Raw genomic sequence first — 111,100 nt, forward strand, 5'->3', positions numbered from 1 at the left:
TGAAGCCGAAGCCGAAGCCGAAGCCGAAGCCGAAGCCGAAGCCGAAGCCGAAGCCGAAGCCGAAGCCGAAGCCGAAGCCGAAGCCGAAGCCGAAGCCGAAGCCGAAGCCGAAGCCGAAGCCGAAGCCGAAGCCGAGCCGCTGGCGGACGAGCCGCCGCTGCCGATCGTCGACGAGAGCGAATCCGAGCCCGAGCCCGAGCAGGAGCCGGAGACCGAAGGCACGGCGCCCGAGGCGGTCGACCCGGTGCTGGAGGAAATCGACCTCGCCACCTTCCTCCATGAGGCGGAAAGCGATCCCAGCGCCCAGGCCCTGGAGCAGTCCGACGACGTCGAGCCCGCGGCGGAACCGGCGTTCGAACCGCTGGAAGTGCACGACCAGGAATTGGTGGACATCTTCCTCGAAGAAGGCTTCGACATCCTGGAAAGCGCGGCCGGCGCGCTGCAGCGCTGGATGGGCAACGTCGACAACGGCGTCGAGCTCGAAGCCCTGCAGCGTGACCTGCATACCCTCAAGGGCGGCGCGCGCATGGCCGAGATCCGCCCCATCGGCGACCTCGCCCACGAACTGGAATACCTCTACGAAGGCCTCTGCGGCGGGCGCCTGCGCGCCAGCGACGGGCTCTTCGCCCTGCTCCAGCGCTGCCACGACCGCCTGGCGGAAATGCTCGAGGCGGTGCAGGGCCGGCGGCCGGTTCCCGAGGGCGAGTCGCTGATCGCGGCGATCCGCGACTTCCGCGCCAACCCCGACGAACAGCTGAGCATGCCCAGCAGCGTCAGCCTGCAGCCGCTGGTGCCGTCGCTGCTGGCCGGCGACGAGCCGGCGGCGGACATCATCGACATCTTCCTGGAAGAGGCCGACGACCTGCTCGAAGGCATGGAGCACGCCCTGGGCCGCTGGGACGCCGATGGCGACCACGGCGCCCTCGACGAGCTGCTGCGCATCCTCCACACCCTCAAGGGCGGTGCGCGGCTGGCCGGGCAGAACGCCCTCGGCGACCTCGCCCACGACCTCGAGGAGCACCTCACCGAAGCCCAGCGTCAGGGCGCGCCCTGGCCGGACAGCCTGCTGCTCGACGTGCAGTCCGGCTTCGACGGCCTGCAGAACGAAGTGGACCACCTGCGCCAGCAGGTCGGCGAGGCCGATGCCGCCGCGGAAAGCGCCGCGGCCGTCACGCCGCCGCCCGCCAGCGAGCCGGAGCCGGTCGAGCCGCCGCTGCCGGTCCTGGCCGCCGGCGCCATCATGGCCGTCGCCGAGCCGCCGCGCAGCGAGGCGCCCAAGGTGCTGCCCTTCGTCCAGCGCGCCCAGGAGGCCGCGCAGCAGGCCGCCGCGCGGCGCGCCCCGCAGGAGCTGGTGAAGGTCCCGGCGCCGCTGCTGGAGAACCTGGTCAACCTGGCCGGCGAAACCTCCATCTTCCGGGGCCGCGTCGAGCAACAGGTGAGCGACGTCGGCTCCACCCTCACGGAGATGGACGCCACCATCGAGCGGGTGCGCGACCAGTTGCGCCGCCTCGACACCGAGACCCAGGCGCAGATCCTCTCGCGCCACCAGGCCGACGCCGAGCGCGCCGGCTACGAGGACTTCGACCCGCTGGAGATGGACCGCTACTCGCAGCTGCAGCAGCTGTCCCGCGCGCTGTTCGAGTCCGCCTCCGACCTGTTCGACCTCAAGGAAACCCTGGCCGCGAAGAACCGCGACGCCGAGACCCTGCTGCTGCAGCAGGCGCGGGTCAACACCGAGCTGCAGGAAGGCCTGATGCGCACCCGCATGGTGCCCTTCGACCGCCTGGTGCCGCGCCTGCGGCGTATCGTCCGGCAGGTCGCCGGCGAACTGGGCAAGCAGGTGGAATTCATCGTCGGCAACGCCGAAGGGGAAATGGACCGCACCGTGCTGGAGCGCATAGTCGCGCCCCTGGAGCACATGCTGCGCAACGCCGTCGACCACGGCATCGAATCCGCCGACGCGCGCCGCGCCGCCGGCAAGCCGGAGGCCGGCAGCATCCGCCTGGAGCTGGGCCGCGAGGGGGGCGACATCCTCCTCAGCCTGGCCGACGACGGCGGCGGCATCCGCCTCGACGCGGTGCGCCGCAAGGCCGTCGAACGCGGCCTGATGGCGGCCGATGCCGAGCTTTCCGACCACGAGGTGCTGCAGTTCATCCTCGAGGCCGGCTTCAGCACCGCCGAGAAGCTCACGCAGATTTCCGGGCGCGGCGTCGGCCTGGACGTGGTCAACGCCGAGGTCAAGCAGCTCGGCGGTTCCATGAGCATCCACTCGGAGACGGGGCAGGGCACCCGCTTCGCCATCCGCCTGCCCTTCACCGTATCGGTGAACCGCGCGCTCATGGTGCTTTCCGGCGAGGACCTGTACGCCGTGCCGCTGAACACCATCGAGGGCATCGTGCGCGTCTCGCCCTACGAGCTGGAGGCCCTCTACGAGGAGGGCGGCAAGCAGGGCCATGCGCCACACTTCGAATATGCCGGGCAGGACTACGAGCTGAAATACCTGGGCGATCTGCTGAACAACGGCCAGCAGCCCAAGCTGGTGGGCCAGTCGCTGCCGTTGCCGGTGATCCTGGTGCGCTCCGCGGAACACGCGGTGGCGGTGCAGGTGGACGCCCTGGCCGGCTCCCGCGAGATCGTGGTGAAGAGCCTGGGCGCGCAGTTCGCCGGGGTCAGCGGCATCTCCGGGGCGACCATCCTCGGCGACGGCCGCGTGGTGGTGATCCTCGACCTGCTGGCGACCATCCGCGCCCGCCTGGCCAGCCTCGCCCTGCATGCCCAGCCGCGCCGCGCGCTGCCCAATGCGCCGCAGGCGGACAGCGAGCAGCAGCGCCCGACCCTGGTCATGGTGGTGGACGACTCGGTCACCGTGCGCAAGGTCACCAGCCGCCTGCTGGAACGCAACGGCATGAACGTGCTGACCGCCAAGGACGGGGTGGACGCCATTGCCCAGCTGCAGGAACACAAACCCGACATCATGCTGCTGGACATCGAGATGCCGCGCATGGACGGCTTCGAGGTGGCCACCCTGGTGCGCCACGACGAGCGCCTGAAGGACCTGCCGATCATCATGATCACCTCGCGCACCGGCGAGAAGCACCGCGAGCGGGCCCTGGCCATCGGCGTCAACCGCTACCTGGGCAAGCCCTACCAGGAGTCCGAGCTGCTCGACAGCATCCAGGCGCTGGTGACCGCCCATGCCTGAGCAGAGCGGCGCAAGGATCGCGATCATCGCCGACACCTCGCTGCAGCGCCACGTGCTGCAGCAGGCGCTGGCCGGGCATGGCTACCAGGTGGTGCTCAACGCCGACCCCGGGCGCCTGGACGAGGCTCAGCTGGCCGCCTGCGAGACCGACCTGTGGCTGGTCGACCTGGCCCAGCAGGAGGACACGCCGCTGCTCGACAACCTGCTGGAGCAGGCCCAGGTGCCGGTGCTGTTCGGCGAGGGCCATGCCCCCGAGCGGCTTTCCGAGCATTACCCGCGCTGGGAACGGCGCCTGGTGGGCAAGCTGCGGCGCCTGGTGGGCGACCCCAGCGCCAATGTCGGCCAGAGCCTGGAGGCGCTGCTGAGCGAGGCCCAGCGGCCGAACCGCATCGCCTTGCCCGACGACCTGGCGGCCTCGCCGCTGCAGGTGGGCGAGCCGGCGCGCCAGGTCTGGCTGCTGGCCGCATCCCTGGGTGGCCCGGCGGCGGTCAAGGCGTTCCTCGATGCGCTGCCGGGCGGCCTGCCGCTGGCCTTCCTCTATGCCCAGCACATCGCCCCGTCGTTCGAGCAGAGCCTGCCGCAGGCGGTGGGGCGGCATAGCCAGTGGCGCGTCAACCTCGCCCGCGACGCCGACTGGCTGCGCTGCGGCGAAGTGGTGGTGGTGCCGGTGCAGCACGAGCTGGGCTTCGCCGAGGATGGCCGCATGCGCCTGGGCCAGCGGGCCTGGCCGGAGCCCTACAGCCCGTCCATCGATCAGATGATGCTCAACCTCGCCCAGCAGTTCGGCAGCCGCTGCGGGGTGATAGTCTTCAGCGGCATGTGCAGCGACGGCAGCGCCGCGGCCGCCTACGTGCGCCGCCAGGGCGCCGAGATCTGGACGCAGCGCGCGGACGGCTGCGCCTGCTCGAGCATGCCCGACAGCCTGCGCGAGGGCGGCTACAGTACCTTCTCGGCCGACCCGCGCGAACTCGCCGCGGCCCTGGTCGAACACCTGGCCGCGCAGTGTGCGGCCACTGGAGTGGAGTCATGAGTGATCTTTCCTTGCCGCAGGAAGCCCCTGTGAACGGCACCCCGGCCAACCTCGGCGCCGACGAGGCGCCCGCCAGCCTGACCGGGCTGCTGGTGCCCCTGGCCGACCGCACCCTGCTGCTGCCCAACGTGGCCGTGGCCGAACTGATCGCCTACCGCGCGCCCCAGGCGCAGCCGGGCCTGCCGGCCTGGTACCTGGGCCAGGTGGCCTGGCGCGACCTGCGCCTGCCGCTGCTGTCCTTCGAGGCGGCTTCCGGCGGCGCGGCCCAGGTCGGGCCGGGGGCGCGGGTCATCGTCCTCAACGCCCTGGGCGGACGGCCCCACGTGAAGTTCCTGGCGCTGCTGGCCCAGGGCATCCCGCGTTCGCTCAAGGTCGGTCCCGAGCTGCCTCGCGCCGAGGCCGAGCTGGCGCCGCTGGAACTGGCGGCGGTGAGCGTCGGCGACGACCTGGTGCGCATCCCCGACCTGGTGGCGCTGGAGCAGAAGCTCGCCGACGCCGGGCTGATCTGAGCCCCCGGCCATGGCGCTGCGTCACGCCTGGCTGGGCGATGGCTGCGAAGTGGCCAGCGCGGCGCTGAGCGGGCACCGCTTCGACAAGCACAGCCACGACGAATTCGTCATCAGCGCCAACCTCTGCGGCAGCGAGGACATCTGGCTGGACGGCCGCAGCTTCCAGGCCGGCGCCGGCGACATCACTCTCTATAACCCGGGGCAGATCCAGGGCGGCGGCGCCGCCGACGGCCAACCCTGGCGCTTCGTCAGCCTCTACCTGCCGGAAAGCATGCTGGCCGCCAGCCTTGGCCTGCAGCGCCTGGCCTTCGAGCGGCCGCTCCTGGCGCACCCGCAACTGGCGGGGGAACTGGCCCGTGCGGTGGAACTGGCCCTGTCCGGCGATACCTTCCTGCGCGAGCGCGGTGAGGAGCGCCTGACCCTGGTGCTGGCCGAGCTGGCGCGGCACGCGGGCACCCGCCCGCCGCAGACGGCGGCCTTGGGCCGGCGTCCGGTGGAGCGCCTGCAGGAACTGCTCGCCGCCAACCTCGCCGAGCCGCTGAGCCTGGAGGCCATGGCGCAACAGGTGCAGGTCTCCAGGTTCCACCTGCTGCGGGCCTTCAAGCAGCACACCGGGATGAGTCCGCGGCAGTGGGCCATGCAACTGCGCACCCGGCGCGCGCTGGCGCTGCTGCGGGCAGGCGTCGCCGTGGGCGATGCCGCCCATGCCCTGGGTTTTGCCGACCAGAGCCACCTGACCCGTCACTTCCGCAGCGCCTACGGCATCAGCCCCGGCCGCTACCAGCGCACGCTGCGCGGCTGAAGCGGCGCAATCCGGTTCAAGTTTTTCCGCCATCGCCTGGGGAGAATAGGCGCATTCCCGCTTTCCGGAGTTCCGCCCCATGCTCGCCATCTTCCTTGCCGCCCTGCTGTTCGGCTTCGCCTTCAACATCTCGCCGGGGGCGGTGTTCAGCGAAACCCTGCGCCGTGGCCTGACCGGCGGCTTCCGTCCGGCGCTGCTGGTGCAGTTGGGTTCATTGATCGGCGATGCGGTCTGGGCCTTGCTCGGGCTGACAGGCCTGGCCCTGCTGCTGGCCCATGAACAAGTGCGCGTGCCGCTGACCCTGGCCTGCGCCGGCTACCTGGCCTGGCTCGGCATCCAGGGCCTGCGCGACGCCTGGCGCCCGCCGCTGGACGACCTGGAGGCGGCCACCAGCGCCGGCAACGCCTTCGCCTCCGGGGCGGCCATCTCGCTGTCCAACCCGAAGAACGTGGTCTACTGGGGCGCGCTGGGCAGCGCCCTGGCCGGCATCGTCGAAGGCGCCCCGAGCCAGGCGCAGTCGCTGGTGTTCTTCGCCGGTTTCATGCTCTCGTCGCTGATCTGGTGCTTCCTCTGCGCCGGCCTGGTGGACTGGCTGCGGCGCAACACCTCGCTGTTCTGGCACCGCGTCAGCTACGCCGGCTGCGGCCTGCTGCTGCTCGGCCTGGCCGGATTGGCGCTGCGCGGGCTTTGAGGGCGCGCGTCTGGCGCGCCAATCGCTACGGCGATGGGTATCGCTTCGCTCAACCCATCCTACGGGGCTTCGAACCCACCTGTAGGAGCGGATTCATCCGCGATCCGGCCGACGGGCCGGTTCCGGGATATCGCGGACGGAGTCCGCTCCTAGGCTGCGCCAGCCGCGGCGTTCCCCTGTAGGAGCGCGCCCTGCGCGCGAACCGCGGGCATGGCCCGCCACGATGGGGCCGGGGAGGCACGGTCGCAGGACCTTGTCCGCGATAGCCGAAGGTTCCGCCGGCTACCTCAGAAATCGCCCCACAGCTGCTGCGCCACGCTCAGTGCCACCACCGGCGCGGTCTCGGTGCGCAGCACCCGCGGGCCCAGGCGGGCGGCGTGGAAGCCGGCGGCCCTGGCCTGTTCCACCTCGGCGTCGCTCAGGCCGCCTTCCGGGCCGATGAGGAAGGCCAGGCTGCCCGGGCGGGCGTGGCTGGCCAGAGGCTCGGCCACCGGGTGCAGGACCAGCTTGAGGTCCGCTTCGGTGGCCTGCAGCCATTCGGCGAGGCTGATGGGCGCGTCTATCTGCGGCAGCACCGAGCGGCCGCATTGTTCGCAGGCGCTGATGGCGATCTGGCGCCAGTGGGCGGTGCGCTTGTCGGCGCGTTCGTCCTTCAGGCGCACTTCGCAGCGTTCGCTGACGATCGGGGTGATCCGCGCGGCGCCCAGTTCGGTGGCCTTCTGGATCGCCCAGTCCATGCGCTCGCCGCGCGACAGGCCCTGGCCCAGGTGCAGGCGCAGCGGCGACTCGGCCAGGCCGGCGAAGCTTTCGCGCAACTCCACGCGCACGTTCTTCTTGCCTACTTCCACCAGTTCGCCGAGGAATTCCTGGCCGGAGCCGTCGAACAACTGCACGGCATCGCCGGCGGCATGCCGCAGCACGCGGCCGATGTAATGGGCCTGGGCCTCGGGCAGCTCGTGCTGGCCGAGGGCGAGGGGGGCGTCGATGAAGAAGCGGGAAAGGCGCATAGGAAACAAAGCCGCTGAAGGCTGGAGGCTGAACGAAGAGCGGCATGGTGCAGCCCGCTTTGCATTTCGTCCAGCCTTCGGCCTCCAGCGCTCTTCTCGGCTCTCAGCCGCTAGCCCGGATCCCGATGATCCGGGTACAACCCGCTGACCGCCACGCTCACCGAGTCCCGGCAGGCGATGTCGATGCCTTCGCTGGCCACTTCGGCGAGGAAGTCGATTTCCTCCGGGGTGATCACGTAGGGCGGCAGGAAGTACACCACGTTGCCCAGCGGGCGCAGCATGGCGCCGCGTTCCAGGGCGTGCTGGTAGACCTTCAGGCCGCGGCGCTCCTGCCAGGGGTAGGCTGCGCGGCTGGCCTTGTCCTGGACCATCTCGATGGCCAGGGCCATGCCGGTCTGGCGGACCTCGGCCACGTGGGGGTGGTCGGCCAGGTGCGCGGTGGCCGAGGCCATGCGCGCGGCCAGGGCCTTGTTGGCCTCGATCACGTTGTCCTGCTCGAAGATGTCGAGGGTCGCCAGGGCCGCGGTGCAGGCCAGCGGGTTGCCGGTGTAGGTGTGCGAATGCAGGAAGGCGCGCAGGGTGGCGTAGTCGTCGTAGAAGGCCTGGTAGACCTTGTCGGTGGTCAGCACCGCGGCCATCGGCAGGTAGCCGCCGGTCAGCGCCTTGGACAGCACCAGGAAGTCCGGGGTGATGCTGGCCTGCTCGCAGGCGAACATGGTGCCGGTGCGGCCGAAGCCGACGGCGATCTCGTCGTGGATCAGGTGCACGCCGTAGCGGTCGCAGGCCTCGCGCAGCAGCTCGAGGTACACCGGGTGGTACATGCGCATGCCGCCGGCGCCCTGGATCAGCGGCTCGACGATGACAGCGGCGACTTCCCGGTGATGCTGTTCCAGGGTGCGCTCCATGTGCTCGAACATGGCCCGCGAATGGGCTTCCCAGCTCTCGCCCTCGGCGCGCAGGTAGCAGTCCGGGCTGGGCACCTTGAGGGTGTCCAGCAGCAGCGACTTGTAGGTCTCGGTGAACAGTGCCACGTCGCCAACCGACATCGCCGCCACGGTCTCGCCGTGGTAGCTGTTGGTCAGGGTGACGAAGCGCTTCTTCGCCGGCTGGCCGCAGTTCTGCCAGTAGTGGTAGCTCATCTTCAGCGCCACCTCGATGCCCGAGGAGCCGTTGTCGGCGTAGAACACCCGCGACAGGCCCTCGGGCGTGAGGCGCACCAGGCGCTCGGACAGCTCGACCACAGGCGCATGGGTGAAGCCGGCGAGGATCACGTGCTCCAGCTGGTCGACCTGGTCCTTGATGCGCTGGTTGATGCGCGGGTTGGCGTGGCCGAAGACGTTCACCCACCAGGAGCTGACCGCGTCCAGGTAGCGCTTGCCCTCGAAGTCCTCCAGCCACACGCCCTTGCCGCGGCGGATGGGGATGACCGGCAGGCGCTCGTGGTCTTTCATCTGGGTGCAGGGGTGCCAGAGCACCTCCAGGTCGCGCTGCATCCACTCGGCGTTCAGGCCCATGGAAGGTCTCCTCTTGAAGTCGTCGGGCAAGCCTATGCAATGGGACATGGACGGACAAGGCGCGCGCCGCGACACACGGCAGAGGGTGGCATCTGGCCGGCCACTGGGCGCTGGCGTATGCTGCGCGCCTTCGCACCATGTTGGGGGATGCACGATGAAGATTCGATGGCTGCGCGCGGCCTCGCTGCTGGCGCTGGCGGCGTTCAGCGCGTTCGCGCTGGGCAAGGACAAACAGCCGACCGCGATCGTGGTCGGCGGCGGGCTGGCGGGCCTCAGCGCCGCCTATGAACTGCAGCAGTCGGGCTGGCAGGTCACCCTGCTGGAGGCCAAGCCGCAGATCGGCGGGCGCTCGGGCCTGGCCACCAGCGAATGGCTGGGCAACGCCAAGGCCCAGCCGACCCTCAACGGCTACCTGGACACCCTCAAGCTGAAAGCGGTGCCGGCGCCGGAATTCGTGCGTACCCCCAGCTACCTGATCGACGGCGTCTACTACAGCTCCGCCGACCTGAAGCAGAAGATGCCCGCCGTGGCCGCCGACCTGGAGCGCTTCGAGAAGTCGCTGAACGATCTCTCGGCGTCCATCGACGACCCGCTCGACCCGCTGGCCAACAAGACCCTCTTCGCCCTCGACCAGCTCAACGTCGCCCGCTGGCTGGACAAGCTGAACCTGTCGCCGACCGCGCGCCTGCTGGTCAACCAGCGCATCCGCTCGCACTATGACGAGCCCTCGCGCCTGTCGCTGCTGTACCTCGCCCAGCAGGGCCGGGTGTACCGCAACGTCGACGACCGCGACTTGCGCGCTGCGCGCCTGCCGGGCGGCAGCCAGGTGCTGGCCCAGGCCTTCGTCAAGCAGTTGAAGACCATCAAGACCAACGCCCGCGTCAGCGCCATCGTGCAGGACAAGGACGGCGTCACCGTCAAGGCCGGCAGCACCGGCTACAGCGCCGACTACGTGGTGCTCGCCGTGCCGCTGCGCGCCCTGGCCCAGATCCAGCTGACCCCGGGGCTCAACGCCAGGCAGCAGGAAGCGCTGAAGAACACCAACTACGGCTGGCGCGACCAGATCCTGCTGAAGTTCAAGCGCCCGGTGTGGGACGACAAGTCGCGCCTGTCCGGCGAGATCTACAGCGACCAGGGCCTGGGCATGATCTGGGTCGAGCCCGCGCTCAAGGGCGGCGCCAACGTGCTGATCAACCTCTCCGGCGACAACGCCCGGGTGCTGCAGGCCTTCGGCGACCGGCAGATGGTCGACCAGGTGCTGATCCGCATGAACAAGTACTACCCGAAGATGCGCGGCGCCTATTCCGGCTACGAAATGCGCCGCTACAGCACCGATGTCAGCACTGGCGGCTCCTACCTGGCCTACGGCCCGGGGCAGATCAGCCGCTTCTGGCGCGCCTGGGAACAGCCGCTGCCGCGCGTCGCCTTCGCCGGCGAGCACACCGACGCGCTCTACCCGGGCACCATCGAGGGCGCCCTGCGCAGCGGCAAGCGCGCCGCCGCGCAACTGCGCGACCTGGCCGACGGCAAGACCGTCAGCATCCCCGCGCCGGCCAAGGCCAGCGAAGCGCCGGCGGCGCCGGCCGCGGGCGAGGGCAAGAAGAAGGGCGCGTTCTCCTGGTTCACCGACATGTTCTGAGCCGCGGTTCCCGCCACTGCCTGTGAAAAAGGGGCGCCTTCCAGCGCCCCTTTTTCTTTGGCGGCGAATAATTCCCGCGCCCGGGGTGTTATCTCGAACGAGGCACAGAAGGCTCTGGAATGCTCGTTAGCCAGCGAAGCTATCTTGTGAATCGATGTTTCAAAGCAGTAATTTCCACTTTTATCCGATCGTTTTGCCGCTAGTCTTGATGCTCCGGCTTTATCAGGAAACCTTTCGATGCAATGGCGTAATTCGCCCTCCCGTTATGGTCTGGTCAGTCTCTTCCTGCACTGGGGCAGCGCTCTGGTGGTCTTCGGCCTGTTCGGCCTGGGCCTGTGGATGCGCGAGCTGGACTACTACGACACCTGGTACCACCGCGCCCCGGAAATCCACAAGAGCATCGGCATCCTGCTGGCCATCGCCCTGATCGTGCGCATCGCCTGGCGCTTCCTCAGCCCGCCGCCGCCGGCCCCGGCCAACCATGGCGCGCTGACGCGCAAGGCCAGCAAGCTCGGCCACCTGGCGCTGTACGGGCTGCTGATCGCGGTGATCGTCGCCGGTTACCTGATTTCCACCGCCGAGGGCAAACCCATCAGCGTGTTCGGCTGGTTCGACGTGCCGGCGACCCTGAGCGGGCTGCCCGAGCAGGCCGACACCGCCGGCGCCATCCACCTGTACCTGGCCTGGGCCCTGGTGGTCTTCGCCGTACTGCACGCCCTGGCGGCGCTCAAACACCATTTCCTCGACCGCGATGCGACCCTCACGCGCATGCTCGGCCGTTCCACGGATTGACCCCACCTAGCACCATATGGAGATCACCATGCTGAAGAAGACCTTCGCCGCCCTGGCCCTGGGTACCGCCCTGTTCAGCGCCGGCCAGGCCATGGCCGCCGACTACAAGATCGACAAGGAAGGCCAGCACGCCTTCATCGAGTTCCGCATCAAGCACCTGGGCTACAGCTGGCTGTACGGCCGCTTCGACGACTTCGACGGCGCCTTCACCTTCGACGAGAAGAACCCGGCCGCCGACAAGGTCAAGGTGACCATCAACACCAACAGCGTGAACACCAACCACGCCGAACGTGACAAGCACCTGCGCAGCGGCGACTTCCTCAACGTCTCGAAGAACCCCACCGCGACCTTCGAGTCCACCGGCGTCAAGGCCGACGGCAAGAACGCCGAGATCACCGGCAACCTGACCCTCAACGGCGTGACCAAGCCGGTCACCATCAAGGCCGAGCTGGTCGGCCAGGGCGACGATCCGTGGGGCGGCTACCGCGCCGGCTTCCTCGGCACCACCACCCTGAAGCTGAAGGACTTCAACATCCAGCGCGACCTCGGCCCGGCTTCCCAGGAAGTCGAGCTGACGCTGTCGGTAGAGGGTGTGCGTCAATAAGACGCGGTTGCAGCGAAACGCCGGCGCAAGCCGGCGTTTTCGTTACTGCGGCAGCTCTTCCTGGGCGTCCAGGCAGCGTTGCAGCAGGTGCGCCATGCAGCGCTGCTCCTCGGCATCCAGCGGTGCAAAGAGCCTGTCATGGGTGCATGCGAGAATTGCCTGGGCCTGGGCATGGACGACCTTGCCGGCCTCGGTGAGGAACAGCTGGAAGCTGCGCTGGTCCCCCGGGTTGCGCTCGCGACGGACCAGGCCGCGGCTCTCCATCTCGCGGACCTTGCGGGTGATCAGCGCCTTGTCGCGGCACATCTGCCGGCCGACGTCCTGCAGGTTGATGAGGCCCTCGGCCTCGGCGATCAGCTCCAGCAGGCGGATGTCCGGCGGCGCCAGGTCGATGCCCTGGGCGAGCAGGCCCATCTGCAGCTGGTTGCGCAGATGCTCGAAGAGCGCCATCAGGTTCTCTGGCAGGTCGGGATTCACGGGACGGGTCATGGCCTGGACGGGGTAAACGGAATGTAAAGCCGATTGATCGGCCGATTCATTTTCCTTATTTTAGTTGACGCTATCAACTTTATGACAAGCCGCTCACGCCGAATGGGAATCGTCTGAAGCGCCCGCCATGGGCTAAAACGTTTCAGGTGGTTACCGACAAGGCTTTCGGTCGTTTACAAACAAACCTGAATGTAAGTATTTTGCCAGCCTTTCCGGCCCGGCTGCCGCCGTGGTGCCGGATGCTTTCGCTTACGAGGACAACGATATGCAACGAACGCCAGCCAAGCGCGCCCTGGTTCCGGCCCTGCTCGTCGCCATGGCTACCCTTGCCGGTTGCGGCAAGAACGAGGCCCCGCAGCAGGCGCAGACCCCCGAGGTCGGCGTGGTGACCCTGCAGGCCCAGACGGTGCCGCTGAGCACCGAGCTGCCCGGCCGCACCACGGCGTTCCGGGTGGCCGAAGTCCGGCCGCAGGTCAACGGCATCATTCTCAAGCGCCTGTTCAAGGAAGGCAGCGACGTCAAGGAAGGCCAGCAGCTGTACCAGATCGACCCGGCCACCTACGAAGCCACCTACCAGAGCGCCAAGGCCAACCTGATGTCCACCCAGCAGCAGGCCGAGCGCTACAAGCTGCTGGTGGCCGACGAGGCGGTGAGCAAGCAGCAGTACGCCGATGCCCAGGCCGCCGCGCTGCAGGCCAAGGCCGCCGTCGACCAGGCGCAGATCAACCTGCGCTACACCAAGGTGCTGTCGCCCATCTCCGGGCGCATCGGCCGCTCGGCGGTGACCGAGGGCGCGCTGGTGACCAACGGCCAGGCCACCGCCATGGCCACGGTGCAGCAACTGGACCCCATCTACGTCGACGTCACCCAGCCCTCCACTTCGCTGCTGCGCATGCGCCGCGAGCTGGCCGCCGGCAACTTGCAGAAGGCCGGCGACAACGCGGCCAAGGTCAAGCTGTTCCTCGAGGACGGTTCGGCCTACCCGCTGGAAGGCAAGCTGGAGTTCTCCGAGGTATCGGTGGACCAGGGCACCGGCTCGGTGACCATCCGCGCGGTGTTCCCCAACCCCAGGCATGAGCTGCTGCCGGGCATGTTCGTGCATGCCGTGCTGCAGGAAGGGGTGAAGGACAAGGCCATCCTCGCGCCCCAGCAGGGCGTCACCCGCGACCTGCGCGGCCAGCCCACCGCCCTGGTGCTGGGCGCCGACGACAAGGTCGAGCTGCGCAACATCAAGACCGACCGCACCGTCGGCGCCTACTGGCTGGTCACCGAGGGCCTGAAGCCCGGCGACCGCCTGATCACCGAAGGCCTGCAGTACGTCCAGCCCGGCGCCAAGGCCAAGGCCGTGCCGGCGAAGAACGTCGCCCCCGCGCCTGAGGCCGGCAAGCCCGCCGCCTCGGACAGCCAGGGTTAACCAAGGGGTTTCGCAATGTCGAAGTTTTTCATTGACCGGCCTATCTTCGCCTGGGTTATAGCCCTGGTGATCATGCTGGCGGGCGGGTTGTCGATCCTCTCGCTGCCGGTGAACCAGTACCCGGCCATCGCCCCGCCGGCGATCGCCATCCAGGTCAGCTACCCGGGTGCCTCCGCGGAAACCGTGCAGGACACGGTGGTCCAGGTGATCGAGCAGCAGATGAACGGTCTCGACCATCTGCGCTACATCTCCTCGGAGAGCAACGCCGACGGCAGCATGACCATCACCGTGACCTTCGACCAGGGCACCAGCCCGGACATCGCCCAGGTCCAGGTGCAGAACAAGCTGCAGCTGGCCACGCCGCTGCTGCCGCAGGAAGTGCAGCAGCAGGGCATCCGCGTGACCAAGGCGGTGAAGAACTTCCTGATGGTCGTCGGCATCGTCTCCGAAGACGGCAGCCTGACCAAGGAAGACCTGTCGAACTACATCGTCTCCAACATCCAGGACCCGCTGTCGCGTACCGCTGGCGTGGGCGACTTCCAGGTGTTCGGTTCGCAGTACGCCATGCGCATCTGGCTGGACCCGGCCAAGCTCAACAGCTACCAGCTGACGCCCAACGACATCGTCACCGCGGTGCAGGCGCAGAACGTGCAGATCTCCTCCGGCCAGCTGGGCGGCCTGCCCGCCTTGCCGGGGCAGCAGCTCAACGCGACCATCATCGGCAAGACCCGCCTGCAGACCGCCGAGCAGTTCGGCGACATCCTGCTCAAGGTCAACACCGACGGCTCCCAGGTGCGCCTGAAGGACGTCGCCCAGGTGGGCCTCGGCGGCCAGGACTACAGCATCAACGCGCAGTTCAACGGCAAGCCGGCCTCGGGTATCGCCATCAAGCTGGCCACCGGCGCCAACGCGCTGGACACCGCCAAGGCGATACGCGCCACCATCGGCCGCCTGCAGGAGTTCATGCCCGAGGGCATGAAGGTGGTCTACCCGTACGACACCACCCCGGTGGTCTCCGCTTCCATCCATGAAGTGGTCAAGACCCTCGGCGAGGCGATCCTCCTCGTGTTCCTGGTGATGTACCTGTTCCTGCAGAACTTCCGCGCCACCCTGATCCCGACCATCGCCGTGCCGGTGGTGCTGCTGGGCACCTTCGGCGTGCTGGCGGCGTTCGGCTTCTCGATCAACACCCTGACCATGTTCGGCATGGTGCTGGCCATCGGCCTATTGGTGGACGACGCCATCGTGGTGGTGGAGAACGTCGAGCGGGTGATGGCCGAGGAAGGCCTGCCGCCCAAGGAGGCGGCGCGCAAGTCCATGGGCCAGATCCAGGGCGCGCTGGTGGGCATCGCCATGGTGCTCTCGGCGGTGTTCCTGCCGATGGCCTTCTTCGGCGGCTCCACCGGGGTGATCTACCGGCAGTTCTCCATCACCATCGTCTCGGCCATGGCCCTGTCGGTGCTGGTGGCGCTGATCCTCACCCCGGCGCTGTGCGCCACGATGCTCAAGCCCATCGAGAAGGGCGACCACGGCGAGCACAAGCGTGGCTTCTTCGGCTGGTTCAACCGCAAGTTCATCGACACCACCCACGGCTACGAGCGTGGCGTGACCTCGATCCTCAAGCACCGCTCGCCGTACCTGCTGCTGTACGTGGTCATCGTCATCGGCATGGCCTGGCTGTTCACCCGCATCCCCACCTCCTTCCTCCCCGACGAGGACCAGGGCGTGCTCTTCGCCCAGGTGCAGACGCCGCCGGGCTCCACCGCCGAGCGCACGCAGAAGGTGGTCGACCACATGCGCGAGTACCTGCTGGACAAGGAAGGCCAGGCGGTCAGCTCGGTGTTCACCGTGACCGGCTTCAACTTCGCCGGCCGCGGCCAGAGCTCGGGCATGGCCTTCATCATGATGAAGCCCTGGGAAGAGCGCCCCGGCTCGGAGAACAGCGTGTTCGCCGTGGCCCAGCGCGCCCAGCAGTACTTCTTCAGCATCAAGGACGCGATGGTCTTCGCCTTCGCCCCGCCGGCGGTGCTGGAGCTGGGCAATGCCACCGGCTTCGACATCTACCTGCAGGACCAGGCGGGCGTCGGCCACGACGCGCTGATGCAGGCGCGCAACCAGTTCCTCCAGCTCGCCGCGCAGAACCCCGTGCTGCAGCGCGTGCGCCCCAACGGCCTGAACGACGAGCCGCAGTACCAGCTGCTGATCGACGACGAGAAGGCCAGTGCGCTGGGCATTTCGCTGGCGGACATCAACAGCACCATCTCCATCGCCTGGGGTTCGAAGTACATCAACGACTTCATCGACCGCGGCCGGGTGAAGAAGGTGTACGCCCAGGGCGAACCCGGTGCGCGCATGAGCCCGGAAGACCTGGCCAAGTGGTACGTGCGCAACAGCAGCGGCGAGATGGTGCCCTTCACCGCCTTCGCCACCGGCAAGTGGGCCTACGGCTCGCCGAAGCTGGCGCGCTACAACGGCGTGCCGGCCATGGAAATCCTCGGTGAGCCGGCCCCGGGCCGCAGTACCGGCGAGGCCATGGCGGCGGTGGAAGAGATCGTCCAGCAACTGCCCAAGGGCATCGGCTACTCCTGGACCGGCCTGTCCTACGAGGAACGCCTGGCCGGCTCGCAGACCACCTCGCTGTTCGTGCTCTCGGCCATCGTGGTGTTCCTCTGCCTGGCGGCGCTGTACGAGAGCTGGTCGATCCCGTTCTCGGTGATGCTGGTGGTGCCCCTGGGGATCATCGGTGCGCTGCTGGCCACCTCGATGCGCGGGCTGTCCAACGACGTGTTCTTCAAGGTCGGCCTGCTCACCACCATCGGCCTGTCGGCGAAGAACGCCATCCTCATCGTGGAGTTCGCCAAGGAACTGCACGAGCGCGAGGGCAAGCACATCGTCGACGCGGCCATCGAGGCCTGCCGCATGCGTCTGCGCCCGATCGTCATGACCTCGCTGGCGTTCATCCTCGGCGTGGTGCCGCTGGCGATTTCCAGCGGCGCCGGCTCCGGCAGCCAGCACGCCATCGGTACCGGCGTGATCGGCGGCATGGTCACCGCGACCGTGCTGGCGATCTTCTGGGTGCCGTTGTTCTACGTGGTGGTCAGCACCCTGTTCAAGGACAAGGCGTCCAAGGAACAGGCGACCACCGAGAAGGGGCATTGATATGAGAAAGTCCTTACTCAGCCTGGCCCTGGCGACCGCCGCGCTGTCCGGCTGTTCGCTGATCCCGGACTACCAGCGCCCCGAGGCGCCGGTAGCCCAGGCCTACCCCCAGGGCCCGGCCTATGCCGGCGCCCAGGGCGGCGGCGCGACCGCCGCGGACCTCGACTGGCAGAGCTTCTTCAGCGACCCGCAACTGCGCCGCCTGGTCGAAGTGGCCCTGGACAACAACCGCGACCTGCGCGTCGCCGCGCTGAACGTCGAGGCCTACCAGGCGCAGTACCGCATCCAGCGCGCCGAGCTGTTCCCGGCGGTGAGCGCCGACGTGAGCGGCTCGCGCCAGCGCCTGCCGGAGCGGGTGTCGACCACCGGCAACGACATGATCAGCAGCCAGTACGGCGCCACCCTGGGCGTCACCGCCTGGGAAGTGGACCTGTTCGGCCGCCTGCGCAGCCTGCGCGATGAGGCCCTCGAGCAGTACCTGGCGACCGAAGAGGCGCGCCGCAGCACCCAGACCGCGCTGGTGGCCAACGTCGCCAACGCCTACCTGACGCTGCGCGCCGACCAGGCCCAGCTGAAGCTGACCCGCGACACCCTGGCCACCTACCAGAAGACCTACGACCTGACCAAGCGCAGCAACGAGGTCGGCGTCGCCTCGGCCCTGGACCTGCGCCAGGCGCAGACCTCGGTGGAAAGCGCGCGGGCGACCCTGGCGCAGTACACCCGCCTGGTGGCCCAGGACCAGAACGCCCTGACCCTGCTGCTGGGCAGCGGCGTGCCGGCCGACCTGCCGCAAGGCATGGACCTGGAGCAGCAGGTGCTGGCCCAGGTGCCGGCGGGCCTGCCCTCGGACCTGCTGCAGCGGCGCCCGGACGTGCTGGAAGCCGAGCACCAGCTCAAGGCGGCCAACGCCAACATAGGCGCGGCGCGGGCGGCCTTCTTCCCGAGCATCAGCCTGACCGCCAACGCGGGCAGCCTGAGCCCGGACCTGTCCGGCCTGTTCGACGCGGGTTCCGGCACCTGGCTGTTCAAGCCGTCCATCAGCCTGCCGATCTTCAACGCCGGCAGCCTGAAGGCCAGCCTGGACCTGGCCAAGGTGCAGAAGAACATCTACGTCGCGCAGTACGAGAAGGCCATCCAGACCGCCTTCTCGGAAGTCGCCGACGGCCTGGCCGCACGGGGCACCTATGGTGAGCAGCTGACCGCCCAGCGCGCCCTGGTCAAGGCCAGCGAGGACTACTACCGCCTGGCCGAGAAGCGCTATCGCACCGGCGTGGACAACTACCTGACCCTGCTCGACGCCCAGCGCTCGCTGTTCAGCGCCCAGCAGCAGCTGATCACCGACCGCCTGAACCAGCTCACCAGCGAGGTGAACCTGTACAAGGCGCTCGGCGGCGGCTGGCAGGAAAGCACCGCGCAGAAGCAGTCCAAGGCGCAGCCCAAGGGCTGAGGCCCATGCCTACGAAAACGCCGCCCCTCGGGGCGGCGTTCTCGTTTGTGGAGCCCGGCGATTTTTGTCCTGCAGGCCATGCCGGGGTGCTCTTCGTAGGAGCGGGCCCTGCCCGCGATTCGCGCGCAGGGCGCGCTCCTACAGGGGAATGGCGCGGGTGGGGTTGCGTAGGAGCGGATCTCATCCGCGAATCGCGCCGGGACGTCCGGCTATCGCGGACAAGGTCCGCTACGATCGTGCCTCCCTGGAATTGTAGGCGGGCCCTGCCCGCGATTCGCGCGCAGGGCGCGCTCCTACAGGGGAATGGCGCGGGTGGGGTGGCGTAGGAGCGGATCTCATCCGCGAATCGCGCCGGGACGTCCGGCTATCGCGGACAAAGTCCGCTCCTACGACCGTGCCTCCCGGGAATTGTAGGAGCGGGCCCTGCCCGCGATTCGCGCGCAGGGCGCGCTCCTACAGGGGAATGGCGCGGGTGGGGTTGCGGATCTCATCCGCGAATCGCGCCGGGACGTCCGGCTATCGCGGACAAGGTCCGCTCCTACGACCGTGCCTCCCTGGAATTGTAGCGGGCCCTGCCCGCGATTCGCGCGCAGGGCGCGCTCCTACAGGGGAATGGCGTGGGTGGGGTTGCGTCGACATCGTAGGATGGGTTGAGCGGAGCGATACCCATCGCCATGGTCCGATGGGTATCGCAAGCTCAACCCATCCTACGAAGAGCGTCCCTACAACGCGGCGCCTTGCCCGGCCGGGCGGATGTCGTGGTCGGCCAGCCAGTCCAGGGCGCATTCGCGCAGGCGTTCGGCCTGGTAGTCGTACCAGGCCTGGAGCAGGTCGGGGTAGCCCATGAGCACGTGGCGGAAGGCCTTGAACGGCTTGCGCCCTTCCAGGGCCGAGGCCATGGCGGCGTAGGCGTGGGGTTCGCCGACTTCGCGGAGGAAGTCGCGCATCAGTTCCAGGGATTCGCGGCTGCTCAGCGGCTCGATCGGCAGCAGGCGCTCCGGGTCCTGCTCCAGTAGGAGCAGCAGGTCCGGGTCGGGGGAGTCGCTCAGCAGCGGCACCACCTGGCCGCTGCCCAGGTCCAGGTAGTGCTCTATGTCGCTGGTGTCGAGGGCGACGGCGAGTTCGTCGAGGTCGATGGTCAGCGGGCGCATGGTCACTCTCCGGTTGGGCGAGAGCCCAGCCTATCCCATGCGCGGCCTTCCTGTCCGCTGCAATCCTGTTACAGGCGGAAGCGCCCGACCTGGCCCTGCAGGTCGCTGCCCAGGCGCGCCAGTTCGTTGCTTGAGGCGGCGGTCTGCTGGCTGGCGGCGGCCGACTGCTCGGCGATGTCGCGGACCTGGCCGACGCTGCGGCTGATCTCGGCGGCGACGCTGCTCTGCTGTTCGGCGGCGGAGGCGATCTGCAGGTTCATGTCCTGGATCCGCGCCACGCTGCGGGCGATGGCGGCCAGCGCGTCGCCGGCGCGGCGCGTCAGCTCGACCGAGTCGCCGGTCAGCTCGCGGCTGTCGTCCATGCACTGCGCGGCGTCCTCGGCGCCGCGCTGCAGGGCGGCGATCAGCGCCTCGATCTCGGCGGTGGACTGCTGGGTGCGCTGGGCCAGCGCGCGCACTTCGTCGGCGACCACCGCGAAGCCGCGCCCGGCCTCGCCGGCGCGGGCGGCCTCGATGGCGGCGTTGAGGGCCAGCAGGTTGGTCTGCTCGGCCACCGACTTGATCACGTCGAGCACGCTGCCGATCTTCCCGCTGTCGCCGCGCAGGCGCGCCATGGCCTGGGTGGAGCGTTCCACCTCGGCGGCCAGCTGGTCGATGCGGGCGATGGCCTGGCCGACCACCTGCTCGCCGTCGCGGGCCTGGGCGTCGGCCTGGCGGGCGGCGCCGGAAGCCTGCTCGGCGTTGCGCGCCACTTCCTGCACGGTGGCGGCCATTTCCTCGATGGCGCTGGCCACCTGCTCGGTTTCCAGGCGCTGGCTGTCGACGCCGGCGCGGGTCTGCTCGGTGACCGCCGACAGCTCGTCGGCGGCGGTGGCCAACTGGCCGACGCTGCCGCCGATGTGGCCGATCAGCTCGCCCAGGCTGTCGCGCATGCGCAGCATGGTGCGCTGCAACTGGCCCAACTCGTCGCGGCGCTGCAGGTGCAGGTCGCCGCCCAGGTCGCGGGACAGGTCGCCCTGGGCGATGTGCTCGGCCAGTTCGAGGGATTCGTGCAGCGGGCGGACGATCTGGCGGTTGATCGCCCACACCGAGAGGGCGCCGAAGAACAGCGCGAACAGGGCGGTCAGCGCTTGGTGCCATTGCGCCTGGCTGGCCGCCGCGTCGCGCTGCTGCAGCCCTTCTTCGAACAGGGCGCCGCTGGCGCGGAACAGGGCTTCGGCACGGCTGTCGAGGCCGGGGTTGGCTTGGGCGCGCTGCTGCTGGTCGGCGCGCAGCAGGTCGTCGGCGGCCTGGGCGTAGTCGGCAAGGGCCTGGCGCAGGGTGTCGAGGCGGGGCCCGGCGAGGCCGTCGCGGGCCAGGCGCTCGCTGCCGGCCTGCAGTTCGCCCAGTTCCGAGCGCAGGCGCTGGGCCTGTTCCGCGCTGCCTTCGAGCTGGTAGCGCAGGCGCGCCAGTTCCGCCTGGCGGGCGCCGCCGTCGAGCTGACCGATGTGCGTCAGGCGTTCGCTGTAGGCGCCCTGTTCGTTCAGGCCCTGGATGCCGCCGAGCAGCACCAGCAGGGTCAGCAGCAGGCAGATGCCGAAGCCCACGGTGAGCTTGAGGCTGACGTTCATGCGGCCGAGCTGAAGGACCAGCCAATCGTACATGTCGAATACTCCAGGCAGACGAGGCCGCGGGACGGGCCCGAAGCCGGAAATGCAGGCTGTTTTGTCGTTCTTCTTGTCGTGCAGGCGAGGGACTTTTTCGGGACGCATCTGTGTGCGTCATAGCTTATCGGCGATGTTGTCTGAAACTTCAGTGCCAGATTGGTAATTTTTCTTACGTCGGCAAAGGCCCGCCGGGACGGCGGGCCGGAGGGGGAGGACTCAGAGGCGGAAACGGCCGACCAGGCCCTGCAGCTCGGTGCCCAGGCGCGCCAGCTCGACGCTGGAGGCGGCGGTCTCCTCGCTGGCGGCGGCGGTCTGCTCGGAGATGTCGCGCACGCTGAGCACGCTGCGGTTGATCTCCTCGGCCACCGCGCTCTGCTGTTCGGCGGCGGCGGCGATCTGCTGGTTCATCGACTGGATGCCGGAGACGGTGCGGGTGATGGCCTCCAGCCGCTCGCCGGCGCGGCGCGCCAGTTCCAGGGTGTTGTCGGTGAGCGCGCGGCTGCTCTCCATGCGCTGTACGGCCTGCTGGGTGCCGCTGTGCAGGCCGGCGATCAGTTCCTCGATCTCCTCGGTGGACTGCTGGGTGCGCCGGGCCAGGGCGCGCACTTCGTCGGCGACCACGGCGAAGCCGCGCCCGGCGTCGCCGGCGCGGGCCGCCTCGATGGCGGCATTGAGGGCCAGCAGGTTGGTCTGCTCGGCCACCGCCTTGATCACGTCGAGCACGCTGCCGATCTTCTCGCTCTCGCGCTTGAGCTGCTGCACCGCCTCGTTGGAGCGGCCCACCTCGCCGGCCAGGCGGTCCATCTGCCCGACCGCCTCGCTGACCGCCTGGGCGCCGGCGCCGGCCTCGCGGTCCGCGGCGCTGGCGGCTTCCGAGGCTTCCTCGGCGTTGCGCGCCACTTCCAGCACGGTAGTGGCCATCTCGGTCATGGCCGTGGCCACCTGGTCGGTCTCGCTCTTCTGGTTGTTCACCCCGGCGCTGGTCTGCTCGGTGACCGCCGAGAGTTCCTCGGCGGCGCTGGCGATCTGGGTGACGCCGTCGTGGATGCGGCCGATCAGCTCGCGCAGCGACTGGTTCATGCGCTGCATGCTGGCCTGCAGCTGGCCCAGCTCGTCGCGGCGCTCGACGCGCAGTTCCTGGCTGAGGTCGCCGTCGGCGATGCGCGCGGCGGCGGCCAGCGACTGGCGCAGCGGCAGGACGATCTGCCGGGTGATCAGCCAGGCCGCCAGCACGCCCAGCACCAGGACCAGCAGCGAGGCCAGGGCCAGCAACTGCTTGGCGTGGCTGGCGTCTTCATTGCGCTTGGCGGTCTGGCCGTCGCTCAGTTCAACGCTGAGTTTCTCGATCAGCAGGCCGCTGTCGCGCATCTGGTCGCGCGCCTGCTGGCTGTTGTTGACTTCGTTGCGGTAGCGGTCCAGCGCCTTGCGGTAGTCGCGCAGGGCGTTCACCACGGCCTGGTAGTTGGCCTGCTGCTCCGGCACGGCGGCCTGGGCGCGTTGTTCCACGGTGGCGGTGACCTGCTCCAGGGCGCTGAACGCGCCCTGTTCGAGGCTGGGGTCTTCGTTGGCGGTGTAGCTGAGCACCTGGAAGCGGGCGTCCATCAACTGGCGGCCCAGCTCGGAGACGTCGGCGATGGCCTTGAGGGAGTCGACGCTGCCGCTCTCCACCAGGTGCTGCTCCACCAGCTCCAGCCCCTGGGTGACCACCGAGGCCTTGCGGATCAGCGTCTTGCGCGCGCTGTCGCGGCTGTCGAAGGACTTCCGCAGGCCCTTGAACAGGGTGCGGTACTGGCTGGTGAGCTGGCGTTGCTGCTCGACCTTCTCCAGGTCCGAGGGCACGACGAGCAACTGGCCGACGCGCTGTTGCTGCCGGTCCAGCTCGTTGATGCTCTGTTCCACCAGCTTGGCGTCTTCCGCGGTGCGGCTGGACTGGTATTTCAGGCGGGTGGTGCGCAGGTCCTTGGTCATGGCGAGCAGCTTGGAGATTTCGCCGATCTTGTCGCCCCGGGATATCAGGCTGTTCAGGTTGAGCGCGCCGGTCAGCGCGATGAGCAGGGTGAGCAGCAGCACCAGGCCGAAGCCGATGGCGAGTTTCCAGTTGACCGTGAGATTGCTGAACCAGCGGGACATGAACGCGGCGCTCCAGGGGACGATGGGGCTGCGGCTGCCGCGGGGGCGGCCGCCGATTGACCAATGCCTGTCATATCGGCGAGGCGACACGAATCTGAAATTTCTTTAGTGATTTTCTGACAGACGCTCTCCGGCGGGCCTGCCGCGGCGCTTGGCCTCAGAACAGCCGGGCCAGCAGGGCGGTGACCGCGGTTTCCACGCGCAGGATGCGCTCGCCGAGTTGCACCGGGGCCAGCCCGGCTTCGCGCAGCTTCTCGACTTCGTAGGGAATCCAGCCGCCCTCGGGGCCGATGGCCAGGGTCACGGCCTGCTCGACCGCGCGCGGGCACTCCGGCCAGGGCCCGGGATGGCCGATCAGCCCCAGGCTGCCGGCGGCCAGGGCCGGCAGGCGGTCTTCGACGAAGGGCTTGAAGCGCTTTTCGATGGTCACTTCCGGCAGCACGGTGTCGCGGGCCTGCTCCAGGCCCAGGACCAGCTGTTCGCGGATGGCCGCGGGTTCCAGGAAGGGCGTCTGCCAGAAGCTCTTCTCCACCCGGTAGCTGTTCAGCAGCACCAGGCGCGGCACGCCCATGGCGGCCACGGTCTGCAGCACGCGGCGGAGCATCTTCGGCCGCGGCAGGGCCAGCAGCAGGGTCAGCGGCAGCTTGGCCGGCGGCGCCTGGGTGAAGCTCACCTGCAGCTGCGCCTCGTCGCGGGAAAGGCTCAGCAGGCGGCCTTCGCCCATCAGCCCGCCCAGGCGGCCGACGCGCAGGCTGTCGCCGCTTTCGGCGCGGTGCACTTCGTGCAGGTGGGTGAGGCGGCGGTCGCGCAGCAATACGCGGTCCGCCGCGACGAAGTCGGCGTCGTCGAGCAGCAACAGGTTCACGGGCGCGTCGCTGGCGGCTGGTCGCCTTTCTCTTCGGGCTGCTCGTCCTCGTCGCGGTTGCGCTTGCGGATCAGCCGGCTGAACAGCACCCCGGCCTCGAACAGCATCCACATGGGCACCGCCAGCAGCGTCTGCGACATCGGGTCCGGCGGGGTGAGGACCATGCCGACCACGAAGCAGCCGATGATGACGTAGGGGCGGATCTTCTTCAGGTAGGCCACGTCGACCACCCCGATCCACACCAGCAGCACCGTGGCCACGGGGATTTCGAAGGCCACGCCGAAGGCGAACAGCAGGGTGAGGAAGTCCAGGTAGCTGTTGATGTCGGTCATCGGCGTCACCCCTTCCGGGGCCTGGCCGAGGAAGAAGTGGAACATCAACGGGAACACCAGGAAGTAGGCGAAGGCCATGCCGGTGTAGAACAGCACCACGCTGGAGGCCAGCAGCGGCAGGGCCACGCGCTTCTCGTGCTTGTACAGGCCGGGGGCGATGAAGCCCCAGATCTGCGCCAGGATCACCGGCATGGCCAGCAGCACGGCGACGATCATGGTCAGCTTCAGCGGCGCGAGGAAGGCCGAGGCCGGGTCGATGGCGATCATGGTCGCGCCTTCCGGGAGGAAGCGGCGCAGCGGCGCGGAGGCCAGGGCGTAGATCTTCTGCGAGAAGTACAGCAGGCCGATGAAGATCACGAAGATCGCCACCACGCAGCGCAGCAGGCGCGTGCGCAGCTCGGTCAGGTGCGAGACCAGGGGCATTTCCTGGTCGTTTTCGGGCTGTTCGGGTTTTTCGTCGCTCATGGGGTACGCGGCGTCTCGGACGGAGGGGCGGCGGCCGGCGCGGCCGGGGCCTCGGGCGCGGCTGGCGCGGCAGGTGCCTCGGGTGCGGCCGGGATACCGACGCCGGGCATGTTGGCCAGGCGGCTGTTCGGGGCGATGGTCGGCGGCGCCGGCGGTGCCGTGGGCTCGGCCTGCGCGGCGGTTTCGGCCGGCGGCTGCTGGCCGGTGAGCGGCGCCATCAGCTTCTGCGCTTCACGCTCCATCTGCAGGATGTGCTCGTTGTGCAGTTGCCGGCGGATTTCGTCGGCGCCCAGCTCGCGCTCCACTTCCTGCTTGATGGCGTTGAAGCTGCGTTTCAGCCGGCCGATCCACAGGCCCGCGGTGCGCGCGGCGCCGGGCAGGCGCTCGGGGCCGAGCACCAGCAGGGCGACCAGGCCCACCAGCAGCAGTTCGCTGAAGCTGATTCCGAACATGGCGTTCTTCCCATCAGTCCTTGCGCTGTGGCTCTTCGACCTTCTGCGCCTGGGCGTCGATGGTGTGCGGCTGGTTCAGCGGCGGGTTGGCCGGCGGCTGCTGCTGGGGCTTCTCGTCCTCTTCGGTGTTCATCGCCTTGCGGAAGCCCTTGACCGCCTCGCCGACGTCCGAGCCCAGGGTCTTCAGGCGCTTGGTGCCGAACACCAGCACCACCACGATCAGGATGACGACCCAGTGTTTCCAGTCAAAGATGCCCATCTTGTTCTCCTCGAAGTAATCGGGTTCAGGCCGACGGCTGGCGCGCAGCTTTCTCGTCGTGGCCGGAGAGGCCGAAACGGCGCTCCAGCTCGTCCAGCACCGCCTGGGGATGCTGGCCGAGGGCGGCGAGCATGACCAGGGAATGGAACCAGAGGTCGGCGGTTTCGTAGATCAGGTCCGTGCAGTCGCCGCTCTGCGCGGCGTCCTTGGCGGCGAGGATGGTTTCCACCGATTCCTCTCCGACCTTTTCCAGGATCTTGTTCAGTCCCTTGTGGTACAGGCTGGCCACGTAGGAGCTTTCGGGGGCGGCGTTCTTGCGCCCCTCCAGCACCTCGGCCAGGCGCGCGAGGGTGTTGTCACTCATGGCTGTGCCCCGGCTTGTCGTAGATGGCGTGCGGGTCCTTGAGCACCGCGTCGACGACCTTCCAGCCGCCGTCCTGGTAGACACGGTAGAAGCAGCTTTCGCGGCCGGTGTGGCAGGCGATGCCGCCGACCTGCTCGACCATCAGGATGACGACGTCGGCGTCGCAGTCCAGGCGCAGCTCGTGCAGCTTCTGCACGTGGCCGGATTCCTCGCCCTTGCGCCAGAGCTTGCCGCGCGAGCGCGACCAGTAGATGGCGCGGCCCTCGGCGGCGGTCAGGGCCAGGGCCTCGCGGTTCATCCAGGCCATCATCAGCACGCGGCCCGTCTTGTGGTCCTGGGCGATCGCCGGCACCAGGCCGTCGGCGTTCCAGTGAATTTCGTCCAGCCAGTCTTTCATCTTCGCTTCCGTACAGCGGGCGCTCTCGCGCCCCGCGGCAGTTTCGGTGATTCCCAAGTGTGCCAGCAGTGGCGACGACTGGCTATCGGCGCAGAATCAGATACAGACCACCGGCCAGCATGGCCCAGGCCGGCCAGGCCTCGATACTGTGGGTGGCCAGGCCGATCTGGGTGGCGCCGGCCACCAGCACTGCGCCGATCAGTCGCGGCACCCAGGCGCCGGCCAGGGGCTGGGCGCCGGTCGCTTGCGGCTCCCAGGGCTGCGCCAGGCGCTCCAGGGTGTCGCGGGTCATCTGCGCCAGGTGCGGCAGCTGCTCGACGTGCTGCTGGGCGTTGCGCAGCAGCTGGGCGGGGCTCATGCGCTCGCGCATCCAGCGTTCCAGGTAGGGCTGGGCGGTGCTCCACAGGTCCAGCTCGGGGTAGAGCTGGCGGCCCAGGCCCTCGATGTTCAGCAGGGTCTTCTGCAGCAGCACCAGCTGCGGCTGCACTTCCATGTTGAAGCGCCGCGCGGTCTGGAACAGGCGCAGCAGCACCTGGCCGAAGGAAATGTCCTTGAGCGGCTTCTCGAAGATCGGCTCGCACACCGTGCGGATCGCCGCCTCGAAGTCGTTGACGCGGGTTTCCGCCGGCACCCAGCCGGAGTCGATGTGCAACTGGGCGACCTTGCGGTAGTCGCGCTTGAAGAAGGCGATCAGGTTGCGCGCCAGGTAGTCCTGGTCCTCGTCGGTGAGGCTGCCGACGATGCCGCAGTCCACCGCGATGTACTGCGGGCTCCAGGGCGTGCGGGTGCTGACGAAGATGTTGCCCGGGTGCATGTCGGCGTGGAAGAAGCTGTCGCGGAACACTTGGGTGAAGAAGATCTCCACGCCGCGCTCGGCCAGTGCCTTGAAGTCGGTGCGCTGGTCGCGCAGGGTGTCCAGGTCGGTGACCGGGATGCCGTAGATGCGCTCCATCACCAGCACCTTGGGCCGGCACCAGTCCCAGTACACCTGGGGCACGTAGAGCAGCGGCGAGCCGTCGAAGTTGCGCCGCAGCTGGCTGGAGTTGGCCGCCTCGCGCAGCAGGTCGAGTTCGTCGTAGATGGTCTTCTCGTAGTCGCTGACCACCTCCACCGGGTGTAGGCGGCGGGCGTCGGCGGAGACGCGCTCGGCCAGGCGGGCGAGGATGAACAGCCAGGACATGTCGGCGCGGATCACGGGCTTCAGGCCCGGGCGGATCACCTTGACCACCACTTCTTCGCCGCTTTTCAGCTGCGCAGCGTGGACCTGAGCTACCGAGGCCGAGGCCAGCGGCTCGCGCTCGAAGCGGGCAAAGACCTGCTCGACCTTCGCCCCCAACTGCTCCTCGATCAGCGCCACCGAGGCTTCCGGCGGGAACGGCGGGACCTTGTCCTGCAGGCGCGCCAGCTCGTTGGCGATGTCGTCGGGCAAGAGGTCGCGGCGGGTGGAGAGGATCTGCCCGAACTTGATGAAGATCGGCCCCAGGCCTTCCAGGGCCAGGCGGATGCGCTCGCCGCGGCTCAGCTCCAGCTTGCGCCGCGGCAGCCAGCGCCAGGGCAGCAGGCCGCCGAGCAGGCGCAGATACCAGGGCAGCATCGGCAGTTCGAGGATGAGGTCGTCGAGGCGGTAGCGGATCACCACGCTCTGGATGCGCAGCAGGCGGCGGAAGGCGAGCAGCTTCATGCGTCGGGTTTCAGCTTCTTGGACAGGCGCGCCAGGCGCGCGTCGAGGCGGTCGAGGGCGACCTTCAACTGGTCGAGTTCGGCGAAGCGCGCTTCGGCTTCGTTGCGCCCGACCAGGGTGCGGCTTTCCTCGGCGAGGTAGTCGGCCAGGCTCAGGCGCAGGCTTTCCAGGCTGTCGCCGGCCCAGCGCGCGCCGCCGCGCACGCGGCTGCCGAGCAGTTGCGCGGGCAGCGGGCCGAGCCAGCGCTGCACTTCGTATTCCCAGTCCAGCTCCAGGCTCTGGAGGATGTCGGCCAGCTCCAGGAGCAGGGCGCTATCGCCGCCCATTTCCACTTCCGGGCTGTGCAGCACGCTGGTCTTGTCGGCCGCCAGGGCCAGCTGCAGCAGGCGCCCGGCCGGGGCGCGCAGGGTGCAGTCGACCGCGGCCTCGTGGTGCGCGGCCAGGTGCAGGCCGTCGGCGTCGGGGAGGATGAACAGGCGCAGCGGCGGCGCCTGGCAGTCCACTTCCAGGACCCGCCCGGCGAGCCGGGCGAGACGCTGCAGGGCCACGCCGTCCAGACGCAGCACGCGGTTCACGCCGGCTTCGGCGCTGGCCAGCAGCGCCTGGGTCAGGAGCGCCATCTCAGGGCTTGATGCCGCGGTGCAGGGCGACCACGCCGCCGGTCATGTTGTGGTAGGTGACGCGGTCGAAACCGGCCTCGACCATCATCGACTTCAGGGTTTCCTGGTCCGGGTGCATGCGGATCGACTCGGCCAGGTAGCGGTAGCTCTCGGCGTCGTTGGTGACCAGCTTGCCCATCAGCGGCAGCAGGGTGAAGGAATAGGCGTCGTAGGCCTTGGACAGCAGGCTGCTGGTGGGCTTGGAGAATTCCAGCACCAGCAGGCGCCCGCCCGGCTTGAGCACCCGCAGCATGGAGCGGATGGCGGCGTCCTTGTGGGTGACGTTGCGCAGGCCGAAGGCGATGCTCACGCAGTCGAAGTGGTTGTCCGGGAAGGGCAGCTTCTCGGCGTCGGCCTGGACGAACTTGACGTTGCCGGCCACGCCGCTGTCCAGCAGCTTGTCGCGGCCGACCTTGAGCATGGAGGCGTTGATGTCCGCCAGCACCACCTCGCCGGTGGGGCCGACCAGGCGCGAGAACTGGCGGGTCAGGTCGCCCGTGCCGCCGGCGATGTCGAGCACGCGGTTGCCGGCGCGCACGCCGGACAGCTCGATGGTGAAGCGCTTCCACAGGCGGTGGATGCCACCGGACATCAGGTCGTTCATCAGGTCGTACTTGGCGGCGACCGAGTGGAACACCTCGGCGACCTTCTCGGCCTTCTCGCTCTCGCGCACGGTCTTGTAGCCGAAGTGCGTGGTGGGGTCGGCGGGGCCCTGGTCCCCGGCGGGTTTGCGCGGCTCGCTCATGGCGTTTCTACCCTGGAAGTCAGTGGCGGGCATTCTAACAGGATGTGGGAAAAACGCCGCCCCGTGGCGCGGGGTGCGGCGAAACGTCGTGCGGCGTATCATCCACCGGTCTGTCATTCCGGAGTCGCCCATGTCCCGCATCCACGTCGAACGTCCCCATTGCCTCGGCCGCGAAGCCGCCCGCGAGAAGGCCCAGAAGCTGGCCGAGAAGCTCGCCCGCGAGCACGGCGTGAGCTACGAGTGGCAGGGCGACGTGCTGACCTTCAAGCGCAGTGGCGTGGACGGGCGCATCGAGGTGGGCGAGGACCGCGTGGCGGTGGAGGTCAAGCTGGGCCTGCTGCTGTCGGCCATGGGCGGGATGCTCAAGGGCGAGATCGAGCGCGCGCTGGACAAGGCGCTGGCCTGAGGCCGAGCACCTTGCGGCGCTCCGCGCCGGCTGGTATGTGTTTTCTAATTTTCCCCGATACCTTGCACTCAAGCTCGCAACGCTGCGGGCCTCTACGGACCCCCGAGAACAGTGTGAGGAAACCATCATGGCCAAGGTCGCCAGCAAGAAGAAAGTCGAGAAAGCCGTCAGCGAATCGTCCCTGATCACCGACGTCAAGCACTACGCCCGCCAGATCTGGCTGGCCGGCCTGGGCGCCTATGCGCGCGTCGGCGCCGAAGGCACCGAGTACTTCAAGTCGCTGGTGAAGGAAGGCGAAGGCCTGGAAACCAAGGGCCGCCAGCTGGTGACCGAGCAGGTCGAGTCGGCCAACGACAGCGTCAAGAGCAGCGTCTGGCTGGTGAAGGACAAGTTCGAGGTGCAACTGGACAAGGTCGAGAAGGCTTTCGACAGCCGCGTGGCCTCCGCGCTGAACCGCATGGGCATTCCGTCGCGGCAGGATGTCGAGGCGCTCTCTGCTAAGCTTGACGAGCTGAGCGCGGTGCTCGAGCGTGTCGCGAAAACTCATTGAGGAGAGCGGGATGGCTGGCAAGAAAACTACCGATAAAAAAGAGTCCAGTTGGGTCGGCGAGATCGAGAAATACTCGCGGCAAATCTGGTTGGCTGGTCTGGGGGCCTACTCGAAGGTCAGCAAGGACGGCAGCAAGCTGTTCGAGACCCTGGTCAAGGATGGCGAAAAGGCCGAGAAGCAGGCCCGGACCGAAGTCGATAAATCCGTCGGCGCGGTGAAGTCCACCGCCCGTTCGGCGCGTTCCAAGGTCGACGAGGTGAAGGACCGCGCCCTGGGTAAGTGGGGTGAGCTGGAAGAGGCGTTCGACAAGCGCCTGAACAGCGCCATCTCGCGCCTGGGCGTGCCGAGCCGCAACGAGGTGAAGGACCTGCATGCGAAGGTCGAGACCCTGACCAGGCAGATCGAGAAACTCACCGGCGTCAGCGTCAAGTCCGTGGCCAAGCCCGCCGCCGCCAAGGCCGCTGCCAAACCTGCGGCCAAGGCTGCAGCGAAGCCCGCAGCCAAGCCGGCCGCCAAGACCGCGGCTGCCAAGCCCGCTGCCAAGGCTGCTGCGAAACCGGCTGCGAAGCCGGCGGCCAAACCGGCTGCGGCCAAGGCCGCGGCGAAGCCGGCCGCCAAGCCTGCTGCTGCGAAGGCCGCGGCGAAACCGGCCGCCAAACCGGCTGCCGCCAAGTCTGCGGCGAAACCGGCTGCTGCGAAACCGGCAGCCAAGCCTGCCGCTGCCAAGCCTGCCGCAGCGAAGAAGCCGGCGGTGAAGAAGCCTGCGGCGCCCAAGGCGGCCAAGCCTGCTGCAGCGGCCACGCCGGCCGTGGCTCCGGCTCCGGCGGCCACCCCGGCGCCGGCTGCGGCAGCTCCGGTCGCTCCGGTAGCGGCTCCGGCCACGCCGCCGACCCAGGCCTGACGCGTTACCTGTGGTACCCGACGCCCGGCCTCGTGCCGGGCGTCTTCATTTCAGGCGTTCAGGTAGCGCTGCGCCAGGCGCTCGGCGGCGAGTCGCGAGTCGCCGCGCAGGTGCGGCGCCACCAGCATCATCACCTGGTAGACCACCAGGCGTATCTCGCCTTCGCGGCCGAGGATGCGCTGGTAATCCAGGGAGAACAGCAGGGTCAGGGTGATCTGCTCCACCAGTTGGCCGAGGGCATCGGTGTCGCTGGTCAGCTCGCCGTCGGCCTTGAGCCGGGCGAGCAGGGCGGCCAGGGTGCGCTTGAGCGCGTTGAGCCAGTTGCGCATGCCGCGGGCCAGCTTGGGCAGGCGTCCGGCTAGGTTGGAGAGGTCCTGGAAGAGGAAGCGGTAGTGCGCCAGGCGCTCGACGATCAGGTGCAGGAACAGCCAGTAGTCCTCGGCGCCCAGGCGCGCGTCGGCGGGCGGGTCGAGCAGCGGCTGCAACTCCTCCTCGAAACGGGCGAACAGGCCCAGCACCAGCGGCTCCTTGCCGTGGAAGTGGTAGTACAGGTTGCCGGGGCTGATACCCAGCTCGGTGGCGATCTCCAGGGTGGAGACGTTGGGTTCGCCCTGCTCGTTGAACAACAGCAGGGCGCATTCGAGGATGCGGTCGCGGGTTTTCATCCGTGTGCTGGTTCCGGCTTCGGGAGGCTCGACGATAGCCGGGGCGGGGCGCGCCGGCCAGTCCCTCGAAAGCGTGAGGGGATGGGTTTTTCGTGGGAGTCCGCTCCTCCTACTGTATAGGCTGGCACGGCTTCTACGAAGGGCATCCCGGCTGCACCGAAGTGCCTTTCGTAGGATGGGTTGAGCTTGCGAAACCCATGCGGTCACGGCGATGGGTATCGCTTCGCTCCACCCATCCTACGGGGTGTTGTGTCAGGACGCGCAACGGCTGTTCACCGCTCGTGCACGTAAGTCCCCGGCGCCGCTTCCATCGGCGGGTGCTCGGCGTTGCCCAGTTCGAAGCTCACCGGCCGGCGTTCGCCCGAGCGTTCCTGGATCCACGCCAGCCACACCGGCCACCAGCTGCCTTCCTGGCGCTGGGTGTCGTAGTACCAGGCGCGCGGGTCGGAGGCGAGCTTGCCGTTCTCGAAGTAGCAGGCCTTGGGGTTGCCCGGCGGGTTGAGGATGCTCTGGATGTGCCCGCTGTTGGACAGCACGAAGCGGCTGTCGCCGCCCAGCAGCAGGGCCGAGCGGTAGACCGCGTCCCAGGGGGTGATGTGGTCGGTGATGCCGGCGACGTGGAAGTTGTCCACCGCCACCTTCTTCAGGTCGATGGGCGTGCCGCAGATTTCCATGGCGCCGGGCCGGGCCAGCGGGTTGTGCTTGAAGAAGTCGAGGAAGTCGCCGTGCAGCGCCGCCGGCAGGCGGGTGTTGTCGTTGTTCCAGTAGAGGATGTCGAAGGCCGGCGGCAGCTTGCCCAGCAGGTAGTTGTTGACCCAGTAGTTCCACACCAGGTCGTTGGGGCGCATCCAGGCGAACACCTTGGCCATGTCCTTGCCCTCCAGCACGCCGTGCTGGTAGGAGCGGCGCTTGGTGCTTTCCAGCGTCTGCTCGTCGGCGAACAGCGCCGCCGGGGTTTCCACCTGGCTGTCCAGCAGGCTCACCAGGTAGGTAGCGCTGGCGATCTTGCGCAGTTGCCGGCGCGCCTGCAGGTGGCCCTGCAGCGCGGCGATGGTCAGGCCGCCGGAGCAGGCGCCCATCAGGTTGACGCTGCGGCTGCCGCTGATCGAGCGGACCACCTCGATGGCCTCGTCCAGGGCCTTCACGTAGGTCGACAGGCCCCATTCGCGGTGGCGCGCATCGGGGTTGCGCCAGCTGACCATGAACAGCTGCAGGTTGTTCTTCAGGGCGTACTGGACGAAGCTCTTTTCCGGGCTCAGGTCGAAGATGTAGTACTTGTTGATCTGCGGCGGGACGATCAGCAGCGGCTTGGCGTGCAGGTGCTCGCCCAGGGGCTTGTACTGGATGAGTTCGAGCATCTCGCTGCGGAACACCACCGCGCCCGGGGTGGTGGCCAGGTTGCGGCCGACCTCGAAGGCGTGCTTGTTGACCTGGCTGGGCATGCCGCCGTTGTGCAGCAGGTCGTCGAGCAGGTGGCGGCCGCCCTTGAGCAGGCTCTGCCCGCCGGTGTTGAACAGCTCCTTGACCGCCAGCGGGTTGATCAGGCTGTTGGTCGGCGCCATGGCGTCGGCGAACAGCGACAGCAGGAAGCGCGCGCGGGCGCGGTCGTCGCCGTCCAGGTCGCTCTCGTCGATCCAGGCCAGCAGTTGCTGCTGCCAGGCCAGGTAGGCCTGCAGGGTGCGCCGGTAGAAGGGGTTGAGGCGCCAGGACGGGTCCTGGAAGCGGGCGTCCTGGGGGTTGGGCTGCAACGGCGAGTCACCCAGCAGCACGTGGCCCATCTGCTTGCCGAAGGCCGCCAGGTGGCGGGCGCTGTGCAGCGGCCGGCGCACGCCCTGGACGGCGAGCTGGCGCAGGGTGGACAGCATGTCCTTGCCGCGCAGGCCGACCATGGCGCTCTGGGCGTTCATGAAGTCGGCGGGGGCCGGCAGCCTGCCGGTGCTGGAGTTCTCTCGCATGTGCAGCTCTCCCTGGGAAAAGAACCGTCGTCAGTCGGGCGCAGCAAGGCCCGTACCAGAATCGGCGCAGGTGCATTCCTGACGCACGCAGGGGCTGAAGCATAGGCACGAATCGGCGCGCCTGCCGGTCACCGACGATGAACGTGCACTGTTACGAGGCGATGATCGAGGCCGGGGGTCAGCCGGCCTTGGGGGCGAACGGGCGCGGGTGCATGACCGCGCGCTGCCGTTCCTCGGCGAGGAACTTCATGATGATCGGCGCCACCGTCTCGGCGCGGGTCACCAGGAACAGGTGGCCGTCGTCGATCACGTGCAGCTCCGCGTTGGGGATGCGCCAGGCCAGCAGGCGCATGTTCACCAGCGGGATGATCGGGTCGTCGTCGCCGGCCAGCACCAGGGTCGGCTGCTGGATGCGGTGCAGCCAGTGGATGCTGGTCCAGCCCAGGCCGGCGAACAGCTGCCAGTAGTAGCCCAGCTTGCCCGAGGAGCGCACCTTGGCGGCGAAGGCCATGGCCAGCCGGGGATCGCGGCGGAAGGCCCCGCCGTAGATGTCCGGGGCGATGTGCGCGCCATAGGACGGCTGGATGTAGCGCCGTGGGCTGGCCATGCGCCAGAGCACCTTGGGCTTGCCAGGGACCATCACCGCCCCGGCGGCGGTGGCCGCCAGGATCAGCTTCTTGCAGCGCTCGGGGTAGTCGTGCGCGAACTGCTGGGCCAGGGCTCCACCCCAGGACACGCCGATGGCGGTGACCTGCCCGTAGTCCAGGTAATCGAGCATGCGCGCGGCCAGCTTGGCCAGGCCGGGGAAGCGGTAGGGCGTGCTCGGCGTGGACGAGCCGCCGACGCCGGGCACGTCGAAGGCGATCACCTCCAGGTCCGGGTCCAGCGCGGCGACGAAGGGGAACACCAGCTCCAGGTTGGCGCCGATGCCGTTGAAGATCAGCAGCGGCGTCATGTGCCCCTTGCCCGGGCGCACGGCGGTGCGGATGGTCTGCCCGTCGAGGTCGATGGTGCGGAACACGAAGGGCTGCGGCGCGAGCACGCGCGCCCGCGTCTCGGCCGGCTGCTGCGGCTCGGCCGCCTTGGCGGCGGGGCGCGCCTTGCGCTGGCGCGTGGCCGGCGGCGTCGGCTCGGGCTGGGCCGGCGCCTCCTGCTGCGCGGTGGCGTCGGGTAGGTTTTCTGTCTTCATCGTTCGTGTACGTAGGTGCCGGGGGATGCTTCGCCAGCCGGGTGGGCCTTGTTGCCCAGGGCGGTCGGCGCCTTTTTCAGCTTGCCCGCGCGCTCGGCCAGCCACTGTTGCCAGTGCAGCCACCAGGAGTCGGCGTGCTTGCTCGAGTTTTCCTGCCAGGTCTTCGGATCGACGGACAGGTCCGGGCCGGTCATGAAGCGGGCCTTGGGGTTGCCCGGCGGGTTGAGGATGCTCTGGATGTGCCCGCTGTTGGAAAGGATGAACTCGCACTTGCCGCCGAGCAGGCGCGCCGAGCGGTAGCAGGCTTCCCAGGGGGTGATGTGGTCGCTGAGGCCGGCCACGCAGTAGAAGTCGCAGGTGACCTGCTTGAGGTCGATGGGCGTGCCGCCCACTTCCAGGGCGCCGGGGCGCGTCAGCGGGTTGCTCTTGAACATCTCCACCAGCTCGCCGTGCAGCGCGGCCGGCAGGCGCGTGGTGTCGTTGTTCCAGAACAGGATGTCGAAGGCCGGCGGCTCGTTGCCCAGCAGGTAGTTGTTGACCCAGTAGTTCCAGATCAGGTCGTTGGGGCGCATCCAGGCGAACACCTTGGCCATGTCCTTGCCCTCCAGCACGCCGGACTGGTAGGAGCGGCGCTTGGCGGCCTCGAGGGTCTTCTCGTCGGCGAACAGGGCGACGGTGGTGTCCAGCTCGAAGTCCAGCACGCTGACCATCTGGGTGAAGGCGTGCACCTTCTCCTCGCCCAGGGCCGCGTAGTGGCCGAGCAGGGTGACGGTGGTGATGCCGCCGGAGCAGGCGCCGAGCATGTTCAGGTCCTTGCTGCCGGTGATGGCCAGGACCACGTCGATGGCTTCCTTGAGCGCCTCGATGTAGGTGGTCAGGCCCCATTCGCGCTGGGCCTTGGTCGGGTTGCGCCAGCTGACGATGAAGGTCTGCACCTGGTTGCGCAGGCAGAAACGCGCCAGGCTCTTCTCCGGCGACAGGTCGAAGACGTAGAACTTGTTGATCTGCGGCGGCACCACCAGCAGCGGGCGCTCGTGCACGCTCTCGGTGATCGGCCGGTACTGGATCAGCTCCAGCACGTCGTTGCGGAACACCACCGCGCCCTCGGTCAGGGCCAGGTTCTTGCCGACCTCGAAGGCGTCCATGTTGACCTGGCTGGGCATGCCGCCGTTGTTCACCAGGTCCTTGGCCAGGTGGCTGAGGCCGTCGAGCAGGCTCTTGCCGCCGGTCTCGAAGAAGCGTTTGACCGCGGCCGGGTTGCTCAGGGTGTTGGTCGGCGCCATGGCTTCGGTCATGAGGTTGATGACGAACTGGCCGCGGTTGATGTCCTGGGGCGACAGGTCGCTGTTGCCGATCCACTGCTGCAGCTCCTTGCGCCAGGCCAGGTAGGTCTGCAGGTAGCGGCGGTACAGCGGGTTCTGGCTCCAGGCCGGGTCGTTGAAGCGGCGGTCGTCGTCGGCCGGGCGCAGCTGCGAGGTACCGAGCAGGACATTCTTCAGCTCCAGGCCGAAATGGCCGACGTGCTTGACGCTGTGGAAGGGCTGCCGGAGAGCCTGCAGCAGCACCATGCGGGCAGTGGACAACAAATCCTTGCCGCGAATGCCTATCACCGGGTTGAGGTTCAGGGTGTTTTCCGCGGCTTGCTGGGGCAGATCGTTGTTCTTCTTTTCGGTCATCGGCGACGCTCCATTGTCCTGAGACGAATACTGGCGGGGCTGCACCTAGGTGACGGGCCAAGTACTGCTCGGGTTAGCGGAACGTGGAGCAGGCTCCACGCAGGTCAACACTTGGCGGCATCGCTGGGGTCCTGGGCCCGCGTCTGCAACGGCGTTGCACTGACTTGGTTACCCGAGATTCCCCCGCCGCGCAAGCTGGTGCAGCGTGGTTCCCTGCGCCCGAGTATGTCGCGAAAGATTAGAAAACGCGCCCTAGAGCGCTCGCTCGTCCGCGGCTCGAACACGGGGAACACGCGGTTTCCAGTGTGCAGGGCGAATGTTGCAAATGACGTGCCCTGATCGGGGGCAGGAGGATGGCGAGGCGCCGGCGCCGGGTAAACCGGCGCAAAGGTGGGTTCAGAGCATCAGCCGGACCACCGACTCGTCGGGGTCGCGGGACTTGCCGGCGGCGGCCAGCTCGGCGAGGTATTCGGCCCACAGCTGGTCCTTGCGGGTGCACAGCTGGTAGAGGTAGTCCCAGCTGTACAGGCCGCTGTCGTGGCCGTCGTCGAAGGTCAGCTTGAGCGCGTACTGCCCGGCCGGCTCCAGGCCGATGAGGGCGACGTTCAGCTTGCCGACCTGCAGCACCGGGTTGCCATGGCCCTGCACCTCGGCCGAGGGCGAGTGCACGCGCAGGAACTCGGCGGAGAGGTCGTAGGACTGCTCGCCGTACTTCAGCGTGAGGGTGCGCGAGGCCTTGTGCAGCTGGATGGCGGTGGGGATGTGCATGGGAAACTCCGACTAAAGGCTGCTCTTCGTAGGATGGGTTGAGCTTGCGAAACCCATGCGGTTGCGGCGATGGGTATCGCTGCGCTCAACGCCATCCTACGACGGTGAGGGGCATCGGCTTTTCGCTCTTGCCTATAGCTTCCAGCCTATAGCCTCCAGCGGCTGTTAAAGAATATACCGCGACAGATCCTCGTCCTGCGCCAGCTCGCCCAGGTGGCCGTTGACGTAGGCGGCGTCGATCACGATCGGTTTGTCGCTGTGCTCGCTGGCCAGGTCCGCGGCGTCGAAGGAGACTTCCTCCAGCAGGCGTTCCAGCAGCGTGTGCAGGCGGCGGGCGCCGATGTTCTCGGTCTTCTCGTTGACTTGCCAGGCGATCTCCGCCAGGCGCTGGATGCCGTCGTCGGCGAAGGCGATGTCCAGGCCCTCGGTCTTGAGCAGCGCGGTGTACTGCTCGGTGAGCGAGGCGTGCGGCTCGCGCAGGATGCGCTTGAAGTCGTCCGGGCTCAGGGCCTTGAGCTCGACGCGGATCGGCAGGCGGCCCTGCAGCTCCGGCACCAGGTCGCTGGGCTTGGACAGGTGGAAGGCGCCCGAGGCGATGAACAGGATGTGGTCGGTCTTGACCATGCCCAGCTTGGTGTTGACGGTGCAGCCCTCGATCAGCGGCAGCAGGTCGCGCTGCACGCCCTCGCGGGAGACGTCGGCGCCGCCGACGTTGCCGCGCTTGGCGATCTTGTCGATCTCGTCGATGAAGACGATCCCGTTCTGCTCCACGGCTTCCAGGGCGCGGGCCTTGAGGTCTTCCTCGTTGACCAGGCGCTGGGCTTCCTCGTCGCGGATCAGCTTCATGGCCTCGGCGACCTTCAGCTTGCGCGTCTTGCGCTTGCCCTTGCCCATGTTGGAGAACAGGTTCTGCAACTGGTTGGTCATCTCCTCCATGCCGGGCGGTGCCATGATTTCCACACCGGCCGGGACGTCGGCCACTTCGATGTCGATCTCCTTGTCGTCCAGCTGGCCTTCGCGCAGGCGCTTGCGGAACAGCTGGCGGGTGTTGGAGTCCTCGCGGGCCGGCTCGTCGCCGAAGCCGCCGGTGCGCGCCGGCGGCAGCAGGGCGTCGAGGATGCGTTCCTCGGCGGCGTCCTCGGCGCGGTACTTGACCTTCTGCACTTCCTGCTCGCGGAGCATCTTGATGGCGGCGTCGGCCAGGTCGCGGATGATCGACTCGACGTCGCGGCCAACGTAGCCGACCTCGGTGAACTTGGTCGCTTCCACCTTGATGAACGGGGCGTTGGCCAGCTTGGCCAGGCGCCGGGCGATCTCGGTCTTGCCGACGCCGGTGGGGCCGATCATCAGGATGTTCTTCGGCGTCACCTCGGCGCGCAGCTCGGCCGGCAGCTGCATGCGCCGCCAGCGGTTGCGCAGGGCGATGGCCACGGCGCGCTTGGCGTCGTCCTGGCCGATGATGTGGCGGTTGAGTTCGTGGACGATCTCGCGGGGAGTCATGGACATTTGTTCGGCTACTCCGGAGCGACAGGGCCTCAGACGGCGCTGTCGAGCTCCTCGATGGTGAGGTTCTGGTTGGTGAACACGCAGATGGAGCCGGCGATGTTCAGCGCCGTTTCGGCGATCTCGCGGGCGGACATGGCGTCATCGGCCTTTTGCAGCAGGGCCATGGCCGCGGCCTGGGCGAAGCCGCCGCCGGAGCCCATGGCGATCAGGCCGTGCTCGGGTTCGACCACGTCGCCGTTGCCGGTGATGATCAGCGAGGCGTCCTTGTTGGCCACCGCCAGCATGGCTTCCAGGCGGCTCAGGGAGCGGTCGGTGCGCCAGTCCTTGGCCAGCTCGACGGCGGCGCGGACCAGGTGGCCCTGGTGCTTTTCAAGCTGCTGCTCGAAGCGTTCGAAAAGGGTGAAGGCGTCGGCGGTGGCGCCGGCGAAACCGGCCAGCACCTGGCCGTGGTAGAGGCGGCGGACCTTCTTCGCGTTGCCTTTCATGACGGTGTTGCCAAGGGAAACCTGGCCGTCGCCGCCCATGACGACTTTGCCGTTGCGGCGGACAGAAACGATAGTGGTCAAGGGGGAGTTCTCCACACAGCGGGGCATTGGTGCCCGAATGCGGAGTCATATGGGGATGAAGGACGCGGCCTTCAAGGCAGGGCGACGGACGTGCCTTGAAGGCGTCGTCCGATAGCCGCCGCGCGAGCCCGCCCAAGGCGGGCCCGCGCGGGGCTTCAGCGGGTCTGGCGCTGCTGTAACAGCAGGTTGCTGAAGCCGTTGGCCGACAGTTGTTTCTGCGCCGCGGAAACCTGCGAGCGGTCGCTGAACGGGCCGACCATCACCCGGTACCAGGTCTCGTCGCGCACCGCGCCGGATTCCACCCGCGCGCTCTGGCCGAGGAGGATCACCTGGGCGCGCACGCGGTCGGCGTCGGCCTGCTTGCGGAACGAACCGGCCTGCAGGAAGAACTGGGTGGCGGCCACCGCCGGCGGGGCGATCGGCTTGCTCGCCGGGGCCGTGGCCGGCGGCGTGGCCTTGGCCTGGGCGGCCGGCTGCTGCGTCGTGGCCGGTTGCTGCGGCGGCGTGGCCGGCTTGACCACCGCCGGCGGCGGCGGAACCTGGCCGTTGAGCGCGGCCTGGGCGCGGGCGGCGTCGATCTTCGCCGCCTCCTCCGGGGTGCTGACCACCGTCGGCGTCTGCGGCTTCTCCGGCACGGCTTCCGGCGGCACCACCACTTCCGAACCCGGCAGCAGGGTGTAGAAGTCGTACTTGGGCTTCACCGCCACCGCCGAGGGCTGCTGCGCCGGCGTGGCCGGCTTGGCGCCCTGGGCGATTCCCGGCTTCTGCTGCTCGGGCTTCTCCCGGCGCACGTCGTTGCGGCCCGGTTCCAGCTTCGTCAGGAACATGATGAAGCCGCCGATGGCAAGGCCTGCGACCAGCCACACCCAGCCGGGGACCGAGGTCTTCTTGGCCGGGGCCTGGTAGCGGCTGGCGCCGCGCTTGGGAGCGGGTTTCTTCTTGGCCATGGAGGGTTACATGCGTTCCAGGGTTTCCAGGCCCAGCAGCTCCAGGCCCTGCTTGAGGGTGCGGCCCGTCAGTGCGGCCAGTTTCAGGCGGCTTTCCTGCTGCTCCGGGGTCTGCGCGGCGAGGATCGGGCAGTGCTCGTAGAAGCTGGAGAACAGCCCGGCCAGTTCGTACAGGTAGGCGCAGAGGATGTGCGGCACGCCCTTGAGCGCGACATTGTTGAGCAGGTCGCCGAACTGCGCCAGCTGGGCGGCCAGGGCCTGCTCCTGCGGGGCTTCCAGGACGATCTTGCCGCCGACCTCGTCATAGCCCTTGCCCAGCTTGCGGAAGATGCTGGCCACGCGGGTGTAGGCGTAGAGCAGGTAGGGCGCGGTGTTGCCCTCGAAGCTGAGCATCTGCTCGAAGTTGAAGCTGTAGTCGCTGGTGCGGTGCTTCGACAGGTCGGCGTACTTTACCGCGCCGATGCCCACGGCGTGGGCGATGTGGCGCAGCTCGTCCTCGCCCAGCTCGGGGTTCTTGGCCTTGACCAGGGTGTAGGCGCGTTCCTCGGCCTCGTTGAGCAGGTCGATCAGCTTCACGGTGCCGCCGTCGCGGGTCTTGAACGGCTTGCCGTCGGCACCGTTCATGGTGCCGAAGCCCATGTGCTCCAGGTCCATGCCGGCTGGGACGAAGCCGGCGCGGCGCGCCACTTCGAACACCTGCTGGAAGTGCAGGGCCTGGCGCTGGTCGACGAAGTACAGCACGCGGTCGCAGTGCAGCACCTTGTTGCGGTAGCGCATCGCCGCCAGGTCGGTGGTGGCGTACAGGTAGCCGCCGCCGGCCTTCTGCACGATCACCGGCAGCGGGTTGCCCTCGGCGTTCTTGAACTCGTCGAGGAACACGCACAGGGCGCCGTCGTCCTCGGTCAGCAGGCCCTTGGCCTTGAGTTCGTCGACCACGTTGGCGAGGTCGTCGTTGTAGGCGCTCTCGCCCTTGACGTCGGCCATGGTCAGCTTCACGCCCAACTGGTCGTAGACCTTCTGGCAGTGCGACAGGGATATTTCGTTGAAGCGCGTCCACAGGCGCAGGCACTCGGCATCGCCGGCCTGCAGCTTGACCACCAGTTCGCGGGCGCGGTCGGCGAACTCGGCGGACTCGTCGAAGCGCTTCTTGGCGGCGCGGTAGAAGACTTCCAGGTCGTGCAGCTCGGCCTGGGCGTCCACCGGCTGCTCTTCCAGGTAGGCCAGCAGCATGCCGAACTGGGTGCCCCAGTCGCCCACGTGGTTCTGGCGGATCACGGTGTCGCCGAGGAACTCCAGCACCCGGGCCACGGCATCGCCGATGATGGTCGAGCGCAGGTGGCCGACGTGCATCTCCTTGGCCAGGTTCGGCGAGGACAGGTCCACGGCCACGCGCTGCGCCGGGCCGGCCTTGCGCACGCCCAGGTGGTCGTCGCCCAGGGCGGCGTCGAGGCTCGCGGCCAGCCAGGCCTGGTCCTGGAAGAAGTTGAGGAAGCCGGGGCCGGCGATCTCCACCTTGGCCACCTGCGGGTTGGCCGGCAGCGCGGCGACCAGCTTGGTCGCCAGGTCGCGCGGCTTCAGGCCGGCGGGCTTGGCCAGCATCATGGCGATGTTGCTGGCGTAGTCGCCGTGGCTGCGGTCCTTGGTGGTCTCGACCTGGATGTCCGGGCTCAGCCCGGCCGGCAGGGTGCCGTCCTCGACGAGGCTGGCGAGGGCGTGCTGGATCAGCTGGCGGATGGTGTCTTTCATGGCGTTTCTCCGTGCTCGCGCGCGACTCGGGGCGCTCGACCGCATATCTGGCTCAGAACCGCGCATTATCGGTGCCTGAAGGGCGCAGCAGCAAGCCGTAAGCTTAAAGCTACAAGCAAAAGCCCATCTGGACCTTGATTTGCCCCAGTCAGATCGCTGCTTTTGCTTTTTCCAGCTTCCAGCTGCTCTTTCTAGAACAAATCGATCGGATCGACGTCCAGCGACCAGCGCACCTGGCGCCCGCCGGGCATGCTTTCGAGGATCGGCAGCCAGCACGACAGCAGGCGGTGCAGCGGCACGCGGGCGCTGCTCATCAGCAGCAACTGGGCGCGGAAGCGGCCGGCGCGGCGTTCCATGGGCGCCGGCACCGGGCCGAGCAGCTCGACGTCGCTGCCCAGTTGCGCCTGCAGGCGCTCGGCTTCGGCGCAGGCTTCTTCGAGGAAGCCTTCGGCCTGGCCCGGCTTGTGCGCCTCGGCGCGCAGCAGGGCCAGGTGGCAGAACGGCGGCAGGCCGGCGGCGCGGCGCTCGGCCAGGGCCTGGTCGGCGAAGGCGAAGTAGCCCTGCTCGGTGAGTTGCACCAGCAGCGGGTGGTCGGCCAGGTGCGTCTGGATCAGCACCCGGCCGGGCTCCTCGGCGCGGCCGGCGCGGCCGGCGACCTGGACGATCTGCTGGGCCATGCGCTCGCTGGCGCGGAAGTCGGCGGAGAACAGCCCGCCGTCGGCGTCGAGGATGGCCACCAGGGTGACGCGCGGGAAGTGGTGGCCCTTGGCGAGCATCTGGGTGCCGACCAGGATGCACGGCTCGCCCTTGTTGATGGTGGCGAACAGGTCGCGCATGGCGTGCTTGCGCGAGGTGCTGTCGCGGTCGATGCGCAGCACCGGGTAGTCGGGGAAGAGGATGCGCAGGCGCTCCTCGGCGCGCTCGGTGCCGGCGCCGACCGGGCGCAGGTCCAGTTGGCCGCACTTGGGGCACTGGCGCGGCGGGCGCTCGCGGTGGTCGCAGTGGTGGCAGCGCAGCTCGCCGGAGCCCTGGTGCAGCGTCATGCGCGCGTCGCAGCGCGGGCACTGGCTGATCCAGCCGCAGTCGTGGCACAGCAGTGTCGGGGCGAAGCCGCGGCGGTTCAGGTACACCAGCACCTGCTGGCCGGCGCCGAGGGTTTCGCCGATGGCCCGTTGCAGCGGCATCGACAGGCCGGCGTCCAGCGGCAGGCTCTTCACGTCCAGGCGCTGGAACTTCGGCGCCTGGGCGCCGCCGGCGCGCTGCGTCAGGCGCAGCAGGCCGTAGCGGCCGCTGGCGGCGTTGTGCAGGCTTTCCAGCGAGGGCGTGGCCGAGCCCAGCAGGATCGGCACCTTCTCCAGGCGCGCGCGCACCAGGGCCAGGTCGCGGGCGTGGTAGCGCAGGCCTTCCTGCTGTTTATAGGAAGCGTCGTGCTCCTCGTCGATGATGATCAGCCCGGGGTTCTTCAGCGGGGTGAACAGCGCCGAGCGGGTGCCGATGACGATGTCCGCCTCGCCGTCGCGGGCGGCCAGCCAGGCGTCCAGGCGCTCGCGGTCGGTCAGCGCCGAGTGCAGCAGGGCGATGCGCGCGTTGAAGCGGCGCTCGAAGCGGCTCAGCGTCTGCGGGCCGAGGTTGATCTCCGGGATCAGCACCAGCGCCTGCTTGCCGGCCTCCAGCACCTGGTGGATCAACTGCAGGTAGACCTCGGTCTTGCCGCTGCCGGTGACGCCGGCCAGCAGGTAGCTGTGGAAGGCCCCGAAGCCGGCGCGCACGGCTTCGCAGGCGGCGCGCTGCTCGGCGTTGAGCGGCAGCTCGGCCTGGGCCAGCCAGCCGCCGTGGTGTTCCGCCGGCACGTGGCGGCGGCTCTCCAGCGTGGCCAGGCCCTTTTCCACCAGCAGGTCGAGGCTGTCCTTGTTGATGCCCAACTGGCTCAGCAGCTCGTGGAGCACGCCGTGGGGATGCTGCTGCAGCGTCTGCAGGGCCTGGCGCTGGCGCGGTGCGCGGGCCAGGCGCGGATCGTCCAGGCGCGCGCCGGGGACGGCGAGCCAGAAGCGCTGCACCCGCGCCTCGGCCGGCTCGCCCTGGCGCAGCAGGTTGGGCAGCGCCCAGGACAGGGTGTCGCCGAGGCTGTGCTGGTAGTACTGCGCGGTCCAGCGGCACAGCTCCAGCAGGTGCGCCGGCAGCGGCGGCTCGCGGTCGAGCACGGCCAGCGCCGGGCGCAGCTTGTCCTCGGGCACTTGCGAGCTGTCCGCCAGTTCCACCAACACGCCGACGATCTCGCGGCGGCCGAAGGGCACGCGCAGGCGCACGCCGGGCTGCAGGCGGCCGGGGTCGAGCCCGCGCGGCGGCAGGTAGTCGAACAGGCGGCGCAGCGGCGAGGGCAGGGCGAGGCGCAGGATGCTGGGTCGGGGCACGCTGTGGGCTTTCCGGGGCGTGGTGAGGCGGCGATCTTAGCACGGGCCGCGGCGACGGTCGGTCGGCGCCCCGACTTGCGCTGGACAAAGTCTCTGGTATGATCCACGCCCTTAATTTGCGTGCGGTGCCCGGTAAAAGATCCCGCCCGCGGTCCTCGAAGGCCGTGGCTCGGCTTCTGCCAGAGACTGGGTGGCGGCACACCAACCAGAGGAAGACATCATGAAACCGGAAATCCATCCCGCGTACGAAGAAATCGAAGCCACCTGCAGCTGCGGCAACGTGATCAAGACCCGTTCGACCCTGTGCAAAGGCATCCACCTGGACGTCTGCTCCGAATGCCACCCGTTCTACACCGGCAAGCAGAAAGTCGTGGACACCGGCGGCCGTATCGATCGCTTCAACCAGCGCTTCGCCATGTTCGGCGGCAAGAAGTAAGAGCGATTTCCGGAAAAGCCCCGATGGCCTTTCCCGATCTGCTGAAAAAGGCGCCCCTGCGGGGCGCCTTTTTTGTGCTCGCGATTTGCCTGGGCGCACCGGCCCTGGCGGCGTCCTGCCCGGCGCCCAGCGACGCCGGCACGGTGCGCGTGGCGCGGGTGCTGGATGGCGACACCCTGAAGCTGGCCGATGGCCGCAACGTGCGCCTGATCGGCGTCAACGCCCCGGAGCTGGCCCACGGCGGGCGCAGCACCGAGCCCTTCGCCGAGGCCGCGCGGCAACGCCTGCAGGCGCTGGTGGCGGCCAACGACGGCGAATTAGGGTTGCAGCTCGGACGCCAGGGCAAGGACCATTACGGTCGCACCCTGGCCCACCTGTACGACCGCCAGGGGCGCAACATCGAGGCGCAACTGCTGGCCGAGGGGCTGGGCTACCTGGTGGCGGTGGCGCCCAACACCGAGTTGACCGCCTGCCAGCAGGCCGCCGAGCGCGAGGCGCGCAAGGCCGGCCGCGGCCTGTGGAAACGCCCGCCGGTGCGGGACGCGCAAACCCTGCGCCAGAGCGGCTTCGTCATCGTCCGCGGGCGCGTCGCCCAGGTGCAGCGCAACCGCGGTGGCCTGTGGCTGGAGATGGACGGTTCGCTGGTCCTGCGGATCGAGCCTAAGCTGTTGAAAGCGTTCGATAAGCGCACGCTGGAAGCGTTGCCCGGGCGCACCCTGGAAGCGCGCGGCTGGGTGATCGACCGCGCCGCGCGCGGCGCCGTGAAACCGGGGCAGGCACGCTGGATGCTGCCCATCACCGACCCGGCCATGCTGGAGCTGCTGCCATGACCAAGACAAGGATGCTGTTGCTCACCTGCCTGTTCGCCCTGAGCGGCGTGCTGGGCGGCTGCGCGGTCAACCCCGCCACCGGCGAGACCGACTTCGTCACCATGAGCGAGCAGGACGAGCTGGCCCTCGGCCGCCAGGCCAGCCAGGAGGCGGCCAAGCAGTACCCGCGCTATGCCGACGAGAAGCTCCAGGCCTACGTCCAACAGGTGGGCGAGCGCGTCGCCCGGGTCGGCGACCGGCCCACCCTGCAGTACCGCTTCACCGTGGTCGACAGCCCCGATATCAACGCCTTCGCCCTGCCCGGCGGCTACATCTATATCCACCGCGGGCTGATGGCCTACCTCAATTCCGAAGCCGAGCTGGCCGCGGTGCTGGGCCACGAGATCGGCCACGTCACCGCCCGCCACAGCGTGCGCCAGCAGAGCCAGGCCAGCGCCTGGAACGTGCTCGGCGCGGCCGTGGCCATCGGCACCGGGGTCAGCGCCGCCGGCGACCTCACCAACGTCCTCGGCACCGCCGTGGTGCGCGGCTACGGCCGCGACATGGAGCTGCAGGCCGACGGCCTGGGCGCCAAGTACCTGGCCCGCGCCGGCTACGACCCCAAGGCGATGATCCAGGTGGTGCGGGTGCTGAAGAACCAGGAGGACTACGCCCGCCAGGTCGCCCAGGCCAAGGGCGAGGCGGTGCAGCCGGTGGGCTACCACGGGCTGTTCGACACCCACCCGGACAACGACCGGCGCCTGCAGGAGGTGCTGGGCCCGGCCCAGGCCCTGGCCGGCGGCCAGCAGGAGGTCGGCCGCGACCGCTACCTGAAGGCCATCGACGGCATGCCCTTCGGCGATTCCGCCAAGTCCGGCATCCGCCGCGGGCAAAGCTTCTACCACGGCGAGCTGGGCTTCACCCTCAGCTATCCCAGGGGCTGGGGCATGCTCAACCAGCCCACCGCGCTGATCGGCTACCCCGAGGACCAGCAGGCCTACATCGGCATGAAGCTGGTGCCGCGCGACGGCCAGCTGAGCCCGCTGGAATACCTGCGCAAGGGCGCCGGCGGCCGCCTGGCCGACGAGCAGGAACTGAACCAGGCCGGCCTGAAGGGCGCCGCCGCGGTGATCCCCGGTTCGCCCGCGCGGCGCGTGGCGGTGATCTACAAGGACCAGGGCGCCTACCTGTTCGTGGGTGTGGTCAAAGGCCGCGCCTCGCTGGAAAGCCGCGACGCCGAGTTCCTCTCGGTGATCCGCAGTTTCCGCCCGCTGCGCGCCGACGAACGGAAGCTGGCCGAGCCGCGGCGCCTGCAACTGGTCCAGGCGAAGGCCGGGCAAAGCCTGGAACAGCTGGCAAAGGGCGGAAACGAGCCGGAATCTGACGCGATTTCTCGTATACGATTGCTCAACGATTTGTATCCAACTGGTCAGCCAAAACCCGGGGAATGGTTGAAAATCGTGCGTTAGCAGCATTGACACCGCAGCCCTGAAGCTATCTTGGCAGGCGCTTTCTTCCCGCGTATGCTCGGTCGCCCGTCTGTCCAACAAGCAATAAAGCGGAAGTGCCAAAAATGTCTGATCTCAAGACCGCTGCCCTCGAATATCACGCGCAACCCCGCCCCGGGAAACTCAGCGTCGAGCTGACCAAGCCCACCGTCACTGCCCGCGACCTGTCGCTGGCCTACAGCCCGGGCGTGGCCGAGCCGGTCCGCGAGATCGCCCGTGACGCCGAGCTGGCCTACAGGTACACCGGCAAGGGCAACCTGGTCGCGGTGATCTCCGACGGCACCGCCATCCTCGGCCTGGGCAACCTCGGCCCGCTGGCCTCCAAGCCGGTCATGGAAGGCAAGGGCGTGCTGTTCAAGCGTTTCGCCGGCATCGACGTGTTCGACATCGAGGTCGACGCCGAGAGCCCGCAGGCCTTCATCGACACCGTCAAGCGCATCTCCATCACCTTCGGCGGCATCAACCTGGAAGACATCAAGGCGCCGGAGTGCTTCGAGATCGAGCGCGCGCTGATCGAGCAGTGCGACATCCCGGTGTTCCACGATGACCAGCACGGCACCGCCATCGTCACCGCCGCCGGCATGCTCAACGCCCTGGAAATCGCCGGCAAGAACCTGGAAAGCGCGAAGATCGTCTGCCTGGGCGCCGGCGCCGCCGCCATCTCCTGCATGAAGCTGCTGGTGAGCATGGGCGCCAAGGTCGAGAACATCTACATGATCGACCGCCAGGGCGTGATCCACGCCGGCCGCACCGACCTGAACCAGTACAAGGCGGTGTTCGCCACCGAGACCGACAAGCGCACCCTGGACGATGCCCTCGACGGCGCCGACGTGTTCGTCGGCCTGTCCGGCGCCAACCTGCTCAGCGCCGAAGGCCTCAAGCGCATGGCGCCGAACCCGATCGTCTTCGCCTGCTCCAACCCGGACCCGGAGATCAAGCCGGAACTGGCCCACGCCACCCGCAACGACGTGATCATGGCCACCGGCCGTTCGGACTACCCGAACCAGGTGAACAACGTGCTGGGCTTCCCCTTCATCTTCCGCGGTGCCCTGGATGTGCGCGCCACCCGCATCAACGAAGAGATGAAGATCGCCGCCGCCCTGGCCCTGCGCGACCTGGCCAAGGAGCCGGTGCCCAAGGACGTGTGCGAGGCCTACGGCGTGTCGTCCCTGGAGTTCGGCCGCGAGTACATCATCCCGAAACCCATGGACAAGCGTCTGATCACCGTGGTCTCCGATGCTGTGGCCAAGGCCGCCATCGAGAGCGGCGTGGCTACCCTGCCGTATCCGAAGCACTATCCGCTGCAGTCGGTGGAAGACGTGTTCAAGGGCTGACCGGGCCGCTCTCTTCGGCTTGAGGCCGAAGGTGAAAGCGCCGTTTCTTCCGTGAGGGGGGAACGGCGTTTTCGTTTCTGGGGCTTTGTAGGAGCGAGCTTGCTCGCGAAGGGGGGGCCCCCGGTGATTCCGCTGCCTTGGCTTGGCTCCGCTCCCTCTCCCTAACCCTCGGCTGCGCGCCCCGCCCTGAAGGGAGAGGGGACCGTTCGGAGTGCGCTGATGCTTCGGCGTTGGCCGGCGAGCACAGGGACTACCGGCTGAAACCAAGCCTTCTCTCGGCACGGACTAGCCCCCTCTCCCTCTGGGAGAGGGCTGGGGTGAGGGATGCGGAGCCAACCCGAAACACCACCGCCACCGGGAGCTCCATTCGCGAGCAAGCTCGCTCCTACGAAAAGCCGTGCCCACCCGGACGCTGGGCGCGGCCTCTAAACACCCTGCAACAGCCTGTCACGGGCATCCCGGGGCAGGGGACTATGCTGTAGAAAGGCGCCGCCCCTTCATTCGCCCGCGGCGCCGCTTCGGTCCTGGCCGGGGAGGCGTGCCATGCTCACGCTGTTTCGCCGCTGCGCTTTGCTCCTGCTGCTGTTCGCGGCCGGGGCGCTGGCGGCCCCGCCGGCGGTGGTGCTGACGGTGGACGGAGCCATCGGCCCGGCGACTTCCGACTACGTGGTGCGCGGCCTGCAACGCGCCGTGGACGAGGGCGCGCCTCTAGTGGTGCTGCGCATGGACACCCCCGGCGGGCTGGACAGCGCCATGCGCGACATCGTCAAGGCGATCCTCACCAGCCCCATCCCCGTGGTCGGCTACGTCGCCCCCAGCGGCGCGCGGGCGGCCAGCGCCGGCACCTACATCCTCTATGCCTGCCACCTGGCTGCCATGGCCCCGGGGACCAACCTGGGCGCCGCCACCCCGGTGCAGATCGGCGCGCCCGGCGCCCCGGAAAAGCCCCAGGGCAAGGACGGCAAGCCAGCCGTCAGCGAGGAGGACACCCTCAAGCGCAAGCAGGTCAACGACGCGGCGGCATACATCCGTGGCCTGGCGCAGCTGCGCGGGCGCAATGCCGAATGGGCCGAGCGCGCGGTGCGCGAAGCGGTCAGCCTGTCCGCCGAGGAAGCCGTGAAGCAGAAGGTCGTCGACCTGCAGGCCGGCGACCTCGACCAGTTGCTGCGCGCCATCGACGGGCGCAAGGTGCAGGTGGCGGGGCAGGCGCTGAGCATCCACAGCGCCGGCCTCGCCTGGGTCGAGCACCAGGCCGACTGGCGCACCCGCCTGCTGGCGGTGATCACCGACCCCAGCGTGGCGCTGCTGTTGCTGATGATCGGCGTGTACGGGCTGATCTTCGAATTCGCCAACCCCGGCCTGGCGCTGCCCGGCGTGCTCGGCGGCATCTGCCTGCTGCTCGGGCTCTACGCCATGCAGCTGCTGCCGGTGAACTACGCGGGGGTGGCGCTGATCGTCCTCGGCCTGGCCTTCATGGCCGCCGAGGCCTTCGTGCCCAGCTACGGCAGCCTGGGCATCGGCGGCATCGCCGCCTTCGTGATCGGTGGGCTGATCCTGCTGGACACCGACGCGCCGGGCTTCGGCATTCCCCTGGGGCTGATCGTCGGCGTGGCCACGGTCAGCGCGCTGTTCATCGCCGGGGTGCTGGGCGTGGCCATGAAGAGCCGGCAGCGCCAGGTGGTCAGCGGCGCGGCCGGCCTGGTGGGCAGCCTGGCGACCGTGGACGCGGTGGCCGACGGGGATGCCCACGCCGGCTGGGTACAACTGCAGGGCGAACAGTGGCAGGTCCGCTGCGCCCGGACCTTGCGCGCCGGCCAGCGGGTCAAGGTGCTGGCGCGCGACGGCCTGCGCCTGGAGGTGGCGGCCGATGACGAATCGGGAGGTGACTGATGGGTATTCCCTTCGGACTGCTGGTGGCGCTGGTCCTGCTGCTGATGCTGGTGGCCAGCGCCCTGCGCATCCTGCGCGAATACGAACGCGGGGTGGTGTTCCAGCTCGGCCGCTTCTGGAAGGTCAAGGGACCGGGGCTGGTGCTGGTGATCCCGGTGGTGCAGCAGATGGTCCGCGTCGACCTGCGTACCGTGGTGCTCGACGTGCCGCCGCAGGACGTGATCTCCCGCGACAACGTCTCGGTGAAGGTCAACGCGGTGGTGTACTTCCGCGTGCTCGACCCGCAGAAGGCCATCATCCAGGTGGAGAACTTCCTCGCCGCCACCAGCCAGCTGGCCCAGACCACGCTGCGCGCGGTGCTCGGCAAGCACGAGCTGGACGAGATGCTGGCCGAGCGCGAGCGCCTGAACCTGGACATCCAGAAGGTGCTGGACGCGCAGACCGACGCCTGGGGCATCAAGGTGGCCAACGTCGAGATCAAGCACGTCGACCTCAACGAGTCCATGGTCCGCGCCATTGCCCGCCAGGCCGAGGCCGAGCGCGAGCGGCGGGCCAAGGTGATCCACGCCGAGGGCGAGCTGCAGGCCTCGGAGAAGCTGATGCAGGCCGCGCAGATGCTCTCCCGCGAGCCCGGCGCCATGCAGCTGCGCTACATGCAGACGCTGGGCAGCATCGCCGGCGACAAGAACTCCACCATCGTCTTCCCCATGCCCATCGACCTGCTCAAGGGGCTGCTCGAAACAAATGGACAGACTAAGAAGTGACTGACGGCAGGTCGGATGGGGCTGAGGCGTCTACCCTGTAGGTTTTCTGAAAATTCCTTACCGTCCCCTTGCGGACGGACTACGGGGGAAACCATGAGCTACCGCAACCTGGCGGCCCTGACCCTAGTGTCATCCGCCCTTTTCGCCGGCTGCGCCGGCTCCCCGCAGATGAGCTGGTCGCGCGTCGGCGACTCCGCCCAGCGCGCCGTGCTCGACCCCGGCACTTGGGCGCCGGTGGCTGGCGCGGCGGTGATCGCCGCCGGCAACTGGGACCACAAGTGGCAGAAGTCCGCGGCCAACCACGAATGGCTGTTCGGCGGCGACGCCAACTCCGCCGCCGACCACATGCTCAACGCCAGCACCGCGCTGAGCGTGGTCACCGGCCTGGTGGCCGCGCCCAGGGGCAGCGAGGGCGAGGAGAAGTGGGCCTGGCGCGGGCGCAACCTGGCGCTGCTGGCCACCGACCGCTACGCGGTGACCGGCCTGGTGGAGGAGTGGAAGGAGGTGTCCGGGCGCGACCGCCCCGACGGCATCCCCGACGACTCCTTCCCCTCCAAGCACACGGCGGTGACCGCCGTGCACAACAGCTTCACCCGGCGCAACCTGGACTACATCGACATGGACCCGACCCTGCGCTTCACCGCCAAGGCCGGGCTCTACACGGTGGACGGGCTGACCGCGCTGGCGCGGGTGGAAGGCTCCAAGCACTACCCCACCGACACTTTGGTGGGCATGGCGGTGGGCAACCTCGCCGCCAACTTCACCTACAATCTGTTCCTTGAGGGATCGCCAGACAGCGCCTATTCCTTCGGTGTTCTGCCCGAAGCCGGTGGGGGAATGAGCCTGCGCGCGGCGATGCTTTTCTGAGTCCGCCCGCTTGCCGGTAGCGGGGCGCGGGCCTCGAGCAAGGAGAGCCATGCTGCTGCGTGCCCTGCTGATCGCCCTGGCCCTGCCGTTCTGCGCCCAGGCCGAGGAGCCGCTGAACCTGGTCGCCGACCGCTGGCCGCCCTATGCCGACGCGCAGATGCCCGGCCGCGGCCTGGCGGTGCATTTCGTCAGCACCGCGCTGACCCGCGCCGGCTACGCCATCCACTACGCCGAGGTGCCCTGGCCTCGCGCTCTGCACGGGGTACGCAACGGCGAGTACGACGTGCTGGTGGATTCCTGGTACAGCGCCGAGCGCGAGACCTTCGGGCAGTATTCCGAGCCCTACCTGGTGAACCGCCTGCGCTTCCTCAAGCGCAAGGGCTCGCCCATCGTCTTCGAGCGCCTGGCCGACCTCTACCCGTTCCGCATCGCCGTGGTCCGCGGCTACAGCTACACCCCCGAGTTCAATGAGGACCGCCGGCTGCACAAGGTGCCGGTGCTGTCCTTCCCCAACGCCGCGATGATGGTGGTCGCCGGCCGCGTCGAGCTGACATTGGAAGACGAGTGGACCGCCCGCTACATCCTCGAACACGACCTGAAGGACGAGCGCCACAAGCTGGAGTTCCTGCCCCAGCCGCTGTCGGAGAACCCGCTGTACATCCTGGTCAGCCGCGCCAACCCGCGCCACGCGCAGATAATCGAAGACTTCAACCGCGAACTGCGGCTGATGCGCGAGGACGGCAGCTACGACGCCTTCATGGACCTGCGCGGGCCCTGAGCCGGGCTCAGGCGGCGGCTTCCTGCTCGGCGCCGATCTCCTTCTTCAGCAGGTGCGCGGCCAGGCTGCGCAGCGGCGCCAGCTCGCGGCAGATCAGCGCCAGCTGGGTCTGCACCAGGCGCTGCGGGTCTTCCAGCTCCTCCGGCACCTGTTCCAGGCGCTTGGCCAGGTCTTCCTCGGTATCGCTGTGGATGGCCACCGGCTTGCGCTGGGCGAGGCTGGCGGCGATGTCGTCGAGGCTGGCGGTGAGCTGCTCGGCGGCTTCGCCGATCAGCGCGTTGGCCGGCGACTCCGGCAGGCGGTCGCGGTGCGCGCCCAGGGCCGAGAGGTAGCTGAGCAGGGTGTGCGAAAGCACCAGGAAGCGGAAGCCCAGCTCGGCGTCCTTGCGGAAGTGGCCGGGCTCCAGAAGCATGTTCGACAGCGTGGTGGAGAGCGTCGCGTCGGCGTTGTGGGCGTTGCGCCGGGCGGTGCGGTAGATGAGGTCGTCGCGCTTGCCGCTGGCGTACTGCTGCATGATCTCGCGCAGGTAGCGGGCGTTGCAGGCCAGGGTGCCGCCGACCAGGCTGTGCAGGCGCCGGCCCTGCCAGTCGGGGAGGATGAGGAACACCGCCAGGCCGGCGATGAAGGCACCGAGCAGGGTGTCGAACAGGCGCGGCAGGATCAGCCCGTAGCCGTTGCCCACCTGGTTGAAGCACAGCAGCACCAGCAGGGTGATGGCCGCGGTGGCCAGGGTGTAGCGGGTGCTGCGGGTGGCGAAGAAGGCCACCCCGGCGACCACCGCCAGCAGCGACTGCACCAGCGGGTTGGGGAACAGGTCGATCAGCGCCCAGCCGGCCACCAGGCCGACGAGGGTGCCGAGGATGCGCTGCACCAGGCGGATGCGCGTGGCGCCGTAGTTGGGCTGGCAGACGAACACCGTGGTCAGCAGGATCCAGTAGCCCTGGGTCGGGTGGATCAAGTGCAGCACGCCGTAGCCGGCGGTCAGCGTCAGGCCCAGGCGCAGGGCATGGCGGAACAGCAGCGAGGTGGGCGTGAGCTGCTGGCGGATGCGCTCGAAGGCATCGCGCAGCGAGCGCGGCGAGCGGTCCAGCAGGGCGCTGTCCTGTTCCTCGGCGAGGGCGTCGGGGTTGCTCGCGCCGCTGAGCTTCTGGTCCAGGGTGGCGAGGTTGCCGGCCAGGGCGCCGAGGGAGCGCAGCAGCGCGCGCCAGGCCGGGTTGCCCTGCTGGCGCAGGTATTCCAGCGAGGCCTGGAGGTCGGCCAGGGCCTGCTCGCTGTCGTTGTAGTCGAAGCGCTGGCGCAGGCGGATGGCCCGCGACAGCGCCTGGCAGGCCTTGCCCTGCTGGTTGAGCAGGCGCTGGCAGCGGAACAGCACGTCGCTGTGGAAGAAGGCCTCGGCCAGGCGGTTGTAGGGGTAGTGCGAGGAACTGGCGCGCTCGTGGACGTCCTGGGCGATGAAGTACAGCTTCAGGTAGCGGCTCAGCTTGGCCCCCGGGCGGCCATGGCTGAGGCGGCTGAGGATGGTTTCCTTGGCCTGGTTGAGCGTCACCACCAGCCTGCCGTTCTGCCGCGCCAGGGCCAGGCGCCGGTCCTCGACGTCGAGCTGGCGCAGCGGTTCGAACAGCGTCGACTTGATCTTCAGGTACTCGCCCAGCTCGAAGTAGGCGCGGGCCAGCACCTGCTGCACCGGCTGGTTGGCGAAGAGCGCGTTCCACAGCACCGAGAGCACGCCGTACCAGGCCGCGCCGGCCACCAGCAGCAGCGGCTCCTGCCACAGGTCGCCGGGGGCGCCGCCGCGCTGGTCGACGCCGATCATGGTGTAGATGGACAGGATCAGCGTGGCCGAGGCGATGGCCGCATAGCGCTCGCCCAGCGCGCCCAGCAGCGTCATGCCGAACGCCGACAGGGCCAGGCCGGCGACGAACAGCCAGGGGTAGGGGAACAGCAGTTCCACCGCCAGCGCGGCGATGAGGAAGCACACCAGGGTCACCAGCAAAGCCTTCAGGCGGCCCAGCCAGTGGTCGTCGGTCTCGGCCAGGGCGCTGGCGATGATGCCCAGGAACAGCGGGATCACCAGCTCGGTGCGGCCCAGCAGCAGGCAGGCGGCCATGGCCCCGGCCAGGGCGATGAACACCCGCAGGCTGTAGGCGAACTTGTCCAGCGCCCACAGGCGCCGCAGGGTCTCGAACAAGGGGGAGGAAAGCATGCGCGTCGGGGACTTCCGAGGTGTCTCTGCGCTGAGACTAGCGGATCGCCTGGCGCGCGGCTATTGGTTGCGGGGGATGCTTTTCGTGGGAGCGAGCTTGCTTGCGAAAGGTGCTTGCCCTGAAGAGCGCCCTCTCCCTAACCCTCTCCCTGAAGGGAGAGGGGACCGTTCGGAGTGCTTGGGTATCTCGGCGTTAGCCGGCTAGCACATAGGCTGCCGGCTGAAACCAAGCTTCCTCTCGGCACGGACAAGCCCCCTCTCCCTTCAGGGAGAGGGCTGGGGAGAGGGGCTCTTCGGGATGACCACCAAGCGTCCCCCGTAGGGCGAATAACGTTCAACGTTATCCGCCGCCTGGCCTAGATCGCAAAGCTTGCCCGGTTCGACCTCGGAGCGGGCCGTGGGGCCGGTGTGGCGGCGTATAACCGCGAGCGGTTATACGCCCTACGCACGGAATTCCCTTGCGCGTCAGAGGATGCGCACCTTGAACGAACGCCCCTTGATCCTGCCTTCCTGCAGGCGCTTGAGCGCCGCCTTGGCCTGGTCGCGCTGCACCGCCACGTAGGCCTGGAAGTCGAAGATGGCGATCTTGCCCACCGCGCTGCCGGGCAGGCCGGCGTCGCCGGTGAGGGCGCCGAGGATGTCGCCTGGGCGCAGCTTGTCCTTGCGCCCGCCGGCGATGTTCAGGGTGGTCATCGGCGGCAGCAGCGGCGCCGGGTTGGCGCGCAGGAAGTCGATGCGCTCCCAGTTCAGCGGCTTGCCTTGCAGGTCTTCGATGGCCTGGGCGCGGGAGGCTTCGGCCGGGGCCACCAGGGACAGCGCCAGGCCCTTCTCGCCGGCGCGGCCGCTGCGGCCGATGCGGTGCACATGGACCTGGGCGTCGCGGCTCAGCTCGACGTTGATCACCGCCTCCAGGCCCTCGATGTCCAGCCCGCGGGCGGCAACGTCGGTGGCCACCAGCACGCTGCAGCTGCGGTTGGCGAACATCGCCAGCACCTGGTCGCGCTCGCGCTGCTCCAGGTCGCCGTGCAGGGCCAGGGCGGAAATCTTCTGCGCGTCCAGCGCCTGGGCCAGCTCCACGCACTGCTGGCGGGTGTGGCAGAAGGCTACGGCGGACTGCGGGCGGAAGTGCTGCAGCAGGCGCACCACGGCGTCCATGCGCTGGCGCGGCTCGATTTCGTAGAAGTGCTGTTCGATCTGGCTGTCGTCGTGCAGCGCTTCCACTTCCACGCGCTCGGGCTGGCGCAGGAACTTCGCCGCCAGTTGCTCGATGCCGGCCGGGTAGGTGGCCGAGAACAGCAGGCTCTGCCGGCGCGCCGGGAGCTGGCCGATGATGTCGGCGATGCTGTCGTAGAAGCCCATGTCGAGCATGCGGTCGGCTTCGTCCAGCACCAGGGTGTTCAGCCCGTCGAGCACCAGGGAGCCGCGGCGCAGGTGCTCCTGCACCCGCCCCGGGGTGCCGACCACCACGTGGGCGCCGTGCTCCAGCGAGCCGATCTGCGGGCCGAAGGGCACGCCGCCGCAGAGGGTCAGCACCTTGATGTTGTCGGCGGCGCGGGCCAGGCGGCGGATCTCCTTGGCCACCTGGTCGGCCAGCTCGCGGGTCGGACACAGCACCAGCGCCTGGCAGCCGAAGTAGCGCGGGTTCAGCGGGCTGAGCAGGCCGATGCCGAAGGCCGCGGTCTTGCCGCTGCCGGTCTTGGCCTGGGCGATCAGGTCGCGGCCCTTGAGGATGACCGGCAGGCTGGCGGCCTGGATCGGCGTCATCTCTTTGTAACCGAGGGCTTCGAGGTTGGCGAGCAGGTCGGCGGAGAGGGGCAGGCTGGAGAAGGCGGTGGAGGTCACGAAGAAAAAACCCGACAGGCGTGTGGGCGCGCAGTGTAGCAGGAGGGGCGCCGCAGAGCCCTGGAGAAACGGGTAAAACCCGCGAATCCACTGGCGTTGGTCAACACCCGTCCGAAACGGACGGACGGTCGTATAGTGTATGTTTATACAGATTCGCTTTCCGCAGGTTTTTGTCGTAGAGTGCCTCCACTGTGTTTGCATGGGTCGCCGTCGATCGTGACCTGATGCGGTCGGTTATTCCACCCCGTCCTGCTCGACTCCTTGTAACTCCTTGCAACTCAGTTCCTGCCACTCTTTTGTGGCTATTTCTACATCTACGTTCCAAGGAGAACACCATGTCGAATCGTCAGAACGGCACTGTCAAATGGTTCAACGAGACCAAAGGCTACGGCTTCATCACCCCTGAGAGCGGCCCGGACGTCTTCGTTCACTTCCGCGCCATCGAAGGCCACGGCTTCAAGACCCTGGCCGAAGGCCAGAAGGTCAGCTTCGAAGTCGTGCAAGGCCAGAAAGGCATGCAAGCCGAGCGCGTTCAGGTAATCAACTAAGATTCCCTGGCGTCGCCGAAAACCCCGGATGGAAACATCCGGGGTTTTTTGTTGCCTGATTGGCGTAGGCCATCTGTACTGCCATTGCCCCCGACTCCGGAGCCCGATCCATGAAACCGCGCCTCGCCGGCCTGTTGCTGGCCTTCATCTGCCCCTCGCTGTTCGCCGCGCAGCCGGCCACCTGGGGTTGGGTCGAGCAGGCCAGGCTGATGCCGGAGAACGCCCTGCTCAAGGTGCGCCTGGACACCGGCGTGCAGACCTCGGTGATGGACGCGCGCAACCTGGTGAAGATCCGCAAGAACGAGCAGCGCTGGGTGCAGTACGACATCCTGGTCAAGGACGCGGCGACCGGCCAGGTGCAGCGCCTGCCCTTCGAGCGGCCCGTCGAGCGCACCCTCAAGGTTCGCGGCGCCAACGGCATCGAGCATCGCCCGGTGGTGAGCATGGACCTGTGCCTGGGCGACAAGGTCTACCGCGAGCAGTTCGCCCTGGCCGACCGCGAGGGCAGCGACTACCCGGTGCTGCTGGGCCGCCGCAGCCTGGAGCACCTGGGCGCCGTGGACGTGTCGAAGACGCTGACCACGCCGCCCACCTGCAAGCCCTGAGTCAGTGCCCGTCGTCGGGCTCCAGGCGCCGCGGCGCCTGGGCCGAGCGGCCGTCGTCGCGGGCCAGCTGGAAGAAGATCGCCGCCGCCGCCATCGACATCAGCCCGACGCTCAGATAGGTGGCGTGGAAGGCGCCCAGCACGTCGCCGGCGTTGACCTCCACGTCGCTCTTGAAGCCGCCCAGCAGCGCCGCCGCGCAGGCCACGCCAAGGCCGATGGACAGCTGCATCACCACCGACAGCAGGCTGTTGCCGGCGCTGGCGTTGTCGTCGCGCAGGTCGATCAGCGTCAGGGTGTTCATCGCCGTGAACTGCAGCGAGTTGACCCCGCCCAGCAGGCCCAGGTGGATCAGCAGCCAGAGGTAGGGCGTGTCCTGGTCGACCAGGCCCAGGCCGGCGATCAGCGAGCCCAGCAGCAGGGTGTTGCCCACCAGCAGGCGGCGGTAGCCGAACAGGTCGAGGATGCCCTTGGCCAGCGGCTTGACCACCATGGCCATGGCCGCCAGGGGGATCATGGTCATGCCCGCCTTGGCCGGCGCGAAGCCCAGGCCCACCTGTAGCAGCAGCGGCGTGAGGAAGGGCAGGGCGCCGCTGCCCAGGCGGGCGAACAGGTTGCCGAGCACGCCGACGGCGAAGGTGCGCGTCTTGAACAGGCTGGGCGGGAACAGCGGCGCCTCGACGTTGAGGGCGCGCAGCCAGTAGGCGGCCAGCAGCACCAGGCCGCCGATCAGCAGCATGACCACCCGCACGTGGGGCATGTGCAGCTCGCCCAGGCCTTCCAGGGCGATGGTGATCAGCACCATGGCGCCGCCGAAGAGCAGGAAGCCGGGGCCGTCGAAGCGGCTGACCGCGGCGCCGCGCAGGTCGGGCATGAGGCGGATGGCGAAGACGATGCCGAGCAGGCCGACCGGGATGTTGATGAGGAAGATCCAGTGCCAGCTGGCGTACTCCACCAGCCAGCCGCCGAGGGTCGGGCCGGTCAGCGGGCCGAGCAGGCCGGGGATGGTGACGAAGCTGAGCACCCGCACCAGGTCGCTGCGGGGGTACACGCGCAGGATCACCAGGCGCCCCACCGGCATCATCAGCGCGCCGCCCAGGCCCTGCACCACGCGGGCGACGACCAGCACCCCGAGGCTCGGCGAGAGCGCGCAGAACAGCGAGCCGAGGCTGAACAGGAAGATCGCGAAGATGAATACCCGGCGCGTGCCGAAGCGGTCGGCGATCCAGCCGGAGGCGGGGATCAGCAGCGCCACCGTGAGCAGGTACGAGATGACCACCGCCTGCATGCGCAGCGGGTCTTCGTTCAGCGAACGGGCCATGCTCGGCAGCGCGGTGTTGAGGATGGTGCCGTCCAGCGCCTGCATGAAGAAGGCGACGGCCACCAGCCAGGGAAGGATGCGGGCGATGCGCGGGGTGAGGATGAAGGGCTCGCTCATGATGGGTCCTTGTTCGGCTCCGGCAAGCATAGGCGGGGAGGGCGGTGCTGCGCGAGGGGCGCGCCAGAGCCGTTGCGCTGGCGCGGCGGTGCGCCTGTGCTGGACCTGAAGGGGCTTTCGAGGGGATCGGCAGGCATTCGCCGCGACCCGGGCGCAGGCGCCGCAAGTTCGCGCCGAGGTGGCGGAACAATGGCACCCGCCGCCAGTCCAATCTGCGTCCCGCGCACCTTCGGCGCGGGACGCCACTGCATCAGGAGATGTCGATGACCGTCAGATTCCGTGTCACCTGCGCCGCCGCGGCGCTGCTCGCCGCCAGTTCCGCCTTCGCCTTCAACCTGGGGGACGCCGCCAAGGCGGTGTCCGGCGTGGCCGAGGGCGGCAACCCGGGCCAGGTGGCTTCCACCCCGCAGACCAGCGGCCTGCTCGGTGCCCTCACCGGGCAACTGGGCGTCAGCGACGAGCAAGCCATCGGCGGCACCGGCGCGCTGCTCGGCCTGGCCAAGAACAAACTCAGCGGCACCGACTACACCCAACTGGTGAAGGCCGTGCCGGGCCTGAACAAGCTCAGCGGCGCCAACGCCCTGGGCGGCCTCGGCGGCAGCCTGGGCAACCTCGGCGGCGCCGGCGCCAAGGGCCTGCTGGGCAACGTCGACAGCATGGGCGACGTGAACAGCGCCTTCAGCACCCTGGGCATGGACCAGGGCATGACCGGCAAGTTCGCCGGCGTGCTGCTGGACTACTTCGGCAAGCAGGGCGTGAGCAGCAACCTGCTGGGCAGCCTGGGTAGCCTGTGGGGCGTGGGCGGCTGACGCTGGGTATATCCCTGTAGGAGCAACTGCCTGCATCGAGGTGCTTTTCGTAGGATGGGTTGAGCTTGCGAAACCCATCGGGCCATGGTGATCGCTTCGCTCAACCCATCCTACGGGGATTTCCTGGGACTGTAGGAGCGGATCTTATCCGCGATTCCGACGGCGAGGCCGGAGCCTGCTGGGTATCGCTTCGCTCAACGCCATCCTACGGTTAAACCTGACGGAGCGTTCGGAACGAAGGGCATGGCCATCAGTCGAAGCCAGTGACCGCCCATGCCGAGGCGGGACCTGCCTGCCGCGGAGCCTCCGATGATCGCCCGAGCCCTTCCCATCCTCGCCGCCTGCGCCTGGCTGGCGGCCTTCCCGGCCGCCGCCGAGACCTTCGAGGAAATCCCCAGCGCCGAGTCCGGTGCCGCGGCGACGGCCGCCAACGGCCTGGTGGAGACCCTCGGCCAGCGCCTGAACATCAGCGACGAGCAGGCCATCGGTGGCGCCGGCGCCTTGATCGGCCTGGCCATGAACCGCCTCGACGACAGCCAGGGCACGCAGTTGCAGAAGAGCCTGCCGGGGCTGGACCAGCTGTCCTCGGGCAACCTCGGCGGCGGCATCGGCGCCCTGCTGGGCGGCGCCGGGCAGTTGCTCGGCGGCATCCAGAACCTGCAGGACGTCGACCAGGTGTTCAACGTGCTGGGTATGAGCGAAGGCATGGTCGACCGGTTCGCCAGCGTGATGCTCGATTACCTGGTCAAGCAGGGCCTGAACAGCCAGTTGCTGGGCACCCTCGGCAAACTCTGGGAGAGCGCCCCGCTACCTTCCACGCCAGCCACCACGGTGGCGGGCAAGGCGATCTAGTTCAGAACTCGGCGCGCAGCGCGTCGATGCGCGCGTCCTTCTCTTCCCACAGGCGCGACACCCAGGCCTGCACGTACTGGCGGAATTCCGCGTCGTTCTCGTAGTCGCCCTGCCACAGCGCGGGGTCGATGCCGTGGGTGCGGATGTCGACGATCACCCGCGGCACCCTGCCGCTGAGCAGGTCCCAGAAGCCCGGCTTGGGCCCCTTGGGGTAGACCACGGTGACGTCGAGCATGGCGTCCAGCTGCTCGCCCAGGGCGGCCAGCACGAAGGCCACGCCGCCGGCCTTGGGCTTGAGCAGGTTCTGGTAGGGCGACTGCTGCTGGGCCTGCTTGGCCGGGGTGAAGCGGGTGCCTTCCAGGTAGTTCACCACGGTCACCGGCATGCCCTTGAACTTCTCGCAGGCGGCCCGGGTGATCTCCAGGTCCTTGCCCTTGAGCTGCGGGTTCTTCTCCAGGAAGGCCTTGGAGTAGCGCTTCATGAAGGGGTAGTCCAGGGCCCAGAAGGCCAGGCCGAGGAAGGGCACCCAGATCAGCTCCTTCTTGAGGAAGAACTTGAAGTAGGGCGTCTTGCGGTTGAAGGCCTGGACCAGGGCCGGGATGTCGACCCAGGACTGGTGGTTGCTCACCACCAGGTAGGAAGTGTCGCGGCGCAGCTGGTCGCCGCCGCGGATGTCCCAGACGGTGGGCGTCATCAGGGCGAAGATGGCCTTGTCGATCTCCGCCCAGGTCTCGGCGATCCACATCACCCCGTTGGAGCAGGCGTCCTTCAGCGCCTTGCCCGGCAGCACCAGCTTGAGCAGGGCGATCAGCAGCATCGGGCCGATCAGGATCAGGGTGTTGAGCAGCAACAGGAGGCTGGTGAGGATTCCGGTCAGCGTGGCCCACATGGCGGTGCGATTCCTTGTTCCGGTTGGCGCGGCCATGATACGCAGGCGGCGCGGCCAGCCCAAGCCACCCCCTCCCGCGACGTGCGCCGGCGCACTATGCTCTGGGAACCTGTTCCGATGATTGCCTGCCATGCCTGACTCCTTCTATGTGCGCCTGCCGGTCAAGGACGTGACCCTCGGTATGTACGTCCACGAGCTGTGCGGCTCCTGGATGGAGCACCCGTTCTGGCGCCGGCGCTTTTTGCTGGAAGACCCCGAGGACCTCAAGCGCCTGCGCGAGAGCGGCGTGCACGAAGTGCTGATCGACCCGGCCAAGGGCCTCGCGCCCCGTCCCGCACTGGCCCCCGCGGAGCCCGCCGCACCGCCGCCGGCCTCGCCCGAGGAGGCGCCGGAGAAGCCCTGGCGCGCCATGGAAGACGAACTGCGCGCGGCGCACCGGCTGTGCGTGCAGTCCAAGCGCGCGGTCATGGCGATGTTCCAGGACGCGCGCATGGGCAAGGCGGTGAACGGCGAGCACGCCCAGGAACTGGTGGAGGAAATCGCCGCCTCGGTGCAGCGCCATCCCAATGCGCTGATCAGCCTGGTGCGGCTGAAGAACGCCGACGAATACACCTACCTGCACTCGGTGGCGGTGTGCGCGCTGATGATCGCCCTGGCGCGCCAGCTCGGCCTGGACGAGGCGCTGGTGCGCGAGGCGGGCGCGGCCGGGCTGCTGCACGACATCGGCAAGATGCACGTGCCCATGGAACTGCTGAACAAGCCGGGGCGCCTGGACGAGCAGGAGTTCGCCCGGGTCCGCGAGCACCCGCAGCGCGGCCTGGACATCCTCCTCCAGGGCCGCCAGGTCGGCGCCCTGGTGCTGGACGTGTGCCTGCACCACCACGAGAAGCTCGACGGCAGCGGCTACCCGCACCGCCTGGCCGGCGAGCAGATCAGCCTGTTCGCGCGCATGGGCGCGGTCTGCGACATCTACGACGCCATCACCTCCGACCGCCCCTACAAGGCCGGCTGGGACCCCGCCGAGTCGATCCGGCGCATGGGCCAGTGGTGCGGCACGCACCTGGACGAGCAGGTGTTCCGCGCCTTCGTCAAATGCCTGGGCATCTACCCGGTGGGCTCGCTGGTGCGCCTGGAGAGCGAGCGCCTGGCGGTGGTGCTGGAGCAGCATCCCGAGGCGTTGCTCACCCCGGTGCTCAAGGTGTTCTATTCGATCCGCACGCGCGCGGCGATTCCCCAGCAGGTGCTCGACCTGGCCAGGCTCAAGGGCCGCGAGCGCATCGTCGGCCGCGAGTCGCCGGCGCAGTGGGGCTTCCGCAACCTGGAAACGCTGTGGAGCGGCCTGGACCGCCGCCGCGGCTCGCTGTTCGACGCCTGACAGCGGCCGCTGGCGAACCCCGGGCCGGCATGGTAGTCCTATGCGCCATGCATCCCGAACTGTCCTGGAGATTCCCGTGAAACCCGTTCTCGCCCTGCTTTCGCTGCTCGTCCTGCCCGGCCTGGCCCTCGCCGCCGAGCCCAAGCTCTACGGGCGCTACGAATGGGTCGGCCTGCCCGAGCTGGACCAGACGCTGCAGGCCAAGATGGACACCGGCGCCTACACCTCGTCGCTGTCGGCCAAGGACATCCAGCTGTTCCAGCGCGACGGTGACCAGTGGGTGCGCTTCCGCCTGGCCACCAAGGACGGCGGCGACTCGCAGTACGAGCACAAGCTGGCGCGCATCTCCAAGATCAAGAACCGCGCCGACGGCCGCGAGGAAGACGACGAGGAGGAGAACCCGGTGGCCCTCAGCGAGCGCCCGGTTATCCTGCTGCCGGTGTGCCTGGGCGGCGACCAGCAGGTGATCGAGGTCAACCTGGTCGACCGCAGCCACTTCAACTACCCCTTCCTGATGGGCGCCAAGGGCCTGCGCAAGTTCCACGTGGCAATTGACGCCAGCGAGCGCTTCGCCGCCGGCAAGCCCAACTGCTCGGGCAGCCGCGAAGCCGATTGACGGGGCGCGGGCCTTGCGGCTTGATGGAAGGCCCGCCACCCCGCGCACGGAAGCCATGCCGCACATCCTCATCGTCGAAGACGAAGCCGCCATCGCCGACACCCTGCTCTACGCCCTGCAGGCCGAAGGCTTCGCCACCACCTGGCTGAGCCTGGCCGGCGAGGCCCTGCAGCGCCTGCGCGAGGAGGCCTTCGACCTGGTCGTCCTCGACGTCGGCCTGCCCGACATCAGCGGCTTCGAGGCCTGCCGCCAGCTGCGCCGCTTCTCCGAGGTGCCGGTGATCTTCCTCACCGCCCGCGATGCCGAGATCGACCGCGTGGTGGGCCTGGAGATCGGCGCCGACGACTACGTGGTCAAGCCCTTCAGCCCGCGCGAGCTGGCCGCGCGGGTCAAGGCCATCCTCCGTCGCGGGCCGTCCCGGGCCAGCACCGAGGCCGTCCCGGCGGGGCCCTTCCGGGTGGACGAGGAGCGCTGCCTGATCCACTACCGCGGTCAGGCGCTGAACCTCACCCTCCACGAATTCCGCCTGCTCCAGGCGCTGCTGGCGCGCCCGGGCCGGGTGTTCAGCCGCGAGCTGCTGCTACAGGCCCTGGGCGTGGCGGCCCAGGCCGGCTACGAGCGCAACATCGACAGCCACATCAAGAGCCTGCGCGCCAAGCTGCGCCAGGTGGCCGCGGACGCCGAGCCGATCCAGACGCACCGCGGCCTGGGCTACAGCTACGCGGCGGAGAAGGCCTGATGCCGCTGGGCGTGCGGATCTTCCTGGCGTACTTCCTGTTCGTCGGGCTGACCGGCTACTTCGTGCTGAGCACGGTGATGGAGGAGATCCGCCCCGGGGTGCGCCAGTCCACCGAGGAAACCCTGGTGGACACCGCCAACCTGCTGGCCGAGATCCTGCGCGAGGACCTGAAGCACGGCACCCTGGTCCACAGCCAGTTGCCCGAGCTGCTCCAGGCCTACGGCGCGCGCAGCCCCCAGGCGGACATCTGGGGCGTGCGCAAGAACGCGGTGAACCACCGCATCTACGTCACCGACGCCCGCGGCATCGTCCTGCTGGACTCGGCGGGCGAGGCGGTGGGCCAGGACTACTCGCGCTGGAACGACGTCTACCTGACCTTGCAGGGCAAGTACGGCGCGCGCTCCAGCCGCGAATCGGCGGACGACCCGGACTCCTCGGTGATGTACGTGGCGGCGCCGATCAAGGATGGCGAGAAGATCATCGGCGTGGTCTCCGTCTCCAAGCCCAACCGCACCCTGCAGCCCTACATCGAGCGTTCGCAACGGCGCCTGGCCTGGCTCGGCGGCGGCCTGATCGTGCTCGGCCTGCTGGTTGGCGGGCTGCTCTCCTGGTGGCTGAGCGGCGCCCTGCGCAAGCTTACCCGCTACGCCCAGGCGGTCAGCGAGGGCCGCCGCGCCGAACTGCCGCGCTACCGCGGCGGCGAGATGGCGCAACTGGCCGAGGCGGTGGAGCGCATGCGCGTACAACTGGAGGGCAAGGCCTACGTCGAGCGCTACGTGCACACCCTGACCCACGAGCTGAAAAGCCCGCTGGCGGCCATTCGTGGCGCCGCCGAACTGTTGGAAGGCGAGATGCCGGCGGAGCAGCGCAGGCGCTTCGTCGACAACATCGCCGGCGAGAGCCAGCGTTTGCAGCAACTGGTGGAGCGCCTGCTGAACCTGGCCCAGGTGGAGCAGCGGCAGGGGCTTGAGGATAGCGAGCCGGTGTCGCTGCGTGAGCTGGTGGCGGAGTTGCTGCAGGCCAACCTGGCGCGGCTGGAAGGTTTGCGGGTGGAGAACGCGGTGCCGGCGGAGGCGGTGGTGATGGGGGAGCGTTTCCTGTTGCGCCAGGCGTTGGGCAACCTGTTGGACAATGCGCTGGATTTCACGCCGGTTGGTGGGGCTCTGTGCTTCGGTGCGCTGCGCGAGGGCGAAAGCTGGCGCCTGTCGTTGTTCAACGAGGGACCGGTGATTCCGGACTATGCGCTGGGGCGGCTGACGGAGCGGTTCTACTCCTTGCCGCGGCCGGGGACAGGGCGCAAGAGCACGGGGCTGGGGTTGAACTTCGTTGCCGAGGTGGCGGGGTTGCATGGTGGAAGGTTGGGCGTGGGGAATGTCGAGGGTGGGGTGGAGGCTTGGTTGGAGTTGCCGGGGGCTGACAAGGGAAGAGCCTGAGAGCCCCTCTCCCCAGCCCTCTCCCTGAAGGGAGAGGGGGCTTGTCTGTGCCGAGAGGAGGAATGGTTTCAGCCGGAAACCTTCGGTGTTGCCGGCTAACTCCAAAATACCCAAGCACTCCGAACGGTCCCCTCTCCCTTCAGGGCGGGGCGCGCAGCCGAGGTTAGGGAGAGGGAAAGGCGCCACCCACCACACCAAGCCAGCCCCCACACAATCCCCACAATCTCCCCATCCCCCCACCACAAATCCCCCACAGTACCGACCCAGACTCTCCACCACCCCAACCCCCGGAGAGTCCCCATGAACCGACCCCTGCTCCTCAAGCTCGGCGCCATCGCCGTGCTCATGCTCCTGCTACTGGTCCCCCTGCTGATGATCGACGGCCTGGTCGGCGAGCGGCAGGCCTACCGCGACGGCGTGCTGCAGGACATCGCCCGCAGCTCCGCTTACGCCCAGCGCCTGCGCGGGCCGCTGCTGGTGGTGCCCTACGTGCGCCAGGTGCTGGAATGGGAGCGCGACGAACGCAGCGGCACCCGCGTGCAGGTGCAGCGGGAGAAGCGCGGGCGCCTGTACTTCCTGCCGGAGACCTTCCTGGTCGATGGCCAGATGACCACCGAGCTGCGCCACCGCGGCATCTACGAGGCGCGCCTGTTCCACCTGGAAAGCCGCGTCAGCGGCAGCTTCGTGGTACCGGCGCACTACGGCGTGGGCGACGACCTGGCCAGCTACCGCTTCGAGCAGCCGTTCCTGGCGGTGGGCATCAGCGACGTGCGCGGCATCCAGAACGCCCTCAAGCTGAGCCTCGACGGCCGCACCCTGGACTTCGCCCCCGGCAGCCGCTCGCAGCGCCTGGGCGAGGGCGTGCATTCGCCGCTGCCGCTGGAGGCCAGCGCCGCCGAGCAGCGCTTCGACTACGCCTTCGAGCTGGCCCTGCTGGGCAGCTCGCGGCTGGACATCACCCCGGTGGGCCGCGACAGCCAGGTCAACCTCAAGGCCGACTGGCCGCACCCCAGCTTCGGCGGCGAGTTCCTGCCGGTGGAGCGCAGCATCGGCGCCGATGGCTTCAGCGCGCGCTGGCGCACCAGCTTCTTCGCCAGCAGCATGGAAGAGGCGCTGCAGAACTGCTTCGCCGGCAAGGGCTGCGACACCTTCGACTCGCGCGGTTTCGGCGTCAGCCTGGTGGACCCGGTGGACCAGTACCTCAAGGCCGACCGCGCGCTGAAGTACGCGCTGCTGTTCATCGGCCTGACCTTCGCCGGCTTCTTCCTCTTCGAGGTGCTCAAGGGCCTGGCCCTGCATCCGGTGCAGTACGCGCTGGTCGGCCTGGCCCTGGCACTGTTCTACCTGTTGCTGCTGTCGCTGGCCGAGCACATCGGCTTCGAGCGCGCCTACCTGGCTTCCGCCGGGGCCTGCGTGGCGCTGATCGGTTTCTACCTGTGCACGGTGCTGCGCAGCGTGGTGCGCGGCTGTGCCTTCGGCGCCGGCCTGGCGCTGCTCTACGCCATGCTCTACGGCCTGTTGCGGGCCGAGGACTATGCGCTGCTGATGGGCTCGCTGCTGCTGTTCGCGCTGCTCGCCGGGGTGATGGCGCTGACCCGCCGGCTGGACTGGTACGGCGTCGGCCGGCGTGCGGACGAGCCGAGCTTCTCCCTGGACGAAGTGAGCCACGAAGGCTGAAGGAGGCCGCCATGCACCTGCTGACGCGTTTCACCCTGTGCCTGGCCGGCGGCCTGCTGCTGAGCGTGATGGCCCTGCCGCTGCTGATGTTCGTCGGCCACTTCGAGCTGATCGCCTGGCTCGCCGCCAGCGGCAAGCCGCTGGCCTGGCTGGCCCTGCACCTGCCGCCGGCGGATTTTTGGGATGGCCTCACCGGCGCCCGGGACGCGGCGAACAACCCCCACGTGCGCTCCTTCCTGGAACTATGCGCGGGCTTCGCCCAGCTCGGCCTGTTGCTGGCGCTGCCGTTGTACTACTGGGGCGCGCGGCGATGAGCGCCTGGCGCGGGTTGCGCGAGGAGCGCCAGGCCGGCCGGCGCTTGGCGCGGCAGATCGCCGTGCTGGTGCTGCGGGTGCGCGGGGAAGGGTTCGCGAGCAAGGCTGGACCCGCTCTTCGTAGGATGGGTTGAGCTTGCGAAACCCATGCGGTCTGGTGATGGGTATCGCTTCGCTCAACGCCATCCTACGAGGGGCTGCCGTAGGCTTTTCGTAGGGCGAATAACGCGCCAGCGTTATCCGCCGTCGACGCCGCGCCGCTCTATCAGACCGGCTGCGTGGCCTGCAGCGATGGGCGTTTGGCGGCCTCGGCGTACCAGGCCGCGAGCTTCGGGTACTGCTCGCGCCAGGCCCAGTCCGGGCGGCGGAAGTCGAGGTAGCCCAGGGCGCAGGCCAGGCCGATGGCGACGATGTCGAAGCGCTCGTTCAGCGCCGCGAAGGCCTCGCCCTCGAAGTGCGCCAGGGCGCGTTCGATCTTCTGCTGCTGGCCTTGCAGCCAGCCGTCCCAGCGCTTCTCCTCGGGGCGCACGAAGGTTTCGTAGCGGCTGATCACGGCGGCGTCCATGATGGCGTCGGCCAGCGCGGCGAGGGTCAGGCGCTGCCAGCGCTGCGGGCCTTCGCGGGGGATCAGCGGTGCGCCGGCGTGCTGCTGGTCGAGGTATTCGACTATCACCCGGCTGTCGTACAGGGCCTGGCCGTCGGCCAGGCGCAGGCAGGGGATCTTGCCCGCTGGGTTGCAGGCGTTGACACCGTTGTCCGGGCTCACCGGGCTGAGGTTGGCGGCCTGCAGGTGCACCTTGTCGAGCAGGCCGGTCTCGTGCAGCAGCACCGTCACCTTGCGCACGAAGGGCGAGGCGGGGGCGTGGAACAGGGTGAGGGTGGGGCTCATGGCATCTCCTGGTTACTCGCGGATGACCAGCAGGCGGTCGCTGCCGGCGTCGGAGCCCCAGACCTCGCCGGGGCGGCCGCTGAGCTGGCTGACGCGGGCCTCGGCCTGGTCACTGGGGTAGGCGGTGAATTTCTCGCTCTGCGGGTCGAAGCGCAGCACGGCGTCGCCGCCGAGGTCGCTGAGCCACACGCGGTCCATGGCATCGACGTAGAGCGCGTCGGGCTGCGGGTGGTCACCCGGCAGGCGCCAGCTCTTCCACTTGCCGTCGCTGGGGTCGAAGCGGCCGAGCCGGCCGCTGCCGGCCTCGCTCACCCACAGCCGGCCGATGGAGTCGGCGCCCAGTTGCTGCGGCCGGCCACCCTGTTCGGGCAGCGGGAAGCGGGTGACGGCCTGGCCGAGGGGGTCGATGCGGTTGATGCTGTCGTCGTCGACGGAGGCGTACCAGACCTGGCCGTCGGGCGTCACCGCCAGGCCCTGGGCGCCCTTGCCGCCGGGTGTGGCCCAGACGTCGAGCTTGCGCGTGGCGGGGTCGATGCGGCCGTAGAAGCCCTTCGCGCCGGTGAACCAGATGTCGTGGTCGTCATCGAACACCAGGCTGTCCAGGCCGGCGTCGGCGGCCTCCTTGGGCAGCGGCACGACTTCGCTGCCGAGGCGGTCCGGGTCGACGCGGACCAGGGCGTTGAGGCCGCTGTCGGCGATCCAGGCCTCGCCATCCGGGCCGGCCAGCACGGCGCGCGGCACCGAGCCCTTGCCCAGGCTGACCTGCTCGTCCTGCCCGCTTTGCGGGTCGAAGCGGCCCAGCGAGCCGTTGCCCTCGGCGACGTACCACAGCCGGCCATCGTCGAGCATGGCCACGGCCTGGGGCGCGGCGCCCTTGGTCAGGGGGTAGTACTGCGGGTCGGCGGCGTGGGCGGCGCAGCTCAGCAGCAGGCCGAGCAGGGCGGGCAGGAATCGCGGGCTTTGCGGCATTGGGGAGGCTCCCGGGCGTGGCCGTTGGAAGGCGCACTGTAGCGCGCCACGCGCCGGGAGGCGAACGGCGCGCGGGGAACGCGCCGTGTGGGGTGGCCGCCGTGGCGGCCGGAGGTCAGAACTTGTAGTCGAGGCTGGCGACCACGTTGCGACGGTCGCCGTAGTAGCAGTAGAAGCCGTCGCAGGTGGAGATGTATTCCTTGTCGAATACGTTGTTCGCGTTCACCGCCACGCTCAGCCCTTTCAGGCTGTTGTCCACGCGGCCGAGGTCGTAGCGCACCGCGGCGTCGTACAGGGTGTAGGAGCCGGTGTGGCCGTCCGACTTGTCGCGCACGTAGGCCATGCTGCCGATGGCGATGTTGTCGGTCTCGCCCACGTAGCGGGTGCCGAAGCCGATGCCGAAGCCGTCGAGCAGGCCTTCGTGCCAGGTGTAGTCGGCCCACAGCGAGGCCTGGTTCTCCGGCGTCAGCGGCAGCGGACGGTTCTTGTCCAGCGGGTCGGCGACCTTGGTCATCTTGCTGTTGGAGTAGGTGTAGGCGGCGGTCACCTTGAGGTTGTCGGTGACGTTGCCGACGGCTTCCAGTTCGAGGCCGCGCACCTGCGCCTCGCCCACCGGGTTGCTGCGGCCCAGGGAGTCGGAGAGCACGATGTTCTGCCGCTTCAGGTCGTAGACGGCGGCGCTGAGCAGCAGGTCGCGGCCGGGCGGCTGGTACTTGATGCCCAGTTCGTACTGCTTGCCGGTGCTCGGTTCGAAGGCCATGCCGTTGTTGCCGCCGGCCTCGGTCTGGAACGACTCGGCATAGGAGATGTAGGGCGCCAGGCCATTGTCGAACACGTAGCTGAGCGCCGCGTTGCCGCTGAGCTGGCTGTCGCGGCGGGTGTCGGTGGCGCCGCCGGCGTTGTAGAACTTCGAGCCGGTGTGGGCCCAGTCATGGCGGCCGCCGAGGGTCAGGCGCCAGTTGTCCAGGGACATCTGGTCCTGGGCGTAGAGGCCGGTGTCGCGCATCTTCTGGTTGTAGTCGTTGTACGCGGTGTAGCTGACGTTGCTGAAATCCTGGCCGTAGATCGGCTGCTTGATGTTGCTGCTCGGCGCGCTGCCGTACAGCCACTGGTAGTTGGTGTTGGCGCGCTGGTGGTCGAGGCCCAGCAGCAGGGTGTGCTTGACCGGGCCGGTGGCGAAGTCGGCCTGGAAGTTGTTGTCGATGGCGAACTGGCTGATGTCTTCGTTGACCACGTTGGCGCCGCGCGCCACGGTGCCGTCGTCGCTCACCGCGGTGGCCCAGCCGCCGGCGGTGATGCCCTGGAACGACAGGTCGCTCTTGGTGTAGCGCAGGTTCTGGCGGAACTGCCAGACGTCGTTGAAGCGGTGCTCGAAGGCGTAACCCAGGGCGTAGTAGGTCTTGTCGTAGAACTCCCAGTCCGGGTCGCCCAGGTTCTCGTGGTACTTCACCTTGCCCGCCGGGGTCGACAGCTTGGTGCCTTGCAGCGGCAGGAACTGGCTGGTGATGCCGGTATCGTCGCGGTTGAACTGCGAGAGGAAGGTCAGGCGGGTGTCTTCGTCGAAGTTCCAGGTCACGCTCGGGGCGATGTTGTAGCGCTTGCTGTCGACGTGCTCGACCTGGGTGTTGCTGTCGCGCACCACGCCGCTGACGCGGTAGAGCATCTTGCCCTGGTCGTCGATCTTGCCGGTGCTGTCGAAGGAAATCTGCTTGTGCTCGTAGCTGCCGACCTGCAGCTGCACTTCATGGCTGCTTTCTTCCTGCGGGCGGCGGCTGACCATGTCCAGCAGGCCGCCGGGCGGGGTCTGGCCGTACAGCGAGGAAGCCGGGCCGCGCAGCAGGGCGACGCGCTCCAGGTCCCAGGTTTCCAGCTTGGGCATGGTGTAGGAGCCCTTGGGCAGGGGCAGGCCGTCGAGGAACTGGGTGGGCTCGAAGCCGCGCACTTTCAGCCATTCGGCGCGGGTGTCGCTGCCGTAGCTGCTGGCGATCACGCCGGGCATGTAGCGCACGGCGTCGTCGAGGTTCTGCACGTTGCGGTCCTGCATCTGCTCGCGGGTGGCCACGGAGATCGACTTGGGCGTCTCGAGGATCGAACTGTCGGTCTTGGTGCCGGCGCGGGTGCGGGTGGCGAGGTAGCCCACGGCCGGGCCGTCCGGGTCTTCCTGCACGGCGCTCACGGTGGTGGCGCCCATGGCCAGGGTGTCCTTGGGCAGCGGGCGCACGCTGTAGCTGCCGGATGCGTTCTCCACCAGCTCCAGGCCGGTGCCTTCCAGCGCCTGGCGCAGCGCGCCGACGCCGTCGAAGCGGCCCTGCACGGCATGGGCGCTGCGGCCGTTGGCCAGGGCCGGGTCGATGCTCAGGCTGATGCCGGCTTGCGCGGCGATGCGGTTGAGGGTGCTGGCCAGCGGGGCGGCGGGCAACTGGTAGTCGCGCATGGCATCGGCTGCGACGCAAGCCAGCGGGCTGGCGAGAAGGATGGCGGCGGCCAGCAGGTGCGGGCGGAAGGCCATGGTGGGGGACGGCATCGGGGATTCACTCCTGGGTGTGAATATGTCTCGTTCGCCTCATTGCCGGACGACAATCGGAAAGTGATAGGGCTGTGCGGAAAAAAATTTCGCGGGGCCTGTTTCCGGACCGCCCGGCCGCGCGTAGGGGCGGATTCCATCCGCGATCCGGCTACCAGGCCGGCGCCATGCCTTGTAGCGGCATGGCAGGAGAAACACGAACGTAGGATGGGTGGAGCGAAGCGATACCCATCGCCATGGCCGCATGGGTTTCGCCAAGGCTCAACCCATCCTACGAAGAGCGTTTCGCGCGGCTGGCAGGGGCTCAGCCGCGCGGCACCACCTTCGCCCACCAACCGCCGTGCCGCTCGATGCGCACCGGCAGGCTCGGCGGCAGCGAGTCCAGGGCCAGGTCGGTGTCGCGCAGGGAGAAGCTGCCGCTGATGCGCAGGTCGGCCAGCGCCGGGTCCAGGCCCAGGTAGCCGCTGCGGTACTGGCCGAGTTTCTCCAGCAGGTCGGCCAGCCGCATGTTGTCGGCCACCAGCATGCCGTGGGTCCAGGCGTCGGCGGTGGCGCTGTTGGCCTCCAGCGGGCCCAGGCCGTCGGCGCGCAGCAGCACGTGGCGGCCCTGGGGGACGATGGTTTCGTCGCGGCCCCGCTCGGGCCTGGCCGCCACCGCCGACTGCAGCACGCTGAGCAGGGTGCCGTCGGCCTGGCGTTCCACCAGGAAGCGGGTGCCCAGGGCGCGCAGGCGGCCATCGCGGGTTTCAACGATGAACGGGCGGCTGTCGCCGTGGGCGGTCTGCACCATGATTTCGCCGCTGAGCAGGACGATGCGCCGCTCGCTGGCGTCGAAACGGATGTCCAGGGCGGTGCGGCTGTCCAGTTGCACCAGGGTGTCGTCGGGCAGGCGCAGTTCGCGCAGCTCGCCGGTGCCGGTGACCACGTCGGCCAGGGCGTAGCGCAGCGGCAGGTAGCGGTTGCCCACGCCCAGCGCCAGCACCCCGGCCAGCAGCAGCGACAAACCGGTGCCGGCCAGCCGGCGCAGCTTGCGCCGCGATTCGCCCGGCGCGCGCAGCAAGGCGCTGCGCGCCGCGGGGCCGGCGGCCGCGCTCAGGTTGCGGTCGAGCATGCCCAGCTGGCGCCAGGCGCGGGCGTGTTCGCTGTGGGCGGCGTGCCAGTGGGCGAAGGCGGCTTCGTCTTCGGCATGGGCCTCGCCCGAATTCAGGCGCAACTGCCAGGCGATGGCCTCGTCGAGGATGCGGACCGAGACCGGGCCCTTCATGTCGGCTCGCCGTACAGGGCGATGTAGCACTGGCGCAGGCCCTGGGCGATGTACTGGCGCACCCGCGGCACCGATACGCCCAGGCGCTCGGCGATCTCGGCGTGGCCCAGGCCGTCCAGGCGGTTGAGCAGGAAGGCGCTGCGCGCGCGGCTGGACAGCTTGCCCAGCAGGCGGTCGATCTCGCGCAGGTCGGCGAGGATGAGGAACTGGGTTTCCACCGAGGGCTGTTCGGCCTCGGGCAGTTGCAGCAGCTCGTCGAGGTAGGCCTGCTCCAGCGCCTGGCGGCGCCAATGGTCGACCAGCAGGCCCTTGGCCACGGTCACCAGGAAGGCCCGCGGCTCGCGCAGGCTGGGCAGCTCGCGGAGGCCGAGGATGCGCACGAAGGTGTCCTGGCCGAGGTCCTCGGCGCGCTGCGGGCAGCCGACGCTGCGATTGAGCCAGGCGAGCAGCCAGTCGCGGTGGTCGCGGTAGAGCGCGCCTACGAATTCGCCATTGCCAGTCTGGACTGCCGACACCTTTGCTCCCCCACCCCGATTCGGAATGAACGACAAAACGATAACTATTCGCAAATGATCGCAAAGTGCAACCAGCCTGCGCAATCGGCGCCTGTCGGTTTTCGGGAAAAAGGCGGGCCGGAAATGAAAAAACCGCCCCGAAGGGCGGTTTTCAGCTTACGCAGGCGCGAATCAGAGGCCGTTTTTCGCCTTGAATTCGCGACGACGGCGGTGCAGCACCGGCTCGGTGTAGCCGTTGGGCTGCCTGGTACCTTCGACCACCAGTTCCAGCGCAGCCTGGAAGGCCACGTTGTCGTCGAAGTTCGACGCCATCGGGCGGTACAGCGGGTCGTTGGCGTTCTGCCGGTCGACCACCGCGGCCATGCGCTTGAGGCTCTCGACCACCTGCTCCTCGGTGATCACGCCGTGGCGTAGCCAGTTGGCCAGCAGCTGGCTGGAGATGCGCAGGGTGGCGCGGTCTTCCATCAGGCCGACGTCGTTGATGTCCGGCACCTTGGAGCAGCCGACGCCCTGGTCGATCCAGCGCACCACGTAGCCGAGGATGCCCTGGGCGTTGTTGTCGATCTCGTTCTTGATCTCTTCCGCGCTCCAGTTGGTGTTGGGCGCCAGCGGAATGCTCAGGATGTCGTCGACCGAGGCCGGCGCGCGCTTGGCCAGTTCGGCCTGGCGGGCGAACACGTCGACCTTGTGGTAGTGCAGGGCGTGCAGGGTGGCCGCGGTGGGCGAGGGCACCCAGGCGGTGTTGGCGCCGGCCAGCGGGTGGGCGATCTTCTGCTCGAGCATGGCGGCCATCAGGTCAGGCATGGCCCACATGCCCTTGCCGATCTGCGCCTTGCCCTGCAGGCCGGTGGCCAGGCCGACGTCGACGTTGTTGTTCTCGTAGGCGCCGATCCACTTCTCGGTCTTCATGGCGCCCTTGCGCACCACGGCGCCGGCTTCCATGGAGGTGTGGATTTCGTCGCCGGTGCGGTCGAGGAAGCCGGTGTTGATGAACACCACGCGCTCGCGGGCTTCCTTGATGCAGGCCTTGAGGTTGATGGTGGTGCGGCGTTCCTCGTCCATGATGCCGACCTTCAGGGTGTTGCGCGGCAGGCCCAGCACGTCTTCGACGCGGCCGAACAGCTCGTTGGTGAAGGCGACTTCTTCCGGGCCGTGCATCTTCGGCTTGACGATGTACACGCTGCCGGTGCGGGTGTTCTTGCGGGTGGTGTTGCCGTTGAGGTTGTGCACCGCGATCAGGCTGGTGAACAGGCCGTCCTGGATGCCCTCGGGCACCTCGTTGCCGTTCTTGTCGAGAATGGCGTCGTTGGTCATCAGGTGGCCGACGTTGCGCACGAACAGCAGGGAGCGGCCGTGCAGGGTCAGCTCGGAGCCGTCGGCCTTGGTGTAGACGCGGTCCGGGTTCATGGTGCGAGTGAAGGTGGTGCCGCCCTTGCTGACTTCCTCGGCGAGGTCGCCCTTCATCAGGCCCAGCCAGTTGCGGTAGATGACCACCTTGTCGTCGGCGTCGACCGCGGCGACCGAGTCCTCGCAGTCCATGATGGTGGTCAGCGCGGCCTCCATCAGCACGTCCTTCACGCCGGCGGCGTCGGTCTGGCCGATGGGGCTGGCGGGGTCGATCTGGATCTCGAAGTGCAGGCCGTTGTGCTTGAGCAGCACGGCTTGCGGCTTGGCCGCCTCGCCCTGGAAGGCGATGAACTGGGCGGCGTTCTTCAGGCCGCTCCGGCTGCCGTTCTTCAGGGCGACGACCAGCGCGCCGTTCTGCACGGTGTAGGCGGTGGCGTCGACGTGGCTGCCGGATTCCAGCGGCGCGGCTTCGTCGAGGAAGGCGCGGGCGAAGGCGATGACCTTGTCGCCGCGGACCTTGTTGTAGCCCTTGCCCTTCTCGGCGCCGTTCTCTTCGCTGATGGCGTCGGTGCCGTACAGCGCGTCGTACAGCGAGCCCCAGCGGGCGTTGGAGGCGTTCAGGGCGAAGCGCGCGTTCATCACCGGCACCACCAGCTGCGGGCCGGCCATGTGGGCGATTTCTTCGTCGACGTTCTGGGTGCTGGCCTGGAAGTCTTCGGCTTCGGGCAGCAGGTAGCCGATCTCCTGCAGGAAGGCCTTGTAGGCCGCGGCGTCATGGGCCTGGCCGGCGCGGGCCTGGTGCCAGCCATCGATCTTGGCCTGCAGCTCGTCGCGCTTGGCGAGCAGGGCCTTGTTCTTCGGGGCCAGGTCGTTGACCACGGCCTCCACGCCTGCCCAGAACTTGCCGGCGTCTATGCCGGTACCGGGGATGGCTTCGTCGTTGACGAAGTCGAACAGGACTTTGGCGACCTGCAGGCCACCGACTTGAACGCGTTCAGTCATTGCTTGCCTCACTCTGCTCAGGACCAGCTCGGAACCCAGGCAAGACGCCTTGTAGTCCGAGCCGCGGAATACTACATGATGCCGTGGGAAAAATCAGTGGGCTTGCGTCGCGGTTAGACCAAAGAACGCATCTCAGTCACGTAGCAGCAATAATGTTCGCAAAAAACTGGTGGATTGTTCCAGATAAATCTGAAAACAGTACACGATTTATTCGGCGAGGAACCTGCGACGCCCCGTCGCAGCTGGCTCCGTGCCGCGGCCTATACTCAGGCTTCACCCTCGGAGGATCACCATGCCCATCGCCCGCGCCACCCTTGCCGACCTCGACGACCTGGTTCCGCTGTTCGCCGGCTACCTGGACTTCTACGAAGTGCCGGCGCCCCCGGCGGACATCCGCGACTTCCTCGGCCAGCGCCTGGAGCGCCACGAGTCGGTGGTCTACCTGGCGCGCAGCATCGACGGCGTGGGCCTGGGCTTCGTCCAGTTGTACCCCTTCTTCGCCTCCCTGGCACTACGCCCGGCCTGGCTGCTCAGCGACCTCTACGTGATCCCCGCGGCGCGCCGCGACGGCTACGGCGAGGCACTGATGAACGCCGCCCGCGCCCACGCCGAGGCCAGCGGCGCCTGCGGCCTGCAGCTGGAAACGGCGAAGGACAACCGCAACGCCCAGGGCCTGTACGAGCGCCTGGGCTACCAGCGTGACGAACGTTTCTACACCTACTGGCTGGACCTGGGCCAGGCCCGGGGCTGACGCATCGACTCTGGAGGCTGCCATGAATCATCTCGTGCTCACCATCATCGCCCAGGACCAGCCGGGGCTGGTGGAACGCATCGCCCAATGCATCGCCGGCCACGGTGGCAACTGGCTGGAGAGCCGCATGTCGCGCATGGCCGGGCAGTTCGCCGGGATCCTGCGGGTGGCGGTGCCGGCCGAAGGCTACGACGAACTGGTGGAAGGCCTGCAGGAGCTGGGCGAGCACGGCATCCGCGTGCTGCTGGCCGACAGCGGCATCGAGCCCTCCTGCAACTGGAAGCCGATCCACCTCGACCTGGTGGGCAACGACCGCCCGGGCATCGTCCGCGACATCACCCGCCTGCTGGCCGAACACGGCGTCAACCTGGAGCGGCTGACCACCGAGGTGTTGCCGGCGCCCATGAGCGGCGAGCCGCTGTTCCACGCCGACGCGGTGCTGGCGGTGCCGCTGACGTTGCCGCTGGAGCAGTTGCAGCAGCACCTGGAGGCCCTGGCCGACGACCTCATGGTGGATCTGAATTTCCACAAGGAGGACTGATGCACAGGTGAAAGGCCTCCGTCCTGTGCATAAGTCTGTTGAGGAAATGTGTGTCAAGCGCTGAATGCCCCGCAGAGTGGGGCTTCAAGCGCAGCCGATCGTTGTGAACAGAACGCCAGGGGTTGCCCACAATCGCCGTGGGTTGTCCTGTTGGTTGGCTGTGGATGGATGGCTACACATCAGGCCAAACGTGGCCTGTGGCGGATCGCTCAGAAAATGATCCGTGCCCGGGGCACTCGCTGGCGGGGGCGGCTTATCCACGTCTTTGCACAGGAACCGTGGGTCGCGCTGTGGGCAACTGTTGTATGCCTGGCTACAGGCCGCGTGGAATCCGGGCTTGGAGGAAGTGATCAAAAATGCGCCAGGGCCGTCGAAGCCCTGCACAGAAACCCGGGAAAGCCCTGTGGAAAACCCCTGGGTAGATCGCCAGGGGCCTTTATCGACGAGCCTTGCGGGAATTTGTACGAGTTCTGAACAGCCATTCTCGCCGCCGTCAGGGTGCTCCGGTCGTGCGGCGGCGCTGTGGGGTTATCCCCGGCAGCGCTGGATGAAGCTGTGGAAAAGATTCGGATACCTGGCTGCAGGCCCTGCCCGTCGGGGCCTGCAGCTTGTCGCTCAGGAAATGATCAGGCGCGCCGCAGGCGGTACCAGATGTCCACGCTGTACACCACCAGCGCCAGCCAGATACAGCCGAAGGCCACCAGGCGGGTGGAGTCCAGGTGTTCGCCGAACAGCAGGACGGCCTGCAGCAGCACCAGGGTCGGCGCGATGTACTGCAGGAAGCCCAGGGTCGCGTAGGGCAGGTGGCGGGCGGCAGCGTTGAAGCACACCAGCGGCACCAGGGTGATGGGGCCGGCGGCGGCCAGCCAGAGCGCCTGCGGGGTGGTCCAGAAGGCCAGGTGGGCGCTGGGGCCGTCGGCGAACAGCAGCAGCCAGACCAGGGCCAGCGGCAGCAGCATCCAGGTTTCCACCACCAGGCCGGGCAGGGCGTCCACCGGCGCCTGCTTGCGGATCAGCCCGTAGAAGCCGAAGGTCAGCGCCAGCACCAGCGACACCCAGGGCAGGCTGCCCAGCTGCCAGACCTGCTGGGCCACGCCCAGGGCCGCCAGGCCCACGGCCACCCATTGCAGCGGGCGCAGGCGCTCGCGCAGCACCACCAGGCCGAGCAGCACGTTGATCAGCGGGTTGATGTAGTAGCCCAGGCTGGCTTCGAGCATGTGCCCGTTGTTCACCGCCCAGACGTAGACCAGCCAGTTGCTGGCGATCAGCACCCCGCTGGCGCCGAGCACGGCCAGGCGCCGCGGGTTGTCCAGCAGCTCGCGCCACCAGCCGGGGTGCTTCCACACCAGCAGCAGGGCGGCGCCGAACAGCGCCGACCAGATGGCCCGGTGGGTGATGATTTCCAGGGCGGGAATGCTTTCCAGCAGTTTGAAGTAGACCGGGAAGAGTCCCCAGATGACATAGGCGGTCAGGCCCAGGGCATAGCCCCGGCGGGGATTGGCGGTGGCCATCGGACGTCCTTGCGGCAGAAGAAAAGAGTGGCCGCGCCATTCTAGGGGGCGCGGCCGATGTTGTCTGTGCGTTCAGTTTCTGCCGGGCGTAACGGCGGACGTTACGCCGCGGCCAAACCGCGGGAACCTAGAAAACAACGTAAGCGGGCCCTGCCCGAGATTTCGCGCGCAGGGCGCGCTCCTACAGGGGAATGGCATCGGCGCTCGGGCTTTCCCCTCACCCCAGCCCTCTCCCGGAGGGAGAGGGAGCCAGTCCGTGCCGAGAGGAGGCCTGGTTTCAGCCGGCGATCCCTGTGCCAGCCGGCTAACGCCGAAATACCCGTGTACTCCGAACGGTCCCTCTCCCGGAGGGAGAGGGAGCCAGTCCGTGCCGGGAGGAGGCCTGGTTTCAGCCGGCGGTCCCTGTGCCAGCCGGCTAACGCCGAAACACCCATGTACTCCGAACGGTCCCCTCTCCCGGAGGGAGAGGGAGCTAGTCCGTGCCGGGAGGAGGCCTGGTTTCAGCCGGCGATCTTTGTGCTAGCCGGCTAACGCCGAAATACCCGTGTACTCCGAACGATCCCCTCTCCCGGAGGGAGAGGGAGCCAGTCCGTGCCGAAAGGAGGCCTGGTTTCAGCCGGCGATCCCTGTGCTAGCCGGCTGACGCCGAAACACCCATGTACTCCGAACGGTCCCCTCTCCCTCCGGGAGAGGGTTAGGGTGAGGGGGCCGCAGGCCTGCTCGCTCGATTCCGGGCCCCTATGCGTTCCGTGAGGCACGGCGTTTCCCCCGCACAAACGGGCCCGCGAATCGCGCGCAGGGCGCGCTCCTGCATGGGCACGATTGGATGGCTCAGAACAACCGCAGCGGCTCCTCGTCCAGCGCCGCCAACTGCTCGCGCAGCACCAGCACCTGCTCGCCCCAGTAGCGCTCGCTGCCGAACCAGGGGAAGCTCGGCGGGAACGCCGGGTCGTCCCAACGCCGCGCCAGCCAGGCGCTGTAGTGCATCAGGCGCAGGGTGCGCAGGCCCTCGATCAGCGGCAGTTCGCGCGGGTCGAAGTCGTGGAATTCCTGGTAGCCATCGATAAGCTCGGAGAGCTGCAGCAGGCGCTCCTGGCGCTCGCCGGCCAGCATCATCCACAGGTCCTGCACCGCCGGGCCCATGCGGCAGTCGTCGAGGTCGACCATGTGGTAGACCTCGTCGCGGCACAGCAGGTTGCCCGGGTGCAGGTCGCCGTGCAGGCGGATGGCGGTGTAGCGGTTGTCGGCGAACAGGGCGTCCAGGCGCTTGAGCAGGTCGCGGGCCACCGATTCGTAGGCCGGCAGCAGGCTCTTGGGCACGAAGTTGCCTTCCAGCAGGGTGGCCAGGGATTCATGGCCGAAGTTATCCACAGTCAGTTGCTCGCGGTGTTCGAAGGGGCGGACGGCGCCCACCGCGTGCAGGCGGCCGAGCAACTGGCCGAGGCGGTACAACTGATCCAGGTTGCCCGGTTCCGGCGCGCGGCCGCCGCGGCGCGGGAACAGGGCGAAGCGGAAGCCGGCGAACTCGAACAGGCTTTCGCCGTCGCGCACCAGCGGCGCCACCACCGGCACCTCGCATTCGGCCAGCTCGGCGGAGAAGGCATGTTCCTCGCGGATGGCCGCGTCGCTCCAGCGTCCGGGGCGGTAGAACTTGGCCACCAGCGGCTCGCTGTCCTCGATGCCCACTTGGTAGACGCGGTTCTCGTAGCTGTTGAGCGCCAGCACCCGGGCGTCGCTGAGGTAGCCCAGGCTTTCCACCGCGTCGAGGACCAGGTCGGGCGTAAGGGCGGAGAAGGGATGGGACATGGCTGCGATCCAGGGCAGTGAACAGGCCCCTAGTCTACGCACACCGCCACGGGATTGCTGGCCCCTGCGCCATTACGCCTGGGGGAGGCTCTTCGTAGGATGGGTTGGGCGAAGCGAAACCCATGCGGTCATGGCGATGGGTATCGCTTCGCTCAACGCCATCCTACGTTGGGGTTCTCCTGCGGGGCTGGCGTTAGTTGCCGCAGGCGCTGAGGTGGAAGCCGGCCTTTGCCAGCGCCTCTGGATTCGCTTTCAGGTAGTTGAAGAAACGCTCCGCCAGCTCGCGCCGCGGGCCTTCCACCAGCACCAGGTAGTACTGCGGCTGCGGGGCGCAGGCGTAGGGCAGCGGCGCTTCGCCGCGGCCCTGGGTGTGCAGGGTCTGCACGCTGTGGGCGCCGTCGTCGGCGAAGAACAGGTCGAAGGCCATGCCCTGGCCGATGTCGCGGGCCAGCTCGGCGCTGTCGCCCTCGATCAGCAGGACCTTGTTGCCGGTCTGCAGCTGGTACTGGTCGGCCAGCGCCTCCAGGGCCGCCATCGGCTGATGGCCGCTGGCCACGCGCAGCACGTCGGGGGTCGCCTGGCCGAGCGACGGCAGCAGGGCGCTGCACGCCAGCAGCAGGGGAATCAGGAAGCGGCGCATGGGTGGAAGCTCCGGCAGTGGGATGGCCTATTGGAACCCCACGGCCGGCGCCGGCCCTTGACTCAAGGCAGGCTTCGTTCAGACCGGCGTGCCGAGGATCACCTGGGCCGGGGAGAACTGGGTGCGCACCCGGCTGCCGGGGGCCAGGCGCAGGATGTCGATGCGTTCCTGGTCCACCAGGGCGCAGAGCATCTGCCCGCCGGGCAACTGGATGCGCACTTCGCTGGGGCCGTCGCCGGCCTCGCGGATGTCCTCGATGCGCCCCTCCAGGGCATTGAGCCCGGCCGGGCATTCGATCTGCGGCAGGTCGACGTAGAGCCAGCCGGCCTTCATCAGCGCGATCACCGGCAGGCCCTCGCGCAGCTCCAGCTTCTCGGTGCTTTCGCGGGTGATACGCGCGTGGATGCGCGCGCCGCCGGGCAGGTCGACGCCGATCAGGTCGTTCAGGCCCGCCGGCTCGATGCTGCAGACGCGCCCGTGCAATTGGTTGCGCGCGCTGGTGCGCAGCATCAGGCGGCCGATCAGCTCCAGGTCCTCGCCGTCTTCCTCGATGCTTTCGAGCATGCGCTCGCGCAGTTCCTCCAGGCGCTGGTACAGCGCCAGCAGGCGTTCGCCGGCCGGCGTCAGGCGCGCGCCGCCGCCGCCCTTGCCGCCGACGCTGCGTTCCACCAGCGGGCGCTCGGCGAGGTTGTTCAGCTCGTCCACCGCATCCCAGGCGGTCTTGTAGCTCATGCCGGCGGCCTTGGCGGCCTGGGTGATGGAGCCCAGCGCGGCGATCTGCGCGAGCAGGGCGATGCGTTGCGGGCGGCGGGTGACGTGCTGGGTGAGAAGGCTGAGGCTGGTCATCGTTTTCGTTGTTGTGTTCGCGATAGGGCGAGGCTGGTAGCTGCGCCGGCAAAAGGCAAGTGGAATCCGTCGGCTGCCGGCGCCGGGCTCAGCCCGGCTTCGGCGTGCGGGCCAGGCAATAGACGTCCACCCGCGCGGCGCCGGCACGTCGCAGCAGCTGCGCCAGGGCCGCGGCGGTGGCGCCAGTGGTCAGTACGTCGTCCACCAGCGCCAGGTGCAGGCCGCGCAGGGCCGCGCCGTCGTCCAGGGCGAAGGCCTGGCGCAGGTTGCGCTTTCGCTCGGCCTTGTCCAGGCCCTGTTGCGCCGGGGTGTCGCGCACCCGGCGCAGCGGCTGGCGCCAGGGCAGGCCGAGGTCCGCGGCCAGGCGCCGGGCCAGCAGCTCGGCCTGGTTGAAGCCGCGCTGGCGCTGCCGGCGCGGGGCCAGGGGCACCGGCAGGAGCAGGTCGGGCACCGGCAACCCCTCGGCGAAGGCATGGCGCAGGTGGCGCCCCAGCAACTGGCCGAGCAGCCGGCCCAGGGGCCGGTCGGCCTGGTGCTTGAAGCGGGTGATGGCGCCGTCCAGCGGGAAGGCGTAGCGCCAGGGCGCCAGCACCTGCTCGAAGGGCGGCGGCCGGCGCAGGCATTCGCCGCAGGTCAGGCCGTGTTCCGGCAGCGGCAGGGCGCAGGTGTTGCAGTGGCTGCCCAGCCAGGGCAGGTCGGCGTCGCAGCCGGCGCACAGCGCCAGGCCGGTGTCGGCCGGGCCGCCGCAGAACAGGCAGTCCGGCCGCAGGACGAAAAGCTCGCGCAGGCGGGCGAAGGTGAGCAGGGTGGCGTCCTCCGGGTGAGGCCCCGGCGGATGCTCAGTGGATCAGCCAGCTCATCACGATCAGGCCGAGCACGGTGAGCAGGATGCCGCCGAAGAAGGAGCGCCGGACGAAGGCGCGGATGCCACTGTAGAGCAGCAACAGGCCGAGGAAGAGTAGGACGAAGCTGAAGATCGACACGTCCATTCCGATGGCCCGGGCCAGGCCGTGGAGGAACTGGTCCATGGCCGCCCAGATGGCGCCCAGCAGGCCGGAAAGGAGGTCGACGACGAAGCGTATCGCCTTGCCGAGGGTCTGGCCGAGCCAGTCGAAAGTGCCTTCTGTTTCCATGAGCTCGCGGGATTCCTTCGAGTACCTGTGCTGTTGGAGTGGCGTTCTGCCCCCAGGTTCACGGCGCATGAATGATTGTTCAAATAATAGTCACTTGTCGACTTGTGACTTCAACTTGGTTGACAGCGACCAAGGCTTACATATCATGCCTCCAAAGCCTGAACCGTCGCGCCCTGCCGTGGCGGCCGAGAACAACGAGGCGTCAGCCCGCGTCCGAAGGAACTCCCCATGAGTGCAACCGCATCCATCGCCACCCGCCACGACTGGACCCTCGCCGAAGTGACGGCGCTCTTCGAGCAGCCCTTCAACGACCTCCTGTTCCAGGCGCAGACGGTGCACCGCGCGCACTTCGACCCGAACCGCGTGCAGGTCTCGACCCTGCTGTCGATCAAGACCGGCGCCTGCCCGGAAGACTGCAAGTACTGCCCGCAGTCCGGCCACTACAACACCGGCCTGGACAAGCAGAAGCTGATGGAAGTGCAGAAGGTGCTGGAAGCGGCCGCCGAGGCCAAGGCCATCGGCTCCACCCGCTTCTGCATGGGCGCCGCCTGGAAGCACCCCTCGGCCAAGGACATGCCCTACGTGCTGGAAATGGTGAAGGGCGTGAAGAAGCTCGGCCTGGAAACCTGCATGACCCTCGGCAAGCTGACCCAGGAGCAGACCCAGGCCCTGGCCGAGGCCGGGCTGGACTACTACAACCACAACCTCGACACCTCGCCGGAGTTCTACGGCAACATCATCACCACCCGCACCTACGGCGAGCGCCTGCAGACCCTGGCCTACGTGCGCGAGGCGGGGATGAAGATCTGCTCCGGCGGCATCCTCGGCATGGGCGAGTCGGTGGCCGACCGCGCCGGCCTGCTGATCCAGCTGGCCAACCTGCCGGAGCACCCGGAGTCGGTGCCGATCAACATGCTGGTCAAGGTCAAGGGCACCCCGCTGGCCGAAGAGAAGGACGTCGATCCCTTCGACTTCATCCGCACCCTGGCCGTGGCCCGGATCATGATGCCGAAGTCCCACGTGCGCCTGTCCGCCGGCCGCGAGCAGATGAACGAGCAGATGCAGGCCCTGGCCTTCATGGCCGGCGCCAACTCGATCTTCTACGGCGAGAAGCTGCTGACCACCCGCAACCCGCAGGCCGACAAGGACATGCAACTGTTCGCCCGCCTGGGCATCAAGCCCGAGGAGCGCGAGGAGCACGCCGACGAGGTGCACCAGGCCGCCATCGAGCAGGCCCTGGTCGAACAGCGCGATTCGCAGTTGTTCTACAACGCGGCGCTTTAAAAGCCGCTGAAGGCTGGAGGCTGAAGGCTGGACGAAAGAGCGTTGCCGTTCTGCCTCAAGTCTCTACGCTTTGAGTTGGTGTTGGTCGAGCAGCACCAACGCCACCGTGAAGGTTGGACAAGAGTGCTCTTTCGTCCAGCCTTCAGCCTCCAGCCGCTTTTATCGAGGCGCTCATGTCCTTCGATCTCTCCCCCCGCCTCGCCCAGCGCCAGGCGGACGATCTCTACCGCCAGCGGCCGTTGCTGGAGTCGCCGCAGGGCCCGCTGGTGCGGGTGGACGGCCGGCCGATGCTGGCCTTCTGTTCCAATGACTACCTGGGCCTGGCCAACCATCCCGAGGTGATCGCCGCCTTGCGTACCGGCGCCGAGCGCTGGGGCGTGGGCGGTGGCGCCTCGCACCTGGTCAACGGCCATTGCGGGCCGCACCACGAGCTGGAGCTGGCCCTGGCCGAGTTCACCGGGCGGCCGCGCGCGCTGCTGTTCTCCACCGGCTACATGGCCAACCTGGGCGCCGTGACCGCGCTGCTGGGCAAGGGCGATACCGTGCTGGAAGACCGCCTCAACCACGCTTCGCTGCTGGACGCCGGGCTGCTCAGCGGCGCGCGCTTCTCGCGCTACCTGCACAACGACGCGGCCAGCCTGGCGCAGCGCCTGGGCAAGGCCGAGGGCAACACCCTGGTGGTCACCGACGGCGTGTTCAGCATGGACGGCGACCTCGCCGAGCTGCCGGCCCTGTGCGCCGAAGCCAAGCGTCACGGCGCCTGGGTGATGGTCGACGACGCCCACGGCTTCGGTCCGCTGGGCGCCAACGGCGGCGGCATCGTCGAGCACTTCGGCCTGGACCTGGACGACGTGCCGGTGCTGGTCGGCACCCTGGGCAAGGCCTTCGGCACCGCCGGCGCCTTCGTCGCCGGCAGCGAGGAACTGGTGGAAACGCTGATCCAGTTCGCCCGCCCGTACATCTACACCACCAGCCAGCCGCCGGCGCTGGCCTGCGCCACGCTGAAGAGCCTGGAGCTGCTGCGCGCCGAGCGCTGGCGCCGCGAGCACCTGGGCAGGCTGATCGCGCGCTTCCGCCGTGGCGCCGAGGCTATCGGTCTGACGCTGATGGACAGCTTCACGCCGATCCAGCCGATCCTCATCGGCGGTAGCCGCCAGGCCATGGCGCTGTCGGCCGCGCTGCGCGACCACGGCATCCTGGTCGGCGCCATCCGCCCGCCCACCGTGCCGGCCGGCAGCGCGCGCCTGCGCGTGACCTTCAGCGCCAGCCACAGCGAGGAGCAGGTCGACCGCTTGCTCGAAGCCCTGGAGCAGAGCTGGCGCCAGGTCTCCACCAGCCTGCTGGCAGAACTCGACGCCGAGGAGGGCGAGGATGCGTGACCAACTGATACTGCTGCCCGGCTGGGGCCTGGGCAGCGCGCCCCTGGAGCCGCTGCGCGACGCGCTGCTGGAGCAGGCGCCGCACCTGCACGTGCACATCGAGCCGCTGCCGCGCGAGGCCGACCCGGCGCTATGGCTGGACGAACTGGACGACGAGCTGCCCGAGGGCAGCTGGCTGGCCGGCTGGTCCCTGGGCGGCATGCTCGCCGCCGAGCTGGCCGCGCGCCGCGGCGAGGCCTGCCGCGGGCTGATCACCCTGGCCGCCAATGCCAGCTTCCGCCAGCTCGACGACTGGCCGCAGGCCATGCCCAACAGCGTCTTCGAGGACTTCTTCGAAGCCTTCCTGCTGGAGCCGGAACTGACGCGCAAGCGCTTCACCCTGCTGGTCAGCCAGGGCGCCCGCGACGCCCGCACCCTGGCGCGGCAACTGCAAGTGGCGCTGCCGGCGCTGGAAGCCGGGGCGCTGAGCGCCGGCCTGCAACTGCTGGGGCGCCTGGACACCCGCGCGGCGCTGGAGCGCTACGACGGCCCGCAACTGCACCTGTTCGCCGGCAACGACGCGCTGGTCCCGTCCGGCGCCGCCGATGCGCTGCTGGGCTGGTTGCCGGACGTGGAGGTGAACACCATCGCCGGCGCCAGCCACGGCCTGCCGCTGGAGCGCCCGGACGAGGTGGCCGCGGCCATCCTGACTTTCATCCACGAGGGCGACGATGTCTGATCCCCTGGGCGGCGCGCTGCCGGACAAGCGCCAGGTCGCCGCTTCCTTCTCCCGCGCGGCCGCCACCTACGATGCGGTGGCCGAACTGCAGCGCGGCGTCGGCGACAGCCTGCTGGCGCGCCTGCCGGCCGACCTGGCGGTACGCCGCTGGCTCGACCTGGGTTGCGGCACCGGCCACTTCAGCCGTGCCTTGGCCCAGCGCTTTGCCGAAGCCGAAGGCCTGGCGGTGGACATCGCCGAAGGCATGCTGCGCCATGCCCGCGAGCATGGCGGCGCGCAGCACTTCATCGGCGGCGACGCCGAGCGCCTGCCGTTGCGCGACGAGTGCTGCGACCTGCTGTTCTCCAGCCTGGCCATCCAGTGGTGCGCCGACCTGCCGGCGGTGCTCGGCGAAGCGCGCCGGGTGCTGCGCGAGGGCGGCGTGTTCGCCTTCAGCAGCCTGTGCATCGGCACCCTGGGCGAACTGCGCGCCAGCTGGCAGGCGGTGGACGGCTTCGTCCACGTCAACCGCTTCCGCGCCTTCGCCGACTACCAGGCGCAATGCGCGGCCAGCGGGCTGGAAGTGCTGCAGCTGTCCACCGAAGACCGCGTGCTGCACTTCCCCGATCTGCGCAGCCTGACCCACGAACTCAAGGCCCTGGGCGCCCACAACCTCAACCCCGGCCGCCCCGGCGGGCTCACCGGGCGGGCGAGGGTGCGGGCGCTGATCGAGGCCTACGAACGCTTCCGCCAGCCCGAGGGGCTGCCGGCGACCTATAGGGTGGTCCACGCCATCCTGCGCAAACCCATCTCTTCGTAGGAGGGGACTCCGGCAAACACAACGCCCGTAGGATGGGTTTCGCAAGCTCAACCCATCCTACGAAAGCCCCTCGGCGCAGCCGGCACCTACACGTATAGCCCTTGAGGAACCCCATGCCACACGCGTTTTTCATCACCGGCACCGACACCGAAATCGGCAAGACCACCATCGCCGCCGGCCTGCTGCACGCCGCGCGCATGGCCGGGATGTCCACCGCCGCTGCCAAGCCGGTGGCCTCCGGCTGTGAGCGCCGTCCCGAGGGCCTGCGCAACGGCGACGCCCTGGCCCTGCTGGGCGAGTGCAGCCTGCCGCTGGCCTACGAGGAGGTGAACCCCTTCGCCTTCGAACCGGCCATCGCCCCGCACCTGGCGGCCCGCGAAGTCGGCGTGGCGCTGAACGTGGACACCCTGGCCGGGCCGGTGCGCCACGTGCTGGCGCGTGGCGCCGACTTCACCCTGGTGGAAGGCGCCGGCGGCTGGCGCGTGCCCCTGGCCGGCGAAGAGAGCCTGTCGGACCTGGCCATCCGCCTCGACCTGCCGGTGATCCTGGTGGTGGGCGTGCGCCTGGGCTGCATCAACCATGCGGTGCTCAGCGCCGAGGCCATCCTGCGCGACGGCCTGCCGCTGGCCGGCTGGGTGGCGAACATCGTCGACCCCAGGACCTCGCGCCTGGAAGAGAACCTGGCGACCCTCGCCGAACGTCTGCCGGCGCCCTGCATCGGCCGCGTGCCGCACCTGGCCGCGCCGACGCCCATGGCAGTGGCCGCGCACCTGGACCTGGGCATTCTCGATCTTCCGGACTGATGGCCTTTGAATGTCATCGGCGATCCTGTTTGAATAGGCGGCAGGTTCCAGCGAGGAAGATCGACCATGGAAATCTCCGGTAACGCATTCAGTACCGGTCTGCAGGGGCTGCAGCGCGGCCTGCAGCAGGTCGACCGTGCCGCCGCGCAGGTGGCCGCGCAGCCCGTGGCCAAGGACGACATCGCCCGGCCCGTGGTGGACATGGAAATGAGCAAGTACGCCGCCCTGGCGTCCAGCCGCGTCCTGCAGACCGCCGACGAAACCCTCGGGACGCTGATCGACATCAGCGTCTGACGCTTTTCCTCCCTTCAGAATTTCCTCTCAGCAGCTTCGGGTAGTCGTCTGTCGACGGCCTGCGGCTGGGCTTTACTTATCCCTATCGATACCCGCGAATGCAGCGCTCTGGCCCGTGCCCTTGCGCGTGACCGGGCGGTCGGTTTGCGCGCTTGACAAGGGTAGGGCGTAAACGTATGTTTCAAACGCCTGTTTGAGAGTCGAGGCGCGCGGCGCATCGGCTGGGCGGCCGGGAACGCTCCCGTACAGCGACCGCAAGCACCGGTCGCCCATTAACCAGAACCCTTCGTAGAGGTTTACCGCTATGCCTGATTACAAGGCCCCCTTGCGTGATATCCGTTTCGTTCGCGACGAGCTGCTGGGCTACGAAGCGCACTACCAGAACCTGCCGGGCGCCCAGGACGCCACGCCGGACATGGTCAATGCCATTCTCGAAGAGGGTGCCAAGTTCTGCGAACAGGTGATCGCCCCGCTGAACCGCGTCGGCGACCAGGAAGGTTGCACCTGGAGCCCCGAGGGCGTGAAGACCCCCAGCGGCTTCAAAGAGGCCTACCAGCAATTCGTCGAAGGCGGCTGGCCGAGCCTGGCCCATGACGTCGAGCACGGCGGCCAGGGCCTGCCGGAATCCCTGGGCATGGCCATCAGCGAAATGATCGGCCAGGCCAACTGGTCCTGGGGCATGTACCCGGGCCTGTCCCACGGCGCCATGAACACCCTGCACGCCCACGGCACCCCGGAGCAGCAGGCCACTTACCTGACCAAGCTGGTGTCCGGCGAGTGGACCGGCACCATGTGCCTGACCGAGCCGCACTGCGGCACCGACCTGGGCATGCTGCGCACCAAGGCCGAGCCCCAGGCCGACGGCACCTACAAGGTCACCGGCACCAAGATCTTCATCTCCGCCGGCGAACACGACATGGCCGACAACATCGTCCACATCGTGCTGGCCCGCCTGCCCGACGCCCCGCAGGGCACCAAGGGCATCTCGCTGTTCATCGTGCCGAAGTTCCTGCCCAACGCAGAAGGCGGCGTAGGCGAGCGCAACGCCGTTTCCTGCGGCTCCATCGAGCACAAGATGGGCATCCACGGCAACGCCACCTGCGTGATGAACTTCGACGCCGCCACCGGCTTCCTGATCGGCCCGCCGAACAAGGGCCTGAACTGCATGTTCACCTTCATGAACACCGCTCGCCTGGGCACCGCGCTGCAAGGCCTGGCCCACGCCGAGATCGGTTTCCAGGGTGGCATCGCCTACGCCCGCGAGCGTCTGCAGATGCGTTCGCTGACCGGCCCGAAAGCCCCGGAAAAGGCCGCCGACCCGATCATCGTACACCCGGACGTGCGCCGCATGCTGCTGACCGCCAAGGCTTTCGCCGAAGGCAACCGCGCCATGCTGTACTTCGCCGCCAAGCAGGTCGATATCGTCCAGCGCAGCCAGGACGAAGAGCAGAAGAAAGCCGCTGACGCGATGCTGGCCTTCCTCACCCCGATCGCCAAGGCGTTCATGACCGAAGTCGGCTTCGAAGCGGCCAACCACGGTGTGCAGATCTACGGCGGCCACGGCTTCATCGCCGAGCACGGCATGGAGCAGAACGTCCGCGACAGCCGCATCTCCATGCTGTACGAAGGCACCACCGGCGTTCAGGCGCTGGACCTGCTGGGCCGCAAGGTGCTGATGACCCAGGGCGAGGCGCTCAAGGGCTTCACCAAGATCGTGCACAAGTTCTGCCAGGCCAACGAAGGCAACGAAGCCGTCAAGGAATTCGTCGCGCCGCTGGCCGCGCTGAACAAGGAGTGGGGCGAGCTGACCATGAAGGTCGGCATGGCCGCCATGAAGGACCGCGAGGAAGTCGGCGCCGCTTCGGTGGACTACCTGATGTTCTCCGGCTACGCCTGCCTGGCCTACTTCTGGGCCGACATGGCGCGCCTGGCTGCCGAGAAACTGGCGGCCGGCACCAGCGAGGAGGGCTTCTACAAGGCCAAGCTGCAGACTGCGCGCTTCTACTTCCAGCGCATCCTGCCGCGTACCCGCGCCCACGTCGCCGCCATGCTGTCCGGCGCCGGCAACCTGATGGACATGGCCGAGGAAGATTTCTCCCTCGGTTACTGATCCTGCCGCTGCCGTCAGCCCGCTGCATGGCGGGTTGCTCAGAAAGCACCCTGCGAGCCCAGTGCTCGCAGGGTGTTTTCGTTTCCACGCCTGCACTTCTTGGCGCATGGCTTGATCGTTATACCAATATGGGTATAGATTCGTTCGGCCATTCACAAGGAAGCCGAGCCATCAGTGAAGTCGTTGATCTGGATGGGCAGCAGCAAGAGGGATCTTCTGGATATGCCTGACGATGTCCAGGATGTGTTCGGCTTTGCCCTGCACCAGGCGCAGGAGGGCGGCAAGCATCCCCAGGCCAAGCCGATGAAAGGCTTCTCGGGGATCGGCGTGCTCTGCACTGCTTCCAGAAGAAATCGACCAAGGGCATAGAGACTCCGCAGCACGACCTGGAGCTGATCAGGAAAAGGCTGAAGGATGCGCAAGCCCATGCGAAGAGCGTAGAGAATGATTGAGTTCGAAGAAGGCAGCGGCAACGTCTATGCCGACCTCGGCAGGGCCGATGCAGGCGAGATGCAGGTCAAGGCCAGGCTGGCATCCAAGATCGGCAGCATCATCAAGGCCCGCCACTTGACCCAGACCCAGGCGGCGGAAATCCTCGGGCTCCCTCAACCCAAGGTTTCCGACATGTTGCGTGGGAAATTCAGAGGCATCAGCGAGGCCAAGATGATCGACTGCCTGGCCCGGCTCGGACGTGACGTGCAGATCGTGGTCAAGGCCGCACCCCGCTCACGCCGTGAGGGCCGGGTGGAAGTAGTCTTCGCCTGATCGAGCCCGCCCTCCGGCGGGCTTTTTCGTGTGTGGCCGCAGTGTCGGCCAGGCGCCGGTTATGGCCGCGCATTCATCGCGCGCAGAGTGATTGCCGGGGCTTTCCGGCGCACAGTAGGTTCGGGGTTGATCCGCGCCGCTTTGGCGCCGAACCGACTGGAGAACCGCCATGCCCGAGTACAAGGCACCCCTGCGCGACATGCGCTTCCTGATCGACGAAGTCTTCGACTTTGCCGGCCGCTACCAGGCCCTGGGGGCGACCGATGCCAGCCCGGATATGGTTTCCGCCATCCTCGAGGAGGGCGCCAAGTTCTGCGAGCAGGTGCTGGCCCCGCTGAACCGCTCCGGCGACGAGGAAGGCTGCCACTTCGACAACGGCGTGGTGACCACGCCCAAGGGCTTCAAGGAGGCCTTCGCGCAGTACGTCGAGGGCGGCTGGAACGGTGTGTCCTCCGACCCGGCCTACGGCGGCCAGGGCCTGCCGCATTCCCTCGGCCTGCTGGTCAGCGAGATGATCGGCGCGGCCAACTGCTCCTGGGCCATGTACCCCGGCCTGACCAAGGGCGCCATGGCCGCCATCCACGCCCACGGCAGCGCCGAGCAGAAGCAGGCCTACCTGCCGCGCATGACCGCCGGTACCTGGACCGGCACCATGTGCCTGACCGAACCGCACTGCGGCACCGACCTGGGCATCATCAAGACCCGCGCCGTGCCCAACGCCGACGGCAGCTACGCCATCAGTGGCACCAAGATCTTCATCTCCGCCGGCGAGCACGACCTGAGCGAGAACATCATCCACCTGGTGCTGGCCAAGCTGCCCGACGCGCCGGCCGGCACCAAGGGCATCTCGCTGTTCATCGTGCCCAAGTTCCTGCTCGACGCCAGCGGCGAGGCCGGGGTGCGCAACGCCGTGGCCTGCGGCTCCATCGAGCACAAGATGGGCATCAAGGCCTCGGCCACCTGCGTGATGAACTTCGACGGCGCCACCGGCTACCTGATCGGCGAGGCCAACAAGGGCCTGGCCTGCATGTTCACCATGATGAACCACGCGCGCCTGGGCACCGGCATGCAGGGCCTGTGTCTCGGCGAAGTGAGCTACCAGGGCGCCGTGAAGTACGCCCAGGAACGCCTGCAGATGCGCGCCCTGACCGGACCCAAGGCGCCGGACAAGCCGGCCGACCCGATCATCGTCCACCCCGACGTGCGGCGCATGTTGCTGACCATGAAGGCCTTCAACGAGGGCAACCGCGCCCTGGCCTACTTCACCGCGCAGTTGCTGGACATCGAGCACCTGTCCGACAACGCCGAGGAGCGCGAGCAGGCGGCCAACCTGCTGGCCTTCGTCACCCCGATCTGCAAGGCCTTCATGACCGACACCGGGCTGGAGGTGACCAACCACGGCATGCAGGTGTTCGGCGGCCACGGCTTCATTCGCGAATGGGGCATGGAGCAGCTGGTGCGCGACTGCCGCATCGCCCCGATCTACGAAGGCACCAACGGTATCCAGGCCCTGGACCTGCTGGGCCGCAAGGTGCTGGGCAGCCAGGGCAAGCTGCTGCTGGGCTTCACCAAGCTGGTCCACCAGCTGTGCCAGGCCAATGCCGAGCACCCGCAGCTCAAGGCCCAGGTGGCGCAGCTGGCGGCGCTGAACAAGCAGTGGGGCGAGCTGACCCAGAAGGTCGGCATGGCGGCCATGAAGAACCCCGACGAAGTCGGCGCGGCGGCGGTGGACTACCTGATGTTCTCCGGCTACGTCACCCTCGGCTACTTCTGGCTGCGCATGGCCCTGGTGGCCCGGCAGAAGCTGGAGGAGGGCGCCGCCGAGGCGGACTTCTACCAGGCCAAGCTGGCCACCGCGGACTTCTACTTCGCCCGCCTGCTGCCGCGCGCCGCGGCGCACCTGGCGGCGGTGGAGGCCGGCGGCGAGACGCTGATGCGCCTGTCCGCCGAGCAGTTCGCCCTCTGATCGCGGCGCCAGCGGCCCCGGTTGCCCCAGGGCGGCCGGGGCCGCTGGCTGTCCGGTGGATAAATATTGTGACCAATAATTAATTATTCGTTCACAACATGACGCTATGTCTCTGAAGTGTTTGCGGAGTAAGCTCCGCCGGCGTACCCTTGCGTACCTTCTATCCTGAATACCGCTGGCTGCTTGTTCAGCCGTTGTTTCGCTCGAGGATTCCCAACATGGCTGACTACAAAGCACCCCTGCGCGACATGCAATTCGTCCTCAACGAAGTCTTCGAGGTCAGTAAGCTCTGGGCCGAACTGCCCGGCCTGGCCGAGATCGTCGACGTCGATACCGCCGGCGCCATTCTCGAGGAAGCCGGCAAGGTCACCGCGGGCGTGATCGCCCCGCTCAACCGCAGCGGCGACGAGGAAGGCTGCAGCTGGAGCGCCGAGGGCGTGAAGACCCCGGCCGGCTTCCCCGAGGCCTACCGCACCTACGCCGAAGGCGGCTGGGTGGGCGTGGGCGGTTCGCCGGAGTTCGGCGGCATGGGCATGCCCAAGGTGATAGGCGCGCAGGTCGAGGAAATGGTCAACTCGGCCAACCTGTCCTTCGGCCTGTACCCGATGCTTACCGCCGGCGCCTGCCTGTCGCTGCTCAACCACGCCAGCGAAGAGCTCAAGGCCAAGTACCTGCCGAACATGTACGCCGGCACCTGGGCCGGTTCCATGTGCCTGACCGAGCCCCACGCCGGCACCGACCTGGGCATCATCCGCACCAAGGCCGAGCCCCAGGCCGACGGCAGCTACAAGGTCAGCGGCACCAAGATCTTCATCACCGGCGGCGAGCACGACCTGACCGAGAACATCGTCCACCTGGTGCTGGCCAAGCTGCCCGACGCGCCGGCCGGCTCCAAGGGCATCTCGCTGTTCCTGGTGCCCAAGGTGCTGGTCAACGAGGACGGCTCCCTGGGCGAGCGCAACGCCGTGTCCTGCGGCTCCATCGAACACAAGATGGGCATCAAGGCCTCGGCCACCTGCGTGATGAACTTCGACGGCGCCACCGGCTGGATCGTCGACGCGCCGAACAAGGGCCTGGCGGCCATGTTCACCATGATGAACTACGAGCGCCTGGGCGTCGGCATCCAAGGCCTGGCCACCGGCGAGCGCTCCTACCAGAGCGCCGTGGAATACGCCCGCGAGCGCATCCAGAGCCGCGCGCCGACCGGCCCGGTAGCCAAGGACAAGGCCGCCGACCCGATCATCGTGCACCCGGACGTGCGCCGCATGCTGCTGACCATGAAGGCGCTGAACGAGGGCGGCCGCGCCTTCTCCAGCTACGTCGCCATGCAGCTGGACACCGCCAAGTACAGCGAAGACACCGCCGTGCGCCAGCGCGCCGAGAGCCTGGTGGCGCTGCTGACCCCGGTGGCCAAGGCCTTCCTCACCGACATGGGCCTGGAAACCACCGTGCACGGCCAGCAGATCTTCGGCGGCCACGGCTTCATCCGTGAGTGGGGCCAGGAGCAACTGGTGCGCGACTGCCGCATCACCCAGATCTACGAAGGCACCAACGGCATCCAGGCGCTGGACCTGGTGGGCCGCAAGATCGTCGGCAGCGGTGGCGCCTTCGCCAAGCTGTTCAGCGACGAAATCCGCGCCTTCACCGCCTCGGCCGGCGCCGAGCTGGCCGAGTTCACCGGTCCGCTGAACGCCGCCGTGCAGAACCTGGAAGAACTGACCGCCTGGCTGCTGGACCGCGCCAAGGCCAACCCCAACGAGATCGGCGCGGCTTCGGTCGAATACCTGCACGTGTTCGGCTACACCGCCTACGCCTACATGTGGGCGCTGATGGCCCGCGCGGCGCTGGGCAAGGAAGGTCAGGACGACTTCTACGCCAGCAAGCTGGGCACTGCGCGCTTCTACTTCGCCCGCCTGCTGCCGCGCATCCACTCCCTGACCGCCTCGGTGAAAGCCGGCAGCGAGTCGCTGTACCTGCTCGACGCTGCGCAGTTCTAAGTCGCTCAGCCTGACAGGGCCCCGCTTCGGCGGGGCCTTGTCGTTTCAGGGGCGCAACGGTTTTGTAAGCCTAGGCTTACACGCCGTGGTGTCATTTGGCGTCTATCGGCTCGTCGGCGCGAGGGGTAATCTTCTTCTCAGTCAGGACATTGCGCAGGAAGCGCCGACGACAAAACGGAAAGAAAGGGATTCCACCACGGACGGTGGCCAGCACGGACGTCAGGATATCGGTCTGCAAAACCCCGCTCGCAAGGCGGGGTTTTCTTTTGCCTGCGATTTTTCCTGCCCGGCCAACTGTAGCGGGCCCTGCCCGCGATTCGCACGCAGGGCGCGCTCCTACAGGGGGACGGTGCGGGTGGGGCGGCGTAGGAGATCTCATCCGCGATCCGCGCCGGGACGCCCGGCTATCGCGGACAAGGTCCGCTCCTACGGGGGAGGAATACCGTGCCTCCCGGCAACCTGTAGGAGCGGGCCCTGCCCGCGACTCGCGCGCAGGGCGCGCTCCTACAAGGGGAATGGCGCGGATGAGATCCTACGCCCTCCGGCAAACACAACGCCCCGTAGGATGGTGTTGAGCGAAGCGATACCCATCGCCACGACCGCATGGGTTTCGCCAAGGCTCAACCCATCCTACGAAGAGCACTCTGGCGCGGCCTGCAAGACCGGTGCGCCTACGAAAAACTCTGCACCACGCCTTCCAGCAACGAGCGCAGCAGCTCCACGGTGCTGTGCTGGCGCTGCGCATCGCGGTAGACCAGCCCCACGCTCAGCGGAATGCGCGGCTCGCTCAACGGCTTCCACAGCAGGTCGCGGTTGCTGTGCAGTTGCCGCGCACGGCCCGGCAGCACCGTGGCGAAGCGGCTGTGGGGCAGGCTGTCGAGGATGCCGCTCATGTGGTTCAGCTCGGCCTGCACCCGCGGCCGGCGGCCGATGGCGGCCAGTTGTTCCTGCCAGATCTGCCGGGCGCGGAATTCCTCGCCGAGCAGCAGCATCGGCAGCTCCGCGGCCTGGGCCAGGGACACCTTCTTGAACTCGCGCAGCGGGTGGTCGGCGGGGATCACCAGTTGCAACTCGTCCGGGTACAGCTCCACACCGTGCAGCGCCGGCTGGCGCGGCGGCAGGAAGCCGATGCCGATGTCCAACTGCCCGGCCAGCAGCCGGCGTTCGATCTCCACCCCGGACAGCTCGTAGATGCGCACCTGCAAATGCGGCTGCGCGGCGTGCAGGCGCTCCACCAGATAGGGCACCAGGCTGGCGTTGACCGTCTGCAGCACGCCGATGGCCAGGCTGCGCGCGGCCTGGCCGCGGAAGCCGCGCAGGGCCTCGTGGGCGCGCTCCAGGCCTTCGAGCAGGGGCACGGCATGGTTGTACAGCGTGTGTGCCGCCACTGTCGGCACCAGGCGCTTGCCGACGCGCTGGAACAGGGCCACGTCCAGGCTCCGCTCCAGTTGGCGGATCTGCTGCGACAGCGCCGGCTGCGACAGGGCCAGGCGCTCGGCGGCGCGGCCGACGTGGCCTTCCTCGTAGAGCGCGACGAAATAGCGGAGCTGGCGGAAATCCATAAGCTTGGCTTATCAACGAAACTGGAAAATCGAAATGGATAGGAGCCTATCCGAGGCTCTAGTCTAGTGCCTGTCCGCTGCTGCAGACGGGTAGACAAAGGTGGAAGGCATCGTCATCCAGGGTGTTTTCATAGGCAAAGTCGAAGAGTGCTGGGGCGGCCTGGTCAGCGCCATCGACAAGCTGGAAAGCCGCGAAGAAGTCTGGCTGGGCAGCGAAGGCCTGCCCGGCGACGAACAGGCCGACCTGCGCCACCACGGCGGCCTCGACCGCGCGCTGCACCACTACCCGGCCGAGCACTACCGCCACTGGCGCAAGCAGCACCCGCAACAGCGCTGGCAGCAACCGGCCTTCGGCGAGAACCTCTCGACCTTCGGCGTCAGCGAGGCGGATGTGTGCATCGGCGACCTGTTCCGCTGGGGCGATGCGCTGATCGAGGTCAGCCAGCCGCGCTCGCCGTGCTACCGCCTGGGGCGCCGCTGGAACCTCCCGGAACTGCCGCTGGAGTTGCAGCAGCAGGGCCGCTGCGGCTGGTTCTACCGGGTGCGCCGCGCCGGCATGGTCAGCGCCGCCGCGCCGCTGGAGCTGGTGCAGCGGCACTACCCGCAGCTGAGCGTCGCCAGCCTGTTGCGCTGGTACTTCGGCGAACCGCTGGAGCGTTGCGGCCTGCGTCAGATGATGGCGTGCGACGCGCTCTCGCTGCGCTGGCGCAAGACCGCCGCGCAACGCCTGGCCAGTGGCGTGGTGGAAGACTGGACGGCCCGCCTGCAGGGCCCTGAATGCCTGGGCAGCGGCCCCGCCTGACGCGGCGGCTGCCCACAACCTGCCTCGCGCCCGCCCCCGGACGTCGTTTTGGTCCATCGGGGCGGCTTTTATTCCCGGCCGGGGCGTTCTGCCCCGGGACCGGCGGCGGCCTGCCGGCCGCATCGCGGATGAATCCGCTCCTACGCTGCACCAGCCATGGCGTAGCCCATGTAGGAGCGCGCCCTGCGCGCGAATCGCGGGCAGGGCCCGCTTACACCCTCAGGCGAACACGCACCGTAGGATGGGTTGAGCGGAGCGATACCCATCGCCAATGACCGCATGGGTTTCGCAGGCTCAACCCATCCTACGAGGGAAAGACAGGGCTTCAGAGTTCGATCTCGCCGCCCGCCAGCGCGCACAGCTCGGTGAAGTCGACGATCTCCGTCTCCCGCCCGTTGACCCGCAACAGGCCGTTCTTCTGCAGGCGGGTGAAGCTGCGCGACACGGTCTCCACCGCCAGCCCCAGGTAGTCGCCGATCTCGTGGCGCGACATGCTCAGGCGAAAGCGCAGGGCGGAGAAGCCGCGCTCGCGGAAGTGCGCGGAGATGTTCAGCAGGAAGGCGGCGATCCGCGAGTCGGCGTTGAGCCGCGAGAGCAGCAGCTTCATCTGCTGGTCCTCGCGGATCTTGCGGCTCATCATCAGCAGCAGCTGGTGCGACAGCCCGGGAATCTGCTGTGACAGCAGCTCCAGTTGGTCGAAGGGAATCTCGCTGCACAGGGTGCTTTCCAGGGCGATGGCCGACACCGGGTAGCGGCCCTCGTCCATGCCGGAGAAGCCGAAGATCTCGTTGGCGTAATAGAAGCCGGTGATCTTCTCCAGGCCCTGCTCGTTGGTGGTCACTGTCTTCAGCGAGCCGGACCGCACCAGGTAGACGTTGTGGAAGGCGTCGCCCTGGCGGAACAGGTGGTCGCCCTTGTGCAGCAGGTGGCCGGGCTTGATGAGGGCTTCCAGCTCCTGGAGCTTGTCGTCGCTGAGGGTGGGCGGTGCCAGTCGGCAATTCTTGCAATAAGGCTGCGGCTTCAGCATCCGATTCATCCGGTTATCCCCTGTACGCCCGACCGAACCGCGTCCGGCGGCCTTTTTATCTCCTAAGAACATAGCAACAGATGGGCGTCTGTCATCCCGCGCGCACGGTCCGGCTTCCCCCTGGCTGGGCTGCCGCGGGTCGCTGTGGATTTGTGCCGGGCTGGCTTCATGAAATTAGTTGTGTTAGTTTTCATGAAAAACAAACATGACAATTTCACGAGGCCGCCATGTTCCTGCAATCCAGCCAGCCCGTCGGCACCTACTACGCCGCCGCCAACCCGGAATTGCTGCAGCCCCGCGCGCAGCTGACGGATGCGCTGGAGGTCGAGGTGCTGGTGATCGGCGCCGGCTTCAGCGGCCTGCACACCGCGCTGCAACTGGCCGAAGGCGGCCGCCAGGTCTGCGTCATCGAGGCCAGCCGCATCGCCTGGGCGGCCTCCGGGCGCAACGGCGGCCAGGCGCTGCCGGGCTGGTCCAGCGACCTCGGGCCGATCGAGGCCGACCTCGGCCATGAAGGCGCCCTGCGCCTGTGGCAGGGCATGCTCTGGGCCGCGCGGGAAATGCGCGACCTGCCGCAGCGCCACGGCTTCGACTGCGACTACCGCGTCGGCCACCTGTGGACCGCCGTGTTGCCGCGCCGCGTCGGCATGCTCGAAGAGTGGCAGGGCGAGGCTGCGCGCCGCTGGGGCTACGAAGGCCTGCAGATGGTTTCCCGCGCCGAGCTGCCGCAGTGGATCGCCAGCGAACGCTACCTGGCCGGCCTGTACGACCCGAACTCCGCGCACCTCAACCCGCTGAAACTGGCCTACGGCCTCGCCGGCGCGCTGGAGAAGGCCGGCGGGCGCATCTTCGAGCAGACCCGCGCGCTGCGCTACAGCGAGCAGGGCAACGGCTATCTCGTCGAGACCGAGCACGGCAGCATCCGCTGCGCCGCCCTGGTGCTGGCCTGCAACGCCTACATCGACGGCCTGGACAAGGAAGTCTCCGCGCGCATCCTGCCGGTGGGCACCTACCAGGTCGCCACCGCGCCGCTGGGCGCGGAGCTTGCGCACTCGCTGCTGCCGAAGAACTGCTGCGTCACCGACAACCAGTTCGTCCTCGACTACTTCCGCCTCACCCCCGACCACCGCCTGCTGTTCGGCGGCGGCTGCACCTACCTGGGCGGAATGCCCTCGGACATCCGCGCCGCCACCCGGCCCTACGTCGAGCGGGTGTTCCCGCAACTGCGCGGGGTGGAGCTGGAATACGCCTGGGGCGGGCACATCGACTGCAGCATGCGGCGTACCCCGGACATCGGCCGCCGCGGCGACCTCTACTGGCTGCAGGGCTATTCCGGGCACGGCGTGCTGCCCAGCCTGGCCGCTGCCCACGCGGTCAGCCAGGCGATGCTGGGGCGCAGCGAGGAGCTCGACCTGTACCAGCGCCTGAGCAATCCCGGCTTCCCCGGCGGCCAGCGCTTCGCCGCGCCACTGGAAGCCGTCGGCAAAGCCTGGTATCGCTTGCGGGACTTCTTCTGAACCGAGCCGGACAGCGCCTATGCAAGAACACCAGAACGAACACCTCGCGACCCTCATCCGCGACCTGCGCAAGCACAAGAACCTGACCCTCGGCGCCCTGGCCGAGCGCATCGGCCGCTCGGTGGGCTTCCTCTCCCAGGTCGAGCGCGGCCTGTCGCGCCCCACCGTGGCCGACCTCACCGCCATCAGCGAAGCCCTCGGCGTGCCGACCACCTATTTCTACGCCGAAGGGCCGGCGCGCGAGCTGGCCTGGGTGACGCGCCCGGCCGACCGCCGCACGCTGTACTACGCCGGCGGCATCACCGACATCCTCGCCTCGCCGAACATGTCCGGTGGCTTCTCGATGCTCGACAGCATCCTCGCCCCCGGCGCCACCAGCGGCGAGGACCACCTCAACGACAGCTCCGAACAGGGCGGCTTCGTGCTGGAGGGCGAACTGACCCTCTGGTACCAGGACGAGACCGTCACCCTTTACCCCAACGACAGCTTCCAGCTGCCGCCGCACGCGAAATTCCGCTACGGCAACCTGACAGACAAACCAACGAGGGTGCTCTGGATCTTCACCTGAAGGCATCCGGCCGCGCCCGACACAGGCACCAAGAAGATGAACCGCCAAACCTTCCCCGACCTGCTCAGCGAAGTACGCGCCTTCCGCGCCCAGAACCCGGACGTGCGCTACGTCGACCTGATCTGCCTGGACATCCCCGGGCACTTCTACGGCAAGCGCTACCCGGTGGACATGCTGGAGAAAGTCGCCGCCGGCTCGCCCCTGAAGCTGCCGCAGAACTGCGTGCTGCTGGGCGTGCAGGGCGGCCTGCACCCGATCGGCGACTACTGCTTCAACGACGGCGACCCGGACGCGCCGCGCCGGCTGATCCCCGGCACGCTCAAGCCGGTGCGCTGGGAGAGCCAGCCGCTGGGGCAGATGATCATCAGCTCCGACGGCACCGAGGCGCCCATCGAGTTCGAACCGCGGGAAGTGCTGGCGCGCGTGCTCAAGCGCCTGGAAGGCAAGGGCATCCGCCCGGTGGTGGCCTTCGAGCTGGAGTTCTACCTGTTCGACAGGAAGCTCAAGGACGGCCTGCCGCAGTACCCGCGCGACCCGCTGTGCGACGACGAGGACGACCAGCCGAACATGCACATCGAGCGCCTGTCGCGCTTCTCCGATGTGCTGCATGAAATCGTCGAAGCCTCGCGCGAGCAGGGCGTGGACGCCAACGTCATCACCGCCGAGATCGGCCCGGGCCAGTTCGAGATCAACTTCGCCCACTGCGAGGACGGCCTGCACGCCGCCGACCAGGCCGCGCTGTTCACCCGCGCCACCCGTGGCGTGGCGCTTAAGCACGGGCACCGCGCCAGCTTCATGAGCAAGCCCTACCTGCACGCGCCGGGCAGCGGCATGCACGTCCACGTCAGCCTGTACGACCGCGACGGCCGCAACCTGCTCGACGGCGAGGGCCAGCGTCCGCTGCGCCACGCCGTGGCCGGCTGCCTGGAACTGCTGCCGCACTGCATGCCGATCTTCGCCGCCAACCACAACGCCTACCGCCGCTACGGCTCCCGGGTGAACGCGGCGAGCAAGGCTAGCTGGGGCTTCGAAGACCGCGACGCGTGCATCCGCATCCCCGAGTCCGACGGCCGGAACCTGCGCATCGAGCACCGCCTGGCTGGCGCAGATGCCAACCCTTACCTGGTGCTGGCGGCCATTCTCACCGGCATGGAATACGGCCTGGAAGCGGGCAAGGAGCCCATCGCCCCGCTGAACGAAGACCGCGACAGCGGCATCGACTTCCCCCGCGACATGCTCGGCGCGGTGGCGGCCATGGAGAACCACCCGATAGTGAAGGAAGGGCTCGGCAGCGAGTTCGTCTTCGTCTACTGCGAGAACAAGCGCCACGACCATCTGGAATTCATGGACGAAGTCAGTGCGCGCGAATACCGCTGGTTCCTGTAGGAACCGGTATTCAAGGAAGCGGCGGGGAGGGTAGCCCCGCCGCGGCGTCCGCCGTTTGGGTGGACGCAAGGCATGGAATGCCTGGAGGGAAAGCCGCGCTGCCGGGCGGGTAGCCCCCTCGACGAGGGCGGTAGCGCGGTTCGCGCCGCAAGGGCGCGGGTGTCGCTGGCGGCGGCCGGGTAGGGCCGCCGCCGTCGCATCAGCCGATGGTCATCAGGCTGGCGTTGCCGCCGGCGGCCGCGGTGTTCACGCTCAGGGCGTGCTCCACCAGCAGGCGTTCCAGCGGTACGTCGGTTTCACCCTTGCCCAGGCCGTGCACGCCGACGATGGCGCCCTTGCGCTTGGCAGCCTGTTCGCACACCTCGCGCAGCTGGTCGGAATCGCCGTGGTGCAGGATGGCGTCGAAGGCGGCTTCGGCGGCGGTCCAGTCGTTGACCAGTTCGATACGCTTCTGCACTTCCTTCGGCAGGCTGTCGCGCAGCTCGCGCTGGCTTGCCGGCCATACCGCCAGGCTGCCCACCGCCAGGGTGGCGGCCAGTTGCACCAGCAGGTCGGCACGCTCCTCGGCAATGTTCAGCACGTGCTCGCGCGGCAGCAGGGTGTAGGTGTTGCGCTCGCCGGTCGGGCCGGTCAGCACGTGGCAGGCGTAGCTCTGCGCCAGGCTGGCGAACTCGTCCGCCACCTTCGCCAGTTCCGGCTCCTGCTTGGCCGCCCAGTCGCGCAGGGCTTGCAGGGCCTTCTCGCGCTCAGCCGGGCGCGGCAGGGCCTGCACGTTGTCGCCGGCCAACTGCCTGGCCACCGCATCGCGCGGGCGGGTCGACAGCAGGCGGAACAGGTACAGCGGGCCGCCGGCCTTCGGCCCGGTGCCGGACAGGCCTTCGCCGCCGAAGGGCTGCACGCCGACCACGGCGCCGACGATGTTGCGGTTCACGTACAGGTTGCCGACGTGGGCGTTGCCCACCACCTGGCTGATGGTCTCGTCGATGCGGGTGTGCACGCCGAGGGTCAGGCCGTAGCCGGAGGCGTTGATCTGCGCCAGCAGCTGGTCCAGGTCGGAGCGCTCGTAGCGCACCAGGTGCAGCACCGGGCCGAAGATTTCGCGCTTGAGCTCGTCGAAGCTGTCCAGCTCGATCAGCGTCGGCACCACGAAGGTGCCGCGCTTGAGCGCGTCGCCGTTCACCCGCGCGGCCTGGAAGACCTTGCGGCCCTTGTCGCGCATGGCCTGGATGTGGCGGTCTATGTTGCCCTTGGCCTCGGCGTCGATCACCGGGCCGATGTCCACGTTCAGGTGCTCCGGCGAGCCGATTGTGTATTCGGCCATGGCGCCCTTGAGCATCTGCACCACGCGGTCGGCCACGTCGGCCTGCACGCACAGTACGCGCAGGGCCGAGCAGCGCTGGCCGGCGCTGTCGAAGGCGGAGTTGATCACGTCCACCACCACCTGCTCGGCCAGCGCCGAGGAGTCGACGATCATCGCGTTCATCCCGCCGGTCTCGGCGATCAGCGGAATGGCGCGGCCCTGGGCATCCAGGCGGCCGGCGATGTTGCGCTGGAGGATGCCGGCCACCTCGGTGGAGCCAGTGAACATCACGCCGCGCACGCGTTCGTCGCCGACCAGGCGGGCGCCAACGGTTTCGCCGCGGCCCGGCAGCAGCTGCAGCACGCCGGCCGGCACGCCGGCTTCGAGCAGGATGCGCACGGCCTGGGCGGCGATCAGCGGGGTCTGCTCGGCCGGCTTGGCCAGCACGGTGTTGCCGGCGGCCAGGGCGGCGGCCACCTGGCCGCTGAAGATCGCCAGCGGGAAGTTCCACGGGCTGATGCACACCACCGGGCCCAGCGGGCGGTGGCTGTCGTTGGAGAAGGTACGGGCCTGGGCCGCGTAGTAGCGCAGGAAGTCCACTGCCTCGCGCACCTCGGCGATGGCGTTGGCGAAGGTCTTGCCGGATTCGCGCACCAGCAGGCCCATCAACTGCTGCATCTCGCCTTCCATCTGGTCGGCGGCACGCTCCAGCACGGCGGCGCGCTCTTCCGGCAGGGTGGACTGCCAGATCGGCCCGCTGGCCTGGGCGCTGAGCAGGGCGTTGTTCACATCCGCCTCGCTGGCCTCGTGTACCTGGCCGACGATGTCGCGGTGGTCGGCCGGGTTCTTCACCGGCTCGGCCGCGGCGGGCGCCGGGGCTTCGCCGCCGAGCACCGGCTGGGCGACGTAGGCCTGGTTGGTGCTGGTCAGCAGCGCCGAGGAGAGCGAGCCCAGGCGGTGTTCGTTGGCCAGGTCCAGGCCGGCGGAGTTGGCCCGGCCTTCGCCGTAGAGGTCACGCGGCAGCGGGATGCGCGGGTGCGGCAGGCCGAGGGTGCCTTCCTGGGCGGCCATCTGCTCGACCTGCTGCACCGGGTCGGTCACCAGGTCCTGCAGGGAGATGCTGTGGTCGGCGATGCGGTTGACGAAGCTGGTGTTGGCGCCGTTTTCCAGCAGGCGGCGCACCAGGTAGGCCAGCAGCGTCTCGTGGCTGCCCACCGGGGCGTAGATGCGGCATGGGCGGTTGAACTTGCCGTCGGCGACCTTGCCCACCACCTGCTCGTACAGCGGCTCGCCCATGCCGTGCAGGCACTGGAACTCGTACTGGCCGGGGTAGTAGTTCTGCCCGGCGATCTGGTAGATGGCCGACAGCGAATGGGCGTTGTGGGTGGCGAACTGCGGGTAGATGGCCTCCGGCACCGCCAGCAGCTTGCGCGCGCAGGCGATGTAGGAAACGTCGGTGTAGGGCTTGCGGGTGTAGACCGGGTAGCCCTCCAGGCCGTTGACCTGGGCCAGCTTGATCTCGCTGTCCCAGTAGGCGCCCTTCACCAGGCGGATCATCAGGCGGTGGCGGCTGCGCTTGGCCAGGTCGATCACGTAGTCGATCACGTAAGGGCAGCGCTTCTGGTAGGCCTGGATGACGAAGCCGATGCCGTTCCAGCCGCTCAGCGACGGCTCGAAGCATAGGCGCTCCAGCAGGTCGAGGGAGATTTCCAGGCGGTCGGCTTCCTCGGCGTCGATGTTGATGCCGATGTCGTACTGCTTGGCCATCTGCGTCAGGCCCAGCAGGGTCGGGTACAGCTCGTCCATCACCCGGTCGTACTGCGCGCGGCTGTAGCGCGGGTGCAGCGCCGAGAGCTTGATGGAGATGCCCGGGCCTTCGTAGATGCCGCGGCCGTGGGAGGCTTTGCCGATGGCGTGGATGGCCTGCTCGTAGGAGGCCAGGTAGCGCTTGGCGTCCTCGTCGGTGAGTGCGGCTTCGCCGAGCATGTCGTAGGAATAGCGGAAGCCGCGGCTTTCCATGTTCGCGGCGTTGGCCAGGGCCTCGCCGATGGTCTCGCCGGTGACGAACTGCTCGCCCATCAGGCGCATGGCCATGTCCACGCCCTTGCGGATCAGCGGCTCGCCACTCTTGCCGATGATGCGGTTGAGCGAGGAGGTCATGCCCGCTTCGGTGTGGGTGGACACCAGCTTGCCGGTGATCAGCAGGCCCCAGGAGGCGGCGTTGACGAACATCGACGGGCTCTGGCCCAGGTGCTGGCTCCAGTTGCCGTTGCTGATCTTGTCGCGGATCAGCGCGTCGCGGGTGGCCTTGTCCGGAATGCGCAGCAGCGCCTCGGCCAGGCACATCAGCGCCACGCCCTCCTGGGACGACAGCGAGAACTCCTGCAGCAGGCCCTGCACCAGGCCCTGGCGGCCGCCGGCGCTCTTCTGGTTGCGCAGCTTCTCGGCGATGCCCAGGGCCATCTTGTTGGCGGCCTCGGCCTTGTCCTGCGGCAGGCGGGCCTGCTCCAGCAGCATCGGCAGCGCTTCGGTTTCCGGGCGGCGGTAGGCGGAGGTGATGGCGGCGCGCAGCACCGACTGCGGCAGGATGCTTTCGGCGAAGTCCAGGAACACCTGCAGGCCCTGCTCGTTCAGCGCCTCCAGCGATTCCTCGCCGGCCGCGGCGGCCAGGCCGGACTGCGCGGCGGGGGAGAGACCACCCTCGATCTGCTCCAGATAGTTGAAGATCGCCTGCTTGATGATCCAGTGCGGCGTGCGCTCGATGGCTTGGGCGGCTTGCTTCAGACGTTCACGGGTGGCGTCGTCCAGCTTCACGCCAAGGGTGGTGGTGGCCATGGTTGTACCTGTTATTGAAAGTGGGCACGGCGGAAATGTGGCGAGAATTTAAACGCCGGACGACAAAGGTGCAACCAGGTGCAACCAGCCATTGGTCGAACTCGACGGACTGTGTAGAAAGGTGACCCTGCCGGCGGATGCAGCGGATGCCCGGCGATCGCTGCAAGAAGCGGACCTTGCCTTGCATTTTAGGAGAGCGGGCATCTGCGCGCTGGGGCGGGAGCGGGGTTGCACCTTTTCGGTACGCAGCGGCCTGGTCCTGCCCGCAACCATGGCCCGCAAAAGGATTGAACGCCAGCGAAGCGGCCGTGGTCGATGCTGGTGTCAGTAGCCACAGTTACAAGGAGCACCCGCCATGGACCTGATCCGCATCCTCATCGCCATCATCCTCCCGCCCCTGGGCGTGTTCCTCCAGGTCGGCTTCGGCGGGGCGTTCTGGCTGAACATCCTGCTGACGCTGCTGGGGTACATCCCGGGCATCGTGCATGCGGTTTACATCATTGCGAAGCGGTGAGGGCTGCTGCATGGCCGGGGTGTCGCCGCCGGGGTGGCGTTCGGTAGCCCTCTCCCTAACCCTCGGCTGCGCGCCCCGCCCTGAAGGGAGAGGGGACCGTTGGGCAGACGCTGGCGCTCTGGAGTCAGCCGGCAACACCGAAAGTTACCGACTGAAGCCGGTCCCCCTCTCGGCACGAACAAGCCCCTCTCCCTTCAGGGAGAGGGCTGGGGAGAGGGAACCCAAACCACCGACGGCACCAGAGCCAACCTTGACCTCGTAGGATGGCGTTGAGCGCAGCGATACCCATCACCATGCATACCACCCAACCCTACGACTCCCGCCGAACCTCCCGCTCCATCAACCCCACCGCATCCCCAAACCGCACCCACAATTTCCCCTGCCAATCCAGCACGCTCAACTGCTGCCCCTGCACCCGCTTCACCCTTCGCCGCGGCAAATCCGGATCACCCTGCCGCGCATCCCGCAGCGCCGGCACCACCTCATTGCTCAACTACTGCCGCAAGCCCCGGTTCTCCGGGTGATAGAAATGCACCATCAGCAGCGCATACACGCCGCTCTCGCTGACCAGCCACTCACGCGTCACCTCGCCGCCGGCCACCTGCAGGCACTCGAACCGCTGCTGATCGGCGTCCAGTTTGTGGATAACCCGCGTGGACACATGGCTGTTGGTCAACCGCGCCAGGTCACGCCCGACGAACCACGCCTGGTTCTCGATCAGCACCGCCCGCAGGGGCCGTCGATGGCGCAGGAAAACCGAAGGGACGAGAACGGAATCGGAAGTAGAAGAAAGGGTCATGCTGTCGCTCCTTGCTGCATCGAAGAAGCCGCCACCCAGGCAATCCGGAGAAGGGAGGCGGACCGTGCAAGGGTGGAATCCCGGAAGCAACCAACCGGTCGGGCAAAAGCCCGCCTCGCACGGCCCGCCATAGACAGCCGAAGATCGTTCGGTGAACGCCGAAGAACTCCGCTATGGCGTGTATTGCGATGGTTGCTAGCAGGATTCCACACCTGGCCACGTCTGATCCGTGGCAGGTGGAACGCTACGCAGCCGTCTTGTAAGACGGCAACGCCAATGCCTCGCAGGAAACTTCCCTGTTTTCAGCTCCCGCCAACCCCCTCGCACCGTCCAAAGCCTCGGCGCTCTTCAATTGCGGCGGAGCGCCTGACGGCAAGGTCGAAATTCGGGTGTGTAGTGTGTGTAGATAATCACGGTCTTGGTGTGTAGCATACACAACAAGGCTGGGCGGAGGGACGATGCGCAGTCGAGAAATCATGGAGTTGATCCGGGCGGATGGCTGGTTCCTGGTTGAGGTGAAAGGCAGTCATCACCAGTTCCGGCATTTCACCAAGAAGGGGCGGGTGACGGTTCCCCACCCCAGGAGCAACCTGCCGATCGGGACCGTGAACAGCATTCTGCGCCAGGCCGGCCTGCGATGAGTCGGCCGTCAGCCCAGGAGGAGGGCATCAACATGAAATTCCCCGTGGTTCTGCACAAGGACGCCGACTCGGATTACGGCGTGACCATCCCTGACGTGCCTGGCTGCTTCTCCGCCGGCGGCACCGTCAGCCAGGCGCTGGAAAACGTCCAGGAAGCCCTGGCCCTGCACTTCGAAGGCCTGGTGGCCGACGGCGAGACGCTCCCGCAAGCCCAGGAAGTGGACACCCACATGGGCAACCCCGACTACGCCGGCGGTGTCTGGGCGGTGGTCGACTTCGACGTCACCCCCTACCTGGGCAAGGCCGTGCGCTTCAACGCCAGCCTCCCGGAAAACCTCCTGCAACGCATCGACGAACGCGTGAAGCGCGACCATCGCTACGCCTCCCGCTCCGGCTTCCTGGCTACCGCCGCGCTGCGTGAGTTGTCTTCGAGCTGAGCCAGACGCTGCGCAATCAGGTGGCTTTTCGCGGGGCGCGAAGAGTGCATGGCAAGCCCTTTTGGGAGGGTGAGCCGAATAAACAGATTATTCGGCTCATTTCATGAATCGATTGTGCGAGCTATCCAGAGATGCTGGAGGTACCGCCATGACCATCACAACCCTATCCAGTCGAGAACTTAACCAGGATGTTACCCGCGCAAAGAAGGCGGCCAAGCAGGGGCCGGTGTTCATCACGGATCGCGGCAAGCCCGCTCATGTGTTGTTGAGCATCGAGGAATACCAGCGGCTTACGAAGCAGCGCCGCAACATTGCCGACTCTCTGGCTATGCCGGACGTTGCGGATATCGAGTTTGAAGCACCACGTGTGACCATCGGCACCCAACCGGCTGACTTCTCATGATGTGCGTTCTCGACACCAATGTGGTGTCTGAACTGCGAAAGGTTCGGGCCGGCAAAGCTGACCCGAACGTTGCGGCATGGAGTGAAAGCGTCGATGCCGCCGAGCTTTTCATGTCTGCCATCGCCATCATGGAACTGAAGCTCGGTGTTCTGCCGATTGAGCGAAAAGACGCCACCCAAGGGGCCTTGCTGCGTGCGTGGCTGGAGCAACATTGTTGCCGGAGTTCTCTGGACGAACATTGCCAATCGATACAGCGGTGGCGCAACGCTGCGCCCGGCTGCACGTGCCCGACAAGCGAGGCGAGCGTGACGCGCTCATTGCCGCGACGGCCCTTGTTCATGGCATGACGGTAGTCACTCGCAATGTGGCTGATTTCGAAGCGACAGGAGTGCCTATCCTCAATCCGTGGGAAGCGATGCAATAGAGGCTTATTTTCTTACAGGCAAGGACGAGGCAGGCCAATTGATCTGGTAGCGAGTGCTGCGCCCGCCGCCTGGCAGGCGGACCAGGCAACCCTTGTCGAGCAGGTCGCCCAGATGGCGGGTTGCGGTTGCCTTGGAAACCTTCGCCACGGCCTGGTACTGGGCGGCGCTGATGCCTTGCTCGAACCCGCCGCGCTCGCCCAGCAGATCGCCATCGAGCAGGCGGTTGAGCACCTTCAGCTGTTCGGCTGAAAGCGCCTGCTCGCGGTGCGCCTGCCAGAAGCGCGCCTTGCCCAGAACCCGGTCGATACGTGCCAGCGCCTGCTCCAGGCTTTTCAGCAGGGTGGCCAGGAACCACTCCAGCCAGGCGGTGATATCGAGCGAAGCCTTCTGGCTGCTTTCCAGTATCCGGTAGTAGCCGCGCCTATCCTCGAGAATGCTGGCGGACATGGCATAGAAGCGGATAGCCTGCTGCTCGCCTTGAGCCAGGGCCAGGTCGGTGATGGCGCGAGTCAGCCGCCCGTTACCATCATCGAAGGGATGCAGGGTCACGAACCAGAAGTGCGCGATGCCGGCTCGC

At 68.2% G+C, this 111,100-nt stretch carries 99 protein-coding genes and 2 pseudogenes (1 of these 101 only partly in view); 54 read left to right on the plus strand and 47 right to left on the minus strand.

The window, feature by feature from the left end; all coding sequences use genetic code 11:
- The 5 genes from QSJ95_RS05220 to QSJ95_RS05240 form a co-directional block, all read left to right on the plus strand.
- Window positions 1-3,202: hybrid sensor histidine kinase/response regulator (locus tag QSJ95_RS05220; RefSeq protein ID WP_285640599.1), on the plus strand; the 3,202-nt coding region annotated here is incomplete at its 5' end.
- Window positions 3,195-4,232 (plus strand): chemotaxis protein CheB, encoded by a 1,038-nt coding sequence (locus QSJ95_RS05225; protein ID WP_009615262.1) that lies wholly within the window; start codon window positions 3,195-3,197, stop codon window positions 4,230-4,232. The genes QSJ95_RS05220 and QSJ95_RS05225, both read left to right, overlap by 8 nt.
- Window positions 4,229-4,741 (plus strand): chemotaxis protein CheW, encoded by a 513-nt coding sequence (locus tag QSJ95_RS05230; RefSeq protein WP_058072684.1) that lies wholly within the window; start codon window positions 4,229-4,231, stop codon window positions 4,739-4,741. The genes QSJ95_RS05225 and QSJ95_RS05230 overlap by 4 nt, the downstream gene beginning before the upstream one ends.
- A gap of 10 nt (window positions 4,742-4,751) precedes the next feature.
- Window positions 4,752-5,543, plus strand: coding sequence for an AraC family transcriptional regulator (locus QSJ95_RS05235; RefSeq protein WP_285640603.1), 792 nt, complete (start codon window positions 4,752-4,754; stop codon window positions 5,541-5,543).
- Window positions 5,544-5,622: 79 nt separating this feature from the next.
- Complete coding sequence (locus QSJ95_RS05240) at window positions 5,623-6,234, plus strand: LysE family translocator (protein WP_043269477.1); 612 nt, start codon at window positions 5,623-5,625, stop codon at window positions 6,232-6,234.
- Between the two features lie 287 nt (window positions 6,235-6,521).
- On the opposite strand, the gene QSJ95_RS05245 is transcribed toward QSJ95_RS05240, so the two are convergent.
- Both QSJ95_RS05245 and QSJ95_RS05250 read right to left on the minus strand, forming a co-directional pair.
- Window positions 6,522-7,241 (minus strand): 16S rRNA (uracil(1498)-N(3))-methyltransferase, encoded by a 720-nt coding sequence (locus QSJ95_RS05245; RefSeq protein ID WP_069862478.1) that lies wholly within the window; start codon window positions 7,239-7,241, stop codon window positions 6,522-6,524.
- Between the two features lie 110 nt (window positions 7,242-7,351).
- Window positions 7,352-8,755: an adenosylmethionine--8-amino-7-oxononanoate transaminase gene (locus tag QSJ95_RS05250; RefSeq protein WP_285640606.1), complete on the minus strand. Its 1,404-nt coding sequence runs from the start codon at window positions 8,753-8,755 to the stop codon at window positions 7,352-7,354.
- Between the two features lie 154 nt (window positions 8,756-8,909).
- On the opposite strand from QSJ95_RS05250, the gene QSJ95_RS05255 reads away from it, so the two are divergent.
- The 3 genes from QSJ95_RS05255 (at window position 8,910) to QSJ95_RS05265 (ending at window position 11,790) form a co-directional block, all read left to right on the plus strand.
- Entirely contained in the window at window positions 8,910-10,394 is a 1,485-nt protein-coding gene (locus QSJ95_RS05255) for a flavin monoamine oxidase family protein (RefSeq protein WP_269961748.1), read from the plus strand.
- Window positions 10,395-10,631: 237 nt separating this feature from the next.
- A complete protein-coding gene (locus tag QSJ95_RS05260) occupies window positions 10,632-11,186 on the plus strand; it encodes a cytochrome b (protein WP_009615275.1) in 555 nt (184 codons plus the stop codon).
- Between the two features lie 28 nt (window positions 11,187-11,214).
- Window positions 11,215-11,790, plus strand: a complete 576-nt coding sequence (locus QSJ95_RS05265; protein ID WP_009615277.1) for a YceI family protein — start codon at window positions 11,215-11,217, stop codon at window positions 11,788-11,790.
- Window positions 11,791-11,832: 42 nt separating this feature from the next.
- On the opposite strand, the gene QSJ95_RS05270 is transcribed toward QSJ95_RS05265, so the two are convergent.
- On the minus strand, window positions 11,833-12,279 hold the full coding sequence (locus QSJ95_RS05270) for a MarR family transcriptional regulator (protein WP_009615279.1): 447 nt from the start codon (window positions 12,277-12,279) through the stop codon (window positions 11,833-11,835).
- A gap of 265 nt (window positions 12,280-12,544) precedes the next feature.
- Here QSJ95_RS05270 and mexA point away from each other — a divergent pair, with 265 nt between their 5' ends.
- The 3 genes from mexA to QSJ95_RS05285 are packed head-to-tail and all read left to right on the plus strand — an operon-like array spanning window position 12,545 to window position 18,299.
- Window positions 12,545-13,693, plus strand: coding sequence for a multidrug efflux RND transporter periplasmic adaptor subunit MexA (gene mexA / locus QSJ95_RS05275; protein ID WP_285640611.1), 1,149 nt, complete (start codon window positions 12,545-12,547; stop codon window positions 13,691-13,693).
- A 15-nt stretch (window positions 13,694-13,708) separates the two neighbouring features.
- Window positions 13,709-16,852, plus strand: coding sequence for an efflux RND transporter permease subunit (locus QSJ95_RS05280; protein WP_043315852.1), 3,144 nt, complete (start codon window positions 13,709-13,711; stop codon window positions 16,850-16,852).
- A gap of 1 nt (window position 16,853) precedes the next feature.
- On the plus strand, window positions 16,854-18,299 hold the full coding sequence (locus QSJ95_RS05285; protein ID WP_061560523.1) for an AdeC/AdeK/OprM family multidrug efflux complex outer membrane factor: 1,446 nt from the start codon (window positions 16,854-16,856) through the stop codon (window positions 18,297-18,299).
- 722 nt (window positions 18,300-19,021) lie between these two features.
- Here QSJ95_RS05285 and QSJ95_RS05290 read toward each other — a convergent pair.
- The 13 genes and pseudogenes from QSJ95_RS05290 to ubiE all read right to left on the minus strand — a co-directional run bounded on the left by QSJ95_RS05290 (window position 19,022) and on the right by ubiE (window position 29,445).
- Window positions 19,022-19,450, minus strand: a complete 429-nt coding sequence (locus QSJ95_RS05290) for a UPF0158 family protein (protein WP_009615389.1) — start codon at window positions 19,448-19,450, stop codon at window positions 19,022-19,024.
- Between the two features lie 68 nt (window positions 19,451-19,518).
- Entirely contained in the window at window positions 19,519-21,093 is a 1,575-nt protein-coding gene (locus QSJ95_RS05295; RefSeq protein ID WP_285640615.1) for a methyl-accepting chemotaxis protein, read from the minus strand.
- A 219-nt stretch (window positions 21,094-21,312) separates the two neighbouring features.
- Window positions 21,313-22,185 (minus strand): methyl-accepting chemotaxis protein, encoded by an 873-nt coding sequence (locus QSJ95_RS32945; protein WP_372241065.1) that lies wholly within the window; start codon window positions 22,183-22,185, stop codon window positions 21,313-21,315.
- A pseudogene (locus QSJ95_RS32950) lies at window positions 22,171-23,226 on the minus strand (methyl-accepting chemotaxis protein); the annotation flags it as partial. The pseudogene QSJ95_RS32950 and the gene QSJ95_RS32945, both read right to left, overlap by 15 nt.
- Before the next feature lie 157 nt (window positions 23,227-23,383).
- The gene (locus QSJ95_RS05305; protein WP_058487685.1) at window positions 23,384-24,091 is read right to left on the minus strand and encodes a 16S rRNA (uracil(1498)-N(3))-methyltransferase; all 708 of its coding nucleotides are present in this window, start codon (window positions 24,089-24,091) and stop codon (window positions 23,384-23,386) included.
- Complete coding sequence (gene tatC / locus QSJ95_RS05310) at window positions 24,088-24,888, minus strand: twin-arginine translocase subunit TatC (protein ID WP_009615398.1); 801 nt, start codon at window positions 24,886-24,888, stop codon at window positions 24,088-24,090. Before tatC ends, QSJ95_RS05305 begins: the two co-directional genes overlap by 4 nt.
- Window positions 24,885-25,340 carry a Sec-independent protein translocase protein TatB gene (tatB, locus tag QSJ95_RS05315; RefSeq protein ID WP_285640620.1) on the minus strand — a complete coding sequence of 152 codons (456 nt, stop codon included), beginning with the start codon at window positions 25,338-25,340 and terminating at the stop codon, window positions 24,885-24,887. The genes tatC and tatB overlap by 4 nt, the downstream gene beginning before the upstream one ends.
- 13 nt (window positions 25,341-25,353) lie before the next feature.
- Window positions 25,354-25,599 (minus strand): twin-arginine translocase TatA/TatE family subunit, encoded by a 246-nt coding sequence (locus tag QSJ95_RS05320; protein WP_009615402.1) that lies wholly within the window; start codon window positions 25,597-25,599, stop codon window positions 25,354-25,356.
- Window positions 25,600-25,624: 25 nt separating this feature from the next.
- Window positions 25,625-25,963, minus strand: coding sequence for a phosphoribosyl-ATP diphosphatase (locus QSJ95_RS05325; RefSeq protein ID WP_009615404.1), 339 nt, complete (start codon window positions 25,961-25,963; stop codon window positions 25,625-25,627).
- Complete coding sequence (gene hisI / locus QSJ95_RS05330; protein WP_069862463.1) at window positions 25,956-26,360, minus strand: phosphoribosyl-AMP cyclohydrolase; 405 nt, start codon at window positions 26,358-26,360, stop codon at window positions 25,956-25,958. The genes QSJ95_RS05325 and hisI overlap by 8 nt, the downstream gene beginning before the upstream one ends.
- Window positions 26,361-26,442: 82 nt before the next feature.
- On the minus strand, window positions 26,443-28,041 hold the full coding sequence (gene ubiB / locus QSJ95_RS05335) for a ubiquinone biosynthesis regulatory protein kinase UbiB (protein ID WP_285640624.1): 1,599 nt from the start codon (window positions 28,039-28,041) through the stop codon (window positions 26,443-26,445).
- A complete protein-coding gene (locus tag QSJ95_RS05340; protein WP_285640625.1) occupies window positions 28,038-28,661 on the minus strand; it encodes a ubiquinone biosynthesis accessory factor UbiJ in 624 nt (207 codons plus the stop codon). Before QSJ95_RS05340 ends, ubiB begins: the two co-directional genes overlap by 4 nt.
- Window position 28,662: 1 nt before the next feature.
- A complete protein-coding gene (gene ubiE, locus QSJ95_RS05345) occupies window positions 28,663-29,445 on the minus strand; it encodes a bifunctional demethylmenaquinone methyltransferase/2-methoxy-6-polyprenyl-1,4-benzoquinol methylase UbiE (RefSeq protein WP_009615408.1) in 783 nt (260 codons plus the stop codon).
- 130 nt (window positions 29,446-29,575) lie between these two features.
- Between ubiE and QSJ95_RS05350 the strand changes: the two genes are divergently transcribed.
- The 3 genes from QSJ95_RS05350 (at window position 29,576) to QSJ95_RS05360 (ending at window position 31,302) form a co-directional block, all read left to right on the plus strand.
- On the plus strand, window positions 29,576-29,851 hold the full coding sequence (locus QSJ95_RS05350) for a polyhydroxyalkanoic acid system family protein (RefSeq protein WP_009615409.1): 276 nt from the start codon (window positions 29,576-29,578) through the stop codon (window positions 29,849-29,851).
- 127 nt (window positions 29,852-29,978) lie between these two features.
- Window positions 29,979-30,401, plus strand: coding sequence for a phasin family protein (locus tag QSJ95_RS05355; RefSeq protein ID WP_009615411.1), 423 nt, complete (start codon window positions 29,979-29,981; stop codon window positions 30,399-30,401).
- A 10-nt stretch (window positions 30,402-30,411) separates the two neighbouring features.
- A complete protein-coding gene (locus tag QSJ95_RS05360) occupies window positions 30,412-31,302 on the plus strand; it encodes a phasin family protein (protein ID WP_069862459.1) in 891 nt (296 codons plus the stop codon).
- 50 nt (window positions 31,303-31,352) lie between these two features.
- On the opposite strand, the gene QSJ95_RS05365 is transcribed toward QSJ95_RS05360, so the two are convergent.
- The 10 genes from QSJ95_RS05365 to QSJ95_RS05410 all read right to left on the minus strand — a co-directional run bounded on the left by QSJ95_RS05365 (window position 31,353) and on the right by QSJ95_RS05410 (window position 44,731).
- Window positions 31,353-31,967 carry a TetR/AcrR family transcriptional regulator gene (locus tag QSJ95_RS05365; RefSeq protein WP_009615415.1) on the minus strand — a complete coding sequence of 205 codons (615 nt, stop codon included), beginning with the start codon at window positions 31,965-31,967 and terminating at the stop codon, window positions 31,353-31,355.
- 272 nt (window positions 31,968-32,239) lie between these two features.
- Window positions 32,240-33,922 carry a class II poly(R)-hydroxyalkanoic acid synthase gene (gene phaC, locus QSJ95_RS05370; protein WP_285640631.1) on the minus strand — a complete coding sequence of 561 codons (1,683 nt, stop codon included), beginning with the start codon at window positions 33,920-33,922 and terminating at the stop codon, window positions 32,240-32,242.
- Between the two features lie 178 nt (window positions 33,923-34,100).
- Window positions 34,101-35,111 (minus strand): poly(3-hydroxyalkanoate) depolymerase, encoded by a 1,011-nt coding sequence (gene phaZ, locus QSJ95_RS05375; protein WP_285640632.1) that lies wholly within the window; start codon window positions 35,109-35,111, stop codon window positions 34,101-34,103.
- Entirely contained in the window at window positions 35,108-36,787 is a 1,680-nt protein-coding gene (phaC, locus tag QSJ95_RS05380) for a class II poly(R)-hydroxyalkanoic acid synthase (protein WP_285640633.1), read from the minus strand. Before phaC (QSJ95_RS05380) ends, phaZ begins: the two co-directional genes overlap by 4 nt.
- 396 nt (window positions 36,788-37,183) lie before the next feature.
- The gene (locus QSJ95_RS05385; protein WP_009615423.1) at window positions 37,184-37,555 is read right to left on the minus strand and encodes a gamma-butyrobetaine hydroxylase family protein; all 372 of its coding nucleotides are present in this window, start codon (window positions 37,553-37,555) and stop codon (window positions 37,184-37,186) included.
- 165 nt (window positions 37,556-37,720) lie between these two features.
- On the minus strand, window positions 37,721-39,061 hold the full coding sequence (gene hslU / locus QSJ95_RS05390) for an ATP-dependent protease ATPase subunit HslU (RefSeq protein WP_043269440.1): 1,341 nt from the start codon (window positions 39,059-39,061) through the stop codon (window positions 37,721-37,723).
- 29 nt (window positions 39,062-39,090) lie between these two features.
- Window positions 39,091-39,627 carry an ATP-dependent protease subunit HslV gene (gene hslV / locus QSJ95_RS05395; RefSeq protein WP_024128800.1) on the minus strand — a complete coding sequence of 179 codons (537 nt, stop codon included), beginning with the start codon at window positions 39,625-39,627 and terminating at the stop codon, window positions 39,091-39,093.
- Between the two features lie 155 nt (window positions 39,628-39,782).
- Window positions 39,783-40,574, minus strand: a complete 792-nt coding sequence (locus QSJ95_RS05400; RefSeq protein ID WP_285640638.1) for an SPOR domain-containing protein — start codon at window positions 40,572-40,574, stop codon at window positions 39,783-39,785.
- 6 nt (window positions 40,575-40,580) lie between these two features.
- Window positions 40,581-42,320, minus strand: a complete 1,740-nt coding sequence (argS, locus tag QSJ95_RS05405) for an arginine--tRNA ligase (protein WP_285640641.1) — start codon at window positions 42,318-42,320, stop codon at window positions 40,581-40,583.
- A 191-nt stretch (window positions 42,321-42,511) separates the two neighbouring features.
- The gene (locus QSJ95_RS05410; RefSeq protein ID WP_285640643.1) at window positions 42,512-44,731 is read right to left on the minus strand and encodes a primosomal protein N'; all 2,220 of its coding nucleotides are present in this window, start codon (window positions 44,729-44,731) and stop codon (window positions 42,512-42,514) included.
- A gap of 220 nt (window positions 44,732-44,951) precedes the next feature.
- On the opposite strand from QSJ95_RS05410, the gene rpmE reads away from it, so the two are divergent.
- From rpmE to QSJ95_RS05450, 8 genes are all read left to right on the plus strand, one after another.
- Window positions 44,952-45,167, plus strand: coding sequence for a 50S ribosomal protein L31 (gene rpmE / locus QSJ95_RS05415; protein WP_009615432.1), 216 nt, complete (start codon window positions 44,952-44,954; stop codon window positions 45,165-45,167).
- A 23-nt stretch (window positions 45,168-45,190) separates the two neighbouring features.
- On the plus strand, window positions 45,191-45,997 hold the full coding sequence (locus QSJ95_RS05420; RefSeq protein WP_285640645.1) for a thermonuclease family protein: 807 nt from the start codon (window positions 45,191-45,193) through the stop codon (window positions 45,995-45,997).
- Entirely contained in the window at window positions 45,994-47,445 is a 1,452-nt protein-coding gene (locus tag QSJ95_RS05425) for a M48 family metalloprotease (RefSeq protein ID WP_285640647.1), read from the plus strand. The genes QSJ95_RS05420 and QSJ95_RS05425 overlap by 4 nt, the downstream gene beginning before the upstream one ends.
- Before the next feature lie 104 nt (window positions 47,446-47,549).
- The gene (locus QSJ95_RS05430; protein ID WP_064581775.1) at window positions 47,550-48,818 is read left to right on the plus strand and encodes a malic enzyme-like NAD(P)-binding protein; all 1,269 of its coding nucleotides are present in this window, start codon (window positions 47,550-47,552) and stop codon (window positions 48,816-48,818) included.
- Window positions 48,819-49,361: 543 nt separating this feature from the next.
- Window positions 49,362-50,708 carry an NfeD family protein gene (locus tag QSJ95_RS05435; protein ID WP_058072788.1) on the plus strand — a complete coding sequence of 449 codons (1,347 nt, stop codon included), beginning with the start codon at window positions 49,362-49,364 and terminating at the stop codon, window positions 50,706-50,708.
- Window positions 50,705-51,472, plus strand: a complete 768-nt coding sequence (locus tag QSJ95_RS05440; protein WP_141766302.1) for a slipin family protein — start codon at window positions 50,705-50,707, stop codon at window positions 51,470-51,472. Before QSJ95_RS05435 ends, QSJ95_RS05440 begins: the two co-directional genes overlap by 4 nt.
- A 93-nt stretch (window positions 51,473-51,565) precedes the next feature.
- Window positions 51,566-52,339 carry a phosphatase PAP2 family protein gene (locus QSJ95_RS05445; RefSeq protein ID WP_043269411.1) on the plus strand — a complete coding sequence of 258 codons (774 nt, stop codon included), beginning with the start codon at window positions 51,566-51,568 and terminating at the stop codon, window positions 52,337-52,339.
- 49 nt (window positions 52,340-52,388) lie between these two features.
- A complete protein-coding gene (locus QSJ95_RS05450) occupies window positions 52,389-53,117 on the plus strand; it encodes a substrate-binding periplasmic protein (protein WP_043319149.1) in 729 nt (242 codons plus the stop codon).
- A gap of 7 nt (window positions 53,118-53,124) precedes the next feature.
- Here the strand turns inward: QSJ95_RS05450 and yccS are convergent, their stop codons facing one another.
- Both yccS and dbpA read right to left on the minus strand, forming a co-directional pair.
- Window positions 53,125-55,320, minus strand: a complete 2,196-nt coding sequence (gene yccS, locus QSJ95_RS05455; protein WP_285640653.1) for a YccS family putative transporter — start codon at window positions 55,318-55,320, stop codon at window positions 53,125-53,127.
- Window positions 55,321-55,785: 465 nt separating this feature from the next.
- Entirely contained in the window at window positions 55,786-57,162 is a 1,377-nt protein-coding gene (dbpA, locus tag QSJ95_RS05460; protein WP_043269405.1) for an ATP-dependent RNA helicase DbpA, read from the minus strand.
- Window positions 57,163-57,497: 335 nt separating this feature from the next.
- Between dbpA and QSJ95_RS05465 the strand changes: the two genes are divergently transcribed.
- The gene (locus QSJ95_RS05465) at window positions 57,498-57,710 is read left to right on the plus strand and encodes a cold-shock protein (protein WP_009615451.1); all 213 of its coding nucleotides are present in this window, start codon (window positions 57,498-57,500) and stop codon (window positions 57,708-57,710) included.
- A 110-nt stretch (window positions 57,711-57,820) separates the two neighbouring features.
- Window positions 57,821-58,315, plus strand: coding sequence for a retropepsin-like aspartic peptidase RloA3 (gene rloA3, locus QSJ95_RS05470; RefSeq protein WP_069862439.1), 495 nt, complete (start codon window positions 57,821-57,823; stop codon window positions 58,313-58,315).
- Between the two features lies 1 nt (window position 58,316).
- Here rloA3 and mdtD read toward each other — a convergent pair whose 3' ends face one another.
- Entirely contained in the window at window positions 58,317-59,750 is a 1,434-nt protein-coding gene (gene mdtD, locus QSJ95_RS05475; protein ID WP_285640655.1) for a multidrug transporter subunit MdtD, read from the minus strand.
- A gap of 263 nt (window positions 59,751-60,013) precedes the next feature.
- On the opposite strand from mdtD, the gene QSJ95_RS05480 reads away from it, so the two are divergent.
- On the plus strand, window positions 60,014-60,559 hold the full coding sequence (locus tag QSJ95_RS05480; protein WP_285640657.1) for a DUF2780 domain-containing protein: 546 nt from the start codon (window positions 60,014-60,016) through the stop codon (window positions 60,557-60,559).
- Between the two features lie 309 nt (window positions 60,560-60,868).
- A complete protein-coding gene (locus QSJ95_RS05485; RefSeq protein WP_267853684.1) occupies window positions 60,869-61,411 on the plus strand; it encodes a DUF2780 domain-containing protein in 543 nt (180 codons plus the stop codon).
- Between the two features lies 1 nt (window position 61,412).
- Here the strand turns inward: QSJ95_RS05485 and yihG are convergent, their stop codons facing one another.
- Window positions 61,413-62,300: a 1-acylglycerol-3-phosphate O-acyltransferase, YihG family gene (gene yihG / locus QSJ95_RS05490; RefSeq protein WP_009615456.1), complete on the minus strand. Its 888-nt coding sequence runs from the start codon at window positions 62,298-62,300 to the stop codon at window positions 61,413-61,415.
- 130 nt (window positions 62,301-62,430) lie between these two features.
- Between yihG and QSJ95_RS05495 the strand changes: the two genes are divergently transcribed.
- The 6 genes from QSJ95_RS05495 to QSJ95_RS05520 all read left to right on the plus strand — a co-directional run bounded on the left by QSJ95_RS05495 (window position 62,431) and on the right by QSJ95_RS05520 (window position 68,454).
- Complete coding sequence (locus tag QSJ95_RS05495) at window positions 62,431-63,675, plus strand: HD-GYP domain-containing protein (RefSeq protein WP_285640659.1); 1,245 nt, start codon at window positions 62,431-62,433, stop codon at window positions 63,673-63,675.
- A 76-nt stretch (window positions 63,676-63,751) separates the two neighbouring features.
- The gene (gene rloA2 / locus QSJ95_RS05500; RefSeq protein WP_043319159.1) at window positions 63,752-64,291 is read left to right on the plus strand and encodes a retropepsin-like aspartic peptidase RloA2; all 540 of its coding nucleotides are present in this window, start codon (window positions 63,752-63,754) and stop codon (window positions 64,289-64,291) included.
- A 55-nt stretch (window positions 64,292-64,346) separates the two neighbouring features.
- On the plus strand, window positions 64,347-65,030 hold the full coding sequence (gene creB, locus QSJ95_RS05505) for a two-component system response regulator CreB (RefSeq protein ID WP_285640662.1): 684 nt from the start codon (window positions 64,347-64,349) through the stop codon (window positions 65,028-65,030).
- Window positions 65,030-66,463, plus strand: coding sequence for a two-component system sensor histidine kinase CreC (gene creC / locus QSJ95_RS05510; RefSeq protein WP_285640664.1), 1,434 nt, complete (start codon window positions 65,030-65,032; stop codon window positions 66,461-66,463). The genes creB and creC overlap by 1 nt, the downstream gene beginning before the upstream one ends.
- Before the next feature lie 300 nt (window positions 66,464-66,763).
- Window positions 66,764-68,140, plus strand: a complete 1,377-nt coding sequence (gene creD, locus QSJ95_RS05515; RefSeq protein WP_285640666.1) for a cell envelope integrity protein CreD — start codon at window positions 66,764-66,766, stop codon at window positions 68,138-68,140.
- 11 nt (window positions 68,141-68,151) lie between these two features.
- Window positions 68,152-68,454 (plus strand): hypothetical protein, encoded by a 303-nt coding sequence (locus QSJ95_RS05520; protein WP_009615462.1) that lies wholly within the window; start codon window positions 68,152-68,154, stop codon window positions 68,452-68,454.
- A 265-nt stretch (window positions 68,455-68,719) separates the two neighbouring features.
- On the opposite strand, the gene QSJ95_RS05525 is transcribed toward QSJ95_RS05520, so the two are convergent.
- From QSJ95_RS05525 to QSJ95_RS05550, 6 genes are all read right to left on the minus strand, one after another.
- Window positions 68,720-69,343, minus strand: coding sequence for a glutathione S-transferase (locus tag QSJ95_RS05525; RefSeq protein ID WP_285640668.1), 624 nt, complete (start codon window positions 69,341-69,343; stop codon window positions 68,720-68,722).
- A 12-nt stretch (window positions 69,344-69,355) separates the two neighbouring features.
- On the minus strand, window positions 69,356-70,312 hold the full coding sequence (locus QSJ95_RS05530) for a Vgb family protein (protein WP_285640670.1): 957 nt from the start codon (window positions 70,310-70,312) through the stop codon (window positions 69,356-69,358).
- 115 nt (window positions 70,313-70,427) lie between these two features.
- The gene (locus tag QSJ95_RS05535; protein ID WP_285640671.1) at window positions 70,428-72,836 is read right to left on the minus strand and encodes a TonB-dependent siderophore receptor; all 2,409 of its coding nucleotides are present in this window, start codon (window positions 72,834-72,836) and stop codon (window positions 70,428-70,430) included.
- A gap of 304 nt (window positions 72,837-73,140) precedes the next feature.
- Window positions 73,141-74,100 (minus strand): FecR family protein, encoded by a 960-nt coding sequence (locus QSJ95_RS05540; protein WP_285640673.1) that lies wholly within the window; start codon window positions 74,098-74,100, stop codon window positions 73,141-73,143.
- On the minus strand, window positions 74,097-74,615 hold the full coding sequence (locus tag QSJ95_RS05545) for an RNA polymerase sigma factor (RefSeq protein ID WP_285640675.1): 519 nt from the start codon (window positions 74,613-74,615) through the stop codon (window positions 74,097-74,099). The genes QSJ95_RS05540 and QSJ95_RS05545 overlap by 4 nt, the downstream gene beginning before the upstream one ends.
- 171 nt (window positions 74,616-74,786) lie before the next feature.
- Window positions 74,787-76,964, minus strand: coding sequence for a malate synthase G (locus QSJ95_RS05550; RefSeq protein ID WP_285640677.1), 2,178 nt, complete (start codon window positions 76,962-76,964; stop codon window positions 74,787-74,789).
- A 292-nt stretch (window positions 76,965-77,256) separates the two neighbouring features.
- Here QSJ95_RS05550 and QSJ95_RS05555 point away from each other — a divergent pair, with 292 nt between their 5' ends.
- Both QSJ95_RS05555 and QSJ95_RS05560 read left to right on the plus strand, forming a co-directional pair.
- Window positions 77,257-77,715, plus strand: a complete 459-nt coding sequence (locus tag QSJ95_RS05555; protein ID WP_009615473.1) for a GNAT family N-acetyltransferase — start codon at window positions 77,257-77,259, stop codon at window positions 77,713-77,715.
- A gap of 22 nt (window positions 77,716-77,737) precedes the next feature.
- A complete protein-coding gene (locus tag QSJ95_RS05560; RefSeq protein WP_009615475.1) occupies window positions 77,738-78,256 on the plus strand; it encodes a glycine cleavage system transcriptional repressor in 519 nt (172 codons plus the stop codon).
- A gap of 626 nt (window positions 78,257-78,882) precedes the next feature.
- Here QSJ95_RS05560 and rarD read toward each other — a convergent pair.
- The 6 genes from rarD to QSJ95_RS05590 form a co-directional block, all read right to left on the minus strand.
- Entirely contained in the window at window positions 78,883-79,767 is an 885-nt protein-coding gene (gene rarD / locus QSJ95_RS05565) for an EamA family transporter RarD (protein WP_285640679.1), read from the minus strand.
- A gap of 831 nt (window positions 79,768-80,598) precedes the next feature.
- Entirely contained in the window at window positions 80,599-81,573 is a 975-nt protein-coding gene (locus tag QSJ95_RS05570) for a serine/threonine protein kinase (protein WP_285640681.1), read from the minus strand.
- A gap of 193 nt (window positions 81,574-81,766) precedes the next feature.
- Window positions 81,767-82,213, minus strand: a complete 447-nt coding sequence (locus tag QSJ95_RS05575; protein WP_285640682.1) for a substrate-binding domain-containing protein — start codon at window positions 82,211-82,213, stop codon at window positions 81,767-81,769.
- A 78-nt stretch (window positions 82,214-82,291) separates the two neighbouring features.
- Window positions 82,292-83,059 carry a TOBE domain-containing protein gene (locus QSJ95_RS05580; protein ID WP_009615483.1) on the minus strand — a complete coding sequence of 256 codons (768 nt, stop codon included), beginning with the start codon at window positions 83,057-83,059 and terminating at the stop codon, window positions 82,292-82,294.
- A gap of 88 nt (window positions 83,060-83,147) precedes the next feature.
- Complete coding sequence (locus tag QSJ95_RS05585) at window positions 83,148-83,846, minus strand: ComF family protein (RefSeq protein WP_043319180.1); 699 nt, start codon at window positions 83,844-83,846, stop codon at window positions 83,148-83,150.
- A gap of 52 nt (window positions 83,847-83,898) precedes the next feature.
- Window positions 83,899-84,192, minus strand: coding sequence for a hypothetical protein (locus tag QSJ95_RS05590; protein ID WP_009615487.1), 294 nt, complete (start codon window positions 84,190-84,192; stop codon window positions 83,899-83,901).
- 228 nt (window positions 84,193-84,420) lie between these two features.
- On the opposite strand from QSJ95_RS05590, the gene bioB reads away from it, so the two are divergent.
- The 11 genes from bioB to QSJ95_RS05645 all read left to right on the plus strand — a co-directional run bounded on the left by bioB (window position 84,421) and on the right by QSJ95_RS05645 (window position 96,307).
- The gene (gene bioB, locus QSJ95_RS05595; protein ID WP_009615490.1) at window positions 84,421-85,476 is read left to right on the plus strand and encodes a biotin synthase BioB; all 1,056 of its coding nucleotides are present in this window, start codon (window positions 84,421-84,423) and stop codon (window positions 85,474-85,476) included.
- Window positions 85,477-85,649: 173 nt separating this feature from the next.
- Window positions 85,650-86,855 carry an 8-amino-7-oxononanoate synthase gene (bioF, locus tag QSJ95_RS05600; RefSeq protein WP_285640686.1) on the plus strand — a complete coding sequence of 402 codons (1,206 nt, stop codon included), beginning with the start codon at window positions 85,650-85,652 and terminating at the stop codon, window positions 86,853-86,855.
- Entirely contained in the window at window positions 86,848-87,573 is a 726-nt protein-coding gene (locus QSJ95_RS05605) for an alpha/beta fold hydrolase (RefSeq protein WP_285640689.1), read from the plus strand. Before bioF ends, QSJ95_RS05605 begins: the two co-directional genes overlap by 8 nt.
- Window positions 87,566-88,372, plus strand: coding sequence for a malonyl-ACP O-methyltransferase BioC (gene bioC / locus QSJ95_RS05610; protein ID WP_285640691.1), 807 nt, complete (start codon window positions 87,566-87,568; stop codon window positions 88,370-88,372). The genes QSJ95_RS05605 and bioC overlap by 8 nt, the downstream gene beginning before the upstream one ends.
- 113 nt (window positions 88,373-88,485) lie before the next feature.
- Window positions 88,486-89,175 carry a dethiobiotin synthase gene (bioD, locus tag QSJ95_RS05615; RefSeq protein ID WP_009615494.1) on the plus strand — a complete coding sequence of 230 codons (690 nt, stop codon included), beginning with the start codon at window positions 88,486-88,488 and terminating at the stop codon, window positions 89,173-89,175.
- Between the two features lie 66 nt (window positions 89,176-89,241).
- On the plus strand, window positions 89,242-89,469 hold the full coding sequence (locus QSJ95_RS05620; RefSeq protein ID WP_009615495.1) for a hypothetical protein: 228 nt from the start codon (window positions 89,242-89,244) through the stop codon (window positions 89,467-89,469).
- 304 nt (window positions 89,470-89,773) lie between these two features.
- Complete coding sequence (locus QSJ95_RS05625) at window positions 89,774-91,579, plus strand: phenylacyl-CoA dehydrogenase (protein WP_043319187.1); 1,806 nt, start codon at window positions 89,774-89,776, stop codon at window positions 91,577-91,579.
- Window positions 91,580-91,753: 174 nt separating this feature from the next.
- Complete coding sequence (locus QSJ95_RS05630; protein ID WP_285640694.1) at window positions 91,754-91,948, plus strand: hypothetical protein; 195 nt, start codon at window positions 91,754-91,756, stop codon at window positions 91,946-91,948.
- A gap of 75 nt (window positions 91,949-92,023) precedes the next feature.
- On the plus strand, window positions 92,024-92,344 hold the full coding sequence (locus QSJ95_RS05635) for a helix-turn-helix domain-containing protein (protein ID WP_043269347.1): 321 nt from the start codon (window positions 92,024-92,026) through the stop codon (window positions 92,342-92,344).
- A 169-nt stretch (window positions 92,345-92,513) separates the two neighbouring features.
- Window positions 92,514-94,310, plus strand: a complete 1,797-nt coding sequence (locus tag QSJ95_RS05640; RefSeq protein WP_285640698.1) for an acyl-CoA dehydrogenase C-terminal domain-containing protein — start codon at window positions 92,514-92,516, stop codon at window positions 94,308-94,310.
- A 218-nt stretch (window positions 94,311-94,528) separates the two neighbouring features.
- Window positions 94,529-96,307, plus strand: coding sequence for an acyl-CoA dehydrogenase C-terminal domain-containing protein (locus QSJ95_RS05645; protein WP_043319192.1), 1,779 nt, complete (start codon window positions 94,529-94,531; stop codon window positions 96,305-96,307).
- A 671-nt stretch (window positions 96,308-96,978) separates the two neighbouring features.
- Here QSJ95_RS05645 and QSJ95_RS05650 read toward each other — a convergent pair.
- Complete coding sequence (locus QSJ95_RS05650; RefSeq protein ID WP_043319194.1) at window positions 96,979-97,869, minus strand: LysR family transcriptional regulator; 891 nt, start codon at window positions 97,867-97,869, stop codon at window positions 96,979-96,981.
- Window positions 97,870-97,969: 100 nt separating this feature from the next.
- Between QSJ95_RS05650 and QSJ95_RS05655 the strand changes: the two genes are divergently transcribed.
- Window positions 97,970-98,671, plus strand: a complete 702-nt coding sequence (locus QSJ95_RS05655; RefSeq protein WP_043319196.1) for an MOSC domain-containing protein — start codon at window positions 97,970-97,972, stop codon at window positions 98,669-98,671.
- A gap of 325 nt (window positions 98,672-98,996) precedes the next feature.
- Here the strand turns inward: QSJ95_RS05655 and QSJ95_RS05660 are convergent, their stop codons facing one another.
- Complete coding sequence (locus QSJ95_RS05660) at window positions 98,997-99,698, minus strand: transcriptional regulator FNR (protein ID WP_009615508.1); 702 nt, start codon at window positions 99,696-99,698, stop codon at window positions 98,997-98,999.
- A gap of 227 nt (window positions 99,699-99,925) precedes the next feature.
- Here QSJ95_RS05660 and QSJ95_RS05665 point away from each other — a divergent pair, with 227 nt between their 5' ends.
- From QSJ95_RS05665 to QSJ95_RS05675, 3 genes are read left to right on the plus strand one after another with little or no spacing between them, the layout of a single operon-like run.
- The gene (locus QSJ95_RS05665) at window positions 99,926-101,215 is read left to right on the plus strand and encodes an NAD(P)/FAD-dependent oxidoreductase (protein ID WP_009615510.1); all 1,290 of its coding nucleotides are present in this window, start codon (window positions 99,926-99,928) and stop codon (window positions 101,213-101,215) included.
- Between the two features lie 19 nt (window positions 101,216-101,234).
- The gene (locus QSJ95_RS05670; RefSeq protein ID WP_043319201.1) at window positions 101,235-101,783 is read left to right on the plus strand and encodes a helix-turn-helix domain-containing protein; all 549 of its coding nucleotides are present in this window, start codon (window positions 101,235-101,237) and stop codon (window positions 101,781-101,783) included.
- Window positions 101,784-101,819: 36 nt separating this feature from the next.
- A complete protein-coding gene (locus QSJ95_RS05675) occupies window positions 101,820-103,169 on the plus strand; it encodes a glutamine synthetase family protein (RefSeq protein ID WP_043319203.1) in 1,350 nt (449 codons plus the stop codon).
- A 199-nt stretch (window positions 103,170-103,368) separates the two neighbouring features.
- Here QSJ95_RS05675 and putA read toward each other — a convergent pair whose 3' ends face one another.
- Window positions 103,369-107,304 (minus strand): trifunctional transcriptional regulator/proline dehydrogenase/L-glutamate gamma-semialdehyde dehydrogenase, encoded by a 3,936-nt coding sequence (putA, locus tag QSJ95_RS05680; RefSeq protein WP_285640703.1) that lies wholly within the window; start codon window positions 107,302-107,304, stop codon window positions 103,369-103,371.
- Window positions 107,305-107,659: 355 nt separating this feature from the next.
- On the opposite strand from putA, the gene QSJ95_RS05685 reads away from it, so the two are divergent.
- Window positions 107,660-107,818, plus strand: a complete 159-nt coding sequence (locus tag QSJ95_RS05685) for a YqaE/Pmp3 family membrane protein (RefSeq protein ID WP_009615518.1) — start codon at window positions 107,660-107,662, stop codon at window positions 107,816-107,818.
- Window positions 107,819-108,311: 493 nt separating this feature from the next.
- Here the strand turns inward: QSJ95_RS05685 and QSJ95_RS05690 are convergent, their stop codons facing one another.
- Window positions 108,312-108,617, minus strand: coding sequence for a BRO-N domain-containing protein (locus tag QSJ95_RS05690; protein WP_285640711.1), 306 nt, complete (start codon window positions 108,615-108,617; stop codon window positions 108,312-108,314).
- Window positions 108,618-109,075: 458 nt separating this feature from the next.
- On the opposite strand from QSJ95_RS05690, the gene QSJ95_RS05695 reads away from it, so the two are divergent.
- The 4 genes and pseudogenes from QSJ95_RS05695 (at window position 109,076) to QSJ95_RS05710 (ending at window position 110,522) form a co-directional block, all read left to right on the plus strand.
- The gene (locus tag QSJ95_RS05695) at window positions 109,076-109,258 is read left to right on the plus strand and encodes a type II toxin-antitoxin system HicA family toxin (RefSeq protein ID WP_009615522.1); all 183 of its coding nucleotides are present in this window, start codon (window positions 109,076-109,078) and stop codon (window positions 109,256-109,258) included.
- Window positions 109,259-109,290: 32 nt separating this feature from the next.
- Window positions 109,291-109,695, plus strand: a complete 405-nt coding sequence (locus QSJ95_RS05700) for a type II toxin-antitoxin system HicB family antitoxin (protein ID WP_043319209.1) — start codon at window positions 109,291-109,293, stop codon at window positions 109,693-109,695.
- 148 nt (window positions 109,696-109,843) lie between these two features.
- A complete protein-coding gene (locus tag QSJ95_RS05705; protein ID WP_043270302.1) occupies window positions 109,844-110,098 on the plus strand; it encodes a type II toxin-antitoxin system Phd/YefM family antitoxin in 255 nt (84 codons plus the stop codon).
- Window positions 110,098-110,522, plus strand: a pseudogene (locus QSJ95_RS05710) (type II toxin-antitoxin system VapC family toxin). The gene QSJ95_RS05705 and the pseudogene QSJ95_RS05710 overlap by 1 nt, the downstream one beginning before the upstream one ends.
- A gap of 4 nt (window positions 110,523-110,526) precedes the next feature.
- On the opposite strand, the gene QSJ95_RS05715 reads toward QSJ95_RS05710, so the two are convergent.
- Window positions 110,527-111,100, minus strand: the end of a protein-coding gene (locus QSJ95_RS05715; RefSeq protein WP_285640715.1) for a Fic family protein. It continues 587 nt past the right edge of the window; 574 of the gene's 1,161 nt are visible here — the last part of the coding sequence; the start codon falls outside the window, past its right edge; the stop codon is at window positions 110,527-110,529.

Origin of the sequence: Pseudomonas sp. NBRC 100443, from assembly GCF_030268185.1 — a bacterium.
Taxonomy (GTDB): domain Bacteria; phylum Pseudomonadota; class Gammaproteobacteria; order Pseudomonadales; family Pseudomonadaceae; genus Pseudomonas; species Pseudomonas citronellolis.

Excerpts from the sequence above, each read along its gene's own strand:
- creD (WP_285640666.1), top strand. The coding sequence starts at position 66,764 with ATGAACCGACCCCTGCTCCTCAAGCTCGGCGCCATCGCCGTGCTCATG.
- QSJ95_RS05425 (WP_285640647.1), top strand. The coding sequence starts at position 45,994 with ATGACCAAGACAAGGATGCTGTTGCTCACCTGCCTGTTCGCCCTGAGC.
- tatC (WP_009615398.1), bottom strand. The coding sequence starts at position 24,888 with ATGAGCGACGAAAAACCCGAACAGCCCGAAAACGACCAGGAAATGCCC.
- mexA (WP_285640611.1), top strand. The coding sequence starts at position 12,545 with ATGCAACGAACGCCAGCCAAGCGCGCCCTGGTTCCGGCCCTGCTCGTC.
- QSJ95_RS05580 (WP_009615483.1), bottom strand. The coding sequence starts at position 83,059 with ATGACCAGCCTCAGCCTTCTCACCCAGCACGTCACCCGCCGCCCGCAA.
- QSJ95_RS05255 (WP_269961748.1), top strand. The coding sequence starts at position 8,910 with ATGAAGATTCGATGGCTGCGCGCGGCCTCGCTGCTGGCGCTGGCGGCG.
- bioD (WP_009615494.1), top strand. The coding sequence starts at position 88,486 with ATGCCACACGCGTTTTTCATCACCGGCACCGACACCGAAATCGGCAAG.
- QSJ95_RS05605 (WP_285640689.1), top strand. The coding sequence starts at position 86,848 with ATGCGTGACCAACTGATACTGCTGCCCGGCTGGGGCCTGGGCAGCGCG.
- QSJ95_RS05325 (WP_009615404.1), bottom strand. The coding sequence starts at position 25,963 with ATGAGTGACAACACCCTCGCGCGCCTGGCCGAGGTGCTGGAGGGGCGC.
- QSJ95_RS05540 (WP_285640673.1), bottom strand. The coding sequence starts at position 74,100 with ATGAAGGGCCCGGTCTCGGTCCGCATCCTCGACGAGGCCATCGCCTGG.
- QSJ95_RS05700 (WP_043319209.1), top strand. The coding sequence starts at position 109,291 with ATGAAATTCCCCGTGGTTCTGCACAAGGACGCCGACTCGGATTACGGC.
- QSJ95_RS05385 (WP_009615423.1), bottom strand. The coding sequence starts at position 37,555 with ATGCACATCCCCACCGCCATCCAGCTGCACAAGGCCTCGCGCACCCTC.
- QSJ95_RS05555 (WP_009615473.1), top strand. The coding sequence starts at position 77,257 with ATGCCCATCGCCCGCGCCACCCTTGCCGACCTCGACGACCTGGTTCCG.
- QSJ95_RS05260 (WP_009615275.1), top strand. The coding sequence starts at position 10,632 with ATGCAATGGCGTAATTCGCCCTCCCGTTATGGTCTGGTCAGTCTCTTC.
- QSJ95_RS05355 (WP_009615411.1), top strand. The coding sequence starts at position 29,979 with ATGGCCAAGGTCGCCAGCAAGAAGAAAGTCGAGAAAGCCGTCAGCGAA.
- QSJ95_RS05350 (WP_009615409.1), top strand. The coding sequence starts at position 29,576 with ATGTCCCGCATCCACGTCGAACGTCCCCATTGCCTCGGCCGCGAAGCC.
- argS (WP_285640641.1), bottom strand. The coding sequence starts at position 42,320 with ATGAAAGACACCATCCGCCAGCTGATCCAGCACGCCCTCGCCAGCCTC.
- QSJ95_RS05695 (WP_009615522.1), top strand. The coding sequence starts at position 109,076 with ATGCGCAGTCGAGAAATCATGGAGTTGATCCGGGCGGATGGCTGGTTC.
- phaC (WP_285640631.1), bottom strand. The coding sequence starts at position 33,922 with ATGCGAGAGAACTCCAGCACCGGCAGGCTGCCGGCCCCCGCCGACTTC.
- QSJ95_RS32945 (WP_372241065.1), bottom strand. The coding sequence starts at position 22,185 with ATGCAGCGCATGAACCAGTCGCTGCGCGAGCTGATCGGCCGCATCCAC.
- tatB (WP_285640620.1), bottom strand. The coding sequence starts at position 25,340 with ATGTTCGGAATCAGCTTCAGCGAACTGCTGCTGGTGGGCCTGGTCGCC.
- yccS (WP_285640653.1), bottom strand. The coding sequence starts at position 55,320 with ATGCTTTCCTCCCCCTTGTTCGAGACCCTGCGGCGCCTGTGGGCGCTG.
- QSJ95_RS05295 (WP_285640615.1), bottom strand. The coding sequence starts at position 21,093 with ATGTACGATTGGCTGGTCCTTCAGCTCGGCCGCATGAACGTCAGCCTC.
- QSJ95_RS05430 (WP_064581775.1), top strand. The coding sequence starts at position 47,550 with ATGTCTGATCTCAAGACCGCTGCCCTCGAATATCACGCGCAACCCCGC.
- QSJ95_RS05240 (WP_043269477.1), top strand. The coding sequence starts at position 5,623 with ATGCTCGCCATCTTCCTTGCCGCCCTGCTGTTCGGCTTCGCCTTCAAC.
- QSJ95_RS05360 (WP_069862459.1), top strand. The coding sequence starts at position 30,412 with ATGGCTGGCAAGAAAACTACCGATAAAAAAGAGTCCAGTTGGGTCGGC.
- putA (WP_285640703.1), bottom strand. The coding sequence starts at position 107,304 with ATGGCCACCACCACCCTTGGCGTGAAGCTGGACGACGCCACCCGTGAA.
- QSJ95_RS05675 (WP_043319203.1), top strand. The coding sequence starts at position 101,820 with ATGAACCGCCAAACCTTCCCCGACCTGCTCAGCGAAGTACGCGCCTTC.
- bioB (WP_009615490.1), top strand. The coding sequence starts at position 84,421 with ATGAGTGCAACCGCATCCATCGCCACCCGCCACGACTGGACCCTCGCC.
- QSJ95_RS05560 (WP_009615475.1), top strand. The coding sequence starts at position 77,738 with ATGAATCATCTCGTGCTCACCATCATCGCCCAGGACCAGCCGGGGCTG.
- QSJ95_RS05495 (WP_285640659.1), top strand. The coding sequence starts at position 62,431 with ATGCCTGACTCCTTCTATGTGCGCCTGCCGGTCAAGGACGTGACCCTC.
- QSJ95_RS05650 (WP_043319194.1), bottom strand. The coding sequence starts at position 97,869 with ATGGATTTCCGCCAGCTCCGCTATTTCGTCGCGCTCTACGAGGAAGGC.
- QSJ95_RS05535 (WP_285640671.1), bottom strand. The coding sequence starts at position 72,836 with ATGCCGTCCCCCACCATGGCCTTCCGCCCGCACCTGCTGGCCGCCGCC.
- QSJ95_RS05245 (WP_069862478.1), bottom strand. The coding sequence starts at position 7,241 with ATGCGCCTTTCCCGCTTCTTCATCGACGCCCCCCTCGCCCTCGGCCAG.
- QSJ95_RS05320 (WP_009615402.1), bottom strand. The coding sequence starts at position 25,599 with ATGGGCATCTTTGACTGGAAACACTGGGTCGTCATCCTGATCGTGGTG.
- QSJ95_RS05445 (WP_043269411.1), top strand. The coding sequence starts at position 51,566 with ATGAGCTACCGCAACCTGGCGGCCCTGACCCTAGTGTCATCCGCCCTT.
- QSJ95_RS05645 (WP_043319192.1), top strand. The coding sequence starts at position 94,529 with ATGGCTGACTACAAAGCACCCCTGCGCGACATGCAATTCGTCCTCAAC.
- phaZ (WP_285640632.1), bottom strand. The coding sequence starts at position 35,111 with ATGAAGACAGAAAACCTACCCGACGCCACCGCGCAGCAGGAGGCGCCG.
- QSJ95_RS05640 (WP_285640698.1), top strand. The coding sequence starts at position 92,514 with ATGCCCGAGTACAAGGCACCCCTGCGCGACATGCGCTTCCTGATCGAC.
- rarD (WP_285640679.1), bottom strand. The coding sequence starts at position 79,767 with ATGGCCACCGCCAATCCCCGCCGGGGCTATGCCCTGGGCCTGACCGCC.
- QSJ95_RS05465 (WP_009615451.1), top strand. The coding sequence starts at position 57,498 with ATGTCGAATCGTCAGAACGGCACTGTCAAATGGTTCAACGAGACCAAA.
- phaC (WP_285640633.1), bottom strand. The coding sequence starts at position 36,787 with ATGACCGAAAAGAAGAACAACGATCTGCCCCAGCAAGCCGCGGAAAAC.
- QSJ95_RS05230 (WP_058072684.1), top strand. The coding sequence starts at position 4,229 with ATGAGTGATCTTTCCTTGCCGCAGGAAGCCCCTGTGAACGGCACCCCG.
- QSJ95_RS05620 (WP_009615495.1), top strand. The coding sequence starts at position 89,242 with ATGGAAATCTCCGGTAACGCATTCAGTACCGGTCTGCAGGGGCTGCAG.
- ubiB (WP_285640624.1), bottom strand. The coding sequence starts at position 28,041 with ATGAAGCTGCTCGCCTTCCGCCGCCTGCTGCGCATCCAGAGCGTGGTG.
- mdtD (WP_285640655.1), bottom strand. The coding sequence starts at position 59,750 with ATGAGCGAGCCCTTCATCCTCACCCCGCGCATCGCCCGCATCCTTCCC.
- QSJ95_RS05575 (WP_285640682.1), bottom strand. The coding sequence starts at position 82,213 with ATGCGCCGCTTCCTGATTCCCCTGCTGCTGGCGTGCAGCGCCCTGCTG.
- QSJ95_RS05530 (WP_285640670.1), bottom strand. The coding sequence starts at position 70,312 with ATGCCGCAAAGCCCGCGATTCCTGCCCGCCCTGCTCGGCCTGCTGCTG.
- QSJ95_RS05265 (WP_009615277.1), top strand. The coding sequence starts at position 11,215 with ATGCTGAAGAAGACCTTCGCCGCCCTGGCCCTGGGTACCGCCCTGTTC.
- QSJ95_RS05270 (WP_009615279.1), bottom strand. The coding sequence starts at position 12,279 with ATGACCCGTCCCGTGAATCCCGACCTGCCAGAGAACCTGATGGCGCTC.
- bioF (WP_285640686.1), top strand. The coding sequence starts at position 85,650 with ATGTCCTTCGATCTCTCCCCCCGCCTCGCCCAGCGCCAGGCGGACGAT.
- hisI (WP_069862463.1), bottom strand. The coding sequence starts at position 26,360 with ATGAAAGACTGGCTGGACGAAATTCACTGGAACGCCGACGGCCTGGTG.
- ubiE (WP_009615408.1), bottom strand. The coding sequence starts at position 29,445 with ATGAGCGAGCCGCGCAAACCCGCCGGGGACCAGGGCCCCGCCGACCCC.
- QSJ95_RS05290 (WP_009615389.1), bottom strand. The coding sequence starts at position 19,450 with ATGCGCCCGCTGACCATCGACCTCGACGAACTCGCCGTCGCCCTCGAC.
- QSJ95_RS05705 (WP_043270302.1), top strand. The coding sequence starts at position 109,844 with ATGACCATCACAACCCTATCCAGTCGAGAACTTAACCAGGATGTTACC.
- QSJ95_RS05570 (WP_285640681.1), bottom strand. The coding sequence starts at position 81,573 with ATGTCCCATCCCTTCTCCGCCCTTACGCCCGACCTGGTCCTCGACGCG.
- QSJ95_RS05235 (WP_285640603.1), top strand. The coding sequence starts at position 4,752 with ATGGCGCTGCGTCACGCCTGGCTGGGCGATGGCTGCGAAGTGGCCAGC.
- QSJ95_RS05480 (WP_285640657.1), top strand. The coding sequence starts at position 60,014 with ATGACCGTCAGATTCCGTGTCACCTGCGCCGCCGCGGCGCTGCTCGCC.
- QSJ95_RS05550 (WP_285640677.1), bottom strand. The coding sequence starts at position 76,964 with ATGACTGAACGCGTTCAAGTCGGTGGCCTGCAGGTCGCCAAAGTCCTG.
- QSJ95_RS05665 (WP_009615510.1), top strand. The coding sequence starts at position 99,926 with ATGTTCCTGCAATCCAGCCAGCCCGTCGGCACCTACTACGCCGCCGCC.
- QSJ95_RS05340 (WP_285640625.1), bottom strand. The coding sequence starts at position 28,661 with ATGGCGCTCCTGACCCAGGCGCTGCTGGCCAGCGCCGAAGCCGGCGTG.
- QSJ95_RS05670 (WP_043319201.1), top strand. The coding sequence starts at position 101,235 with ATGCAAGAACACCAGAACGAACACCTCGCGACCCTCATCCGCGACCTG.
- QSJ95_RS05365 (WP_009615415.1), bottom strand. The coding sequence starts at position 31,967 with ATGAAAACCCGCGACCGCATCCTCGAATGCGCCCTGCTGTTGTTCAAC.
- QSJ95_RS05400 (WP_285640638.1), bottom strand. The coding sequence starts at position 40,574 with ATGGCCAAGAAGAAACCCGCTCCCAAGCGCGGCGCCAGCCGCTACCAG.
- QSJ95_RS05590 (WP_009615487.1), bottom strand. The coding sequence starts at position 84,192 with ATGGAAACAGAAGGCACTTTCGACTGGCTCGGCCAGACCCTCGGCAAG.
- QSJ95_RS05690 (WP_285640711.1), bottom strand. The coding sequence starts at position 108,617 with ATGACCCTTTCTTCTACTTCCGATTCCGTTCTCGTCCCTTCGGTTTTC.
- QSJ95_RS05625 (WP_043319187.1), top strand. The coding sequence starts at position 89,774 with ATGCCTGATTACAAGGCCCCCTTGCGTGATATCCGTTTCGTTCGCGAC.
- hslU (WP_043269440.1), bottom strand. The coding sequence starts at position 39,061 with ATGTCCATGACTCCCCGCGAGATCGTCCACGAACTCAACCGCCACATC.
- QSJ95_RS05250 (WP_285640606.1), bottom strand. The coding sequence starts at position 8,755 with ATGGGCCTGAACGCCGAGTGGATGCAGCGCGACCTGGAGGTGCTCTGG.
- QSJ95_RS05285 (WP_061560523.1), top strand. The coding sequence starts at position 16,854 with ATGAGAAAGTCCTTACTCAGCCTGGCCCTGGCGACCGCCGCGCTGTCC.
- rpmE (WP_009615432.1), top strand. The coding sequence starts at position 44,952 with ATGAAACCGGAAATCCATCCCGCGTACGAAGAAATCGAAGCCACCTGC.
- bioC (WP_285640691.1), top strand. The coding sequence starts at position 87,566 with ATGTCTGATCCCCTGGGCGGCGCGCTGCCGGACAAGCGCCAGGTCGCC.
- QSJ95_RS05520 (WP_009615462.1), top strand. The coding sequence starts at position 68,152 with ATGCACCTGCTGACGCGTTTCACCCTGTGCCTGGCCGGCGGCCTGCTG.
- creC (WP_285640664.1), top strand. The coding sequence starts at position 65,030 with ATGCCGCTGGGCGTGCGGATCTTCCTGGCGTACTTCCTGTTCGTCGGG.
- QSJ95_RS05485 (WP_267853684.1), top strand. The coding sequence starts at position 60,869 with ATGATCGCCCGAGCCCTTCCCATCCTCGCCGCCTGCGCCTGGCTGGCG.
- QSJ95_RS05635 (WP_043269347.1), top strand. The coding sequence starts at position 92,024 with ATGATTGAGTTCGAAGAAGGCAGCGGCAACGTCTATGCCGACCTCGGC.
- QSJ95_RS05225 (WP_009615262.1), top strand. The coding sequence starts at position 3,195 with ATGCCTGAGCAGAGCGGCGCAAGGATCGCGATCATCGCCGACACCTCG.
- QSJ95_RS05450 (WP_043319149.1), top strand. The coding sequence starts at position 52,389 with ATGCTGCTGCGTGCCCTGCTGATCGCCCTGGCCCTGCCGTTCTGCGCC.
- QSJ95_RS05660 (WP_009615508.1), bottom strand. The coding sequence starts at position 99,698 with ATGCTGAAGCCGCAGCCTTATTGCAAGAATTGCCGACTGGCACCGCCC.
- QSJ95_RS05525 (WP_285640668.1), bottom strand. The coding sequence starts at position 69,343 with ATGAGCCCCACCCTCACCCTGTTCCACGCCCCCGCCTCGCCCTTCGTG.
- creB (WP_285640662.1), top strand. The coding sequence starts at position 64,347 with ATGCCGCACATCCTCATCGTCGAAGACGAAGCCGCCATCGCCGACACC.
- yihG (WP_009615456.1), bottom strand. The coding sequence starts at position 62,300 with ATGTGGGCCACGCTGACCGGAATCCTCACCAGCCTCCTGTTGCTGCTC.
- QSJ95_RS05280 (WP_043315852.1), top strand. The coding sequence starts at position 13,709 with ATGTCGAAGTTTTTCATTGACCGGCCTATCTTCGCCTGGGTTATAGCC.
- QSJ95_RS05420 (WP_285640645.1), top strand. The coding sequence starts at position 45,191 with ATGGCCTTTCCCGATCTGCTGAAAAAGGCGCCCCTGCGGGGCGCCTTT.
- QSJ95_RS05435 (WP_058072788.1), top strand. The coding sequence starts at position 49,362 with ATGCTCACGCTGTTTCGCCGCTGCGCTTTGCTCCTGCTGCTGTTCGCG.
- rloA3 (WP_069862439.1), top strand. The coding sequence starts at position 57,821 with ATGAAACCGCGCCTCGCCGGCCTGTTGCTGGCCTTCATCTGCCCCTCG.
- QSJ95_RS05685 (WP_009615518.1), top strand. The coding sequence starts at position 107,660 with ATGGACCTGATCCGCATCCTCATCGCCATCATCCTCCCGCCCCTGGGC.